Here is a 109435-nt window from a genome sequence, read left to right as displayed (position 1 = left end):
CTTGCGGCCGTCGACCGGGACCACGCCGTAGATCTCCTCCGCCGCAAACAGCGGTTCGCGCGGCGGATGCATGTTGAGGTTCGGCCGCGTCGGTGGCTTCAAGGTGCCGACAATGCGCCGGGCGATGCCGATCGCGTGTGCATCGTTCTGTGCGTAATGGTCGGTCACGCCGGATTGCCGCGAATGCACGTCGGCACCGCCGAGCTCCTCCGCACTCACGACTTCGCCGGTCGCAGCCTTCACCAGTGGCGGACCGCCGAGGAAGATGGTGCCTTGATTGCGAACGATGATGCTCTCGTCCGACATCGCTGGAACATAGGCGCCGCCGGCAGTGCAGGAGCCCATTACGATCGCGATCTGCGGGATACCAGCCGAGGACATCTGCGCCTGGTTGTAGAAGATGCGGCCGAAATGCCGCTCATCCGGAAAGATCTCGTCCTGGAGCGGCAGGAAGGCGCCGCCGGAATCGACCATGTAGACGCAAGGAAGGTTGTTCTGCCGCGCGATGTCCTGCGCACGCAGATGCTTCTTCACTGTCATAGGATAATAGGTGCCGCCCTTGATGGTGGCGTCATTGGCGACGATCACGCATTCGCGGCCCGAGATGCGCCCCACGCCGGTGACGATGCTCGCCGAATGCACGTCGCCGCCATAGAGGCCATAGGCCGCGAGCGGCGACAGCTCCAGGAATGACGTCCCGGGATCGACAAGCAGGTCGACGCGCTGGCGCGCCAGCATCTTGCCGCGTGCGGTGTGGCGGTTGCGCGAAGCCTCACCGCCGCCACCGGCTACCTGGCTCAGCTTTTCACGCAAGTCCGCGACGAGGGTGCGCATGGCCTCGGAATTGCGCGCGAAGTCTGATGAAGACGGATCGATGCTGGAATGGAGCGGCATGATGATTCCAATGAGGTGAAGCGTTTCAAGCCGTCTCGGCCATCAGCTCGCGGCCGATCAGCATGCGGCGGACCTCCGAGGTGCCGGCGCCGATCTCGTACAATTTGGCGTCGCGCCACAGACGTCCGACCGGAAATTCGCTGGTGTAGCCGACCCCGCCGAGCGCCTGAATCGCCTCGCCCGCCATCCATGTCGCCTTCTCCGCGGAATAGAGGATCGCGGCAGCGGCATCCTTGCGCAAGCTGCGCGCGTGATCGGCACGGTCGCAGGCGCGCCCCACCGCATAGACATAAGCGCGCGTGGCCTGCCAGGTCGAATACATGTCGGCAAGCTTGCCCTGCATCAGCTGGAAGTCGCCGATCGGCTGACCGAACTGCTTGCGTTCGTGCATGTAGGGCACCACCGCATCCATGCAGGCCGCCATAATGCCGAGTGGGCCGCCTGACAGCACCGCGCGCTCATAGTCGAGGCCGGACATCAGCACCTTGACGCCCTCGCCCACCTTGCCGAGCACGTTCTCCTCCGGCACCTCGCATTCGTCGAAGAACAAGGGGTAGGTGTTGGAGCCCCGCATGCCGAGCTTGTCGAGGTGCTGGCCGTGGGTGAATCCCTTGAAGCCTTTCTCGATGAGAAAGGCGGTCATGCCGCGCGGACCGGCCTCCGGATCGGTCTTGGCGTAGACGACGAGCACGTCGGCATCGCCGCCATTGGTAATCCACATCTTGGAGCCGTTGAGCACGTAGCGGTCGCCGCGTTTGTCGGCGCGCAGCTTCATCGAGACCACGTCGGAGCCGGCGCCGGGCTCCGACATCGCGAGCGCGCCGACATGCTCGCCGGAGATCAGCTTCGGCAAATAGCGCTGGCGCTGGGCGTCGTTCCCGTTGCGGCGGATCTGGTTGACGCAGAGATTGGAATGGGCGCCGTAGGAGAGCCCCACGGCAGCCGAGCCGCGCGAAATCTCCTCCATGGCGACGATATGGGCAAGGTAGCCCATGTTTGACCCGCCATATTGCTCCGGCGCGGTCATGCCGAGCAGGCCGAGGTCGCCGAAACGTTTCCAGAGGTCCGCCGGAAACAGATTGGCCTTCTCGATGTCGGCAGCGCGCGGGGTGATCTCCGCCTCCACGAAAGCGCGAAGCGTGTCGCGCAGCATGCCGATGTCTTCGCCCAGATCGAAGTCGATGCTCGGGATGTTCAAGGCGATTCCTCCGTATTTTGGCCTCCGAACCTAGCGGGGCCCAGGCGCTCTTGCGGTCGAAAAGGTTGCATTTTCCGCCAAACTTGGCGAGGATTTTCCAAGGGAATTCCGATGCCTTTTCAAGCCGCCACTGCGATCCCGCGCCGCGCCGTAACCCCTGCCGCCTTCGTCCGCGGCGTGGTCGCCGCTTATGAACGATACGGCCGCGATCCGGCGGAGGCGCTGAGCCGGGGTCAGGTAGCGCTGGACCTTGTCAATTCTCCGGATGGGCGGATCACCGCCGCTCAGTTCGAGGCCCTGGCAGGCCATGCCATGCGCGAGCTCGACGACGAAGCGCTCGGCTGGTTCTCGCGGCGGCTGCCTTGGGGCACCTACGGCATGCTGTGCCGGGCCTCCATCACCGCACCGACGCTGGAGGTCGCGCTCAAGCGATGGTGCCGGCATCACCGTCTGGTGACCGAGGATGTGTTGCTCGAACTCGAGGTTGGCGAAGAGACGGCCGTCGTGTCGATCCGCGAGCTCCGTGACCTCGGGCCATTCCGCGAGTTCTGCCTGGTCACCCTGTTCCGCTACGTGCTCGGCTTCTCGTGTTGGGCGGTCGACTCCCAGATCGCGCTCCGCGCGGCTGAATTTCCGTACCCGGAGCCCGGCCACGTCTCGGTTTATCCGACCATCTTCTGCCGGACTATCCGCTTCGACGCGGACCGCGCCGCGATCATCTTCGACAAGCACTATCTCTCGCTGCCGCTCACACGCACCGCGGCCGACCTCGACAACATGCTCAAAGGCGCGTTGCGGCTGACCGTGCTGCCCTATCGGCGCGACCGCCTGCTGGTCGAGCGCGTCCGCCGCGTGCTCCGCAATGCGCGTGGGCGGGTCCTCGGTGCCGAGGATGTTGCGAGCGAGCTCGCGCTGTCCACACGCACCATGCACCGACGCCTGCACGAGGAGGCCACCTCACTGCGCGATCTCAAGGAAGAGGCGAAGTTCGAGCTCGCCAAGCAGGAGCTGATGCGCGGCCGCACCCCGATCAAGCGCATCGCGGAGATCGCCGGCTTCCGCAACGAGAAGAGCTTCTCGCGCGCCTTCCGTACCTGGACCGGCGCGAGCCCGCGCGAATTTCGCGGCCGCTATCGGTGAGGCACACGCGAGCGCACGCGGTGCGTGGTCGTCAACAATTGACGGCCTCCGAGATGATTCTCGGAGGCCGTAACATCTCTGAGCCAGTCTCGATTGCAACGTCAGTTCGAATTGGTCTGCCCGCCGGACCGAAGCTTGCGCGACTGCGTCTGCTTCGGCTGCAAGGCGAACGCCTCGCTCGCGGTCTTCGCGCCGCCGCTCTGCGAGCAGGTGCCGCCGATGCCGCCGGCCGCGGCCCGGCACGCTTCCATCGTCGGATAGCCGCAGCCATGCGCGGCCTGGGCGCCGTTCGTAATGCAGTATTCTTCCGCCTGTGCTGCGGGTGCGGTCATCATCAGAAACACAGATGCAAACAGCGTCGCAGCGGATGCGACGAACGTCTTCGAAATCGATGTCATGGTGTCTTTCCTGCTTCAGGGTCCCACAAAAGAGTCCTCGGCATGGCAGGCACGCTGAGGTTCACACCTTGCATCTAAGCGGCGCCCGGGAACCGACAATCACGGCTGAGCGCATTGCAGGACTTCGCAAATCACATGTCACAGTTAGGTGATTCACTCACGTATTGTAATTCGGATTGCATGAAATACCGATTTGTGCGACCGGAGTATTCGGATCCTATCCTGCCGGCGCCGCCACGGCGACCTCCTGTAACGGCAGTGGCACGTCCTTCGCGACACCCAGCACCGGAAAGCTGCGGACGTTCTTCACGTTCGGCATCGCGGCGAAATGCAGGAGCTGCTGGCGCATGCTCTCGACGCTCGGGGCCACGCATTTGAGGAGATAGTCGGTGTCGCCCGAAATCCGCCAGCACTGCTGGATGCGCGGGATTGCGGCGATCGAGCTCTCGAACGCCTCCAGCACCGGCTGGGCCTGGCTGCCGAGCTGGATCGAGACGAACGACACCACCTCAAAGCCGAGCCGCCGTTCGTCGATGACAGCGCGTACCGCCCGGATCACGCCGCGGCTGAACAACGATTTCAGCCGCCGCAGGCAGTTGGGCGCGGATACCCCGACGCGCAACGCCAGCTCGTTGTTGCGAACCCGCCCGTCCTGCTGCAGCTCGGACAGTATCTTCAGATCGACGCCATCGAGCTGGTCACGCCCCGCCATACCCCACCTCGCCCATGAGCTCGTCAAGCCTCGCACCAGCGAAGCACGCGGCGGAATAGCTGCCAAGGGCCAGAGCCACTGGTTGCCTCATGGCCGGGCCTTGTCCGGGCCATCTAGGTTCTTTCGCGCTCCCTGAAATGTAGATGCCCGGGACAAGCCTGGGCATGACGAGTTGACGTCGTTTGGACGCGGCGCAGTCTCGCCCGCTCCTCAATGCGTCCAGGGCTCGCCGCGCCGGAACGAGAAATTGTCGGCATAAGCGACCGGCCGGCGCACCGACTCCTGCGGCTCGATCACCTGGTAGGCGATCCCCTTGCGCTCGCAATAGGCGACCGCCTCTTCCTTAGAGTTGAAGCGCAGGGTGATCTGCTGCTTCATATCGCCGGACGAGGTCCAGCCCATCAGCGGCTCGACCGAACGCGGCTGCTCCGGCTCGTAGTCGAGCTGCCATTCCCTCGTCTTGGACCGGCCGGATTGCATCGCGTTCTTGGCGGGCTTGAAAATGCGTGCGGTCATGGGTGGTCGGGGCCTCTTGGTCTTTCGCTCGATTTCGATGCGTCACGGTGGCAGTTGGTGGAAACCTCGGGGATAGTATAGAGACACCATTGGAGGAATGTTCGGTGATTCCGGCTCCCCGGGTGCCCTAGCTTACGGGTATAGTCATTATGCTGCACCGTGACAATTGCGTACCCGCCTTCCGCGCCGGGACCCCGCCCGAGGCCATTGCCTCCCCGACATCAGCGTATTTGTTCCTTCCGAAAGCTCTCGTTGCATGGCCTTCCTGAACATCAGCGCAACGCTTCCCGAAAAGGGTCGCGACCTCCGGCTCGACCTGTTTCGCGGCGTCGCGAACTGGGCAATCTTCCTCGACCACATCCCCGACAACGTTGTGAACTGGGTCACGACGCGCAATTACGGCTTTTCCGACGCCGCCGATCTTTTCGTCTTCATCTCCGGCTACACGGCGTCCTTCGTCTATGCGCGCATGATGCTGGAGCGCGGCTTCATCGTCGGCGCCACAAGGCTGACCAAGCGGGTCTGGCAGCTCTATGTCGCCCACATCATCCTGTTCGTGATCTATATCGCCTCGATCAGCTATCTCGCCCTGCGCTTCGGCGATTCCGAGATGATCAACGAGTTCAACGTCGCCGGCCTCGTCGACAACGCCACCGAGACGCTGCGCCAGGGCCTGTTCCTGCGCTTCAAGCCGCTCAATCTCGACGTGTTGCCGCTCTACATCGTGCTGATGGGACTGTTCCCGCCGGTGCTGTGGTTCATGCTGCGCAAACCCGACGTGACGATGGCGCTGTCCATCGTCCTGTGGCTCGCCGCGCGTCATTTCGGCTGGAATCTGACGGCCTATCCGGCCGGGCAGTGGTACTTCAACCCGTATTGCTGGCAGGTGCTGTTCGTGTTCGGGGCCTGGTGCGCCATGGGCGGCGCGCGGCGCTCGATGGCGCTGATCAATGCGCCGGTCACGCTCTATCTCTGCCTCGCCTATCTCGCCTTCGCGCTGATCATGACCATGGCTGGCCGCTTCCCGACCCTCGGCGGCATGTTCCCGCAGTGGCTGTTCTCGGCCTTCAACCCGAACGACAAGACCAACCTCGCGCCCTACCGCTTCATCCACTTCGTCGTGATCGTAATCCTGGTGATCCGCTTCGTGCCAAAAGAGTGGCCGGGCCTGGAGTGGAAGGTGTTCGATCCGCTGATCGTCTGCGGCCAGCAGTCACTCGCGGTGTTCTGCGTCGGCGTGTTCCTCTCCTTCGTCGGCCATTTCGAACTGTCGATGAGCTCGGGCTCGCTGCTTGCGCAGCTTTTCGTCAGCATCGCCGGCATCGCGATCATGACGACGGTGGCCTATTACATCTCCTGGTCGAAGAAGCAGGACAAGCCATTGAAGCCGCCACCCTCCAAGCCGGCAGCGAAGGCCGCCTGATCCTGACGCGGCGGCCGATGCCGCGTCAGGCCGCCTCTTCGCCGTCGAACTCGGTGAACTTCTTGTAGATCCAGTCGCGGCCGTCATGGCGGCGCCAGACCTTGCCGTACACGAGCTGCCCGTTGATCGAACGGCGCGGCACGATCACGGTCCAGAGATGCCAGATTTCGGTCCAGCTCGACTGCGGACCGGCGGTCTTGGAATTGCGATCGAAAGACATGGCAGAACTCACTGGCGCAGAAGTCACCCGCGCAGAACTCAACTGAGGCGCGCGCTGCCACGGCCTGTGTCCCCGGTGCGAGCGCGGATTTCCGGCAGCCCATCGCGAGCCGTGCTTGATGTGATAACAGTCACTGAGGCGGCCGCAACAACCGCTCGCCTTTAACCTAACCGGTCAACCTTACTTCTCGTGCGCAAACGGCGAGATTGGTTGAAAGCCGCGGTCGACTTTTCTAGAATGCGTGCGTGATTTGAGAGCGCGCCGATTTGAGGACGCGCGTGTTTTTGACCCGACACGTATTTTGAAAACAATTGACCGGCCGGGGCGACCACAATGAATTTGCAATGTGCATGTCTGCGCTTGGCACTGCGATCGACGGCGCCTGTTCCGATCGTAAACACGTCCGCCCATCAGCCGCCGAAGGCGGCCAACGATAACCAGACGGTCTGGTCGTTCGTGCCATTTCCGCCCGGCTGGCACGCCTCGAGCTGATTGGCGAGATCTGAACAGTGATGCCTGAAAAGCGCAACGCCGCGCAAGCGGAGTATCATCGCTCGGCGGCGTCCGTTAGGCATTGGGCGCTGAAATCCCCAACACGCATATGTCACTGGCGGCGCTCAGAAGGTTCGAAGAGCGTCGGGAAATTCTGCGCCGCTCTGAGGACCGCAACCGCTTGAAGCGTCGCACCGAAGTCGCCGCGGCAACGAGGATGAGCGCCAAAGGGTGTCCGCAACCAGCGTGCGCCCGCCTGCACAGACGGCGTCGCACGTCCATATGAGCTGGAGCGCGGCCGGTGAACTTGTCGCGAACGAGCCAAAACCAACCAATGCCAGGCCGCAGGGCAAGGAAACGCTGGGAGCCAAGTCGATACGCCGGAGAATCCCGTCGAGATGCCGGAGCCCGGAAACTCGCTGCTTGCGCTCGGCGGACTCGGCCTCGCGGGCATCGCCATGCTGGGCTAGATCTGCGCCCTCGCCTGGGTTGCTTGGCGCCTCGTCGCCTGGCTGTTGTTCTGACGCGGCCCCGAAGCCCTAAGCTTAGGCTTGGGTATCGGCCTGGGATGCTTGAGGCGCACGTCGGGACTGGTCGGGGCAGCTGGATTCGAACCAACGACCTGCAGTACCCAAAACATATCAGCTATTCCCTCGCCTGCCCTCGGGCGCCATCAAGGGCCCTAAGCCAGCGAGGAAAATCCGCCCGACCATAACCTACCGCTATCCCACGCCTGCTGTGATTGGCACCGCGGTGCTTCCCCCGTGCTTCCCGGAGGGCAAATGAGCGGTCAAACCATCACAAAGAGCCTGGTCGACGGGCTGGAAAAGCAGGCTTCCGAATACACAGTTTGGGATGCGAAGCTGCCTGGGTTCGGGGTACGCGTCCGCCCCACAGGGGCCAAATCGTTCATCATCGTTTACCGGGCTGGAACCGGCCGTACCGCGCCGGTCCGGCGCTATACGGTGGCCGCCGTCGGCAAGCTGGCGCCGGAGGCTGCCCGAACGCAAGCCAAGATTCTGCTGGGCAATATTGCCAACGGCGCCGACCCCGCCGCCGAGAAGCGGGCGAATCGCCCCAAGCGGGACCGGCTAACTTTCGATGAGCTCGCCCAACTGTACCTGGACCAATACGCCAAGGTCCGGAAATCTTCATGGAAGAACGATGAGGGTTACCTCAAAAAGCCCCGGGCGAAGTGGAAGCGGCGAATCGCCGCCCAAATTACCGACGATGACGTCGCCGAGCTCCTCGAGGAGATCGGCGCGACAGCGCCGGTCGGTGCCAACCGAACCCAATCGGTTCTGCACACCCTATTTTCTTGGGCCAAGGAGCCGGGGCGCAAGCATGTGCCGGTCAATCCGGTGGCGGACATGCGTCGACGCTACCAGGAGGCGCCCCGGGAGCGCGTTTTGAACGACGAGGAGATTCGGACGCTTTGGTGGGGCTTGAATGATCCCGACCTGCCCGCTGGCCGCCCCGTCGCGCTTGCGCTGCGATTCATCCTGGCCACCATGGTCCGGCCCGGCCAATCGGCGGGCCTGTTGGTCCCGGAACTAGTCAGCTTCACCGGTGAGGATCCGCAATATCACATTCCGAAAAACCGGGTGAAGAGGCGACGCGAAGTGATCGTCCCGTTGAATGAATTGGCCGTCGCTGCCGTGAGAGAGGCGGTCGTGCGCGAAGATCAAGGTGCGGTGTTCTGCTCGTGGACGCCGACGGCAACAGCTGCCGACGCGAGCGGAAACGAGACCGGGGTGAAGGAAACGCCGCGGCTGTTGCCGATAACCCGGGACGCACTATCCGCCGCGCTGAACGGACGGCCCGCGAAAGGAAAGCGGCCGGCTCGCAGAGGCATTCGGGAGCACCTCGGGATGGCGCACTTCACGCCGCATGACCTCCGGCGCACGGCCGCAACGATCGCGCGCCGCGGGGGAGCCAAGCGCGAGGACGTCAAAGCGCTGCTCGATCATCTCGAGGGCGACGTGACAGCGACCTACGACAAGTACGACATGCTCCCCGAAAAGCGATTGGTCGCCTCAATCCTGGAGGCCGAATTGCGCAACATTATCGGCACTAAGCCGGTTTCGCGCGCTCTGCTTCCGATCGCTGGAGACAACGTTTTAAAAATCGTCGACGTGGAGAGAAGAATTGCGGGTTTGTGAATCGCTAAAATCGACAAACCCACAAATGCAAGGGGAGACGGCTTCTGATGGTCGTTGCTAGCATCTGATCCAAGTGGTGGGCGCCAGCTTCTCCCTGAAGGTGGCGCCCCTCAAATGGAGAAAGGATCAATGCAGCAATTCCTGAACACCAAAGAAGCCGCCAAGCACGTACGGCTGTCGACTGCGACGCTCGAACGCCTGCGTGTGCGTGGCGGCGGCCCGACGTACATCACGCCAATTCCGTCCAAGGTAGTCTACGACGTCACCGACTTAGACACTTGGATGTGGAGCCGGCGGCGCAAGTCGACATCAGAAGAGGCGACCGCCTGATTTTTAAGCGCCGTAGCGCGCTTCCACCGGCCAAACATTTCCAACACACCAGACACGAGGGCCAATACCGCCATGCCCCCGCGGGCGCCAAAAGATTGGCCCCGCCGACTGCCAGGTCGAACGGGGCCAAAGATCGAAAACCTGAGAGATGAATAACACAACGATCGTTGACAATCAACGAACCGCCCTTGGCCTTGCCGAGCTGGGGTTCGATGTTTTCCCGTTACTCCCTAACCAGAAAACACCCGCGCTGAGCGACAACTGGAAAGACGTCGCCAGTCGAGATCCGGTCCGGATCAAGAAGCTATGGTCTGGCCAGCATCGCGCTCGCAACATCGGTATTCGAACCGGTCTACCTTTTCGGAACGGCTTTCTTGTCGTCGTCGATATCGACACCAAGGAAGGCAAGCCTGGGCTGCAATCAATCGCGGAGCTCGAGAACCAGCTTTGCGAGTTGCCGCGAACGACAACATTTAGCACCGCATCCGGAGGCCAACACCGCTACTTTGTAGCGCCCTGGCCGCTTGGGAACAGCAATTCAAAGCTCGGCCCGGGGGTCGATATCAAATGCGTTGGCGGCTATGTCGTTGGTTGTGGAAGCACGATCAACGGTAAGACGTACGACCTGCTGAATAATGAGGGGATCGCGGAGCTTCCCACCGCGTGGGCTGTGGCTTGCGGCCGCCCCCGCGAGCGAACGGCCCTCGACCGAGCCGTTCCCCTAGTAGCACTTGACGAGCCGGCCAACGTCGAGCGCGCGATAGCGTATCTCGCCGGCGGAGCCCCCGAACACGGTACATACGCTGTTGCCTGCCACGTCCGAGGTCTCGGAATCAGCGAGGAGAAGTGCCTCGAGCTCATGATGGATCACTGGCCGCCGGCAGAGGCCAAAGGGCAAGAGCACGTCCAGGTCCGTGTGAGCAACGCTTACACCTACGCCCAAGATCCTGCCGGCATCGCGTGCGCCGAAGTGGAATTTGAGCCCGTCGTAGTCAACGGACGATCCCGGCCAGTCGGCGACTGGTCCGAGCCCACTGACCTGTGGAAACAGGAAAAGCCGCCGGCTGATATGCTCGACGGCATCGTTCCGCCCTTTCTGAACGCATTTGGAAGGGACAGGGCGAGATCGCTGGGCGTGAATGCGGATGCGGTCACGGCGGCAGCTGTAGCCGTTGTGGGTTCACTGATCCCGGCGACCAATCGACTGCAGATGTATCAAAACCGCAGTTCTTGGCCGGTTCTCTGCGTCCTGTGGACCGCGCTTGTGGGTGACCCGGGCTCAGCCAAATCGGCGGCGGTCAAGGCCGCCTTCGCTTTCGCTAACCCGGTCAACAAACGGTGGTCGGAAGCGTTCGCAAAGGAGTTGTCTGATTACGATCGGGCGGAGCTGGCCTTTTCAGCGCAAAAGACATCGAAGAAAAAGTCCGACGGCGCGCAAGATCAGGAGAGCCACCCCGCTGATATTGTAGCGAAGCCGCAGCTGCCGAAGGCTCGCTCGAAAATCTCCAATGACAGCACAACCGAAGCGATCGTGACGCGCCTGGCGGAGACGCCGGAAGTTGCTCCGCTCATCCAGTATTCCGATGAACTGTCGGGCTGGTTGGGCGGAATGGACGCCTATCGGTCAAAGGGCTCAAAGGACCGGGCACTCTGGCTCGAGGCGAAGGAGGGAGGGCCCTACCGCGTCGACCGCCAAGGGCGCGGTTCCGTCGAGGCGCCAAACTTGGCGATCTCGATCATCGGAGGCATCCAAGACGATCTCATCGCCAGGCTTGCGCCCGATCTCGCAACCGATGGTCTGCTCCAACGTTTCGCCCTGATCGCCATTCGGCAGCTCGGGCTTGGCGAGGACAATCCCGAGGATCCTGCGATCGAGCGAGCAATTCCTCGCGTCGCTTTGGCGCTCGCCGGCTTGGAGGAAAGGACCTATCGCTTCGACCAATCGGCTGCCGAGGAGCTTTGGGCCATCAAAGCATTCAAGATGCGAGAAATGGCTCGCCCTGACATCCCGTCCGGCCTGAAGACCTGGTTGGCGAAAGCAGATGCGGAATTCGGTCGCTACGCCCTCGCCTTCCACTTGATCGAATGGGCTATCCTCGCTGAGGTACTCGAAACGCCGCCGGACGATCTGATCTCTACCGCTACGGCCAGACGAGCGAGGCGGTACGTCGAGGAATTCCTCTACGCTCACGCGCTGTTCATTCATTCGACCGTGCTCGAGAACGCAGGCCACGACCAAGAGAGCCGATTGGTTGCGGGCTACATTCTCACGCGCGATCTGGAGCGGATAACTGCCCGGGAGATCGGCACAACGCGCCCGCGCAGCCTTGGCCGCAACCGCAAGCAGCTGCTTGCAGTGTTGGGGCGGCTCGAAGCTGAGGGTTGGGTTCGAATGACAAGCTCCGATCCGGCCCGTTGGCAGGTCAACCCAGCGGTTCACGACGGGCGATTCAAGGCCATCCGCCAAGCTGAGAAGGAACGCCGCGAAGCTGTCCGCGGTGAAATCGCGGCCGCGGCTGCAAGCCGGCGAGCGGGGAAAGGGGGTCGGGCATGAGTAACTATGCCCGTCAGCGCTGTCAGCGGGTGTCAGCGGTGTCAGCGCGATCGCATCCCGGTATGCGGCTCGGAACGACGGCCCGCGCGCGTCCGGACGCGCTGACACCCGCTGACAGCGCTGACGGGAATGACGCCTTGAAGCCCCCGCCAGCGGTGGGGGTGTCAGCGGTGTCACTTGCGCGCGCGGATACACCAAGGCTTCTTCCCCCCTCCTCCCTCTATTTTCCCCCGGGCCCGTTTAGGCGGAATCCGCTGACGCCGCTGACAGCTCTATCGCTGGCCGCTTCACCGCCGTCGAGGAGCGCGCGCCGGCCATTGCTTCCATCCACGTCGCCAGCATGCGCTCGCAATACGGGGACCATCCAATGAACCGCTTCACCCCTGGCCGCCTCTTCAGGTCTCGAGGCCGGCAGTACCAGATCCTCGGCACCAAGGATCACTGGACCCGCGATGGTCGCTACGTCGAGATGATCCGCTATCAGTCCGTTTGTGCCGAGCCCGGTTGTGACCGCACCTTCAGGGCTCTCTCGACCAAAAGCCGGATCCGCAAAGGCCAGCTCAACAAGCGATGCGAGCTCCACCACGCGCCGGGCATACCCGCCCCAATTAAGAAGGTTCGGAGGAAGCGGCCGAAGGCGCGCGTGAAAAAGCCGGCCGGGGCGGCGCGCAGAGAGCGGGCGGTCGAGAAGGCCCTCCTCGGCATCCAACGCGTCCAGCGCCCCGCCTATCTCGATTGAACGGCCTTCTGGCAGGCTTGCGGAGGCCTTCCAGCTGCGGCAATCTGGCGTTGAGCTCAGAACGGAGGTCTTCCGGATGCCGCGCGGCCAGTTCTACACGGTATTCACCCTGGGATTTGCTGCGGCGATCGCGTTGTTCGGGGTCGCGGGTGCATGCGCTCTCCTCTGGTGGCCGCAGGCAGCCTCTTGGACAGCTTGGGCGTTCGGTGCCCCTGGTCGACCGCTGGCCTACACCGACGGTCTTCTCCTTCGTGGTCGCCGGCGCCGCGCTGTTCCTCGCCTACTCGTTGGTTAGCGTCCAGCAAGCGATCGTTCGCTGGTCGGGGGATCGCCTTATCGCGAAGCTAAATCGCCAATACAATATGATCGCGCAGCTCCAGGGGCGAGAGTACGCAGACGAGTTTATGAGACTGCAGGCGCAGGCCATCATCGAGGAGAGCGAAGGCAAGCCGTTCAATGTCTTCGGCCGCGAGAAGATGCTGCACGCCGCAGCCGCAGCTGGCGTCCGTATTCAACCACCATCTTAAGCAAGAGATCGGTCCCCCTTCCCGATCTGCTGCCTCTCTCTGATGCCTACTGCGACGCGTCGTCAGATGCGGAGAGGCGAGACCCGCCGACGCCGAACGGTGGATCGCGCCAGAGCGCAGAAAGTTACAGCTGCCAGCAACCCAAATTCCAAGTACCTCGCAATGCCGAAGTGCCGTCCGAGAAATATGCCTCCCGCATCGAAGTCATACCGAGAAAGTCGCGCAAATCGAAAGAACGGTTCGTATGCGGGGTGCCCGCAACGCGCCTGATCGAGGGCCGCTGTACCCAGCTTAGACCTCGCGCGATCCGGCCTTTCTCAAGTCTCCAGAGACCTTTCGTATCTCCCGCTCAAGATCTTCTTCGGCCGCTGCACGTGCTTGTTCAGCTAGGTCTTGTTCGAGCATTTGAATGATCGCCGCTCGAACAACAGGAAAATGCTTGAGGCAAGTTTGTTCGTCGAGCTGGTGTACGCCCAGGCTCAATATGCCGTAGGCAGTCTTGTTCTTCACCAGCGCCGGCGGGAGGACTCCTTTTAGAGCTTCGATCTTTTGGTCAATGCGGAGACGATCAAAATCCTGCACTTCTTCGCCCCGAGCATCGGCGATCTTCTTGGCCTTCGATATCAGGCGCTCGAAAATCCGCCGTAAGTAAACGAAAGAGCCGATACCAATCCCGTATGACGCCAATCCGCCTGCACGATGTAGCTCGGAAAAATCAGCCCGATCAAGGACCGCGCGAAATCGGTTTAGGTCAGCTCCAGCGATGTCCTCCATAGAGGGCAACTGCCCAGCTTTGCAAAGCTTCCGATCTTGCAGTTGAAACCAATACTCGTATTTGCGCGAGCAACGTACGCAGTGGAGTTCGACCACGACGGCCGCGTCGCGGAAAGGCCAGTCTTGGGGCGGGGTCGTACGTCCCGATCCGCTACCGAAAGACCGGGCCGTCTTAAAAACACTGTCGCGTTTGCAAGTCAAACAATATGCATCTATTTGAAAATTTCTCGCTTTCATTACCTCCAATAGCTCGCGGCAATCATCGCTCGACACGTCAACGGTGGAATAAAGTGGTGTCCTAAGACACAAATCCTGAACGGTCGGGATCGGAATTTCGGGCGTCGGTCCATCTGCCATGTTAGCTAGTTCTCTACCGATTGGTGCATCCAAGCTGGCGAATACTTCTGGCATTCACGCCAGGCGTGCAAGTGGTATTTGGCCCGTGTTGACGATGACGCCGGAATGGCCCCGTAGAGATCTCCTTGAGATTGGCAGGCTGAGTCGGAGCTACCTCGCGGCGCCCGAACCAGCGCAGGACGACGCCGGACAAACCCAACATGAAATCCGGCATAGTTGAGCTCACACCAGTTTTTCGATCGCAAAAACCCACAACTCCCACAATTTGACAGACACCTTTCAGCCGTGACCGGCTTCCTCCAAACGAGGTGCCACCATGGCAGATCCGCCGCTGTATCAAGAGCACGAGGTGCTCAAGCGCCTGAAGCTGAGGCCGTCGGAGCTCGAAGCCCTTCTCAACGTCGGCATCATTGCGCCCGTTGCCCGCCGGGGGAGCGATCCGATGTACTGTGCGGCAACGATCGATGCTCTTGCGACCAGCTATCAGCACACGCGGATGGGTTGCGCGATCTGGTGGGACTTCGACTTGGGGCGGCCAAGCTTCCTTCCGGCACATGCCGAGTGGTCGCCGCCAAACGTTCCCTTCTACCCTTTCGACGACGCGGAACAGCAAGCATGGGCTCGTCGGGTCTACAAACTGAAGAAGGCCTGCGCACCGGGCCCGTACCCCTACCCCGACCGCCTGGCGCGCTACCGAGCGCGCATGGAGGACAAGGCCACCAAAGCCTTCGAGCGGGAGCATGGCATCAAGCGGCCTCGCAAGTCTCGCGGCATCGACGTCAGGATTCGACGCACGCGGGTGCAGATAACCCGTGCGAAGCTCCGCGACTTAGTCTGGAGCAAGACTTTGATCCGAGCAGCCGCCGACCTGGGCATCAAGGAGACTGCGCTGCGTTTTCTCTGCAAACGGCAAAATATACCATTGCCTACCCGCGGTCACTTCAATTGGAAGGATCCCAAGAAGCGGCCGCCGAAGCCGACGCTATAAGAAGGTGCTGGCCCCTCGGTACGCAACACCCACAACCCGAGTCGACGCCCCGTCGGTGCGACCGCTTCGAGTAGGCGCGGCTTAAGGGCGCGAAGGAGCAGCCGGAGCAACGCGAGACGCCGGCAACATTCGGGCTTCTCAACCGGCGCTAGTCTACGCCGTTCAGCCCCGGATTAGACAGCCTTCAGCGTCGGACGCCCTTTGGCTCGTTCGGGGGGGATGATGTCGCTAGTGAGCCCGAACACCAGATTCTCAAGCTCATCGGCCGGAAGATGAAGTTGCGAGGCAACCTGACTCCTTGAGATGCGGTCAGCCCAAAGCTCCGTGAATACTTTTTTCCATAGCACCGATTCTTCGCGCGGCAAGCCGTTTGGCTCGTTGACGCGATAGCCACGCTGGTTGATCTGGATGCAGAAGGTTCGATACTGCCAGTCGCTCAAGACACCCAGCTTGTGCAACCGATATGTCAGGGCGGCAGTAGAGACGCCCCAGCGCCGTTTGGCGGCGAGAATGTCGTCCAGGCGGCTCACAAACGGGATGCGCGAAAGAACGTCGGCCTTCGGCATGAGAAAGGATGACGCGAAACTGTTAGCTTCGAGCTCCGCGTCACGACCTTGCGGACCACCATGCTTGTGGAGCACAAGATGGGCTAGCTCATGAGCTGCGTCCAGGCGACTCCGCTCCGCCGATTTGAAGGTGTTGAGGAAAACGTAAGGCAGACCGTTGCGCCAACATGAGAACGCATCAACGTTCTTGGTATTCTCCGCCAGCGAAAACACACGGACGCCCTTGGACTCAAGCAGCTTGATCATGCTGCTGATCGGCTGCTCGCCCAGCGCCCATTCCTGTCGAATCGTGCGCGCCGCGGCGGCCGGATCCCGCTCGTGCGAAAGGTCGATCAGCCGCGGCTCGGGCAAATTGAACCGTTCCGACACATAGTCCGACAGCAGATAGGCCAGTGATCCAGACGCCAGGGCCGCGTCCCGCTCGCGGGCCGTCATTGACGATAGGCTACGGAAGCTCGCAGCGCCCTTTTCCAGGTCGTCGATGTCCTCGCCGTAGAAGAACTCCTTGGGGAACCTCAATGCTTCCGCGATGAGATCAACTGTCGTCGGGTCCGGCTCGTTGTGGCCGGTCTCAAGGCGCGTCACCGTCACCGGCGACATGCCAATCAGCTCGGCGAATCCCTTACTGCTCAGCCTGCGCCGCTTCCGGGCAAGGCTCAATCTTTGCGGATTAAACATCGCAATAGATCAGGTTCGGCGTGTGACGTTGATCTCGAAGTCCTGAGCGGGCCCTTCCCCGACCGCGACGCCAGGGATCATGCTCGCCCATTCGCCGCGTCTGATGATGTAGATGCGCTCGTTGAAGCCCTTAAACTGACCGTCTTCGATCCGCTTCGGGAACGACAACTCGGCGCGAACATCATCGCCGTTGATGTACACGAAGAGATACCAGAGCGCAGCATTCTTGCGTCGGAGCGCCTCGCGTTCTTCCTCAGCATACTCCGGAAACAGAAACATCTGTCCGCCGTCGACAGCCCTGGACGCTGCGGGGCCCTTATCGGAAATCGCCTTAGGATCGCGGCCATCATCGCAGGCGCTATCCGCATTCTGGAACACGATCTTCATCCCGGTCTCGGGATTGTAGGTCGCCTCGATGTTGTCGGTACGATCGATTTGCCACCCCTTAAGCCGCAGCACTTCGCGGACCGCGCCCGTTCCGTAAATGTAGGACAGCTGGCCAGCCGCGTTCAGCGGATGATTCAGGACGAAGTTGGCCTTGGCGGCCACCGCCTGCTGGACCACGCTGATAAGCTCGCTCGCCGACAGGCCGAGTTGATCCAGACGCGAGGCAACTTCGTAATCCCGTTCGAGGATGCGATCAGCCGGCATTCCAGCGCTCCATGTTAATTTTCGACGCCTCACTTGTGAGCGAAAAAATTAACACGGTCAAGAGGAATGCGAACGGGGCTACGACCCGCAGAGGATTGGACACTCAAAGGTTGATTGAATCAATCCGCTCCCCTAGCTTGAGGCGGGGGGAGAGGGGTGGACGAGCAAAAGAAACTTGAGACTGAGATCAAGTACGAGTCCCTTCGAACAGCGGCTCGGGACGCTACTCGGTTCCGCTTGACATTGGGCCGTATCAAAATCCCGGGAGTGAACTTCGAAAGGATGGATTTCATCCATATATCGGATATCGCGCTCAAGGAGGCCGCCGAGTGGAACTTCCCTTGGCGCAAGATTGTTGGCCAAACCAGACCCTACCTTCGGCGCTTTGAAGTGGCCATTTGGCAGAACGGGTCATTGCTTGGCTTAGCGGTAGGTAGGTGTTCCCGAGGGCCGGACAACGTGACAATTCACTATTTGGAAAGGTTAAGAGACAACAATCCTTTGGCTTCTTATGTTTCGCTGATCGTTGCTGACATGGCAGAAAATTACGCGAAACTTCTTAAGAAACAGAGGGTTAAGTTGAAAAACCCGAAAGACGGCTTAATTAAAAAGTATGAATCTTTGGGCTTTTCGCTTGCCGAAATCTATCGAGGAGCGACATACTACGACAGAAGGGTGCAGCCATGACTAGAGCGTTGAGACGAGACGAGAGCGGTTTAGAGGTTCCGGTGATCCGGAATGACCTCTACGCGAACGCGTGCCTTTCTCTGTTGCGTGGCCATGGCCTGATTGATTCGCTGACTGATGAACAGTTGCGCGCTTTTGGCGAGATGCCAGAGGGGCCTGCACAAGAGATTGGTCGAAACCCTAATACCTGAGAGTACCAGTACTTTCGAGTGAATGAGGCCCGTTTTCTGAGCGGGCCTTTCATTTGGCCTCGCCATGACCGCCCTCACCCGCCGCCCCGACACCTCCCAGCAAGATGGCTGGCACGTCTATTTCGAGGACGTCCGCATCGGCCAGATCGGCAGGCGCGCCGGCATTCCGAACCACACCGATGCGTGGGGATGGACCCTCGGCATCCATCCTGGCCTTCGGCTTTCGCAGGCAGGCAGCGCGGCGTCGTTCGAGGAGGCCCGCAGCCAGTTCGAAAGCGCCTGGGCGCGGCTGGCGCCGACGCTGACTGACAAGCAATTCGAGTGCTGGCGCCGGGACCGCGACTTCCACGCGTGGAAATATCGGATGTGGGAAAAAGGCTGCCGGCTGCCGACGCAGAACCAGACCGGCCGATCGCGCTGCTTTTGCGGCGAGACCATCACCAACGGCGATATCGAAACTCACATTCAGGCCGCTCACCGCGGAATTGGCGCATGAAGCACGCCGAAGCCCGCCCCTATGCTGACCCGGAGGCCGCCGCCCGCCACTTGGTACAGCTCGCCAGCATCGCGCCGGTCCAGGACGGCCGCATTCACATCGAGAAGATCAATGCGCCCTTCCTGTTCACGCTGAAAGGCCGCGCCAGCGAATTTGGCGCCGGTCTCGCCTATGCCGTCGAGAAGGGCTGGCTGATGCTTCACGAGAGCGGCACCTATGTGAAGCTGCTGAAACCGGACCTGCTCGACCACTGAATCAAGGAACGAAGGCCGGCGGATCTGATTGAGTGATTCGCCGCCTCGCCGCCGAGCTGGCGAGCCGGCCCTGGTTACCCCCCGTGAAAATCCCCGAGCCGGGGCCGTCTCTCCGCCAGTCGAGTTTCGGAGTATGCGTATGCGTTCCTCGCCCTCGATCGTGCCGGCTGATCGCCTCGACCGCGACATATATCTGGTGCTCGAGGATTTCGGCGCCCGCGCCGGTTGCGCCTGGCGCGAGACCGACGAAGCCGACACCGACCTCGAGACTGTCCTGCGGGACATCTTTTCCGGCCAATATGCCTATCCGGTTCGGATCGTATGCTTCAACACCGCCGAGGGCTGGTCCCGCGACGCGACACCGGACATCGCTGACGTGCTGGCAGAGCGCGCGGCGAACACCGACGCCGAGATCTCGCCGGCCCTGCAGGCCTTCATCGAGGCCAACAGCACAAAGCGGTTTAACCTGCAGCTCGCATTGCCGCTGCCGCAACGGCACGTCGCCCGATGGTGACGGAAGGCAAGCCGCTGGGCTGGGCGCCGCAAGACGAGCGCGAGCACTTCATTCGCTGCACGATCTGCGACGAGTGGCTGGACATGAGAGACCTCGGCGAGGTGCTCGATCATCTGCACGGACAGGAGGTCCAGGAGGAGCCGACCAGCCATTGAGCCAGGCGCTAAAGCACCAGGCTCACCAACCACACCGCGAGTGAGCAGCAGACCGCAATTCCAACGTATGGCAATGCAATTGTCATCGGTGCCTCGCTGACAAATCCCGACGCTCAAATCGACTAGAGATTCGCATATTCGCAGCCGCGTGCCTATCTGCTTTGCATGCCCCACCCGTTCGAATTCTGCCTGCCCACGGCCGCCAAGGTCGTGCCTGTTGGCCGTGACTGGATCCACGAAATCAAATACGACGGCTATCGTTTGCGCGTCGAGCGCCAGGGCAAGACCGTCCGGCTATTCACCCGGAATGGCCACGACTGGACCGACCGCTACCCGTGGATCGTCCAGGCCGCGCTGAAAAGCCGCGAACAGCATTTTGTCGTCGACGGAGAAGCCGTGGTGCTGGGCGTCGATGGTGTCTCGGATTTTAACGCTCTGCACTCGCGCCGGCACGACGACGAGGTGCAGCTTTACGCCTTCGACATCCTCGCGCTCGGCGGCGACGATCTCCGGCCGCTGCCGCTGTCAATGCGCAAGGTCAATCTGGCGCGGCTGCTGCGCGGCCGCCCCGACGGCATGTTCGTCGCGCCGTTCGAGGCTGGCGAGATTGGTCCGGAACTGTTTCGCGCAGCGGTCCGCATGGGCCTCGAGGGCCTGGTCTCGAAACGGCGCGACCGACGCTATGGCGCCGGCCGTTCGAAGGACTGGATCAAGGTCAAGAACCGAATCCATCCCGCGATGGCACGCGAGCTCTGACGAGATCGATAGTCCCGCAAGACGGTCCCGGCCATGACGGCGATCTGGCGTGGGTACAATGATCCAGCATCCCTTAGTCGGACTCGACACTGCGGGACGATCCGTGGTTGCATCACGTTTTCTAGAATCATCGGGGGACTGGAAATGAAGACTCTCGCTTTCGCCTTTGCACTGGCGCTCGCCGCGACTGCTGCCCAGGCGCAGTATCTGAGCGGCACGGGCTCGAACCCGAGCACACACAGATCTTCGGGCTACACCACGAACACCGGCACTTACGTGCAGCCTTATGTCGCAACAAATCCAAACAGCACTCAGCGCGACAATTTCGGCACCAGCGGCAATGTGAACCCCTACACGGGCGCAACCGGTCATCGGACGCCGCGCTATTGAGCAAAAGCAGATGAGTGACAATGCAACAAGGCACGCTGGGGTGGCTCCGCCCCCCAGTCGCCCCAATCCGAGTAATCAGCCGCCGGTTCGTCCAGCCCCGCCACCAGCGCCGCCGCCCAAAAAGTGAGTTGGGCGATTAGCTATGGCTGACTCGCACTTCGAAGCGAAGTTCGATGCACTCCGCAACGCGATCTATCACACCGCCCGCAAGAATTTCTATGATGGTTTAAACCGTTTACTGAACTTCGTGGTCATCGTTCTCGGCGCCGCAGTTGCTGGAAAGGCTTCAAAGCTTTTTGAGATAGACGAGACTTGGCTGGAGTTTGCAGTGCTGATCGTGGCAACGGCGCAGCTGACGTTCGACTTCGGCTACAAGGCTCGCACGCACGAATTCCTCCAGCGCAAATACCACGAGTTGCTGGCTGACTTGGAGTTGGACTCTGCGCTCGACGGCCAAAAGTGGAAATCGAAGCTGCAGACGATTGCCGCGGACGAACCCATGCCGATGCGAGCGCTGGACGCTCTTGCCTATAATGCGGCCGTAGACGCAACTTATTTTGAAGCGGCGGATCGCGCGAACAATCGGCTGTGGGTCCCCCTATCCCACAGGCTGCTCAAGAACTTCATCGCAAGAAACGGGTACAACTACTGTCCGGAGAGTGACCACAAATTCTGGTGGCGACGGGCGGCAATATGGATCAGTGAGAGGTGGCATGGCAAAAAAAGCTAAGAAGGCCAAGAAGGCTAAGTCAGCCGTACGTAACGCAGTCAAAAAAGCGGTTAAGACAGCCCGACATCACGGCGTTCGACCTCCGCCCAAAAAGTAGAGTCAAAAGGCCCGCCAGCGTGAACCTGATGCGGCTTAATGCGGAGCCTTGTCTTCTCGGTTAAGCAGCTCCAGTCGCCTTTCTAGCTCTTCTTTCTTCGTCACGAGTCTCGCGGCGAGAATGTCGTTAACGACCGTGTGCAGCCGCCACAGCTCTTCGAGAGACATGCTCTCAAACGACTTCCGCTCCATGAATCCCCCGACTCACGAATTGCCCGTAGCTTGGGGCTACGAGGCACACATGGCAACTCGGGGTATGGCTGCGCGGAAAGTTACCTACACCTACGGCGCCGACCTAGTCTGTTGGAAGCTGAACGCATCGACCCGGACCGCGAACAGCGGAACTGAGCTTGCGCCAATCGGTTTCGCAGGACACCCAATTCGAACATTTGACATTGCAGAAAAACGATACGTTGGTGCAGAGCAACAGCGGCATCGAAAGTGCGATCGGAAATACTCATCACGACCTCAACACAACTGGACTGGAAAATATCTCAACAATCAAAGCATTACGACAGTAGACGGGCACAATTGCAAGGCGAATTCTTGGGCACCGCGGCCGACGCGCGGCTACAAAAAGGAACACCTCGGCGGTCGAGGCAGCCGGCCGAGCGCCAAGCCCAGACCGTTTGGCATTGCCGGCGGCTGGCACGATCACCGGGATGCATGAAACCATTTAATGCCATCGGCGAAGTGGTCCAGAAACGGTTCTAGGTTGACGGCGTCAGACACGGGGATGCCACCATGCTAGTCCTGATGAACCTGATTTGGCGGCGACTTGCCTACACAATGCTGATCGGAATGGGATCCAAGCTCGTACGTCAATGAGACTGGGGGCGGCTGTGGTCAGGAGGCCACCATGCCCAAGGAGATTGTGATAGCTCTCTGCTCATTAGCTGCCGCATGCGTGGTCGCTTTCGGCATGGCAGCGTTGGTTGCGCCACACTAGGATCCGCTACAGGACTCGAGCTGGCACAGGAGCGGAATGTGAATAAGGTCTGGTTTGTTTGGCTTCGCGGTTTGCGCGGCCCGACGGCTGAGATCTGGCGAGCTCATCTGGACGTTTACCGCAACCGGTCTGATGCCAGAGTCCTGGGATTTCGCGAGCTCACAGAGGCTGAAGCACGTGAGCCCCTTAGTCGGCTAGTCAGGAAGTATCCAGCCCCGCCGCAAAAGGACGATTGATGCGATGACTTTTCCGACACCGCGAGGACCAGCTAATGCTCGTAAGGGTGTTGCCATTCCGCAGCTTGCGCCATAGCGATCCATTCTTCGGCCAGTCTCAGCCAGGCCTCCTTGTCCTCGGCGCGCGTCGCCCCCTCGGCTTCATCAAGACAAGCCTTCGCGTACCGGCGGTATCTGGCGGCGTCGTCATTCATGAGCACAAAATGCTTAGACGGCACGAAAGTGCCCAACGAACGCCGGAGGCGGAAGCTCCGACTGAAACCACCCCATATTAACGTGGCAATTCGGGCAGGCGGGGGCTTCGAGGCGCCCCCAGTTCTTCCTTCAGCCGGTCCATGCCCGCCCCTTGTGTCTCAACAATCAGCAGGACCGGCGGCGCACCGTCTCAAATGATACACAGCGGACGGTTGGGTGCGGAAACTTGGCCGAGGGAAGGCGGTAGCAGCAGATAAACGTGCCGGTTTGTCCCGGTTAGATCCTCCGGGCGCTTGGAAAGAAAGCGACTAAAGCCCCAGCTCACAGCGTCCGGCTTCAGGGGGCTGTTGGGACGCCGGAGCATAAAAGCAATTTCCCAGATTGCCGGTTGTTCCTGGTGAAGAGAACGCCGCGGCTTGCGAGAACCGACCCATCGCCAAACGCGCGTTCGAACGATGGGCCGTCCCGGGTGGATGTCGCGAACCTGAAGTGGTCCAGGCCGCGCCACAGACCGAAATCTTAAATCTCTCGGCTGGAGAGTCGTTCCTTGCCAGTTGTCCATGAGCGACAACAGAGGTGGGGGTAACCTCGGAGCAAGCCCTTCTCGGCTTCTTCCGCGATCTTCAGCCACTCCGCCGCAAGGCGGAGCCAGGTTGGCCCGCCAGCGTCAACCGGCGGATGGTGGGCAATCAAAAGCTTTCAAAATGCGCCTGCCTGCTACCTGCTGAGCACCGCAGGATCGAGCCGCATCACAGATCAACCCGTGGCGTACCAGCCATCCGGAAACGGTAGCAGAGGCCAGGTGCCCGCGTTGTCATTCGCGACCTCGGGCATGACGTTGATGGTTCTCCGCCCACTCGAATCCCTCTCAGTAGGAGTGGAAGAGAGGCACGCAACAGGCGCACGCCCGCGACCATGGGAGCTTTGCTCGGAAGGCTCTGTGCTGAAGTGCGTCGACCCTATGGAGGGCATAAAGTGCGGTCCGCGCGCTGGGAGCGCTGAAATTGAAATTGACCGGGGAACGTCGGGCTCAGATCACGCCCACAATGATCAAAACTCCGACCTCGACCAGTAGGAGCGTACCCGTTGCTGCGGAGATGAAAAACAAATCACCTAATGACAGGAACTGCATGATTCGCCTCCCAACTTTGCCAAAGAAGCGGCCCCTAGGACGGCGTAAGCAGGGGGCAAGATGATGGGGGCCGCTTCCCGGAGGTCCTTGACGCGTGCGTCCGGCGCCAAGCATTCGCAGCCTAATCCAAATTTAAATCTCGTCCAGCATTTAATTTATTTAATTTTATGATTAATATTTAATCGGCGACATTGCAGGTGCAAGCCGCCGATTCCAATAGCGACCCAGGGATTGGCTTTTTGGCGGCGGGTTACCTGTCCCATGCGGATGGCGTTTTCGAGCTATGCCTGGCGACGCCGGGTAAGCAAGTCCCATCGGCCGGAATGGATCCACGAGATGAAGCACGACGGCTACCGGACGCCGGTCGTCCGGGAGAACGAACGTGTGCGCCTGATCTTCCGCGATGGCACCGACCGGACTAAGCGCTAGTTCCTGAACAAAACGAACATGGAAGAGGAAAACATAAAGCGCGCAAAAAAAACGCAAAGAGGTAAGGGAATGGATCATTCCACACTCAAGCTGCGCCCCAGCCGGCGACCTGCTGCATATACCGTCGGGCGCGCCATCAAGGCTTCTCAGTCGTTCGCCACGGTCGCCAGAAGTTGGCTCTGCGACGGCTACTAGATCAATCGGCCCAAATCGTTGATCGCTGAGTGAGATAAGCTCAATCAGCTGTACGCCGCATTTAGGAGCCATCATGTTGCAAAGACTGTCTGCCGCAGTGGCCTGGGCCGCTCTTGCATTCATCACCTACGCTAGTCTTTCTCCAATCCGCGATAGGCCGCAACTGAGCAACGTTGCTGATTTGGAGCATCTAGCCGCTTTTGCGCTTTTAGGCTTCGCATTCTGCCTCGCGTACCGTCGTAGAATGACATTCGTATGCAGCATCGTGCTTGGTAGCGCAGTCGTGCTCGAGTTTTTGCAAACGCTGACGCCAGATCGTCACGGCAAATTATTGGACGCCTCCGAAAAGATCATTGGCGGCTTGATAGGGATATTCCTGGCCAGTTTAGCTTTGCGCGCAATGGAGCGCGCTGGATGCGCGCCTTCCATCCTTAACAGTCGGCCCGATCACTGAAGCCACGAAGCGGAGCCTAAGACCCAGCACGGTGCAGCTCACATTCGTGAGGCTCACCGTTCCGCCGTTGATGCCGAGGCCGATGCCGAACCAATAGGCCATCCCTGCCGCAAGGAAACTGACACCGGCGAAATGGTACCAAAGCGGGGACATGCGCGGTCGAGCACGCGGCCGCCGTCGTTCTGACGGTCTGCTTGGGAGTGCCTCCTTGGCGTGTCTCTTACGCGTGTCTCTTACGGAAGGACCTCCACATCACAGGCCTAAGTCATCCTTATGGATGTAAGACGCCACCGGCTCGACACTGGAACTAAGTGCGTTCGCCTCGATTGCCGCCCCATGAAGTGGCTCGTCGGCATCGTTGCGGTCCTCCTGCTCTGCCTTGCGGTGTATGCCGGGTCGGCTTTCGTTTCCGCGTTGGATCTGGTTTCGGCCGTTCGGAGCGGCGACGCCGCTCAGGTCATGGCCCGAACGGATTTGCCGCGCGTCCGCCATTCCCTCGTCGACCAGGTTGTGTCCGCGTATCTCGATCGGCTCGGCCAAAAACGGCCGGTGCGCCCGTTAGAGCGAATGGCGATAAGCGCGATCGGCGCAACGATCGCCGATGACCTCGCGATCAAGCTCATGACTCCGGAAAATCTGTCTGCCCTTTTAAAGAGCGGTACTGTTCGCAACGGCGCGGAGAACATCACTTTCGGAACGATGTCGTCGTTGGCTGAGCTCGACATCTCAAACATCTTCGTTTTCGCCGGACGGATCACCCTGGTGAAGCCTGTCGAGTTTGCGTTGCGGCTTGGCGACAGTCAGGACGCAGGTAGGGTCAGCATGCATCTCCACGGGACGACCTGGAAGCTCTCGGGGATTCGGCTGCCGCCGAAGGTCTTGGCAAATATGGTGGAGCGGCTGCCGACGCGGTGACCCCGCCGGCCCTCCCGCGCTCTCTGGCGTGACACTCGCTGGCACGGTCCTTGCCGATCTACTCCTACTTCCGTCGGTCCTGGCAGGGAGCCGTTTCGCAATGAAGCAGAAATCTCGAGTCCCAAAGCCGCGCAAGCCCACTCTGGCACACATGGTCTCCGATCTGGTGAGATTGCTCAAAGCAATGGAGGACCTAGAGAGGCTGAGAGAGAAGGTCCGCCTGACTCAGAACGACCAGCGATCCCATTAACCCGAAACGGCGTACCACGAGACCACCCGGCTCCGATCAAGGTCACCACTTCATCCGTATTTTTACCAGCTCGGCGAAGTATCTATTGCTCTCGCGCATCGGTTGCGCTTGCATAGCGCCTTTCGACGGGGGCATTCAACATGCGCATTTTGGTGATTGTGGCGGCTTGCGCCACGCTGGCTGGCTGTATGACAGCCGGCGAGACTGTTTCATTCAAGGCGTCCAATCCGCAGCAACAAGCTCTTATGCGGGATGGGCAGCCCGCCCTCGTCTCTCGCCAGAAAAGCTCCGTGGTGCTCGTCCGACCGGCAGCCCGTCAGTTACAAGCGAACGGCCGGCCCGTCTTCGTGGTGGGCATTAACAATCTGAGCCGGCAGCCTGTTGAGTTTCGGGTAGGACAAGTCGAGGCGGTGCAGCACGCCGCCGGCTCAGACTTCGAAATGAAGATCGTCACCTACGAGATGCTGGTCCAGGAAGAGAAGAACCGGCAGGTCGCCGCTGCGTTGCTAACCGGCGTCGCGGCCGGCGCCAATGCTTATAGCGCTTCTCGCGCCGGCTACGGCAGTTACACTACACCCAGCGGCCGAACGGGAACGTTCTACAGCCCGACTGCCGCGGCGATCGCTCAAGGCAACGCGGCCGCTCAAAACGAAACGATGATTTCTGCCACCATCGAAACTGGCCAGCGCAACATGGCCGTCCTCGAGCAGGCCGTGATCAAGGACAATACGCTCCTTCCCGGCGAGTGGTATGGAGGCCAATTGCATCTCGCGCCTCCGACTGATCAGGGCGGAGCCCAAAAGACCTACACGATCGTGATCACCGTGGGGCCTGACCGCCATGTCATTGACATCGCCCAAGGGCCGGCAGGTGCTTAGATGTTCGAATGCTGCCTGTCCTAAGTTCAACGCGCGGGCGATTTGCGAACGTTTGAGACGGGCCTCTTGATGTCGAGATCCTCAAGCGGGCTCTAGCTGAGATAAGGGCGTACAAGCGAACTTCTCGCCTCTGGGGGACGACTACCGGGTAGGCGCCACCGGATCGGCCCAGGGAAGCTGTTGGCGATGCTCAAGGCGCGCTCCTCCTCCGTTTCGAGAGCTATTTTCTGAGCGAGCATTACGTCGCTCTCGACCAAGCCACCCAGTGGGACGAAGCACCACCGTGTTCCGAGCCGCCCGTCGATCTCGTTGACGTTAGCGGACGTTCCTCGCCGGATGCGGTACCGCTTCCCGGCATCGCATCCTACGACGTCAAAGTACCCCTTCGGATCGAAGTCGACCCTTTGCTGGGACGAAAGCCAAGTACGCAGAAGTCGTACTGACCGTGCGTGACTCGTTTTCTCGTCCTTAGCGCCTGATACAGCTTACTCACCGCCAGACTACGAAGGCTCCAGCGGCCGACGCGACCAAACTTTCTCCTCACTTGGTGATCACCCGCCGACAAGCCTCGGGAAGAACAATGTCTCTTCCGCGGCCGGATCGAACGTGGTGATCCTGGTTACCTCACCTGGTCCCCTCCGCACCGCCGCGGTATAGCCTTTCGCGGTAAATTCCAGAAACAGCCTCTCCGCCTCCGCCAGGGCATCTGCATTGGAGTTTTCGAAGAAGTGCCGGCTGTCGCCGCTGTGGTCCATCACGATTTGAGTTGCCATGATGAGGCTCCCGATTGCGTCTAAAAGGAATGTGGAAGCCCAGACCTCGTTCCCAACTTTCAGAATGACACATCCGGGGCCGACCCCAGTAGCCGGTTGGCCGGGAAAACGGCTGAGAGGTCCACTCAGGAGCTGTCTTCAGCCGCTGCCATCGCAGTAGCGGAGGTTCTGGACGGGATCGACCAGACGTGTCCTGAGTGTTTGCCCTCAGAATGCACGGGCGACGGTGGCTATTCGGTCCGGGAGTTCAAAAGAGACAGACGACCTGTGCTCCGTGCAAAAGCATCGTGATCGGCTCAGCGGCAAAATGCATTGTCCTACGAAAAGAGGCCGATACCTGAGCCCGTCCGCGAAGGCGATGTAAAGACGGCGTCTACGCATTTGGGCGTCGGGCCCAGCAAGAGACTTTCGCTTTTTCGACCGGCCAAATTGTTGCTATGGTTCAGCCAGAAGTCGGAGTTCATGCGTGTGGGCCGTTCATGCAGCCAATAACGCAGTACGCCAGGAGCGGCGACGTTCACATTGCCTACCAGGCCTTTGGCGATGGCCCGATCAATCTGGTCGTGGTCCCCGGGTTCGTGTCGAACGTAGAGAATTACTGGGACGAACCTGATTTCGCTCGCTTTCTGAGGCGATTGGCCGGCTACGCCCGCGTGGTGACCTTCGATAAGCGCGGCACCGGCATGTCCGACCGGGTCGCTGAGCTTCCTGGCCTTGACCAGCGCATGGACGACCTCCGAGCGGTCATGGATGCCGTCGGTATGGAGCAGGCTGCGCTGCTGGGGATTTCCGAAGGCGCTCCGCTATCCGTTTTGTTTGCGGCAACCTATCCACACCGTTGCCGCGCGCTGGTGCTCTATGGCAGCTTTTCGCGCTTCTCATACTGGTTTCCTACTGACGAGTCGCTTTCAGCCTTCTTCCGGTATGTCGAGCAGGCGTGGGGTACGGGCGGGAGCCTACAAAGGTTCGCGCCGTCGCGTGCAAATGACGCAGCTTTCCAGCGCTGGTGGGGACGGAACGAGCGGCTCGGCGCCAGCCCGTCCGCAGTGACCGCTCTCATGCACATGAATAGTCAGATCGAAATCAGCGGAGTTCTACCCGCGGTTCGGGTGCCGACCCTCGTGATCCACCGGACCGGAGACAGGACGGTCAGCGTCGAGGGGGGACGCGATGTCGCGGCACATATTCCCGGCGCTCGCCTTATCGAGTTTCCAGGTATCGACCACCTTTTATGCGTTGGTGAGAGCGCCGATCAAATCGCCGACGCAATCGAGGAATTTTTGACCGGATCACGGGCTCCGGTCCCACTCGATCGCGTCCTCGCTACGGTTCTCTTCACCGACATCGTCAGTTCCACGGAGAAGGCTGCCGCACTAGGCGACAAGCGCTGGCGTGATCTCCTTGATCATCATCACGCCACGATCCGTCGCAACCTCGCACGCTTTTGCGGCCGGGAAGTTAAGACGATAGGTGACGGATTTCTCGCCACTTTTGATGGTCCAGCTCGCGGTGTCCGCTGCGCCTGTGCCATTGCTGAGGAGATTCGACCGCTCGGAATTGAGATCCGCGCCGGGCTTCATACTGGCGAGTGTGAAATGATCGGCGAAGATGTCGGCGGTATCGCCGTCCACATAGGCGCGCGCGTTGCGGCCCTCGCCAGTGCAGGCGAGGTTCTGGTGTCGAGCACGGTGAAGGATCTAGTAGCGGGGTCCGGCTTGCGGTTCGGCGACCGCGGTATCCAATCCCTAAAAGGCGTCCCTGGCGAATGGCGTATATTCGCAGCCGACGGTTGAGGAAACTAACGCCGGTATCGACCTGTTTTGGTTGTCTTGCCCATCTCTCCCAGGATGGTCTGTCTTGGGTTACAAGCGGCTTTGGCGCCGCGCGTGGCCGACGTCCGGTCCATGGTCAGCAGCGGACGTACCAGCTGACTGGAGTTTTGGCCGGCTAAGGGCCTTGTGTGGACGGCTCCGGGTTGCCAAGGGAAATCTTCACTTTGCGGCGTTGGTCGGAGCAGCCATGTGTTCGGCCTGTTTTATGTTTACGCATTGCCTCCTGGCCATAGTGCGATGCGGATCATGCCCCGATCAAAAGCACGTTTCAACATGGCATGGCCGACGTGGGTCGTTCTGATCGCCGGCTCGACCCGCGCTGCATTAGTTCGGCGCTGGAGATCGCGCTCAAAACTTTCCAGAATCCTGCGCCCGCTTCTACAGCTACTGATTACTGGCCATAGGCCGAAAATTAGAACAGCGCCGCAGCTAAAGGCGCAGCCAAAGAGCCGATGGCCAGATCCTTTTGTGTTCTGAACAAGCTTTATCTGGCGCAATCGTCAGGCGGCTTTTTTCCGGTGAAGCGATCAGTCATCCAATTTACCGCTGCCATCGTGCTCGCCTGGGCGGCGCGTCCGTGGCCGATACGGGGCAGCATCACCATCATGACCTTGCTGCCTGCCTTGCACAACTTGTCCATGTAGGCCTGCGTAACCGTGGGCTGGATGACCTGGTCGTTAGTTCCCTGCGCCAGAAAGATGGGGATCTCAGAGGAGAGCACGCCAGTGCTGTTCTGTTTGAGGAGAGAACGCCAGGGTTCGACCTTGGTCGGATCTTGCACCGTCAAAAAATGTTGCTCGAGCGGCCGGCCTGTTCTTTGCCTGACGATCAGGTCGAAGGGCCCTTCGATGCATTCTTGCGCCAACCTGTCAACCACGGGCATGGCGCGCGGATCGACGACCTTGTCTATGGCGGCTCCGTAGACCCGGTGCCACGACCATAGCGTCATCGCCGTGATGTTCTTGCCACCGATCGTGTTGATGTCGTCGCTCATCAGCTTCGCCAGGTCGGTTGCCGGCGCCGCTGCAGCGACGCCGAGAAGCCTTAGATCAGGAGCGTACGCGTTCACCATCATCCCGGCGAAGAGCGCGGCCTGCCCGCCCTGTGAATGCCCCCAAACCGTGAATTCCTTGCTCTCCCCTGCGCGCGGGAGTGAGCGTGCTGCGCGCACAATATCGATCACGGCGCGACCTTCGCTCTCACCGACCAGATAAGGATGCGGGCCTGGCGTGCCGAGCCCGGGATAATCAGTCGCCGCCACGACAAAGCCACGGGAGATCATCGAGCGAAGTCCCTGGATCTGCTGAAACAGAAAAATGGCCAGCGATGGCGCGCAGCGCGGGACGATACCCGAGGTCGGATGTGCCCAAGCAACGATGGGACGTCCGCCGGGCGGGGGCGCGCCTTGCGGAACAATGACGACGCCGGACACAAAGATCGGCCGACCGTTCAACCCCGTCGAGCGATAGAGCACGCGATAGCTGGAAGCGCCGAGCGGAGCACCGTCCATCGGCTCCTGCCGCACTAGGCTGCCCGGAGCGCCGACGAGCAACGACTCCGGCGCATCATAAAATGTCGTCTGGGGCGACGCTATCCCCGCCAGGCCAAACACAGCGGCGGCCATGAGCGCATTCGACATCAACCTACGCGGCCAGCCGCCACAGAGATTGCTGGTGAAGTATCGCACGGTCCAGCTCACGTGCTTACAGTCCGTAAACAATCTTCAGACCGCCGCTGGCATGAAGGGCAATTAGGATGCCTTCGCGCAGCAATTGCACTTTTCCAAGCCTTGCCGAGTCGAGGTGGCCCTCCATGCGAAAGCCCCCCTTCAGCGGGCGCATCAAGCGTTCGTTCGCCGCCATGAGCAGGTTTTGGTAGGAGATGCCGTAGTCGAGATTAGGGCCATTCCTCAATTGCGCCGCGAGCTGTTGCACGGCAGATCCAATCTGGCTGTCCTCTGATGACGTTGTCAGGCCAATTTCGGAAAGACCAAATGTCTTATTGTCGGTATCGACTTTTGGCTCGGCGGAAAGATAGATCCATTGGCCCGCGTTGGGATCGGCGTCGGAGCTCTTTGCTATGCGCAGGCCGATGACGAGTTTGCCCGAGGACGGGTAGATCTGAACCTCACGCACGGACGTGTCCTGCGCCGGAATGGCTGCAATTGCCTGGCTTACCTTTTCCTTGACCGCCTCGTAGTTGATGCGGACAGGAAGAATGAGATCGAAGGTGCCCGGCTCAGCGATCGCGGCGCCGAGCGGCGGGAGGGCCGTTGCTGTGACAGCTTGCGGCTGCTGCCCGATCATAGTTTCGGCGGAGCCGCTGAGTTCAAGCGATCCCCACAAGACCTTGTCATTGGCGCGGACACCGGCGAACGCCACGGTCTGCGGGCTCAGCTGCAGCCAAATGGGCGGATTCTCCGCGACTTTGATGGGTTCAAACGCGTGACGCCATGCCGCCTCGGCCTTGCCGTGCAGGTCGAGTGCCCGCGCCGCGCCCAGCGCGCGAGACCGGATACGGTCCAGCTGGGTTCGAACATTGGGCTCGACATAGGGGGCTAGGTCAAACTCGCGACCCAGCACGTGAAGGTAGGGATGTTCACTCCAGTGAAACGAGTCGCTGATGTTGAGCTGGAGCGATCCATCTCTCCGCAGCTCGGGGCGCGCTTCAACCTCGATCGTCGCGCGTGCCTCGGTCTGGCCCCGAATGCGCGCCGTGAAACGATTAGCTCCCTGACCTTCAGCAGCACCATGTATGGAGACCGCTCCGAAGACGCGATCGCCCCGGCCATACAGCGAGACCGAGCTGGTCCGGTCGACAAACCCCCAAACGTCGCAATTGGCGCTGACGCGGAAGATGAAAACACGACGATGAACGCAGTTGATGCGTTCGTCGATGGTGGCAAGCCGCTTTGGGATATCGCGCTCGATCGCGGCAGCGAGAGCCGGCAGCCCGAACTCAACCGTCGCAGAGATGCGTGAAGTCGTTACGAGTGGCGTTGCAGCGTCCGGGCTATATGCCGGCATTTCAGCGCCGAACGCGATCGACGGCAGCACCCACACAAGGAGTGCACCTAGGCCGACGATATCCATGTGTGATCTGCTAGCGATCGGAAAGCATTCCGGCCGAAATGACCGTGATGGAGGCATCATTCTATTGCTCCAGCTTCAAGGAAAACCAGAACCACAGGAGCAGGTGCGCGCGCGAGTGATAAAGGTCCCGAGGGGGAACATCGCATGCTGCTTCGGACCCGGCAGTTTGACAACCGGTCACCCCTGCTGCCTATCCGTTCCGACAGGTGTTAGGCGCGATCCCCACGCGAACATAGAAGCAACTTCAAGATGCCCCTCAGGTCGCGCAAGTCAAATGACAAATTAGGCAAATGCTGCCCTGCATCTGGTGTCGCACATGGCGGCGATGAATATCGCGTTGTCCCGTGAGTTGTCATCCCGGTTTGCGCGGGCAACGGCATAGGTCGCCGTCTGACCGAAGAGTGCATATCCAGAGCGCGCCGAGAGGACGACTCCGATCTACCACCAGACGCTCTGACAAGTCGCGACTTCCGCTAATGGGATGGTCCGGCCGTGCTCCGGCCCTGCCAGCACGAGAAGCTGGCGGGGGCAGCGAAGACAAGGAGCAGGCCATGTCTCAGAAAGTCAACGCAGCGATCGCCGTGATCGGCATCGATATCGGCAAGAACTCGTTCCACGTCGTGGGGCACGATCAGCGTGGTGCGATCGTGCTGCGGCAGAAATGGTCGCGTGGCCAGGTGGAAACGCGGCTCGCCAACCTGCCGCCGTGCGTGATCGGTATGGAGGCCTGCGTTGGCGCCCATCATCTCAGCCGCAAACTCCACATGCTTGGCCACTACGCCCGCCTGATGCCGGCGAAATACGTGCGCCCGTATTCGAAGGGACAGAAGAACGACTTCCGAGATGCGGAAGCCATCGCCGAGGCGGTCCAACGCCCGACCATGAAGTTCGTCGCGACCAAGACCGCCGATCAGCTCGACCTTCAGGCGCTGCACCGGGTCCGCGATCGATTGGTCGGTCAGCGTACCGGCGCCATCAATCAGATCCGTGCGTTCCTGCTGGAGCGGGGCATCGCCGTGCGGCAGGGCCTGCATGCCCTGCGGTTCGAGTTGCCGGGTATCTTGGCGACACGGCTCGATGTGCTCTCGCCTCGCATGTTGCGCATCATCGAGGGTCTGTCGGAAGACTGGCGCCGGCTGGATGAGCGTATCGAGCTGCTATCGAACGAGATCGAAACACTGGCCCGTCAAGATCAGGCCTGCCAGCGCCTGATGACCGTGCCCGGCATTGGCCCGATCATCTCGAGCGCAATGGTGGCTGCGATCGGCACGGGAGACGTGTTCTCGAAAGGCCGCGACTTCGGCGCCTGGCTTGGACTGGTGCCGAAGCAGATATCGACCGGCGACCGCACGATCCTCGGCAGTATCTCAAGGCGCGGCAATCGCTACCTGCGCGCGCTGTTCGTGCAGGCCGCGTGGGTTGTGCTGGTCAAGGTCAGGTGTTGGCAGCGCTATGGCCTCAACTCCTGGATCGAAGCCGCCAAAAAGCGATTGCACCACAACGTGCTGGCGATTGCGCTCGCCAACAAGCTCGCCCGGATCGCCTGGCGGTCCTCAATAAGGGACGCGCCTTCACGTGCGTCAAGACGGAGGAGATGGCGTCCGGATCTGCTTGATCCTCGCGCCGTGCGCGGCGCCGTCAAGGCGCAGCCTGGCCGCAGGAGAGCAAGCCGTCAGGACAGCACGGCGGCCGGCCTTGACGGCGCCTTGCGCGCGGCGCGTCTGCGCGCGCAGGCCGGGACGAAGGAACGACCGCCAGGCACGAACAAAGGAACAGCGCGAAGTGAGGAGCTATCGATGACGTAACAACACCTTACCCGCCGAGGTCTGCGAGAGGATGACACGACGATGGAGAATCGGTCTTCCCGACGCATGCAACCCTGGTGACCCAAATGGCCCGGTCGAGGCCTGTCCGCTAACCAGATCACATGCGTGCTGATATCCATGATGGCCCGGAGCACTCCGCTCCAAGCAGAGGCCGGATACATTGATGCAAGACCATATCTACCGCATCGTCGAAATCTTCTTGCACCGCACGGCCGGACCATACATTGGGTCACGAGCGTCGATCGGCTGGGACCGCGACCACGTCCGGTCTACCCCGAAAGAGCAGACGCAAAGGTGGGGCCTGAGGTTTCGACGCTAGGGGGCCAGAAGCGGACCTATGTGTCGCACCAAAAGAGGGCGAGCCTAGCCAGAATTTATCTAAAGCCCTATCACCAAAGGCTACCAGCCCGCGGACGACCAAGGAGGAGTCGATGATGTCAATGAGCAATCCAATTGGCATCTGGCGGACGGCACGGTGACGGCTGACAAGATGGAAGGCAAAGAGGCTGGGTATCTCGTCAGCAAGAAGCCGTACAAGGATTTCGTACGGCGCGTCGAATTCTGGCCGAGCGACGATGCGCCTGCCCAGCACGGCCGTTGCGCACGCCGCCTAGATCGTCACTTCTTTAGGATGCCCGTGTTGATGTTTCCAAGCTGCTGGACGGCCGCGTTTGCAGCTGGCGTGTTGTACGTCGGTCGAGATCCACTGCCGTCCTGACCAGCAGCCGTTGCGCCCAATTTCTCACCCGTCGTTCGGTGGCTTTTTGCATTGGACGTGTTGGGGCCGGGTGAACCGCCTGTTCCGCTGAGCGTGGTCCCGTTCGATAGCGTCGAGCCACTTGCGCCGCTCGAACCGGTTGCACTCGCGCCAGCGGATGACGAACCGCCTGAACTGCCTCCTGAGCTTTGCGCCATCGAGAATGAAATAGTGCCCATCAGGATGGTCACCGCGATCGCTAGAAGCTTCATTTTTATCTCCTTCCCCAGCAAGTTCTGAAATGTCTGGAGCTTTCTCTCCATGAAGCGCGCACAAGCTCGCAGTTCCTATCGTCGGCGTGCGAACCAGGCCCCAAGCAGAAAGGCAACAAAGAGCGAGCGTAAAGGCGCCCTGGTGGTCACCTCGCGCAATTGGTCCGCCCAGCGCATAGCGGAATCCAACGAAGGCGAACGCTGCGATTCACGACTTCCTCTTGTTTCCGGCCCGGAGTCCGACCTCAGGGCCGAAGTCTGCCCGACACCGCCCTGCTCGTTCGTCAGCCCGGAGGCTTCCGTCATCGCCGAGGCTTCCCTCATGTCCATGAGCGTGCTCCTATCGTCCGTGACGGAGCAACCAGTCCCCTTCGCTCTGGTTCCTACATTGCGGAAGGTCTCGGATTACGCCGATTTCCGGCGCGTTCCTGCCGCGGGCTTCTTGCCGGCTGCCTCTTTCGCCGGCTTCTTGCCCGCGATCGGCATCAACATCTCTTTCTGACCGCTGGAAGCCTTCTTTGGCTTCTTCCCGGGCTTGGCCGCCTGCTCCGGCGCAACCTCCTTTCCAACACTTCGACGTAGGGCTTCCATCAAGTCGACAACGTTGGTCGCTGCTGGCCGCTCCTTCGGCGTGATCGGATTCCCGGCTCGTTTTTTGTTAATCAGATCGACCAGGGCGGCCTCGTAGTGGTCCTCGAACTTTTCAGGCTCGAACGTGCCAGCCTTCTGATTGACGATGTGCCTGGCGAGGTCGAGCATATCCTTGGTGACCTTCACGTCCTGGATCTCGTCGAAATACTCCTGTTCGCTTCGCACCTCATAGGGATATCGCAGCAGCGTCCCAACGAGGCCCTTGTCCAGCGGCTCGAGCGCGATGATGTGCTCGCGACTGGTCAGCACGATGCGCCCGATGGCAACCTTGTCCATTTCCCGAATGGTCTCGCGGATCACTGCGAAAGCATCGTGCCCCACCTTCCCGTCCGGACGCAGATAGTATGGCCTGATCAGGTACCGGGGGTCGATATCCGCCCTGTCAACGAACTCATCGATCTCGATGGTGCGCGTCGACTCCAAGGCAATCTCCTCGAGCTCCTCCTTGGTCACCTCAATGAATTGGTCCTTCTCGAATTGGTAGCCCTTGACAATGTCTTCATTGGGCACCTCGTCGCCGGTGTCGGCGTCAACCTTCAGGTACTTGATGCGATGGCCGGTGGCGCGGTTGAGCTGGTTGAATGCGATCTTCTCACTCTCCGACGTTGCCGGGTAGAGGGCGACCGGACAGGTCACTAGGGATAGGCGGAGAAAGCCTTTCCAGTTGGCGCGCGGGGCCATTTACGCAGAACTCCGTTCAAGGTTTGCCGGATTCAAGACGAAGAGGCATGCTGAGTTCCGACATCTCGCCAACCAAAATGATGGCGATTTGCATCAGATGATCAGAACAAAGCGAGCACGTGTCGCCAGGTCCAGGTTTGTCAGGTTCGACCACCGCGTCGTGGAAGATGTGGCCCGACTAATCCGAAGGGGTAAACCGAAATTGTTGTGTTCCGTATTTCGGGTTCTCGTACCCTACAATGACCTCTCTGGGCGGGAGCAGCTTACGCTTTGCCCGGCACACTTTTTGATGGTGCTCGCGAATTTTGCCCGATCCCAAACCGAGCACCGACAAAATCCGTGTCGTCGATGCCGCGTATGACGGCCCATGGGGGCTTCCTCCGTCGGGCAGCTCGCCTCGCCAAGCGCAGCGCTGGTGCGGCCCGACGGACATGTGGCCTGGGTGGGAGACGAGAGTCAGCGCGGACTTGCGGAAGCGTTGACGAGATGGTCGGGCCGCCGCTGTAGTGCGCAAGCGTCTTACGCGCCATCGAACTACGGAATACGCGGAGGTAAGTCAGCCGCGGGGGACGGCTCCTCCAAGTGAGAGCTGCGCTTTGGCAGTATCGACCAGCGCATCAGTATGGAGCTGGTGAACGCAAGCGGCCGCCCGATGACCTCGGTTGCGCGCGTGGCCAATAGGGGTTTTCCACGCACATCGCTGCAAGTCCCGCCGCCGCCGCTCGGCACTGATCCCATGATGAATAGGCGCACTGGAAATGGGTGCTACCGCCCCACTCCCACTTCTGAAGGCAGACGGGGTGGCTGGGATCGAAAGTTTGAGCCGTCGCCGAGGCAATCAGCAGGATCGCCGCAATGCTCAGAATCAGCCCACGGAGCATCCGCATCGTCACCTCCTTCAAATGGTCAGCAGTGCTTTCAGGTTCACCGCCGCTCTATCGTCGATATAGGTCACCCGATGCGGTCAAGCCACAATAGCCTCGAGGTATCTGCTTGAAGGCAGGCGGCAAACATGAGGCGAACCCTATGGCCGATCGAATTAAGAGCGCCCGCTGTGCTTTGGGCAAGGACATTTTGTGCGGAATGAGCGCATTGATCATCGGACCGAGCCTCCAACCGATCGCGCGTTTGGAATGTGAAACGGTAGACGAGGTCAAGAAAATCACGCCTTTACGACGGGATACTTCATGACCACCAATACTTCGCCATGCAGGTCAAAATGGCTGTCGCAAGCGCCACGACCATCGGCGTACCGCGGTAATCGAAAGCAGATACAAGATGCACAAGCAATGTGCCGTAGTTCTTTCTGAACATCAGCCATAGCGCTGGTTCCTCATCGTGCAGTTAGAGCCAGCGCCTTATGAACCACTGTGTTGCCTGACGGAGCAAGTGAAAATTTCGGGATATCGAAATCATAAAAGCTCAGTGGGGCGGGCGGCTCTTCCTGGGGCGAAGAACCTTGCCTGCCCTGTTGCAGGGTGGGCTTTTGCGGCCAGAGACCGCGTCCCCTTTGGCGCGCTTGTCAGCGGTCGACACGATCAGGCTGCGGGTTTTCCACAGTCACGACAGCCAGTAGCTGGTCGCTCCACCTGCCCACTAGGAATCGACAATTTGCTAATGCTGTTGGCTCTTAGGCCAGCGACGCGCGACTGTGGTGGCCGATTTCTTGAAACCAGTTCGCGCAGAATGCTACCGGCGATGTTTTCCATGGCTAAGTCTTGGAGGGTCATCATCACAGATCTAGGACATACATACTCACCTGCTTCGTAGAATGCGTCTCATCGCGCGTGCCCGCGTCGTTGTGTCCTAACAGGACTGCAACGAGGAGTGTGCTATTGGGAGAAGGGAAAGGAACATGGACCCAAACTTTGGGATGTGAGGAGTCGATCATGCGCTGCTCACTGCTCCTAGTGCTCACGATTGTCCTGGCAGCGCCTAATGACCCAGTCGGTCATTTCTTCAAAGAGGTCGCCGATTCCTTTTGCAAAGCATTCAACATTCCATGCTCTCAGCCTGCCGCCCGGCCTAAAGCGCCCGCACCCTCTGAGGTAGATCTGGCTTCTGTTCTGGTCGGGATGGGGACTCGGCCAATTGGGTATAAATTCGTCTTGTCGGCAGGTGTACCAGAGAGCACAGGGGCTACCGAATATCAAAAGATCCGACGATTGGCGGCGCCGCTACTGAGGAAGATCACCAAAGGTCTCCAGGCGTCGCTGGACGATCTACCCGAATTTGAAACGCAAACGAAAGAGGACGCTCAAAAACAGATATCCAGCCACTTCGACAAGATCCGAGTAGGAGTGCAAGACGCCTTTCGCGTGGCCAACCAAGAGTTCGAGGCTGAGTTCGAATCAGGCTCAAGTGAGCATGGAACTCACGCTATATTGGTTCTTGCGCTAAGACCGTGCGTCGGCGATGCGTGCGCATTTGCGCAGCCTGCTCGACCTGATGCGAAAGATCGGTTTGCAAAATTTTATGAATGGGCAAGCTCCAATGGCCTGACGGGACCAAATCAAACCTACTCTATGAACTCCAGCGGCTCGCTCGAGGCCGTTGTCGTCGCTCACAGTAAGACGGGGCATTGGCAAGATAATTTCTCAGAGGCCGAATTGCGAAGCGCTTTCGCGAAGACCGTTAAACAATCGCGGGAAGCAAAACTCTTGCTGTCTTACTCGGTTGCGACACTTGCAGGGCTCTCTCGAGAGGAGGTCGCCCACTTGGCGGATGTGTTCGATGCCCCCAATCTGGCAGCTCACCAAGTGCACTCAAACGAGAGCCGCGGCCTCGAAGGCGTATCAGATGAACTTGGCCGCGCGCGTCTCCGGGAATGCGTGAGACTTCGCGGAACATTTGAACCTGAACACGCAGGAAGATGCGCCGGTTACAGAATTGACCAAAGACATCTAGCTGAGTGTCTTGCTGGAAAAACGTGCATGCCAGCATTTGGCGGCCAGCTAAACTTGGAGGTGTTACTTGCAAAGCCAAACCTCAGTATCCGTATGGCTGCAGAACCGACGGTTCTTCCTAGATTAAACATCGGCACGGCTGGAGATTTGGTAGAAATCGCGAATAGATGTGACGCTACCTCCTCCGAGGAAGCGACCGATTGTCTCCTCAAAGAGGTTATGAAAAAAGATCCCAAAACTGCTGCAACGATGGATTGCGTGCAACAGGCCGGAGCGAGCGGTGTATCCATAGCCGCTTGCACGAAGGTCGGGATCCCCGATGATCAGAGGCGGCGAATCGAGTGTTTTCAGCGGTACAGCGCCAAGAGCACGAAGGATGCGGCCTTATGTGCTTTTCGCGACGAACTCCCACCGAACGCCAGGAAGTTTGTCGGTTGTGCCGGCGAGCTAGAGAAGGCTTCCGGCGTGGGAGGGGCGATCGCTTGTATGGACGTTACAGGAAGTCATGAAGCGGACTGCCTGCTAAGACACCGCAACAATTGGGGAGATGCAGCCAATTGCATGGGCACAGCACTTCCTGCCCCGATCAGAGATGGCTTGAACTGCGCTCAACAAGCAAACAGCCTGACCTCGTTCGGCGTGTGTATGATCACGGCGAACGCCACCGGGGAGGCACAAAGAATCGCTGCCTGCTATGCGGAGGGCCAAGGCGTTCCCGCGGCAGTCGCCGTTTGTCTTGCAGCTCAGCACCTCAACCAAGACCAGCGCATCCTGCTTGAATGCGCAGCCGCAACCAACGGTTCACCGCCCGCTACAGCAGGTTGCGCGGCAGGTAAACTGGCAGCAAGGGAAATGATGAACTGCAAGGGGAAGAAGTTTGGAGACGATAAATGCTTCAACGAGAATAATGAGATACGAAAATTTTTCGCCAATGCTGGTGCCCCCATTGGCCCAAATAGCGTGGCCGCACAGGTGATTAATGTCCAACTACAGGTGTCAGAGCTTACGCTTGGACCATTGATGAACGCTGCGAACAAGGAACTTCCACACCTTATGAGTCTTGCTCAGAAGGCGGGCTTTGCGCCTGATCCCAAAAAACCCGGGACCATGGTTGCGGGCCCCCTTCTTGGGCCTGTTATCGATCGGTGGAAACCTCCTTCGATCAAGCCTGACTTCTGGAAACACTGGTGAACGCTCATACCTTCTAAGACATGGAGCAAAGCCATCGGGGAACTGTGCCCAAAGGTTCAGTGTGGACAGATCAAGCGCGGTTCTTGCACGGGCACCATTTTGCGCTGCCTGCTCCGCGAGATGGAACCGTTACGGCGGTTAGCCAAGATAGGAAACGTCCTTCGCGCGCGATGCAAGCTCGCCCTCGACCTTGTCGATCGCTGCCTGGTTCTCCTCGATGAAGGCCGCGAGTTCATCGCGCGACATCTCGGACAGCGCCTTCTGCCTAGGCGCCAAGTCCTTCCTGGTTGGGGCGATGTGCCCGGCGCGGTCCAGGACCTTCATCGACAGGTCCGCACGGACGCGGGCCGAGATGCTCTCGTCCTGAAGCAGTGACTTGGCCACCCGGTAGGCCAGCGGCGCGCCAACGGCCGCGAGGTCAAGCTGTATCGACTCCGAGATCGCGGCCGCTACCGCAGGAAGTCGCAAGGTCCTATAGACCGATTTGGGATGATAGCCAGCGAGCTTCGCCGCGTCCTCCGGCGGCTTGCCGTCGACTACGATCAGGCGAACGAGCTCGCGTTGCTGGTCGTTCAAATCGCAGGCTACCAAGGCGGTCATTCCATGTTCTCCGAGAAATTGGCTTCTTACTCGTCCCCACTTTCGCGGGAGGCGTTCGCTGCAGCGATCAGCCGCCGCAGAGGGACACTGTTGAACGTGGCATTCTGGTTCTTCAGCGGCCGCTCCAGAAGGTAGGCCGCGACATCAGGATTGAACCAGGCAGCCTGGACGATCTGGTCGGCGCTCTGGCGACTGGACGGAAGCAACTCGAGCATGAGCTTGAACCGCTTGATGAGGCCGCCGCCTGCAAGATCGCCCTTGAAGTGGCGCACGGCCAATTGGGCCCATCCGGGAATTCCGATCTTCTCGGCGGTATCGCTGCCGACAGTCGCCCGCTTCTCGGCCTCCTTGAAGTACGAAAGGATCTTGTGCGCTTGGCGAAGGTTGTTCATCTCTTCGGGCGAATAGACCTTTGAGAGAAGCTGCTCGTTGTCCTTGAATTCGCGCGCCAGCCGCGCGAAGTGCACCTCGAGCGTATCGCCGACTTGTCGGGTGCCCTGGACCTTGTCCGCGAGAACTTCGGACACGGCAGCCTTCCAGCCGCGGGCCGCCTGCTCGTCCTTGCCGATGACGTCCTGGATCTCTTTCAATTTGGCGTCGGCGCTGTATTTGCTCCCGAGGAGTCTCTTCGCCACATCGCGCGGATCCTCACGAAGCAGGGTCCCGAGGGCCGACCGCTCGAGCTCCGCTTCGGTTGCCTTGCGGCTCGCGCGTGCGGCTTCCAGGTCCGCCCTGGCTTGCGCCGACAGCTGCTCGCCACGACGCGCGGCCGCAACGATGTCGTCGAACTCGGTCCGCACCGCCGGAAATTGCGCGAGGATATCCGAATAGTTTCGCGCCCACGCGTTGGCACGAATCGAGTTCACCGTACCATCGGCGTTGAAGGCCGACCTCGCAAAGTCGGACCGCAGATAATCGCGAAGCGCCGCATGAGCATCCGGCGCCGCCGGCGCCCCCTCGAGCGCCCGCGTCAAGCTAGCTGCCTTCTCTGGCGAGGCCAAGAACCGGTCACCAGTCGCGCTCGGCGGGGTGGAGCCACGATTGAGTTGGCCATCAACGTTCTGGCCGCCGCGATCAAGCTCCCGGGTGAAGCGCGCCATTTCATCTCTTCGCTCAGGACGGAAGCGCTCCGCGAAGCGCTGATAGTTGGCATTGGCTTCTGAATAGCCATGCGCCTCCTGAAGAGCTCGGTTGATCGCGCTGCGCAGATGGCCAAGGTTGTCGGCCAAATCAAAATTGCCGGAGGCTTGCGCTCGCTCCTGAGCTGGGCCAATGAACTTCCGGAGGTCCGCCAGATCGCCGCCGAGCGCTGTGCCGGGCCCACCGACATTGACCATCTGGCCGCTTTCCGGTGGATGCTCGGCCATCTGCGGCCGCAAAGCGTTCAGCCGACGCATAAAGTCCTCTGGCAGCACACCGGGCGCCAGGCCGTTCGCATTCCCTCGAACCCTGTCGATGGCTGAAAAGATGGTGTCGGCCGGAAGTTCATCCGCACGGCCGGGAGCGTGGTCGAACAGCCGATTCTTCTCGGCTCGCGCGGGGATGTACGTCCTGTCGACGAGGGCCTCGTCCAGGCGACGAGAAGCGTTCGCCTTGACCTCACTGTTGCCGAGCGCCCCGAACGGCTGTCCTTGATCCGCCCGAATGCGGTCTACGGAACGGTGCGCCTCTTCCCTCTGGAGGATCTCGTTCTCCGCTGCGCTGACACGCTCGTCCCGCGCCTGCGCGGCGCGGCGCATGACTGAGCCGAGGTCGGCTTCTGGATCTCGCATAGCTTCGACGCGTTCGGCAGCAGCACTCTTCACGTTCTGATCGCGCTTGATGAAGTCCGGCGCTGACTTGAGGCGCGCTCCCTGCTCGGCAGCAATCAGGCCTGGATCTCGCGACAGCAGCCCTGACGTCGGCATGGCCGAACTCTGCAACGGCGAGGCGCCCTCCTCCGCCGGCCGCGCCAATGCCGCCGCGTTCTCGCGGATGTCTTGCGCCAGCGCCCGCGGCGCTCCCGACGCGGCGCCCTGAATCTTGGCGGCGGCGCGGTCGACGTCGGCGATGCTGTACGGCGCCTTGGTATTTGGGTTGAGCGGGATCGGCGCAGGGGCGGAGCCGAAAGAGCGAGCCGCAATGTTCCGGATCGCCCCTGCAAGACCTTCAACGGTGCCCTGGACGGTATTGGCACCCACTGCCCCGGCCAAAGGTGCGATGAAGTTCGCAATCTGTTTCGGTATCGTGTCGCCCACGACGGCGTGTTCGGGCACGTAGTTGTCAACGGCGTTTACCGCCACGCCGGAGCCCATTCCGCCGATCGTATCGCCGACAAGGGTCCGCGCAGGCGCCTCTGCGTAGGGCCGGGATAGATGATCAAGTACGCGCCCGCCGGCCGTGTCGGCTCGCGTGTTCGCAGCGGCAACGCTTGGAGCTCGAGCGGCCAACATGGCACCGGTGCCGACGGCTTGGGTGCCGAACCGGTTGACATCGTAGGCGAGCTTTTCGCTGCGCGACATAGTCGCGGGGTCGATGCCAGGAAGGACCGAGGTGGCCTTTTCCACCAGCTTCGACGCCGGGACAGCAGGCGCGATGTTCGTGCCGAAGACCTTGTTGATGCCCCCCGTGATTAGGTTTTGCGCGCCGGCCGCGAGATCGAACGGGCCGGTGACGATGTCCGTGAGGCCCTTGCCAACGCCCTGGGCGCCGACGGTGAAGTCGCGCACGGCACCGCCGACACTGCTCGGGAGCAGCGATGCGGGGCGCTCGACGAGCTGCGGTTCGGGGGTAACGTAGAGACGGCCGCTCTGCGCGGCGTTCTGCGCGCCAAGGCCGGGCGTGGCCGGCGCGGGCGCCGGCTGCGCGGCGGCTTGCGGCGGGACGCTCGCGAGCGCGCGCTGAATGTCCGCCGGCGTGAAGTCGTCGGGGAATTCGTGCTGCTGACCTTCGAAATCGATGAGCTGGGGCATAATCAATGCGCTTTGATGATCATGTTACAGACCAACGTCGGCTGAACGTTGCTGTGCGCTTGCCCGCCGGCGTTGGTGGTTGAACCAGAGACGCTGAGAGTGCCCGATGCCGTGCCCGTCACTCCGATAGCCTGCTGATGCCCGAAACTGCCGCCTCCGCCGACGCCGCCGCCATAGCTGCTATCATTGACGACAGCGGACGCCGTACCGGACACGGAAAGAGTGCCGCCTGCCGCACCAGATATGTTAAGCGCCGCCGAGGTCGCCGGAGTAAGCGTGACGCTCTCGCGGCCACCAGTTGACCCGAGTATAGGTGATGCGCCGAAATAGCTGGACGAGAGTCGACCCGCGCCTCCGTCAACGCCCGCGATGACACGTCCGCGCGCGTCCGGCTTCTTTGGATTGCCGGAGCCATCCTGGCCATGTGGGTAACCATCGGCGATGTAGCCGGCGCGAAGCATCGGGAATGCGGTGTCGGCGAGCAGGACGCCACCGTCGGCCCAATCCCAACCGGCCGGAACCGTTATGCGAGACCACGGCACCGGCCCGAAGCCGGCCGGGATGATCTGGTTCGCGTCTGTCCCAAGTTTCGCGAGCGTGACGGCAGCGTCCGCCAGTTTCGCTGTTGTCACCCCGCCGTCGGCAATCTTGTTCGTCGACACGGCGCCTGTTGCCAGCTTGGAATTCGCGACGACGCCATCCGCCAGCTTGTTGGCGGCCACTGCGCCGTCGGCCAGCTTGACCGACGTGATCGACCCGTCAGGAATAGCGGCAGCCGCGGTGAAATCGGCGATCTCGTCCCACTTGGCCGGCTCAAAACTGACGCCGGAAGTGTGGGTGGTGTTCGCGATGTAGAAGATTGAATTGTGAAAGACCGTGCTGATCTCGGCGGTGTACAACACGCCGCTCGCCCATTGCGCGGGCGCGGCGAAACCAAGGGACACGCTCGAGTCGAACTGCTCTTTACCGACCGAGCCGCGCTTCAGGGCGCCGTCGTCGTCTTGGATTTTGGCCAGGTTCTGTTGGGTGTCGTCCATCGCCAGCTTGACGGCGTTGAACTCGGCGTCGAGGTCGGTGCCGGACTGCTGCGAGGTCGGGTTTTCGGCGCTGAACAGCGCGAAAGAGTTCTGACGGTTGTAGGGCGTTGATGACATTGGTCGCCGACGGAATGAGAGGAGAGCGCGGGATTGCGCGGTGGGTGCCGTCGGCGAAGCGGCGTTGCGTCCGTGGGATGAAGTGTAACTCAGAAACTCTTTTTGAAAAGTGAAAGGTTGTCACGCCGCGCGAGCGTTGCATTGCGGGTCGAGCAGCACTACGAACTACAGACGCCGCAAATCATTGGTGAGCAAATGTTTCCCACTCGTTTGGCAGAAGTCTCCGCGTCTGAAGTGCTCGCGGTCATTCAGAACGAAGCGGCTGAGACGCTGGATTTTGAACTCAAGCGCGCGCTCCCGACCAAGAAAGGCGGTGCCGATCCTTGGATGATTGGCGGGAAGCTTGGTGACGAGGCGAAAGACGAACTGGCCGCGGAAATCATCGCCTTTGCGAACACCGTCGGCGGCACGCTTATCGTTGGCGTGGACGAGGACACCGCGACAAAGCGTGCGAAGCCGCCGCTGTTTCCCATTCCTCGCTGCAAAGAAGCCGCCGCCCGATTGCATCAAGCGATCAGCGATCGGATAGAGCCAAAGCTTCCCGTCTTCGAGTGCGAAGGGGTCGTGACCGAAACAGACGGCACGAGCGGCGTCATCATTATGCGGACGCTCGAATCATACCTCGCTCCCCACCGACACTCGCAGAACAATCACTGCTATGTTCGGCGGAACGACCGTGCCGAACCAATGAGCATGCTTGAAATCCAGGAGATGACGCGGCAGAAGGCGCGCTCTGCCGCAGACGCAGGCCAAGCGTTCAAAGATAGCTCTGAGCGATTCTTCTCGTGGCTACCTAACGAGCACCAGCGCGTTCATCCTTACAACGGATTGCAGGGAGTATATCAAGCGGGAGGAGATAGCCGCGCTTGGATTAGCATTTGGGCCTTGCGCGTCACCGCTCGTCCGCTCGCGCCGTTCTTGCTCGCAGACCTCTTGAAACAGCCCTGGCTCACCCAGATAGGCGCAAACGCGTTTGTTGGTAACGGTCAAATTAGGCAACTCACGTGGCGAGATCTCAAAACAATCCGCGCCTGGGCGCCTCGGCTTAGGGCGGTCGAACGCGATCTGGAGGGCACCAATTGTTTTGGGAAGGACCGCGTGACGAGCGAAGGGCTTATTGAACGCTTTATCTGGCAGAAGCGGATCGAGAGCCCTAAGCCGCGTGTAGATTTCCTTGATATCACTGAGTTGCTTTGGAACGTTGCGTGCGTAGTCCACGCTGCTCAGGTAATCCGCAAAGCAAATGCTCGTCCGACGCAGCAATTTGCTCTCGAAATCGAGCTGATGAACTCAGATCCCCTTCACGTTCACGGGTATACGAACGCTCCTAGCGCCACCATACCTGCAGGTACCGTCCTGTTCCCACGATACGAAGTCGGAGAAGCGCAGGACCTCAATGAATTGATTCTGACAGTCGACAAAGACGTTTGGAATCTTGGCGGCCAGCATCCAACGTGGGAGCTCGGTGTCAATTGGCCCCCGTAACTTAGGCCTACCGCTCGATACCCTCGAGTTCTCAAGAATCTGAAAATTAGTAGAACGGCTTTGCGAACTTTGGACGCGAGGCCGAGGGCTCCCCCCTAGGGGTGGGTCCCGGGCTCTGGGTGGGTACCGGCCGAGGCCGAGGGGTTCGCATGCCGGCGCGCGTAAGCAGCGCTAGCCCCTCATCGATTGTATCGGCCAACCTACGCATCATGACGCGGCCTTCCGCCGTCAGGCGATCACCTTGCTCGAGCGCGGCCTGGCGCGATCGTTCGAGGTTGCGCTTTGCTCGCACGCCTTGCGCTGTGAGCGCGGGGCACGTCTCGAGCTCTGCTATTGCGGCGTCATACTGCGCATCAGTGCGCGCGGTCATAACGCGATGAAGGGCGATCACTGCGGGGTCTTTTGAAGGCGTAACTCGCTTTTTCTTCATTTGCGCTGCTCCACAACGCAGTGAGCCTAGCTAAGTTGCTGACCTTGCTCAAATCATGGAGTCGCAAAATGCCTGCGGCACAGCTCTTTCTTGTATGGAGATGCGAGATTCAAAAACCCGACAAAAGCGTGCAAATCGACAAACACGCAAAAACATCAACGTCAAAGGTGTCGGGTTTTACGTGTTAGACTTTTCCAGACAAAATATTTGTTGCTGAATTCTCAAACGAGCGCATCCTGATCGCGGGTCGAAAGCCCGAAACACTAGCCGATAGCCAATCCGGTGAGCGGCAATCACAATTCTTGTCCAGGGGCCGCGCGCGTATGTCCAAGGCGCACGCCCAAAGGTGCGCGGGGCCGCCTAGTGTCGGTCATTTCGCCCCTGGACTCGCAATCTTGCTCGAAAGGCAAAACACTATGCGCAACGCAACCGCCGTCCGTACCTCGTCCCCCTCGACTGACCTCGGCGCCCTGCTCGCCCGCCGCGGGACTGATTTGATCCTGGCCATTGAGGACGGAAACGCTCTTGTCCGTTGTCATGTGAGCTCCGCGATCGCCGCAGCGATGCTGGCGCCGCTGAAGGGCAAAGCAGCCGGCCAATTCCGCGCTCTGCCCGACAACCTGGTCGAGATCGATGCCGCTGTGACCTTACCGGTGGCGTTGCGTATGATGGAAGCCAAGGCAGCAATGGAGAAAACGCTGCACTGAAACCGATGGCGGCGGGCGGCAGCAATGCCGCCCGAACGGCCTAAAATCCGAGCTCGTGCTTCCCCGGTGCTTCCCCGGGGTCGGCGCGGGCGCTATCAGCGCGAACGGGAGAACAAATGTTATCGCAGTTTCAAAGGGTTGATTGGTCGGGGCAGCTGGATTCGAACCAACGACCTGCAGTACCCAAAACTGCCGCGCTACCAGGCTGCGCTATACCCCGAATGTCCGGCGCGCCCCGTCGATACACGCTTCCCGGCGCGCCAGCAAGGCGCCAATGACGCCGATCCGGGGCGCCTATTTGCTGCCGAACAGCGGGTGGGCGACCCGGTCACCGGGACGGATGCCGTATTTCTGCGCCGTTCCCGCCACCACCTCCAGCACCGCCCGGGCCGGACCCTGGGACGAGATGATTTTGGTCGACATCGGCTCGGTGTTTTCGGCGATGCGCAGGATCCGGCCGTCGGCGCGGATGAAGATCATGTCAAGCGAGACGTAGGTGTTCTTCATCCACATCGACACTTCCTGCTCGGGATTGAAGTCGAACAGCATGCCTTTGCCGTCGGCCAGTTCCTTGCGATACATCAGGCCGGTCTGCTTCTCCTGCTCGGTCGTCGCCATCTCGACCGAGAACACCTGCACGCCGCTTCTGGTGACGATCTCGAGCGGCTGGAAACTCGCGGCGCGGACGGATCCGATTGCGGCGACCATGCCGGCAACGACGAGGATGGCGGCAAGCCAGCCCTTCGCAACGGACCAGACGGCCTTTCGATCAGAATTCATTGGGAGTACTCGAGGCGTGGGACTGGAGCAGTCCTTACGCAACGGTCGCCGGAAAAGCCAGAGGCGCGCCGGTCGGCCGGTGCGCCTGTGCTCACGATTGCGGGAATTGGTGCGTTTAGTGCGACTGCAAGCCCGGCGAGCCGGTCTCGGGATGGATTTCGGCCGCCATCATGCCCTTGGAGCCGGGCCCGAACCGAACCAGCACATATTGGCCGGGGCGCAGTTCTGTCATGCCGAAGCGACGCAGCGTCTCCATGTGCACGAAGATGTCGGGCGTGCCCTCACCGCAGGTGAGGAAGCCGAAGCCGCGCAGCCGGTTGAACCATTTGACCTGGGCCCGCTCCAGGCCGCTGGTCGGGGTGACCGTGACGTGGGTGCGCGGCGGCAGCATCTGCGCCGGATGGATCGCGGTGGATTCGTCCATCGAGACCACGCGGAATGCCTGATAGCCTTTCGCGCGCTGGATGCACTCGACGACGATGCGGGCGCCCTCGTAAGCGGTCTGAAAGCCGTCGCGCCTCAGCACGGTGACGTGCAGGAGGACGTCGGGCCAACCATTGTCGGGAACGATGAAGCCATAGCCCTTTGAGGCGTCGAACCATTTGATGACGCCGTGAACCTCGACCAGATTACCGCTGCCCTCACCCAGTCCGGTGAAGGGGCTGAGCGCGCTGTCGCGACCGCCACCGTGCTCGCCCACGGGAACTCCAACCTTCTTGGACTCAAATCCGTCCGACGACCCCATAACCCCGGACCCCACACTGCCATGCAACCCGCCACATTGGCGGCGCTCGAATCACGCGTCTTAAGAGAATGTTCTCAATTCACGCGACGCGAATCTTTCGACTCAAAAGATAACACTCCCGGTTGCGAGGCATAGACAAAAAAGAGATTCGCCGGGACCTATGAACAGCTTGCACAGCCGCGAATCAAACTGATGCCTCAATTCCCGGCAAAGGGCCCGAGCGTTTCGCCGATGTCGTGATGGATCACGAGGTCGGCGATGTCGTCCTGCTCGGTCGGCTCGCGATTGATGATCACTAGACGTGCGCCGGCGTCCTTGGCCAACATCGGAAGCCCTGCCGCCGGCCACACCACCAGCGAGGAACCGATTGCGATGAAGAGGTCGCAGGTCTGCGACAGCGCGGTTGCCCGCTGCATTTCGTCCTCAGGCATCATCTGGCCGAACGAGATCGTGGCGGTCTTCACCGGCTCGTCGCACGTGGTGCAGTTGGGCGCAGCGCCCTCCGCCTCGAATCGGCGCTTCACCCAGTCGAGCTGATAGACCTTGCCGCACCCGATGCAGCGCGCATAAGTAGTATTTCCGTGAAGTTCAATCACGTGCTCGGCCGCCAGCCCCGAAGCCTGGTGCAGATTGTCAATATTTTGGGTGATGATCGCGGGAACCTTGCCGGCGCGATAGAGCGAGGCCAGCGCCCGGTGGCCGCGGCCCGGCTTTGCAGCTGCGAAGACCTGCTCCATCGCAAAGCGGCGACGCCAGGATTCATCGCGCGCCTCTTGGCTCGCGACGAACTCGTCGAACGGGATCGGACGGTTGCGCGTCCAGAGTCCGCCCGGCGAGCGGAAGTCGGGGATGCCGCATTCGGTCGAGATGCCGGCGCCGGTGAACGGCACGATTCGTTTCGCTTCGGCGATCATCTCGCCGAGCCGTTCGACGCCGCTGCGAAGATCCGATGCAATCAACCGCTGCTCCCGATGTGTTTGCGCTGGCTGCAAGGTGCACAAGCGGCAAGATTGTTGACGCTCTTGTCCAACATGATGAAAAAGAGCGAAGAGAAACAGAGTAGGCAACTCCTGCCGCCCTTCGCATATCACAATCCTGCAATGCCTCCTCCCCATTGACGCCCCATTCGAGAGCCCCAATGGATGTGTTGAATCCGACTCACGACGCAATGCGGCGGCAGCGCTCGAGGTCAGTCGAAAACACAGGTTCAGGTGCGAACAGAGGGGATGGACATGACCGAAGATGAAGAACGCAAAGCCCGCGAACGCGACGAGATCGCCGCCCGTGTTGCCGCCTTCCGCGCCACCCAGGAGAGGTTCAAGCGCGAGCGCGAGGAATATTTCGTGTCGACGCTCGATAATGCCCGCAAGGCGGAGCGTCCCTCGCTCTGGCCGTAGAGCGTGACGTCAGGCGCACGCGAACAAAAAAAGCCCGGAGCCTTGCTCCGGGCTTTTCGCTTGTCAGTCGCTACCAGTGGCGCCAGTGGTGGTGCCGATAGTACGGTCCGCCGCCGTAATAGGCGTAAGGACCCGGTCCGTAATAGTAGCTCGGGCCGTCATAATAGCCGTAACCCGGACCGTAATAGCCGTACGGATGCGATGCCGCGACCGCGCCTGCCGTGATTGCGCCGGCGGCAAGGCCGAATGCGAGGCCCGGCCCGATACCGCGGCCACGCGCCTCGGCAGGCGCAGGCGCCGCGACCGCGGTCACGCCGACGGCTGCGACGGTGGCCAGAACTGCCAATGTCTTCTTCATAATCTCCTCCTTCGCGCGTCTCGCGGAGATAACGGCGAGGGCTTGCGATGGTTGCGGCAATGCGGAACCGCAAGCCGTCCAAAAAAATAGCGGGCCAGCGGGAACGAACGCTCCCTGCGCGGATTGACTCTGCAAGTGCGGAAGCCTTCACCATCCGGTTGAGGCGACAGCACGAAGACCCCGTCAGCATCCTCCGCGATGCTGGCGGGGTTTTTAGTTTCACGGGAGAGATGGCAGCAGAGGTGAGCTTCTGCCAGCGGGGCGGACGATCGAGGAGGAGAGATGCCCATATCCGCTTTGCTGGCCCGTATCCGCCGGCTCGTGCCAAAATCCGACGATCAGCACTACGAGGAGATCGTCCGCAGCTTCGGCGTCGGCACGCTGCGCCCGCCGGCGAAGCCGATGAGCGACCGCGAACTGGCGCAGGCCATCGCCGAGTTCCTCAAGGAACGGCCGTCGAGCGAGTCCGTTGCCGCCCTCGGCCGAAGGCTCGATCCCTCCTCCCGCCTCTGACCGGCGTTACTTCTTGTGAGCACGGAACAACATTTTCGCGCACACGTTGAGTCGTCTTCAGGCAGATGAGGCCCGACATGCCGGTGTGGCTCGAAGTCCTGCTCAACCTGTCCGGTTATGCCGGTTTCGTCGCGCTCGCAACGCGCGGCGGCATGTTCCGGGATACGTCCGCGGACGATCGGATTTGTGGCGAGAAGCGCTAGTTCGCGTACGGCGCCTGCCCTGCCGTGCGCATCAGCCGATCCGCCTTGACCGCGACACGGGTGTCCTCGGCCTGCGGCCGCAGCGAAAAGCTTATTGCCACGAAAGCGAGACAGAAGAGCGTGCCGACGATGGCGACGCGCCGGTAGGTGTGGCGGTCGCCTTGATGAAAGGTCGGCTCCGAAAATGGCGTCATGATAAAATGGCTTCTGAGCAAACGCGTTTCTTGCAAGGTCGTTTCTTGCAAGGTGATTTCTTGCAAGGTCATTCCTTGATTGTCGTTGCCAGACACCTATCCCAAGTAGCGGCAAGTGCAACGCGATTGGACTTTTAACCTAACCGAATAGGGTTATTTGCTTTCGCCCAAGCTTTCGTTAGGCGTTGCGCGCGATCGCGGTGCGCCGCTTCTGCATCGCGCGGAAGGACCGCGCCGTCACGGCCCGCCGCTCCCGACCGCCTTTGTTCCAGCTTCGACTCCTTTTCGTTCGCAAAGAACGAATCGGAATCCAGGAAATCGGCGCGGAGCAATCCTTAATAGGCCGTGAGGCGGCGCGCGGCGAACGTCCGATCACGTAAGGTCGGTCGCTGCGGCACCGTTAGCTGCCTTGGCGTGGCTGCGAGTGGCGGACGCACCGAACGACAGCATGCGCAGCCCGCCGTGACGGACGTGTCCCGCATCGACACAGAAGGCGCGGCTTGTTCTGCATCCGACTCCATTTCGTTCGCAAAGAACGAATCGGAGTCGGAAAAATCAGCGGGGCGCGAATCCTAACGATCCGTGAAAGCGTGCGCAGTCACGTCTTCGGCGCATGAGTCCTTGGCGGAAATATTTTCGGCGGTAAGAATTTCGAGCTGACGGCGAACACGATGACGATCTCACGGCACGGCTCGCATCGAAAGCTGTTGGGTGAGTTCGCCGTCATCGGCTTGGCGCATTGCGGGCATGTCATGCTGCGCGAACGCTGACGTCACAGGTTCGTTCCGTCACGTTGGCTTTCAAGGGCAATCAGCGATGGCGTTCGCTGATCCAATCACGCCGCCCGCTTGGCTTTGCCCTTCTCCGAAAAGCATTCCAGGATTTGGATGCGGAGCTCTTCTGCGGCCGGGCCATCGAGCTTTCTGAGCTCGTTCCAGAGCCTGATCACTTCGCGCTGTTTCTCGACGGTCATGAATCACCTCCAACTGAAGATGATCAGCTAGAACAAAATGAGAACAAAAAGTCCAGTCCCTCCCCGAAATTCCACAGGGCTTGGCGGCTTGAACCTGCTCCGCGCTGCGCAGGCCCGGGATTTCAGCGCCTCGTCATACGGCAGCGCCGCCTGACGAACATATGCCGTCATCGCGGCGCTGTTGCTATTTGGATTTTCAACCTTACGTTACGAGCGTGGCAGGCCGCCAGGCGCTGAAATCCCAACGTCGCCAGCCAAGAGAGCCCCGTGCGAACGCGCGGGGTTTTTCTTTTCAGCCGCGGCTGGGCGGCAGGCGACCGCCGCGGGACGAGTTTTCCTTTGTCGCATTGTCTGGCCGAATTCGATGGCGCCGGCCCTGGTGCGATGCGGCACCAGGTCCCGGAGTTCCCGCGCCACGTGCGAGGACTTGCGCCGAGGCGCCGATGATCTGCCAGTTCGGTGAGAGCTAAATCCCGACCGGTCTTTCAGTGTGCCCGCTTGCGGCAAACCGCAGGGCGCGCCGGGACAAAATAGTCGGCGCCCCCTGTGGCTTCTCCTGATCGTCGTGGTGATGTTCGGCGTTGCCGTCGCCGAACACCACTTTTTTCAGCGGTTGACCCGTCGTGATCCTTCGCGAAGCATCTCCGGCCTTAGACGGCGTCCTTGGCCACCTTCAGCGGCGAGGCCTTGACCGACTTGCTCGCCGGCTTTGCCGCAAACTGCATCGGCTCCTTGGTGAAGGGATTGATGCCCATCCGGGCTTCGGTCGCCGGCTTGTTCACCACCGACATCTTGACGAAGCCGGGAATGACGAACTCGCCGGACTCGTTGAGCTCCTTGTAGCCGACCGTCGCCATGTATTCGATCACCGACTTCACGTCGTTCTTCGACAGCTGCGTGCCTTCCGCAATTGCATCGATCAATTGGGTCTTCGTCATCTTCGCCATGTTCTGAATTCCTTTGAAGGGGTGCGCGCGAACAACTCTGCTGTGGACGCGGCCGGACCCGCGGAGGCGCGCTTCTGATTCATGCCAGAGGTCATGAAGTGACGGGCTTAGAGCCTATCGAGGCTCAAAACGCAAGCAGGGGCTCTCTGCGGTTCCCGATATCCGGTGAACGGTGTCACGGCATGTGCCGGTACTTGTTGAACCATTTGCCCCCTGGCGCGTCTTACTCTTGAAGTCCCTAAGCTTCACCCCGCCAGAAAGCCCCGCTTCCCCCAGGCGGGGTTTTCGCTGTTGGATGCCTGTTAGGACGCCGCAGCTGCTATATGGTCGAGAGGTTTCTCGTGGGGGGCTCATGAAGGTTGCTATCGTCATCGCAGGCTTGATCGTTGTTGCAATCGCCGCCCTCGTCGCCATCCAGCCAAGCTTCTTGAAGCCTGCGTCCTTGGCCCTCGTGAAAAAATCCGACATCTTCGGCTTCTCGCCCGGAATGACATTCGACGAGACAAGCAAACTCGTCAGTCAACGTCGCTACCTCTGCCGCCAGATCCGCGGTTCGTACACCCTCGAATGCGACATCAATGGCGCCAAGGTCACGGTCCATAGCGACGAGGCCGACGTCAGGCATCCGATCTGGCGTGTCCATGCGGAGTTGACCAATCCGGGGCCGCAGGACATTGCCGTCAAATCGATCTCCGACCAGTTCAACGCCCAGCCAGCCAAGGACCGCGAGGGCTGGACATGGATCGTCGGCCGTGGGCTCAAGCTGAGCTATGACGGCCTCGCCTTGAAGCTCGAGGACGGGAGCGCGGAGGCCCGGCTTCGCAAAGACGAAGCCAAGCGCTAGATCCGGAAAAGTGTGCAGCGGTTATCTCATCGCGCGCTTTAGAGAGCACTGCGGGTCACCTCATCGTGAAACTTGTGACTCGGCACGCCTTGTTGAGACTTCGGTAACCTAACGCCTCCAATCTCGCATCAGTATCGTTGCGTTGGAGTATCCCGACAGTGCTGGATTTTAACGAGCTGCGTGAACTCGCAGCTGACGTGCGTATTTTCGTCGATGTCGCCGAGGACAAGGCCGAAGCGCTGCGAGCCGTCATCGCAGCCTATGACGTCGTGCTCGCGATCTTCCCCTCTGGAGACGGCATGGGCCTCCACGTCGTCAAAGGCAAAGAGATCCTGGACAAGATCGCAAACTCGCGGAGCCATGCGATGTACAGCCACACGGCCATCGCGGTTCCTGATCTCGAGCACGCAGAAGTGCTCAAATACCTGACGGTCCCCGTCGAGCAACGGATCGCAGCCTGAAGCGGGAGGCTTGTGGGTGAATCGGTATGGGCCGAGGGTTCACCTCTCCCGTAGTTGCCGAAGGTGTTCGGCCGGCATGTTTGCCCGGCGATGCAAAGCATTGTCCGGAGACGCCCGCGTCGGCGGCCTCCTCACCATGACGCTGATATCTCGCCACAAAGCGACCTGAGGCCCGCCAGAAGCGGGCGTCTGACGGATGGGCTCCGGGCGAGCTATCGCTACGTTCCTTGACATGCGATAGGCCTTGCCGGCTGGGGAGAGGTGACCCTCGAACGAGCGAGCGAAGCCGATCGCTACGAGCCGCATGGCTCTTCAGCAGCGGGCGGAAGCATTCGCACCGTCACCGTTGAAGCAGCTTGCAGCAAGCTTGGGAGGAAGCCAGCATGCGAGCTGCAGGATGGGGTTCTCTTTTGGAAGCATTTCCTGCATAATGCTGCATGGCAAAAATCAAAGTTACTTTCAAAACCGCCCGGATCTCAGAGAACGACTGGAAGATACTGGCAGACTACCCCGACAGCGAACAGCGCGAAATCAGCGGATTCACCAGCAAGGCGGATGCCGACGACTGGATCAACGGCGACCGCAAGATCGCCTGGCTCCGCTCTCAGGGTTACGCCAAGTGACGCACTAGCTCGATCGCATCGCTCTTCAGCTCCACGCGGGCGGCCCTGGTCCTCCGAGGCTGCAACGACCCGACTTCGATTCATGGCAGCACCTATGAACGCGTTGCTATTTGATGAGCTCCGTCATCGGCTTGCCCTTGTCGACGACAACGACGTTCAACAACTTCAACGGCCTGTCACCGCCGATCTTGAATCCGGCGTGAGGCACATCGCGCGCGTTTATGATCGCAGCCTCTGTGGGCAAGTCGCCAATTGAGTGCACTGTCCTCGTAAGTCGTCGCCCATCCTGACTTTCTCACGGACTGTCCTTGACCTTCCGGCTCTCACCAATTGAAACCGGCTTGTTCAGGAAATACTCGCGGTTACCTGTCGCTGCTTCCGCATATTGGTCGATGGCCACGATGATGGCCTGGACGTGGGGATAGCACCACCCCTCCCGCGTCGCCTTTCGGCGAACATCCTCGAGCGCGGTCAGGAAGGGCGAGAGCCCTTGCTCGTCGTCGAACCAACGCCTGCTCACCACGTTCTCCCGCCAAGCACCCCGCCCTTGGTCTGGCGCGGCTGCGCACTCTTCAGCGCGTCCCGCTGGGCACAGAGACTTTCAACCTTCGCCTCCATCCGCGACAGCAGGGCTTCGGCCGATGCCGTCCCAAAACCCGCCCGCTGTAGCTGGAGGATTTCCTTCCTCTGCCTCCCCATCTGGATGCGCATCCATTCGATCTCCCGCCTGACAGCGTCCAGGTCCGGCATGTTCAACCCCGCGATTTTGAATATGGCTTATGAGAACAAAAACGGAACGAAGAGTCGAGTCAGACGTTGGACGAAAAAGAAAAAGGAGACGTGTGATGGCCGACAATACCCAGAAGGACCCGAAAGAGTGGGTTTCCGGGGATGACCCGATGACAGGAGCCCAGGAATCTTACCTCAAGACACTCGCCGAGCAGGCCCATCAGAACCTGCCTGAGAAAGAGCTGACCAAGGCCGAGGCCTCCGAGCTAATCGACAAGATGCGGCAAAAGGCCGGGCTGGAGGAATGACCCCCATGATTGCGGGAACCCGGGGCCGTGTGTATGCAAACGAAATTGGGAATCGAAAATGCCTTATTTCGTTTGCGCCCGCGACGGTGCCGGGCAGATCATTTTGAAGAGGGACACCAGGGAAGCGGCCGAGAAGAAGGCCGCCGAGCTCCGTGACGTCGGCTACTTCGAAGTCGAGATCATCGCGAAAGCGGCCGAGAAGGCCGCCTGAGCAACTGGTGTCGCGTTGCGCGCCCTGGCGGAGGTGCTCCTCCGTCTGCGCCGCATTTGGGTCGCCCCTGCCAGAACGGATGCAAGCGTGCGAGGGCGCGGCGGGCCCTGCCGTCCATGGGGAATGGACGACCGCTGCTCGTTTTGGCTAGGCTGATCCAAATTCTGGAGAAGCCAAGATGCCGTACTTCACATCCAGGCAGGACCAGGCGCAACGCATTTGCAAGGTGCTGGCCGACGTCTTCTGCGCGATTTTGCTCGCGACCTTCTCGATTGTGTTCTTCGGACTGCTCGGCGGCATTGCCGCCTTCGTTGTAGTTGAGGCCGGCCTACTTGCGATTGATTGGCTCTTGCCGAACGAGGACGATGCGGCAGGCGTAGTTCGCTAATGGACTTTCCCGTGGCTCCATACCGAAGCAGGCGGGGCAGTCGAGCTTTGTCAAAACAGATCGCCTATGAACTTGATGATGCTGACGATCAGGCCAGAGAGACATGCTGCAGTGCCGAGGTCGGCCAGATAAAGCAACACGTCACGTTCGTCCTCACTTAGTTCTGCCAGTGCCTTGCGCATCTTCCCTCTCCATGGCCTCGATCAGCTCTTCGTCATCGAGAACATCCAGCAGATCATTGATTGTCTTATTGCCGTCGCGCGACCCCGGCTCGACATAACTTGCTAGAATAACCTGGGCCTGTTTGACGGCTACCCTCACGCGATCCGGTTTCACGGCCGGTACTCTACTCACACTGTGGAAGCTAAAACGCAGATAGGAACGGCGCGTTCCTTTGCTCAGCCCCTTGAATAAGCTGGCGCGCAACAACCCTTCGGATGTGATGTCGCGAGACTCCACGTCAGCTTAGAACTTCGGCTCGACTCTGACGGGCTTGTCAGAAGGACTTGGCCAGCGGGCCACAGGACGCTGTATTCCGCTCACGCACACCTGCGCCCGCCCCCTGCCCCTCATTCCCTTTTCCTGCTATCTCCTAGCCCTCGCCGTCCCGGCCGAAAAGCAAGACCCTCCATCCGTTCTAGGGAGCAACAACCATGCGATACCTCCACACCATGCTGCGCGTGCGCAATCTCGATGTCGCGCTCAAGTTTTACCAGGATGCGCTGGGCTTGAAGGAGGTGCGCCGGATCGAGAACGACAAGGGGCGCTTCACGCTGGTGTTCCTGTGCTCGATGGATGATCTTGAAGGGCTGAAGAAGCAGCCGCAGACGCGCGGCGCGCCGCTGGTCGAGCTCACCTGGAATTGGGACGAGGAGAAGTACGGCGAGGATCGCTTCTTCGGCCATCTCGCTTATGAGGTCGACGACATCTACGCCACCTGCGAGAAGCTGATGCAGGCCGGCGTCACCATCAACCGGCCGCCGCGCGACGGCAACATGGCTTTTGTCCGCTCGCCCGACCTGCACTCGATCGAGCTGTTGCAGAAGGGCGAACCGAAGCCGCCGCAGGAGCCTTGGGCATCGATGCCCAATACCGGCCATTGGTAAGACCCAGCAGGAACAAGCCCTCTCGCCCGTCGTTCTCTTCCCAACGAAGCCGATTGGAGGAGGATGCGATGGCGAGAGGGCTGTTGCTGTGGATGCTTGGCGTGCCGATTCCGGTGATCATTCTGTTGTGGCTGTTCTTCGGCCGCTGAGCGTCGCGTTGAATTTGCAATGAAGGCTCCGCCCCGGGCGGAGCTTTTTGCATGAGGGGCTCGGCGCAATCGCGCATCGCTCGCTGAGGCGAATTCCGCTATCAGGCGCGCAAACGACAACGCCGCGGGAGACGCCTCATGCCTGACACCAAACTGACGATTTGGGGCCGCGCCAACTCGGTCAACGTGCAGAAGGTGCTGTGGTGCCTCACCGAGCTCGGCCTGCCCTACGAGCGCATCGATGCCGGCATGCAATACGGCAAGACCCGCGAGGCCGAGTATCTGGCGATGAATCCCAATGCGCGGATTCCGACGCTGGTCGAGGGCGATTTCGCGCTGTGGGAGTCCAATTCGATCATGCGCTATCTCTGCCTCGCCCATGGGCGCAGCACGCCGATCTACCCGGAGGCGCCGAAGTTGCGCGCCTCGGTCGACCGTTGGCTCGACTGGACGCTGTCGACGGTGCAGCCGGTCGATCGCCCGGTGTTCTGGGGCATCGTTCGCACCGCGCCCGCCGAGCGCGACATGCTCCAAGTGCAGCGCGATGCCGATGCCGCTGCCGAGGTTTGGGCCATCGCCGACGGCCTGCTTGCCTCGCGCCGTTTCATCGAGGGTGATGCATTCACGCTCGCCGACATCGCGATCGGGTCCTACGCGCGGCGCTGGCTCGGCGTCGAAGGCATCAGCCGTCCGGCGCAGCCGCACCTCACGCGCTGGCTCGCCGAGCTCGGCAAGCGGTCCGGATTTGCGCAATTCGTCGCACCGCCGATGTCGTGACCACTGACGCGGCGTAAGTTGCGATGATCGCGCGAGGAATCGTCGTCGCGGCGCAAGCGCCCGGCGTCACGGCAGCACTTGATGGCTACTGTGCATGGGGTTGTTTTCGCATATTTTGTTGTGGCCCTAGAGCCAGCCGCGTTCGACCAGCAGCACGCAGATGATCAGCACCAGCGTCACCGCCGCGGTGGCGAGCCGTGCGGTCCAGCTGAGGCCACGGCCGACCCACCACAGCAGCGCGCAATACATCAGCACGGGGACGAGGATATCGAGCCGCAACAGGTCCGCCGACATGGGCCTTAGCGGCGGATGCTGGTGTCGACGCTGACCGAGCCGCCGACCTTCACGCAGGTCCCGGTGGCCTCGACCATGACGAAGCGCGGACCATAGGAGGCGCAGGAGCCGGCCTTTCCCGCACCGGCCGTGCCCTTCAGCGGCAGGGTCTTGCCGGTCTCCTTGCCCGTCTGCGGCCGCTCCGCAGGCGGCAGGTGCAGGCTCTCAGCCGCGCTCGCGGACACGGCAGCAAACGTGATCAGGATGAGGAGCGGCATGCGCATGGCCGCGTTGTAGCCCGGACGGGCCGTACGCGCCATCGCATCGGCGCACAGCGATGTCAGAGGAATTTGATGCCGGCCGACTTGCCGCGGCGCCAGACCACCTGGCAGCTTCGCCCGGTCCGCGCATCGCGCGCGAAGGCCATCCGGATTACTCCGGGAAGCTGGCTCGCGTCCTCGTCCATCGTGATCTTCGCGCCCGTAGCCGAGATGTCCTGGACCAGGCAATGCCGCGCCGCGAATCCGCCGTCGAGCGTGATCCAGGCGTGCCGCGACAGCAGCTTGCGCTCTGAGCGCTTCTTGGGCGGTGGCATCGGAAAAATCTCCCACTCCAGCGCTACTCAGGGAACCCTAAGAAACCGTTGAATTCGCCCCCTGATCATCCCGGCTCGGCGCTATCCACCGGGAGCAAAAGAGCGTTCCCGAACGGCTTGCCCGGGAGCGCAAAGGCCACTATACGTTCGCGCGCTGCAAGCTGCCGGGCACTGTTCGGCCGGCCAGCGGCCGTGCCGCGGAAAGCGGCGGGGCCCTGCGTTTGCTCCCTTCGTCTATCGGTTAGGACGCCACCCTTTCACGGTGGAGAGAGCGGTTCGATTCCGCTAGGGAGCGCCACGCTCTATCGAGCTCCCGCCTCTTCAGCCTGCCATTTCGGGGCAAGGCGCGCCTGATGCAGGCCGCCTGCACGTCATCAGCCCAATATCCGACCGATCCGCGCATTTACCGGAAATTTACCCCTGCTCCTGCGCGATGGTATCGTTTGCTTAGAATTTGGCCGCTACCGTCGAATTACGGAAATCACCCCGAAACCCCCGGTTGGCGTTCATGTCTGTTGCAGAGTTCCTGAGGCAGCGTGCAGTGGAAGTCACCTTGAACGGCAGCTACTCGCTGCCGCGCTGGTATGATTGCGAGGGCAAGCTGCGCAGCTTCGCCTGCCGCACGAAGCGCGTCTCACCCTTCCGCATGATCGTCGACGTACCTGTGGTCGGCAAGGTCGGCGAGCGCTTGACCTCCTACTTCCAGGATTTCGGCGAATTCCAGTGCACGATCAGCGCGACGCTGAAGTCAGGCTTCCTGATGGAGCTCGACATGGCGCGGGCGCGGCGCGCCTGGATGTCCGAAAAGCTCACCTGGCTCGAGAAAAAACAGAAGGACGCCAGCGTTCAGGAGTTGCGGCAAGACGCGCGTTTCGTTCCGCAAGTCCCGCACACGTTCCTGACGCTTGCCAACGGCAGCACCCATTCGTGCTTCATCATCGACGTCTCCACCGCAGGCGTCGCGATCTCCTGCGAATACGACCCGCCGATTGGAACCCCGCTTGCGGTCGGCGCCTGCGTCGGGCGCGTGATCCGCAAATTCCACCACGGCTTTGCGGTCAAGTTCGCCGAGAAGCAGTCCCGGGACGACCTCGTCCGGCTGATTGTCCGCACGCCCATGCTCCAGTCGGCCTGAGAAGCCGGGCAGATCGCTGCCCTATCGCGGCCCCATTGCAGGATCAGTTTTTGCCGATCCGGATGTCACATTGCAGACTTGCGATCGGGGGACCGAATGGCAGTCGACAAGATCACGGTTGATAAGATCACAGTTGATAAGATCACTTGGGACAGGGTTGGCCGGGTCACCGAGCCCGGACGCTACATCTATACCTTCGGCTGGCTCACCATCACCGCCGGCGATCTCGAAATCTGGAAGCGATATCCGCAGGCCGCCTTCACGCTGCTAGCGCAACCAGCCGAGCCGGACGATTCCGTTGGCGCGGAATTCCATCTCGGAGCCTTCGATATCGCTCCCAGCGGGCCACCGCCGTTCACCACCCATTGAGCGAGGAAACCCACCCATTCGCTTGATCTGACTTACCAATCAGATCCCGTGACGGGGCGCGCTGCCACAGGTGACGAGCTGGCTTTGCCATGCAATTGATGATGCTCACATTTGGCGTTTGGCGCCCTGATGAAGCTGGCTGTCGCGCTCGTTAAGCGAGCCGACAGCGAGCGCATGACACATGGTCGCACCGGTGAATGTAGATAAGCTCATCAAGGGAACCTATTTTCGGCGCCGATGTACCTGATTGAAGCGCTACCCACTGTCATCGGAACTGCCGCCGTCGCGCCTGCGCTGCTGATGCTGTGGCTTGTCATCGCCGCCGAGGAGCGCCCGGGCCCGCCCGCCCAGGTCTGGACCGCCTTCCTGCTCGGGGCGGCCAGCATCTCGCTGCTGGGCCTCGCCCGTGCCCCCTTCGCCAAGATGGTCGCAGCGCCCGACGATCCCTGGGCGGCGCTCGCCATGCATTCGGTCTTCGGCGTCGCGCTGCCGGAGGAAGCCGTCAAGGTGATCGCCATCGTGCTGGTCTCCTCGACCAAGCGGCGGACCTTCGCCAATCCGATGGACACCGTGGTCTATGGTGCCGCAGTCGGCCTCGGCTTTGCCGCTTACGAGAATCTTGCCTACCTGGTGCAGCATGCCGAGATGTGGCGCTCGCTGGCCGCCCTGCGCAGCGTGCTGACGGTGCCGTTCCACGGCGCGCTCGGCATCATCGCGGGCGCCTACCTCACCATTGCCCGTGCCGGCACGGCGCTCGGAGCCAACCGCCACCATCGCGACTGGGCCCGCCTGTCCAGCCGCTTGCTGATCTTCGCCGGCCCGCTCGCGCTGCATTCGGCGTTCGATTTCCCGCTGCTCACTCTCCAGCGCATGCCGGACCTGGACCCGACGCTGCGGATGTGGCTGGGCGCGGCGAGCCTGTTGATCGGCTTCAGCTCGATCGCGTTCGCCATCCGCCTGGTCCGGCGGGTCGCGCGCCATCACGCGCCGCGGACCGAGGTCGCCCGCGAGCGGCTCAGCCAGCTGCGCCGGATGTGGGCGCTGCTGCTTGCCGGCGGCGGCGTCGGCTTCCTCGGCCTCGCCTTCGTGCTGACCTCGCTCCATCACTGGCTCATCAATCCCGAGCGCAATCTGACGCTGGCGCTGATCCCGATCGGCCTCACCTCGATCCTGCTCGGTCTTGCACTTCTGATTGTCACGACCGCGATCTACATTCTCGGCCGCAACCGCATCCGCACCAGCGCCGAAGGTTTTTCCTCGGCGCCCGGCGGGGGGTGACCCTCGCGGGATGGCCAGCGCGCCACGCACCTAGTAGATTGAGTCCAGCCCTCTCGTCCCGGAGCCTGCCGATGACATCGCCCGAGGAGTTTTCACGGATGCAATCGGCGATGAGCCAGGCGGTCAAGGCGCATTGGAAGGCCTTTCTGTTCGAAGGCATCCTGCTCGCCGTTCTCGGCATTGCCGCGCTGATCCTGCCGCCGCTCGCGAGCCTTGCGACCGCGATCTTCCTCGGCTGGATGTTCCTGATCAGCGGCATCGGCGGATTGATCGCGACCTACTGGGCGCGCAGCACGCCGGGGTTCTGGTGGTCGCTGATCTCGGCCGCGCTGGCGGTGCTCGCCGGCGGAATTCTGCTGGCGCGGCCGATCCAAGCGGTGCTGACGCTGACCATCGTGCTCGGTGCGTATTTTCTCGCCGAAGGCGTCACCACCATCATGTACGCACTGGAGCACCGTCGCGAGCTGAGCAGCCGCTGGTCATGGCTTCTGATCTCGGGCCTCGTCGACATCGCGATCTCCTTCATGGTAATCGCCGGACTGCCAAGCTCGGCGGAATGGGCGATCGGCGTCCTGGTCGGTATCAACCTGCTGTTCGGCGGCGCCACCCTGATCGGCATGGCCCTGGCGGCACGCAAGAGCAACACCTGAGACGCTCGTTGCGCCGTGTTCTGTTTGGGGGGTGACAACCCGCCAGCGCCGCGCTATATGGCCTGCCATGATCACCGTCACCACCAGCTATTTTTGGTACTTTAGCTACGACAGCTCGCTGGCGGCGGGAGGATCGCGCTCAATCTGACACATTGCAGCAAACGTCCGAACAAGCCGCCAGACCTGGCGGCTTTTTTATTGGCCGGCAGGTTCTTAACAGACAGGAGCCCGCCGTGCTGAGCACGACCGACGATCTTCGTATCCGCGAACTGAAAGAGCTGAACACGCCGGAAGAGGTGATGCGGGAGGTCCCGCGCACGCTCACCGCGACGCGTGTGGTGATGGCGGCGCGCAACGCCATCCATGCGATCCTGGGCGGCCAGGACGACCGCCTGCTGGTCGTGGTTGGCCCGTGCTCGGTGCATGATCCCAGGGCCGCGCTCGACTACGCCGAGCGCCTCGTACGCTTGCGCGAAGACCTCGCCGACCAGCTCGAGATTGTGATGCGGGTCTATTTCGAGAAGCCGCGTACCACGGTCGGCTGGAAGGGCCTGATCAACGATCCCGATCTCGACGGCAGCTTCGACATCAACAAGGGCCTGCGTCTGGCGCGCAACGTGCTGTCGGCGGTGAACAATCTCGGCCTGCCCGCCGGCACCGAATTCCTGGACATGACGACGCCGCAATACATTGCCGACCTGGTGTCATGGGCCGCGATCGGCGCGCGTACGACCGAGAGCCAGATCCATCGCGAGCTGGCGTCGGGGCTGTCCTGCCCAGTCGGCTTTAAGAACGGCACCGACGGCAACGTGCGGATCGCCGCGGACGCGGTGAAGTCGGCCTCGCATCCGCATCATTTCATGGCGGTGACCAAGCTCGGCCGCTCGGCGATCGCCTCGACCGCGGGTAACGAGGACTGCCACATCATCCTGCGCGGCGGCAGCAAGCCGAACTATGACGCGGCAAGCGTCGCGGCCGCCTGCAACGAGCTGACCAAGTCCGGCGTTGCGCCGCTCGTGATGATCGATGCAAGCCACGCCAATTCGAGCAAAAAGCCGGAGAACCAGCCGCTGGTGACGACCGATATTGCCGGCCAGATCTCGAGCGGCGAGAACCGCATCATGGGCGTGATGATCGAGAGCAATCTGGTCGCCGGCCGTCAAGATGTGGTGCCCGGCAAACCGCTCACTTATGGACAGAGCATCACCGACGGCTGCATTGACTGGACGACCACGGCCGCCGTGCTTGAGCAGCTCGCCGATGCAGTCGAGATCCGCCGCAACACCCAGCGCGCTGGTCTGCACGAGCGATCAGCTTAGGAGGTGACGAGGCGAAGTGCCAGTCGCGGGCTCAATTCTTCACCTCTCCCCGGCGGGGAGAGGTGCGGTCCCTAGCAGCCCCGGCAGATGCTCTTGATCTTCTTGTCGAGCGCCTGGTTTTCCTTGCTCAAGGGATCGTTGGCGTCGCTCAGATTCTTTTCGCTCGGCACGTCGGCCGCGCGCGGCTGGCGGTGACCGACAGGTGCCGGCAACACCGTTCCAGAGGTGGCGCCGCCCGATGTCGATCCCTTGGAGCCGCCGGTCTGTGCAACCGCCGCGCCACCGAGCAAGACCACGAGCGATGCTGCCACCATGATCTTTTTCATGTCCGCTTCTCCATTCTCAAACCGACGCACGCTCCGGCACCGCTCATGTTTCCGGCGGATAGAGATGAACGTCGCCGCAATAGTCCATGATACGATAGCGCGTTTCGGCTCCCGCTTCACCCGCATCGCCTGCGGTATTTTGTGCCACCACCACATAATTCGGCCCGACCGGCGACTTGCCGGCGCCGCCGGGAATATCGACGACATAATCAGGCTGACACAGCCCTGACACCCGCCCACGCAACTGCCGCATCAATTCCTGTCCCTGCGCCAGCGTGGTTCGCAGATGCGCAGTGCCCGGCGCGAGATCGCCATGATGCAGGTAATAGGGTTTGATCCGGCATTCGACGAAAGCTCGCATCAAATCCGACAGAGCGGCGACGTCGTCATTGACGCCGCGCAAAAGCACGGACTGGCTCACCATGGGAATGCCGGCATCAACGAGCCGCGCGCAGGCGGCGCGCGCCGTTCCGGTCAGTTCCCGCGCATGATTGGCGTGCAACGCGACCCAGGTGGTCGCTCCCTCGACCTTGAGCGCGGCGACCATCTCGTCGCTGACGCGTGCGGGATCGGCCACGGGCACGCGGGTGTGAAGACGGATGATCCTGACGTGATCGATCCCCGCCAAATCGGCCATGATCTCGCTCATGCGGCGCGGCGACAGCATCAGTGGATCGCCGCCGGTAAGGATGACTTCCCAGATCTCGCCATGCGCGCGGATGTAGTCGATCGCTGCGCGATAGGCGCTGTCCGAGAGCGCGTTTTCCTTACCGGGCCCGACCATCTCCCGGCGGAAGCAGAAGCGGCAATAGACCGCACAGACGTGAACCAACTTGAACAGCGCGCGATCCGGATAGCGGTGCACAATTCCGGGAACCGGCGAGTGCGGATGATCGCCGATCGGATCGGCGTTCTCGCCCGGCTGTGCGCTCAGCTCGGCCGCGCTCGGAACGAACTGCCGTGCGATGGGATCGTGGGAATCGGCGGTATCAATCAGCTCGACCAGCGCCGGCGTAATCGCCACCGCATAGCGCGCGGCAACGCGCTCCAGCGCCGGCAGCGTCGCTGCGGGCGCCAGGCCTTCGGCGACGAGCTCAGCCGGCTCGCGCAAAGTGCGTGCAAGATTGGTCTTCGTCATGCCTCACCCGCAGGCGGTGTCCACACCACCTGATCAATTCGCGATGCGCCGCTCGCCAGCATGACCAGCCGGTCGAAGCCGAGCGCGACGCCGCTCGCCTCCGGCATCGCAGCGACCGCGGCCAAAAAGTCCTCGTCCAGCGGATAGGCCTCGCCGTAGCGGCGCTGCTTCTCCGTCATCGATTCCGCGAAGCGCTTGCGCTGCTCCTCGGCGTCGGTGAGTTCGCCAAAGCCGTTGGCAAGCTCGACCCCGCAGGCATAGACCTCGAACCGTTCCGCAAGCCGCGGATCATCAAGCTTCACCCGCGCCAGCGCCGCCTCTGGAGATGGGTATTCGAACAGAATGGTCAAACGACCCTGCCCCAGATGCGGCTCGACATGCTCAACCAGAACCTTGCTGAAGATGTCGGACCAAGTGTCGTCCTCGGCCACACGGACCTTGGCGCCGGCCGCCTCGGCGAGCGCGGCACGGTTACCCTCGCCGCCCGAGATTGTCGACAGCAGGTCGATGCCGGCGAACCGCTCGAACGCCCCCGCGACCGTCACAAGCTCCGGCTCGGCGAAGGGATCGGCGGTCCGGCCTCGGAACGAGAAGGTTCCGATGCCGGTCGCCCGCGCCGCACGGGCAATGACGACGACGGTGTCCGCCATGATGGCGTGATAGGGGGCGCCTGCGCGGTACCATTCCAGCATGGTGAATTCGGGGAGATGCAGGTCGCCGCGCTCGCGGTCTCGGAACACACGGGCAAACTCGAAAATCCGCGTCTCGCCCGCCGCCAGCAGCTTCTTGCAGGCGAATTCCGGCGAGGTTCGCAGGTAGCGGCTGGCGCCGCTGCCGTCCGGCCGAATGATCTCGGTCCGGGGCGCGTGCAGATGGGTCTCATTGCCGGGCGAGATCTGGAGGATGGAGGTTTCGACCTCGACGAAGCCCTGCTCGGCGAAAAATCCCCGGAGAGCCGCCGTAATGGCCCCCCTCGCCTGGAGGAAAGGCTGCCGGTCGCGGTGCCGCCCGGGCGACCAGAACGGCGAAATCGGCTTGTCCCCAGCCATCAACCGATTGCCCCTCGGAACAGCAAAATGCTGGCATCCAACGGCAAAATCAGTATGTTGCGGCCCGAAACGGGCGCCGAGGTCCGATTTGAGGCCCCAAGTCCCCCATCGATTCGACCACGTCCTGGCCGGTGCCGGGCCAAGCAAGCAGGAAATACAGCTTTGAGAGTCATCGCCAGTTCTATTCGCAAGGGCAACGTGATCGAGCAAGACGGCAAGCTTTATGTCGTCGTCAGCGCCGAGAACATCCATCCCGGCAAGGGCACCCCGGTCAGCCAGATTGAAATGCGCCGAATCTCGGACGGGGTAAAGATCTCCGAACGCTACAAGACGACCGACCAGGTCGAAAAGGCCACGATCGAAGAGCGCAACTACACCTACCTCTATGAGGACGGTGACGGCTACCATTTCATGAACCCGGAGACTTACGACCAGGTCCAGGTCTCCAAGGATGTCGTCGGCGACGCTGCTGCCTATCTTCAAGAGAGCATGACGGTCAAGCTGTCCATGCACGACACCAACCCGGTCTCGATCGCGCTGCCGCAGCGTGTGACGCTGGAAGTGGTCGACACCGAGCCGGTGACCAAAGGCCAGACTGCCTCCTCCTCCTACAAGCCCGCGGTGCTCTCCAATGGCGTGCGCACCACCGTGCCGCCGCACATCACCGTCGGCACCCGCGTCGTGGTGATGACCGAAGACGGCTCCTACGCCGAACGCGCCAAGGACTAACGGGGAACAGAGCGATCGCAACAAGTGCCGCCGGGGGGCGAGACAGTGGTTGGGAAGGGTTTCCGCTTCGTCTCGCAACTCCTGGCGTCGCTTTCGCTCTTCATTACCACCTCGCTTGCTGCGGAAGAATTTCGCAGCCCCTCACTCACGGCCCTGCGCGTCGATTGGCGCGCAGCGCTCGACCAGCTCCGCGCCGAGATCAATAGTCGTCCCCGGGTCGCGGACGATTTCATTTTCGCACCCCGCCGTTCGGTGCCGCGCCATGATCCGCGCGCAATACCCGCGTTGGTGCAGCTCAACGCGGTCTCCTCGCAATTCTTCACCGGCATCGCCCGCAGCCCCGTGCCGGTGCTACTGCCGTTCGATGCCGCCGCGTATCTCGAGGCGCAGCGCAACGGCGCGCCGGCTATGCTCGCGCTGTCGCGCTACCAGGCTGAATTCAATCCAGTCGACATGTTCGACGCCGGTCCCGCCGGCTACAGCGCGACGTTCTCGTTCGAGCCTGGCGCCGGCGACGGTATGCCGAGCCGGGTGTACGCAAGGCCCGTCGAGGTGCAGATCACGGGCTCGGCGCTCGTCTATGACATCGCCGATCCCTCTGGCGGCAAGGGCGAGCCGGTCAAACCCCTCGCAGCAACCTATCCAGACCTGCGCAGGTTCATCCGGGAAGGCTATGTGCGCTATGCCTTCACCCGTTTCGGCGTTGCCTATGTGGTGTCGATCCAGTGCCTTGACAGCATCGCCAAGCCGCGGCGGCTCGCCTGCAAGGAAGCCTATCCGGTCGCAGAACGCTTCCTGAAGGCGCTCCGGATTGCGGGCGGGCAACGGATGCGGCCTCTGATGGACGTTGCCTCCAACGTCCTCGATCGTCCGGCCGGACGCTCGGCTGATTTCAGCTATCGACCGAGCGGCGATATCATCCCGAATACAGGCTATCGCAAGCAAGGCGGCCATCCCGACGTGATGGCCTATGCACAGATCCGCTTTCCGCTCGAAAAGGCGCCGGCCTTCGTGCGCTCGCAATCCCATGGCAGGCGTGACAGGAGCGACAGCCCGACCGTCTATCCTTGGCGCGACAATTTCTGCGAGTCCCGCAGTTTCGAGGTCTGGCAGTGCGCCGGCGGGTATGGTCACCAGGGCGAGGATATTCGCGCCGCCGATTGCCCGCCGCCCGGCGAAGGCCGCGAGCCCTGCGATCCCAAGCGGCGCGGTGTCGTCGCCGTCCGCGACGCGATCGTGATCCGCTCTGCCAAGGACCAGGCCGTGACGCTGCAAGTCAACAGCCGCACCGAGCACATCCGCTTCCGCTACATGCACATGAACCCGCAGGCGCTGAACGCCGATGGCGTGCTCAATGGCCGCATCGTCACCGAAGGCGAGAAGATCGGCGTGATCTCGAACTATCTCGACCATCCCGCCGGCACCTCGATGCATTTGCATTTCGACGTGCAGGTATTTACCCGCGACGGCTGGATCTGGGTCAGTCCCTACGTCACGCTGGTCTCGGCCTATGAGCACCTGATCCGCGCCCGCGGCCGCGAGATCGGCCCGGAGGTCGCAGGCACTCCGCAGCCCGTGGCACACGCGCTGCCGGAAGATTTGATCAAGCAAGACCTGCGCGAGGGCTCGAGCGGCGAGGAGAATTGAGGACTTGCTCGTTCCAAGCCCAGGCGGAGCAAGAGCGGGTCGTCGCGCACACCGCCGGCTCGAACGAAGAAGGGAAAGGTTTATGAGTGTCGGACTGATCGGTCTTCTCGACGATATCGCGGCGATTGCAAAGGCGGCAGCAGCCTCGCTCGACGATGTGGCGAGTCAGGCTGCCAAAGCGGGCACAAAGGCGGCTGGCGTGGTCATCGATGACGCGGCGGTCACGCCTAACTACGTCATCGGTTTTGCCTCGAAACGCGAACTGCCGATCGTCGCCAAGATTGCCGTCGGATCGCTACGCAATAAGTTGCTGCTTCTGCTTCCCGTTGCCCTGGTGCTTGGCTATTTCCTTCCCGCCGCGGTCACGCCGCTGCTCATGCTGGGCGGAGCCTTTCTCTGCTACGAGGGTGCCGAGAAGGTGCTCGAGGCCATGATGCCGCATCATGCACGCCACCACGAAGCTCAGCTCCAGCCGATTGCGCTGAATGCCCGGTCGGTCGAGGACGAGAAGGTCGCGAGCGCCATCAAGACAGATTTCATCCTGTCGGCGGAGATCATGGCGATCACGCTGGCAGCACTCCCGGCGGGGAGCATCTGGACGCAGGCGCTGGTGCTTGCGCTGGTTGGCGTCTGTATCACTGCCGGGGTCTACGGTATGGTAGCCCTGATCGTGAAGGCGGACGATGTCGGCATGGCCCTTGCCCGCTATGACAGCGCCTCCGTCACTGGCGGCGCGATCCGCTTGCTTGGACGCGCGCTCGTCCGCGGTATGCCCACCTTCCTGGCGGTGCTAAGCACCATCGGCACCGCCGCCATGATCTGGGTCGGCGGCGGCATCATCCTGCACGGCATTGAAAAATACGGCCCACCCGAGGTCGGCCGCACGGTCCATGCCGCAACCGAGGCTGCCGCACATGTCCTTCCATCCGTTGCCGGCATCATCGAATGGTCGGTCGAAGCAGCCATCTCAGGCGTACTCGGACTGTTTGTCGGCGCACTTGCGATCCCGGCAGTCGAATACGGTCTCTCACCCCTGTGGAAACGATTGAGGCGATCGCAGCCAACCTGAACAAATGCGGTCCCGGGCTAGGAGTGCCAGCTACTCCAAGAACGCCGTCAACTGCGCGCCCTCATCCGCCACGAACACCGCGATCAATTCTGCCGGCTCTGTTGTACTGGCATTGGCGGAGACGAGATGTGTCGAGCCCGGCGGCTCGAAGAAGGACTGGCCGACGCCAAACGTCTCGATCGGGCCGCCGCCGAGTTGCGAGCGGATCTCGCCCTTGGTGATGTAGGCCGTCACAGAGCCCGCATGACGATGCGGCTGCGAAAACCCGCCCGGATCGTAGGACACACGCACGATGGTGACGCGCTTGCCCGGGACGTTCGGCAGCGCGTAGGACCCGATCGGCTCGACCTTGTCGAGCGGCGAACCCTCCGCAGCCGTGGCGCAGAGCGGCGCCAGCGCGCCTGACACAGTGTCGATCGTCACCGGCAGCGCCTTGCCGATTGCGAGTGCGCAGGCGAGCCCGCCGAGGGCGGCGATCGCCATTGAACGAGACGCTATCTGGCGCTGCGCAGCGGCCAAACTCATTGCTGTCATGCTGACCTCCTCGCGCTGCGATCAGGATGCCGCGGCAATCGTGGCCACAGGCCGTTTGGCCGGCGTCCAGCGATACGCCGCACCAAACCGATTCCAGACGTTGATCGAAGCAACCGCCGAAGTCAGGTAGGTCAGCTCGGTTTCGGAGAACTCGCGCTTTGCCTCCGAATAGACCTCCTCGCTGACGCCACCGGGAAGCATCGTCAAGGCCTCCGTCCAGGCCAGCGCCGCGCGCTCGCGCGCGGAAAAGATCGGCGCCTCGCGCCAGACCGCGACCAGATGGAGCTTGTCGGTGGGAACCCCGATCCGTTCCGACAGAAGGACGTGATGCTGCACGCAGAAGGCACAGCCGTTGATCTGCGAGGCGCGCAGCTTGACGAGTTCGATGAGCTGCTTGTCGAGACCGGCCTTGGTTGCAAGCTGACCCAGCGCCAGCACCAGATCATAGACATCGGGCGCGAGGCGCTTGAAATCCTCGTATTCGCTGCGGGCGTGTGACATTGCCGTTCACCTCGATTATTGTAAGCGTGCTTATATCTTATAAGAGCTCTTATATGTCACACAAGACCGCTGTCGTCACAAGATCGAAAACCGCGCGCGCGGCGCCCGCCGGCGACGTCGCCGTGCGTGTACCCGCTCCCGGCGAAGGCAAGCGCGGCGAGCAAGGCTATCTCGGCTATCTGCTGCGCCAGGCCCACGCCGCGGTCCGTCTGAAAATGGAGCGCACCCTCGCCGATCTCGGCGTGACCTCGCCGCAATTCGCGGTGCTGACCATGCTCAACGCCTATCCCGGCCTGTCCGGCGCCGACGTCGCCCGCCTCACCTTCCTGACCCCCCAGACGGTCGGCGTCATCATCCGCAACCTCGAACGCGACGGCGCCATCGCAATGACGCCGCATCCGGTCCATGGCCGCATTCAGCAATGGACGCTGACGCCGCGGGGCGCGACGCTGCTAAAGGCGTGCCGGCAACGTGTGCTCGAATTGGAGAAGCGCCTCGCTCTGGGTTTGGACAGTAAGACGGAAACGACGATCCGGCGCTGGCTCGCCGGGGTCGCGACCGAGTTGCAGGAGGATTAGCCGCCCTTCAACGCGTTCTTGACCTCGCCGTCGGGCCAAGTCTCGCCCGCGGCAATCACCCGCACCCGGGTTCGGTCCGCGGCATTGACCAGCACATGCGAACTCACCCGGTCGCGGCTCGGCTCCAGGTGCAGATCGGTTTCGGGCTTCCAGCTCAGCGTAGTCGCAAGATCGCCGGGAAAGATCTGCCATTGCGATCCGTCGTCGAGCTCGACGACATGGCTTTCCGCATGTGCGTGTATCTTCATTCCACCCCAATTCTTTTCGCCGAGTGCGGGCCCCGGCCGCAGGCCGAGACCCATGCTCCGTCAATCGTTGTCGTGATGAATCACAGTCTTCTCGCGATTGCCGAATTCATCTTCCTTCTTGATCACGGTGGTGCGGTCGGCGGGCTCACGCTCTTTGATGACCGTGGTGTGGTCGCGATCTCGATCGCGCTCGCGATATTCATGGGACTGACCAACCGTCACACCGGCGCCGGCCGGCCCGACGTGAACGCCGACCTCGTCCGCGAATGCGGGCGCCGCGATGACGGTGGCCATGGCGGCGGCAAACAGATATTTCCTCATCTTCTCCTCCTCGTTGTCGCAAGGGGAATGCGAGGCTGCGGCGATTTGTTCCGACGGAACGATTGATCCGGCCGCGCAAGATCAGGCGCGGCATCCGTTCCAGGAACCGACTCACACGCGCCATGTTTCGGGCTAGAATGTGCCCATGACGCACGTTGATTCCTCATCCTATCCAACTCGCCGCGCCCTGCTGCAATCGACGTTCGGTGCAGCGGCGTTACTTGCACTCCCGAAACGCGCCCTCGCCGCGCCTCCAGGCTTCGATGAATGGCGCGAAGCCTTTCGCGCGCGGGCATTGGCCAAGGGCATTTCGGCGGCGACCTGGCAGCGCGCGATGGCGCGGGTCGAGCCGGACATGAGCGTGTTCAAGCAGATGCGCAACCAGCCGGAATTCCACGAGCAGGTCTGGCAATACATCAACCGCCGCGTCTCGGACTGGCGCATCATCAACGGCAAGATCGCGCTGAAGAACAACGAAGCGCTGTTCGCGCGCATCGAGCGCGATTTCGGCGTCGAGCGCGGCACGCTCCTGGCGCTGTGGGGCGTCGAGTCCGCCTATGGCGATCCCCTGGTGCAGCAGAACCATATGACCCCGGTATTTCCCTCGCTCGCTGCGCTCGCCTGGAACGAACCGCGGCGCAAGACCTATTGGGAGACCGAGCTGATCAACGCGCTGCGCATCGTCGACAAGGGCTGGAGCACGCCGGAGCAGATGCAGGGATCCTGGGCCGGCGCGATGGGTCATTCGCAATGGATGCCGGAAGTCTGGCTCAATGTCGGCATCGACTATGACGGCGACGGCAAGGTCTCGCCCTTCGGCAAGCCCGATGACGCGCTGGGCTCGACCGCAAAATATCTCGTCAATCGCGGCAAGTGGCATCGCGGCGAGCATTGGGGCTACGAAGTGCGCGCGCCCGGCAACATCAGCGGCAGCCGCACCTATGCGGCGTGGCAAGCGGCCGGCGTCACCCGCGCCGACGGCCAGCCATTCCCGCAACCGAATGCGTCGGCGCAGCTGTGGACGCCTGTTACGGGCGGGCCGAGCTTCCTGCTCGGACCGAATTTCTACTCGGTGAAGAGCTACAACCCTTCCATGAACTACGCGCTCGCGATCTGCCATCTCGGCGACCGCTGCCTGGGCGCGCCCCCGTTCATCCAGCCCTTCCCCGGCTCCGAGCGCGCGCTGACGCTTGCCGAGGTGCAGGAGATGCAGACGCGCCTGACCAAAGCCGGCTTCGATACCGGCGGCACCGACGGCCGCGTCGGCAACGACACGATGAAGGCGGTCAAGGATTTTCAGCAGCGCGCAGGGATCACGCCGGCGGACGGCTATGGCGGGCTGAAGGTGTTGGCGAGACTGCGGCAGGGATTGTAAGCGGCTCAGCGCCTATACTGCGGCTCCTCCGCGTCGAGGTGGCGGCGGATCGCGGCGAGATGCAGCCGCGCGGATTCGGAATCGCCTTCGCGCATCTGCTTGTAAGTTTCAGCCGCAACAGCGGGATCGACCGGCAGCACCTTTCGTCCGGTCGACATCGCCAGTACCTGCACCTCGGCTGCGCGTTCGAGGTAATAGAGATCGTCCCAGGCCTCGGCGATGGTCGGGGCCAGTACCATCACGCCGTGATGCTTCATGAAGACAATATCGGCATTGCCGACCGCGGACGCGATGCGCGCGCCTTCGCGGTTGTCGAGGGCAAGGCCGTTATAGTTGCGGTCCACCGCGGTGCGGCCGTAGAATTTCAGCGCGGTCTGGCCGGCCCAGATCAGGGGCTCGCCCTCGGTCATAGAGAGCGCCGTCGCATAGGGCATGTGGGTGTGGAAAGCGACCTTGGCGCGCGGCAGACGCTTGTGCATCTCGGCATGGATGTAGAAGGCGGTCGCCTCGGGTACGCCCTCGCCGTCGAGCACGTTGCCGTGGAAGTCGCAGATCAGCAGCTTTGACGCGGTCAGCTCGCGGAAGGCGTAGCCGTACGGGTTGACCAGGAAGAGATCGTCATGCCCGGGCACCAGGGCCGAGAAATGATTGCAGATGCCTTCCTCAAAACCGTTGCGCGCGGCCATGCGGAAGCAGGCGGCAAGATCCTCGCGCGCGGTGCGGATCGCCTCGGTGGCGAGGTCCGGCCGGTTCGAACGATGGGGCGCGGGAGAGGAAGCGTGAAGACTATGCGCCATGGCGAAGGACACCTATGTCGGTCGGAGCTGGCCGCGTTGTACAGGGGCTGCGCCTGCGCGTCAGCCCCTGAGGGCACCACCCTGCCCTGCGCGGCTTATGCGCGCCGCGGCACGCCGCCGGCATTCATGCCGCCGTCAATGACGAGTTCGCTGCCGGTGACGTAGCGCGAGGCATCGGAGGCCAGATACAGCACGCCAGAAGCGATCTCCGCAGCCTGGCCGGCACGGCCGAGCGGCGTGACGAGCTTGGCGCGCTCTTCTGGATCGATCGGCGCGTTCTGGCCGGCACCGGTCGCGCCAGTCGGAATCTTGCCCCAGATCGGCGTGTCGATGATGCCGGGATGCACCGAGTTGACGCGGATGCCGTCGCCAGCGGCCGCGCATTCCATCGCGATCGATTTCGCAAACAGCCGCACTCCGCCCTTGGTGGCCGAATAGGCCGACAGCCCGGGGGCACCGCGCAGGCCCGCCAGTGACGACATCATCACGATCGAGCCGCCGCCGGTCTTGCGCATCAAGGGCAGGCAATGCTTAACAGAGAGGAACACGCCGTCGAGGTTGATGGCGTTCTGCTTGCGCCAGTCGGCCAGCGTCATGTCGACGATCGAGGGCACGGAGATGCCGATGCCGGCATTGGAGACCATGATGTCCAGCCGGCCGTAGCGCTTTGCGACCTCGGCGACGACCTCGATCCAGCGTTCCTCGCTGGTGACATCCTGCTCCAGGAAGATCGCCTTGCCGCCGGCTCTTGTAATCCGGTTGGCAAGCTCTGGGCCGCGCAGCTCGTCGATGTCTGTCGCAATGACGGTGGCGCCCTCGCGCGCGAACAGCTCGACGATGGCCTCGCCAATGCCGGAGGCGCCGCCCGTCACCAGCGCGACCTTGCCCTCAACCTGCCCTGCCATGTTCACTCCCTTTTTTGTTGTTTGAGCGATCTATTTTTTCGCATGATCTTGCCGAAAACCGCGTCGCTATCTAATCACGGATGGCCCCTGGTCCGGTAGCGCGACGTCGACGACGCGGAATTGCACACGCTCGACGCCCTGGTAGCGATCGACCGACAATGATCCCGCGACATGCAATTGCTGACCGCGGTTGGCGAGCAGCGCATTGCCGAGCTTCTGGCCGACCGAACGGAACGCGATGCCGTTGACGATGGCGCCGTCACCGGACTTGAAGCGCAGCCTCAAATGCGCCTGGCCGACCTCATCGGCATAGACGAGCTGATGCGCCGGCAGCGCCAGCACGACTTCCGGATTGCCGCTGCCGAACGGGCCGGCGCGATTGAGAGTGGTCGCAAGCTCCGGCGTCACTGCGCGCGCGGAGACTGCGCCGTCGACATAGAGCTCGTTGACGTGCCGCGCCTCCGCGACGTCGCGCGCCAGCGCGTTCTCCAGATAGGCGCGGAATTCGGCGAGCTTCTCCTTGCGCAGCGTGACGCCCGCGGCCATCGCGTGGCCGCCGCCCTTGAGCAGAATGCCGTCAGTAACCGCTTGCCGCACCGCCTTGCCGAGATCGACGCCGGCGATCGAGCGGCCCGAGCCGGTGCCGATGCCGCCGGGCTCAAGCGCGATGGCAAAAGCAGGCCGGGAAAACTTCTCCTTCAGGCGTGAGGCGACGAGGCCGACGACCCCGGGATGCCAGCCTTCGGAGGCCGTGACGATGACGCCGAGCTTGTCTTCCAGGCCGATTGAGGCAAGCGCCTCGGCTTCCGCCTGCGCTTCGGCCGCCTGCTCGATGATTCGGCGCTCACTGTTGAGGCGGTCGAGCTCGGCGGCGATGCGTGCGGCCTCGACGCTGTCAGCTTCGAGCAAAAGGCGCACGCCGAGATCGGCCCGACCGATCCGACCGCCGGCATTGACGCGCGGCCCCAGCATGAAGCCGAGATGCCAGGCCTCCGGCGGACCATTGAGCCGCGCCACGTCCATCAGCGCGGTATGACCGACATGGTCGCGCCGCCGCATCGCGATCAGCCCTTTTGCGACGAAGGCGCGGTTAAGGCCGATCAGCGGCGCAACGTCGGCGACGGTGCCGAGTGCGACGTGATGCAGCATGCCGAGCAGATCGGGCTCGGGCATCTCGGCGCCCCAGAAACCGCGCTGGCGCAGCTCGCGATTGACGGCGACCAGCGTCACCAGCACGAGGCCAACGGCGGCGAGATGTCCGAGGCCCGAGAGATCGTCGGGGCGGTTCGGATTGACCAGCGCATCGACCTCGGGGAGATCGAGGCCGCATTGGTGATGGTCGATCACGACAACGGACATGCCGAGGCGCTTCGCCTCGGCCAGCGGCTCGATACTGGTGGTGCCACAATCGACGGTGACGAGCAGCGTGGCGCCCTTTGCTGCCAGCGCGCGCACCGCTTCGGTGTTGGGGCCGTATCCCTCAAAGATCCGGTCCGGAATGTGGATCAGCGGATCGAGCCCGCAATGGCGCAGATGCCAGGCCAGCAGCGCCGCCGAAGTGGCGCCGTCGACGTCGTAATCGCCGAAGATCGCGACCCTTTCGCCCTTCCCCGCGGCATCCGCGATCCGCTGCGCGGCAGCTTCCATCTCCGTCACCGTGAACGGGTCCGGCAGCAGTTTTCGGATGGTCGGATCGAGGAAGTCCGGCACGGTATCGATGTCGACGCCGCGGCCGGCCAGCACCCGCGCCAGCAGTTCCGGCAATTGGTGACGTTGCACGATCGCAAGCGCCTTGGCCGCGCCGCGCGCGTCGAGCCGGTCACGCCAGAGCTTGTCCGTGAGCGAGCGCGTCACCCCCAGGAACGCCTGGGGCGCTTCGACGGGCAAGGCAGTTGCGGGCGGGGTCATGAATGATGATTGATTGAGGAGCCCGGACGGATGGCAGCAGATTGGTCGGCAGGGACGATTGGCCCGGAATCGCTCTGGATATGCAATGGCTGCGCCGCACAAAGCGGTGGATTGCCCTTTTGCGGCGCTGATCTGACTATCATTTGGGCATTCCAGGGAACCGCAAATTAAGCGGGCGTTAGGTGGAATCCTCGAAAAAGCTTTCCATTCGATCTGTATCTTTGTTCCGGGTTCATTGCAGGTCAGACCTCATTGCCAAGGGAAGCTCCCCGATGTCTGCTGCGCTGGGTCTGAAAGCCAAGCCGATCACCACCACCGAACCCGCTGATGATGATTCCGACATCTCCGCGCTGATCAACCGCCTGACTGCGGAGGTCAACCAGATCGCGGTCGACAAGACCAAGGCGATCCAGCAAATCACCAATCAGATGAAGATGCTGGCGCTGAACGCCCTGATCGAGAGCTCGCGCGCCGGCGCGCAGGGCGCGGGCTTTGCGGTCGTGGCGCAGGAGGTGCGTGGCGTCGGCCAGCAGGTCGAGACCATCGCCCGCGAGCTCGAGACACAGCTGACCAAACGAACCGGCGAGCTCGTCGCCTCGATCGACCGCATGAGCCAGCGCTCGCGCGGCGAGCGCATGATCGATCTGTCGCTCAACGCTATCGAGCTGATCGACCGCAACCTCTATGAGCGCACCTGCGACGTGCGTTGGTGGGCGACCGACTCGGCCGTGGTCGATTGCGCGGCCTCGCCGGCCGCGGCGGCTGTAAACCACGCCTCGCAGCGCCTCGGCGTGATCCTCGGGGCCTACACCGTCTATCTCGACCTCTGGCTTTGCGATCTCGACGGCAACGTCATCGGCCAATGGCCGCGCCGACCGCTTTCGCGTCGTCGGCCAGAACGTCGCCCACACCAAATGGTTTCGCGAGGCGCAATCCTTGCGCTCCGGCGACGACTATGTCGCCGGTGACGTCGAGAACCAGCCGCTGCTCGGCAACGCCCAGGTCGCGACCTATTGCGCCAGCGTCCGCAGCGGCGGCCAGGCCAACGGGGTGCCGATCGGCGTGCTCGCCATTCATTTCGACTGGGAGGCGCAGGCCCGCGCCATCGTCCAGGGCGTGCGCGTCGGCGACAGCGACAAGACCCGCGTACTGCTGGTCGATTCGAGCCTTCGTGTGATTGCCGCCTCGGACGGCCAGGGCATCCTCAGCGAGCGCATCTCGATCGCGCTGAACGGCCAGCGCTCCGGCTTCCACCACGACCGCACCGGCGCGCTGGTCGCCTTCCATGCCACCCCGGGCTATGAGACCTATCGTGGGCTCGGCTGGTACGGCGTGATCATCTGCGGGGCGTGAGGCGCCCGCAAAGCCGGCGAGTAGCCCGCCTTTATCAGAACTCGCGAAAACAACCCCATGCACAGTAGCTAGAGGATTGCTTTCATTGCTGTTTTTTTCAGCGGGACTTCCTTTCGGTTTTTGGCTTCCGCCAGAATGTTTTGACACGTCGGGCAAAACACTGGCAATCTGTGATCATCGCCAGGTTGTGTTTACGCGCGAGGGAATGATCCCTAAGCGGATTTTTTTGACATCGCGCCCGGGCTTGCGAAGCATTTTCCGGCAAGCCATGCTCGCTACGGGCAAGAGCTCCGCGCCATTGGTCGTGAGAGTCGCTTCGGATCACATTCGTCGACGTGAGAGCGTAAGTTTGCATTGGCTTTGATCATCTCGCGCTCCGAAACATCGAGGAGACGTGCCATGAAGATCGTCGTGATCGGCGGGACCGGATTGATCGGATCTAAACTGGTGGCGAAGCTGAAGCAGCAGGGCCACGAGGCGGTGGCAGCCTCGCCAAGATCAGGCGTGAACGCCGTGACCGGGGAAGGTCTCGCTGCGGTGCTGGCCGGCGCCGATGTTGTCGTCGACGTCGCCAACGCGCCGTCCTGGGAGCCGGCCGCCGTGCTCGATTTCTTCCAGCGCTCGAGCAAGAATCTCCTCGCGGCAGAGGCCGCAGCGGCCGTGAAACATCATGTGGCGCTCTCCATCGTCGGCACCGAGCGGTCGCCCGACAACGCCTATTTCCGTGCCAAGCTCGCTCAGGAGACCGTCATCAAATCCTCTTCGGTCCCCTACTCGATCGTGCGCGCCACCCAGTTCTTTGAATTCCTCGGCGCCATTGCCGAAACGGCTGTGACGGGCGGCAGGATTGTCGTTCCATCGGCGCAGTTTCAACCGATCGCGTCCGACGATGTGGTCGATTGTCTCGCGGAGATCGCAACGGGCCGGCCGCTCAACGGCACGATCGACATTGCTGGACCCGAGAAGGCCCCCTTCAATGAATTCATCGCGCGACGCCTGAAGGCGTCCGGCGATGCCCGACCTGTGGTGGGAGACCCAAAGGCGCCCTATTACGGCGCTCTCATTGACGACACATCGCTGAATCCGCTCGGCGAGGCGCGGCTCGGGAAGACACCGCTCGCAACATGGCTCGCGAGCCTCTGAAGCTCCGTCAGCCTCAATCACGACGGAAATGACAATGAAGGGAATCCCATGTGCAGATTGCTGATGGCAACGGCGGTTTACGCTGCGTCTTTCCTGACGGCCCATGCAGCCGAGACAGCAGCACCATTAGCCAAAGTAACAGTGGTGTTCGATCAGGCCCTGCCAACGTCCCCGGCAAGAGCATGAAGGGCGTGCTGGTCGAATATGGTCCGGGAGGCTCCTCACCCGCGCACATGCACCCGCGCTCCGCGTTTATCTATGCGACCATCCTGGAAGGAGCGATCCGCAGTCAAGTCAATGATGAGCCCGCCAAGGTCTATCGCAAGGGAGAAAATTTTTTCGAGAAACCCGGCGACCGCCACGCCACAAGCGCCAATGCCAGCGATTCCGAACCTGCGAAGCTGCTGGCCGTCTTCGTCGTGGATACAGCAGACAAGGAGCTAGTGACACCTATCGCGAAGTAACGCCGGGGCAGCAGGCGGGACGCCGTATCGAATTCTCAAGTCGCGGCGGCAACCAGCTTGCTGTACTCGCCTTCGTACTCTCGCGCCATTCGGCGCGCCGAGAAACGCTCCTCGAACCGTGCGCGCACCTGCCTTCGATCCAACTTGCCCACTTCGCCGACCGCCTGAACGGCTTGCTCTTCGTTCTCGACGATGAAACCAGTCAGGCCGTGCTCGATGACCTCAGGGACGGCGCCTGAGCGGTAGGCGATCACGGGAGTTCCGCAGGCCATTGCCTCGATCATGACCAGCCCGAAGGGCTCCGGCCAATCGATCGGAAACAACAGAGCGGCGGCTCGACCAAGGAACTGCTGCTTTCCGTCATCATCGACTTCGCCGACAAGCTTGATCTTCTCGTCGTCAATGTGGGGCTCGACATGTTTCTTGAAGTAGGCGGTCTCGGCGCGCGGGATCTTCGCGGCGATGCGCAGTGGCATACGGGTTAGATGCGCGATGCGGATGGCATCCTCCGGACCCTTGTCTTTCGTCAGGCGGCCAAGAAATGCAAGGTATGATCCCTGCTCGTAGCACGGGCGAAGCAGGTCGGACGGCATCCCGTGCTGGATCGTTCTAATCCAATTCGCATTTGGAAGCGGCAGGCGCTGCCGGTCGGAAATCGACACGAGCGCTGCTTCGGGGAATTGCCGAACCACGTCAGGCAACCCAGGCAAGTCGAGGCGGCCATGCATGGTCGTCAGGAACGGCACGCCCAGGCGACTGAGCAACGGCAGATGCAGCCAGTCGATGTGCGCGTGGATCACGTCGAAGTCTCTCGCTCGCTTCGCGATCGCTTCCAGCAGCATCGCGCAAGCTGCACTCGGATCGGCGCCCTTGCGCCCGAGACGCAACGCACGGGACCAAACCGGATAGAGTCTCCCGGCCGTCCGGGAATCGCCGCTCGCAAACAACGTGACGTCGTGGCCGAGCTGCACCAGCTCATCCACCAGCCAAGCTACCACCCGCTCCGTGCCGCCGTAGAGCTTCGGAGGAACGCTTTCGGCCAGCGGAGCGAGCTGAGCGATACGCATGTGCTAAACTGCCAAGCGCACGATCAGCACGATGACTGCCGCCAGAAGGTTCGAAATCGCGAGCAAGGTCCAATTCGGCCTCGCACTCGCGGCCGCCAGGCAGCAGGCCAGTTCCTCCACCAGCGCTAACATTCGTCATCGCGAAGCCGCTCGAGATAGGCAAGGCCAGATGCCGTCAGGTCCTGGGCATCACCGCCACTCTCGCGCGCTTCCCGCCTCCCTTGTAGATGACGCTCGAGCAGACAGCGACGACCATCCGCGGCATCGACGTGACGATGCCGGGCGCGGTAGACGGACCAAGCAGTATCCACGGCCGTTCGTAGCGGATCGTGGTCGACCATGTTCCAGCTCCCACATTGAGACGTTCATGGGACCGCAACTCGTTACGACGGAGGAAGTTTCCACTTTTTCCCGAAACTCGCAGGGCTTTGCGGGTTCGAACTTGATGAGTGGGCTCCCCCCGTGTGGCATCAGGCGGCGCGAGGCGCGGCCATCTCCGCTGCGAGCAGCACAGCGGCGCGGCTAGCGCCAATCGATGCGATGCCCTGCCCGGCGATATCATAGGCGGTGCCGTGCGCGGGCGTGCAGATCGGGAACGGGAAACCACCGAGCAAGGTGACACCCCGATCAAAACCCATCAGCTTCATCGCGATCTGACCCTGGTCGTGATACATCGTCAGCACCGCATCGAAGGCGCCGCCCTTGGCGCGCAGGAACACCGTGTCGGCGGGGAACGGTCCCTCCGCGGCGATGCCCTCGCGCTGGGCGGCCGCGACCACGGGCGCGATGATGTCGATCTCCTCGCGACCAAAATTGCCGCCGTCGCCGGCATGCGGATTGAGACCAGCGACCGCGATGCGGGGCCGCGTGAAACCGGCATTGCGCATACAGGAATCGGTCAGCTTGAGCGCGCGATGGATGCGCTCGCTGGACAGCTTTGCAGCGACGTCCTTGAGTGGGATGTGGGAGGTGACCCGCGCGTTCCAGAGCCGGTCCAGCACGTTGAACTCACTTGCCGCGGTCTTGAGCCCGACCACCTCGGCGGAGAACGCGATCTCGTCGTCGTATTCGGCGCGGGCAAGGCGCATCGCCTGCTTGTTGAAGGGGGTAAAGCAGACGGCATCGACACTTCCGTCACGGCCGAGCTCGAGCGCGTGCCGGTAATTGGTCAGGGCGAAGTTCCCGCCGACAAGCGTCGCGGCCTTCGGCTCGACCTCCCTGGGATCGAGGTGGCGGAGATCGACAAACAGCGTCTCGCCCTGCGCCGCGCCAAGGTCGGCGCCCTGCTCTACCATGGTCAGCTCCGGCTTGACGCCGGCAACCCGCGCGCCTTCGTCGAAGATGCGGCGGTCACCGATGATGACGATCCGGCTGCGGGCGCGGACGTCATCCTGCACCGCGAGCTTCGCCGTCAGCTCCGGGCTGATGCCGGCGGGATCCCCCATTGCCAATGCAATGAGCGGCTTTGCGGTCATATGATCACCTTTTCCTCAGCTGTCGTCCGATCGGTAGACGGCGCGGGTTTGCGCCAGAGCCGCGTGAGCTGCAGCACGAGCGGAAGCAGCAACAATGCGATGCCGGCAACGATCAGGCACGTCACCAGCTTGTTTGCAAAGAAGATCCCGAGCGATCCCTTGGAAATCAGCATCGACTGCCGGAACGCGTCCTCGGCCTTGTCGCCGATGATGATCGCGAGCACGAGCGGCGCCAACGGATAGAACAGCTTCTTGAAGAGATAGCCGACGATCCCGAAGCCAAGCATCATGACGACGTCGAGATAGGAATTCGACACCGAATAGGCGCCGACGACGCAGATGATCACGATCAGGGGCGCGATCACCACAAAGGGAATCCGCATCAAGGCTGCGAAGACCGGAACGGTGAGCAGCACCAGCGCGACGGCGACGATGTTGCCGACATACATCGAGGCGATCAGGCCCCAGACGAAATCCTTACTGTCGACGAACAGCATCGGCCCGGGATTGAGACCCCAGATCATCAGGCCGCCCATCATGACCGCCGCGGTCGCCGAGCCGGGAATGCCAAGCGAGAGCATCGGCAGCAGCGCGCTGGTGCCGGCGGCATGGTCGGCCGTCTCCGGCGAGATGATGCCTTCGACCTCGCCAGTGCCGAAATATCGGCCCCGGCGCGAGAAGCGGCGGGCGATGCCGTAGCTCATGAAGGAGGCCGCGGTCGGGCCGCCCGGCGTAATCCCCATCCAGCATCCGATCGCGGCACTGCGCAGCAAGGCAATGCCATGCCGCGGCAGGCGGCCGACCGCGCGAAACACCTCACGCCAGTCGATCTTGGAGGAGACCGCGCGCGCGTGAAACTCCTCTTCGACGGCAACCAAGAGCTCGCCGATACCGAACAGACCCATCACGGCGACGACGAAGCTCACGCCCTTGACGAGTTCATCGACCCCCATGGTGAGGCGCACGCTGCCAGACACGGTGTCGATGCCGATGGCAGCGATCGCAAAGCCGATCGCCAGCGCCACGACGGTCTTGATCGGCGCGGCACCGCCCATGCCGACGAAGCTGGCAAAGGCCAAGAAATAGACCGCAAAATACTCGGCCGGCCCGAACGCGAGCGCCACCTGGGCCACCCAGGATGCGAGGAAGGTGATCAGGATGACGCCGATCAGCGCGCCGAACGCCGCCGAACCGAAGGCCGTGGCGAGCGCCGTCGTTGGCCGGCCGTCGCGCGCCATCGGGTAGCCGTCGAAGGTGGTCGCGACCGACGACGGCTCGCCGGGAATGTTGAACAGGATCGAGGTCACGGAGCCGCCGAACAGCGCGCCCCAATACATGCTGGAGAGCAGGATGATGGCCGAGACCGGCTGCATGCCGAAGGTCAGCGGCAGGAGCAGCGATACTCCGTTTGGCGCGCCCAGCCCCGGCAGCACGCCGACGAGAATGCCGAGCAGCACGCCGATTACCATGAGCAGCAGATGTGGCGCGGTGACCGCGATGGTGAAGCCGTGCAGGAGCTCTGCGAGATTATCCATCGGACCTCTCCGTCAGAACCCAAACGCGGCGGCGAGCGCGCCATGCGGCAGGCTGACCTGGAACATGCGCTCGAACACGACGTAGAGCGCGAGTGCCGTCGCCCCCGCCATGGCGAGCGCACGCGGCACGGATTGATGCCTGGGGATCGCCGGCACTGCGAAAACGTATAACGCCGAAGCGACGTACATCCCGGCCAGCGGGATCGCGGCAACAAAAATCGCAGCCGGCACGAACAGGCCGGCGAGCCTGCGCAGCTCGATGGACGTGATGGCGATGGGGACATTTGCCAGTGTCGCGGCCGGTAGCACGCCCCGCACCAGATTGTAGAGGCTCCCGATCACGACGATGATCCCGGTCAGGAACGGAAACGTGCCGGCGTCTACCCCGGCGCTCGACCAGCCGATGCCGTTGTCGAGGCTGGAGATGACGACTGCCACACCGAAGGTCCCGGTGAGGGTAGCGGTCGCAAGTTCAAGCGCGCGGCGGGAGATCATGGTCCGTTACCTCTGAGCTATCCCATGTGACGGCGGTGAGATCTGCCGAACGAGCTCGGCCTGCATGGTTCGAGACGCCCGCTTTGGCGGGCTCCTCACCATGAGGGTCGGATATCTCGCCACGACGCGCGACCTCATCCTGAGGGCCCGCCGCAGGCGGACGTCTCGAAGGATGGCCGCAAACGACCTGCCCGCCGCCTCACTTGACGAGCCAGCCCTGCTCGCCCGCGACCTGCTTGACGTGCTCGAGGTCGTCCTTGATGAATTTTTCGAACTCGGCGCCGGTCAGGAAGGTGTCGACCTGCGAGGTCTTCTCGATGTAGTCCTTCCATTCCGGCGTCGCCTGCACCTTCTTCATGAGATCGATATAGAACGCCGCCTGGTCCGGCGTGACCTTGCCGGGCAGCCACACCGTGCGCGGCTGCTCATACTGCTTGATGTCGAGGCCCTGCTCGACGCAGGTCGGAACGTCGCTCCAGCCTTCGGTTGCGGTGACCTTCGGGCCCTGCGGCAGCCGTTTCGGGCTAAAAACGCAGAGCGGGCGCTGCGTGCCGCCGCGCCATTGCCCGAGGCTCTCGCTGGGATTGTTGACATGGGAGTCGAGATGTCCGCCGGCGAGCTGCACGGCGGTCTCGGCGCCGCTCTTGAACGGGATATAGGTCAGCTTGACCTTGCCAGCCTTCTCGATCATGCGCGTCAACACCTCGTCGGTGTCCTTGGATTGCGCGCCGCCCATCTTGAATTCGCCCGATGCGGCCGCCTTGAGATAATCGCCCGCGGTTTTGTAGGGCGCGTCCTGCTTGACCCAGAGCAGGAACTCATCCTGCGCCATCGCCGCGATCGGGGTGAGATCGGTGTAGTTGAAGGCGACCTTGGAGACGAGCGGCTGCTGCCAAGCGTTGGAGGTGCCGAAGATCACCTTGTGCGGATCGCCAGCGGAGGCCTTGCCGTAGACATAGCCTTCGGCGCCGCTGCCGCCGCCCTTGTTGACGACGACGATTGGCTGGTCTGTCAGCTTGTACTTGGTGATGATGTTCTGCACCGCGCGCGCGAGATTGTCAGTGCCGCCACCCGGCCCGGCCGTGGCGACGAACTCGATCGGCTTTTGCGGTTGCCAGGCGGCGAGCGCCGGCATCGTGCCGGCGAGCACGGTCGCGGCCGCGGAGAGCAGAAGTGTTGACGTCCGACCCATGATGTCCTCCAGCTGATTTTTGTCTTTTGTTGTTGTCTTATCGACGTCCGCTCAGGCGACGCGTTCCTCGCGACTTGCCGAGGCCAGCACGATTGCGCCTTCTTTTTCGAGCGCTTCGATCTGCTTCTGGTCGAACCCATGCTCGGCCAGCACCTCACTTGTGTGCTCACCATAGACCGGCGCGCCTGACCGAACTTTGCCTGGCGTCTCCGAAAACTTGATGGGAAGCCCGATCGTCTTCACCGGACCGAGCGTGGAGTGCTCGACCTCGACAACCATCTCGCGCGCCAGCGTCTGCGGATCACTGAGGGCTTCCAGCATGTCGTGCACGGGGCCGCACGGCACGCCTTTCTCGTCCAGCGCCGCAAGCCAATGCGCGCGCGATTTGGTGCGGAAGCGTTCGCTCAAGACGGCTTCCAGCTCCTTCAGATGTGCCATACGGTCGGAGCCGGTGAGGAAGCGCGGATCAGTGGCGAGCTCGCTGGCGCCGAGTGCTTCCAGCATCAACAGCCAATGCTTCTTGTTGGCGCCGCCGACGACGAGCCAGCCATCCGAGGCTTCGAACGCCTGATAGGGCGCATTGAGCGGATGGGCCGAGCCCATCGCGCGCGGCGCCGTGCCCGCGGCCAGCGCAATGGTGGACTGCCAATAGGTCTGCACCAGGGCCGCTTCATAGAGCGAAGTCTCCACCCACTGTCCTTCGCCGGTCTTGAGACGGTGCGTATAGGCCGCGAGGATGCCCATGCTCGCCAGCAGACCGGCGGTGATGTCCGACAGTGGCGGGCCGCATTTGACGGGCGGACCGTCGGGACGTTCGCCGGTAAAGCTCATGATGCCGCTCATGGCCTGCGCGACCAGATCGAAGCCGCGGCGGTGCTTGTACGGGCCGGTGCGGCCGAAGCCCGACAGCGAGCAGTAGATCAGCGCGGGAAATTCCGCGTGCAGTGCCTCGTAACCGAAACCGAGACGCTCCATCGCGCCGGGCGCAAAGTTCTCCACCAGCACATCGGCGCTCGCGATCAACCGCCGAAGCACCTGCTTGCCACCGTCGGTCTTCAGATCCAGCACGACGCCGCGCTTGTTGCGGTTCATCATCAGGAACGAGGCCGCCTCATCGCCGATCTTCGGCGGCACCGAATGGCGGGTATCGTCGCCATTGGGCCATTTCTCGATCTTGATGACGTCGGCGCCCATGTCGGCGAGCATCAAGGTGCAGGTCGGCCCGGCCATGACATGGGTGAGATCGATGACCTTGAGACCGGCGAGCGGTCCCGAACGGCGGGAGGTGGATTGCGATCGATCGCTCTGCATTGGCCCGTCCTATTGGCCGCGCCATTGCGGCGCGCGCTTGTTGAGGAAAGCATCGAGCCCTTCGCGAAAATCCTGGCTCGTGTAGCACGTCAGGATGAGGTCTTCGCCCTCGTCCCGCGTCAGCCGTCTTTGCAGGCGGGTCACCGCCTGCTTGGTCGCATTCAGCGTCAGCGGCGCATGACTGGCGAGCAGCCGAGCGACCTCGTCAGTGCGCCGATCGAGCGCGGCAAGATCGTCCACGACCTCGCCGAGCAGCCCGATGCTTGCGGCCTCGGTGGCATCGACCAGGCGCGCGGTGAAGATCAGATCCTTGACGCGCGCGGCGCCGATGAGCGCCGTGAGACGGCTGACATTGGACATCGACAGGCAATTGCCAAGCGTGCGGGCGATGGGGAAACCGATCTTGGCGCTGTTGGTGCCGATGCGGAGGTCGCAGGCCGCGGCGATGCCGGCCCCGCCTCCGGTACAGAACCCGTTGATCGCCGCGATCGTCGGCACACGGCACTGCTCCAGCGTTGTGAGCACGCGATCGATGCGGTTCTCGTAATCGATGGCGTCCTGCGGCGTCTTGAATTCGCGGAACTGGTTGATGTCGGTGCCCGAGGCGAACGCCTTGTCGCCAGCCCCGCGCAGCACCAGCACCTTGATCGCAGGGTCGCGGTTGGCCTCCTCGCAAATCGCAGCGAGCCGCTCGTACATGGCAAACGTGAAGGCGTTGCGGGCCTGCGGCCGGTTAAAGGTGATCCGCCCGATGCCGTCCTGGCGCTCGAAAACGAGGTCTTCTGCCTCCACTTGCAGGTCCATTCCCCACACCCTTTCTGCTTTTTTACAGTTTTGAATGCAAAATTTGGAATTTTCAAGCTGGAACTTGCGAATTTTTGTCTGTATGTCCATTTTTGCATGCAAATAGAGTTTCAGGACCATGCTTCACGAAGAAGTCGTCGGCCGCATTCGCGCCATCCTGCTCGACGGTGAAATCCCGCCAGGGGCGCGCATTCCGGAGCGCGAGCTATGCGAGCGGCTCGAAATCTCGCGCACGCCGCTGCGCGAGGCGCTCAAGGTGCTGGCCGCCGAAGGCCTCGTGCAGCTGCTGCCGCATCGCGGCTCGCGCGCGGCGAAGCTGACCGACCAGGACATGCGCGACCTGTTCGAGGTCTGCCAGGGCCTCGAAGCCCTTGCCGGCGAGCTTGCCTGCGAGCGCATCACGGACGCCGAGATCGACGCGATCGCCACCGCGCATGCGGACATGGTGCAGCATTATCGCGAGGGTGACCTGATCCAGTACTATCGCGGCAACCGCGCAATTCACGAAGCCATCGTCAACGCGGCCGGAAACCCGGTGCTCGCGAGCCTTTACACCTCGGTGACAGCGCGCATCCGCCGCGCGCGCTACGTCACGCCGATGACGCCGCAGCGCTGGGCGCTCGCCGTTAGGGAGCACGAGGCAATCCTCAATGCGCTCCAGCGCCGTGACGGTGCCGGCCTCGCCCACATCCTGCGTGCGCATCTGCGCCATAAGCGCGAAGAGGTCTTACAGGCCGGCTTTGCCGAAACAGACGGCAATGACCTCACGCTGAGAATTGCGTAAGGCGCAATTCCGCGGTGCTTTGTTTTTGCGGAACGTGCCTCCGCACGCCGTGTCCCTGCCCGGTATGCGTCCGCGAACCAATTCCACTTGCTAGCTCATCGCAACCGGCGCAGCATGCCTTCCGCCGACCTCCGGTCTCATCGCGGACCGGGGCCGGTCACACCGCGCCAACAATCGCGCAGGTCAAAAAAGCGGAGAAAACGCATGACAATCGATGTCTCACGTCGATCTCTTCTCGCACTCGGGGCCGGCCTTGGCGCCAGCGCGCTGCTCGGCAGCAGCGCGATGGCGCGGGCACCCAAGCTCGGCACCCAGACGCCCTACTGGCACCGCTTCATTCTCGGCGATGCCGAGGTGACCGTCGTATCCGATGGACCGCTGCCGCTCGGCGATCCCTCCGGGACCTTCACCGGCGTTCCCAAGGAAGAGGTCAAGAAGATGCTGGCCGACAATTTCCTGTCGCCGGACAATGTCGTGCTCGAACAGAATTCGCCGATCGTGAACACCGGCGACAAGCTCATCCTGTTCGATACCGGCATGGGCAGCTCAAAGATGTTCGGCGCCAGCACCGGCCGCCAGCAGAAGAGCATGACGGAAGCCGGAATCAAGCCGGAGGACATCGACGCCGTGGTGTGCTCGCACGCCCATATCGACCACATCGGGGGCATCGTGGACGAGGGCGGCAAACCGTTGTTTCCGAACGCGCAGGTCTACATCTCCCAGTCCGATTTCGACTTCTGGACCGATGAGGGCAAGCTCGGCAGCCCGGCCAAGGACTTCGTCCTCCACGCCCGCAAGAACCTGCTGCCGGTCCGCGACCGCATCGTGTTCTTCAAGGACGGCCAGGAATTTTTGCCGGGCGTGCAGGCCATCGCCGCGCCCGGTCACACCGTCGGACACACCATCTTCATGGTCTCCTCGGCGGGCAAATCGTTCGCCTTCCTCGGCGATCTCTCGCACCATTCGGTGCTGCTGCTGGAGCGGCCGAGGATGGAGTTCTCCTACGACACCGACCCGAAGCAGGCGGCAGACTCGCGCGTCAAGCTGCTGACGATGCTTGCGGCAAACAAGATCCCGGTGATGTCCTATCACTTCGCCTGGCCCGGCTACGGCCATGTCGCCAAGACAGGCGAAGGCTTCCACTACTATCCGGAGCCGATGAAGATGACCTTGTAGCTTCGAAATCAGGTCCGGGCGGCGCGCGCTGCCCGGACCGGCGTTGCCGCGGACAAGCTATCAAGGACGTCGCTAGCACCCGAGCTTGTCGGCGATCCCGCCAAAATTCTTTGCGACGATGTCCCAATTGCCGGTCGCCTCGAAGTCGACCTTCTGCAACGGTCCGTACTCGGTCGGCCGCGCCACGAACGCGGTCTTCAATCCGTTCTTCTGCGCGGCCGCAAGATCGCCGTTGTGGGCCGCGACCATCATTACCTCTTCGGGCTTGAGGCAGAGCAGGCGCGCGGCGCCGAGATAGGTCTCGGGATCGGGCTTGTAGTGCTCGAACAGTTCGGCGGACATGATGAGGTCCCACGGCAGCCCTGCAAACTTCGCCATGTTGGTGAGCAGCGCGACATTGCCGTTCGACAGCGGCGCGATCACGAATTTCGTCTTCAGCCGGGTCAGGCCGCGGACGCTGTCGGGCCAGGGATGCAGGCGGTGCCAGCCTTTGGTGAGATAGTCGAGATCGGCTCCGGTGAGGCCCTTGATCGAGAATTGATCGACCAGCTTTTCCAGCGAGCGGCGGTGCAGATCGTCGAGCATGACATAGCCGCGCTCGGGATGTTTGCGCACGTCGTCCATCGAAGCCATGTACATGCCGCGCCAGCCATCGACGAGCGCAGTCCAATCAGCGCTGATGCCGCGCTGCCTGCCCCACCACATGAACTCGGTGATCAGGCTGGTGCGCCAGTCCACCACGGTCCCGAACACGTCGAAAACAAGGGCTTTGACGGCGGAGAGATCGGACATGGCGCTTCCCTCTTTTTCTTATCGTCATTCCGGGGTGATGCGCAGCATCGAACCCGGAATCTATTGCGCGTCGGAGACTGTCGCCCGATGGATTCCGGGCTCTCCGGGCCGCGCGTTGCGCGGTCCCGTCGCCCCGGAATGATGACAGTGGTGTTGCCTGGATCAATCCAGATGGAACTTGGCCAGCTCGCGGTGCTCGGCCTTGATGTAGCGCACGGTGCCGGTGACGGAGCGCATCACCACCGTCTCGGTCTCGATCACGCCGTCCTTGCGGAATTTGACGCCCGAGAGCAGCGAGCCCGTGGTGACGCCGGTGGCGGCAAACAGGCAGTCGCCGCGCGCCATGTCCTCGATGCCGTAGATCATCTTGGGATCGTTGACGCCCATCTTGGCGGCGCGCTCGCGCTTCTCCTCGGAGTCGAGGATGAGGCGGCACTGCATCTGACCGCCGATGCAGCGCAGCGCCACCGCGGCGAGCACGCCTTCCGGCGCACCGCCGGTGCCGAGATACATGTCGACGCCGGTATTGTCGGGGTCAGCGCAATGGATCACGCCGGCGACGTCGCCGTCGGTGATCAGGCGCACGGCGGCGCCGGTCGAACGCACGCTCGCAATGATGTCGGCATGGCGCGGACGATCGAGCACGAGAACGGTGATGCCATCAGGCTTGACGCCCTTGGCCTTGGCGAGGCGGCGGACGTTGTCAGCCGGCGAGGCATCGAGATCGACGACGCCCTTGTCGTAGCCGGGTCCGATCGCGAGCTTCTGCATGTAGACGTCCGGGGCATGCAGCAGCGTGCCGCCGTCGGCCATCGCCATTGTGGCGATCGAGCCCGGCATGTTCTTGGCGCATAGCGTGGTGCCTTCGAGCGGATCGACCGCGATATCGACCTGGGGACCGGCATTCATGCCGACCTTCTCGCCGATGAAGAGCATCGGTGCCTCGTCACGTTCGCCTTCGCCGATCACGATAGTGCCTTCGATCGGCAGCTTGTTGAGCTCGCGGCGCATGGCGTCGACGGCAGCCTGGTCAGCCTGCTTCTCGTTGCCGTGCCCGCGCAGCCGCGCCGAGGACACCGCCGCCCGCTCCGTCACCCGCACGATCTCCAGCGTGAGGATGCGCTCGAGCAACGCTTGCGGCGGGACTGAAATATGGGTCGACATCGGCTCACTCCTTCGAAACGGTTTTGGACGTACATCTCCGTCCGCGTCAACTCGTAACACCCACAGTTCGTTCGAACCGTGTCAGTTCTTCTCGATCCGGATCACCTGCGGCCGTCCGCTGATCACCTTGTCGCGCTGGACTGCGGCGAGCGCGCGGCGCACGGCGTCCTCATGGGTCGCATAAGTGATCAGGATGACCGGCACCGGGACCGTCTTGCCGTCGCTGGGAGCAGCGCCGCCATTGGGATGACGCTGCACGATCGATTCGATCGAAATCTTCTGTTCTGCGAGCCGCGTGGCGATCGCAGCCGCAGTACCGGGAAAATCGCGGGCGAGCAGGCGGATGTAATAACCGCCCTCATGCCGCTCCATCGGCGCCTTCTTGGTGTCGCGCAAGTGCGAAATCGGCCGTCCGAACGGATTGGCACGAATGCCGCGCGCAACGTCGGCGATGTCGGCTACCACCGCGGACGCGGTCGCGGCGCCGCCTGCGCCGGGCCCGACCAGCGTGATCGGCGGAATCCCCTCGCCGTCGATCGTGACCGCATTGGTGACACCCATCACCTGCGCGATCGAGGAGGATTTTGGCACCATGGTCGGATGCACGCGCTGCTCGATGCCCGTGGCCGTGCGAACCGCAACGCCGAGCAGCTTGACGCGGTAACCGAGATCCGCCGCCGCGCGCAGATCTTCCGGCGCGATGGATGAGATGCCTTCGACATACACCGCGCTTTGAGCAACTTTCGTGCCGAAGGCCAGGCTGGCGAGAATGGCGAGTTTTTGCGCGGTGTCGTGGCCGTCGACGTCGAAGGACGGATTGGCCTCGGCATAGCCGAGCCGCTGCGCGTCCTTCAGGCATTCGGCAAAGGACAGGCCCTCCTGCTCCATCCGGGTCAGGATGTAATTGCAGGTGCCGTTGAGGATACCATAGACGCGGTTGACGCCGGTTCCAGCAAGCCCCTCGCGTAACGTCTTGATGACAGGGATCGCGGCGCCGACCGCTGCCTCGAAATTCAGCGCGCCGCCGTGCTTTTCAGCCGCCTTGGCGAGCTTGAGGCCATGCTTGGCGAGCAGCGCCTTGTTGGCGGTGACAACCGACTTGCCGGCATTGAGCGCGGCTTCCACCGCCGATAGCGCGGGATCGCCGGCGCCGCCCATCAGCTCGACGAAGCAATCGACCTCGGCATGGGTGGCAAGCGCCATTGGATCCCTCGCCCATTCGACGCCGCGCAAGTCGACGCCGCGCTTCTTCGCCTTCGAGCGCGCGGTGACCGCAACGACGCGGATGCCGCGGCCGCTGCGTCCCGTCAGCACGCGCGCTTGCGTTTCGATCAAACGGACGACTTCGGCACCCACGGTGCCGAGCCCCGCTATGCCCACTTTCAGGGGTGCGACCATGATAGTTCAGAAAACCTGCAGAAGAGAACTAGCGCCGATTGGCGAGCGGAACCACGTTGTGCAACGTTTCGACGCCGCTTTCAAGGAAACGGCGCACGCCGCGCGCGGCCTGCCTGATCCGTTGCTCGTTTTCCACCATGGCGATGCGGACATATCCTTCGCCATGCTCGCCAAAGCCGACGCCGGGCGAGACCGCGACGCCGGATTTCTCCACCATCAGGGTCGCGAACTGCATGCTGCCGATGCTGCGGAAGGCCTCCGGCAGCGGCACCCAGGCGAACATCGAGGCCTCCGGCGGCGGAATCTCCCAGCCGGCGCGGCCGAACGATTCCACCAGCGCGTCGCGGCGCTTGCGGTAAGTGTCGCGCATCTCCTTGATGCAATCGTCCGGACCGTTCAATGCGGCGGTCGCCGCGACCTGGACCGGCGTGAACGCGCCGTAATCGAGATAGGATTTGACGCGGGCGAGCGCCGCGATCACGCGCTCATTGCCGACCGCAAAGCCCATGCGCCAGCCGGCCATCGAATAGGTCTTCGACATCGAGGTGAACTCGACGGCGACGTCCATCGCGCCGGGCACCTGGAGCACCGAGGGCGGCGGGTTGCTCTCGTCGAAATAGACTTCGGCATAAGCGAGATCAGACAGGATCAGGATCTCGTGCTTCTTCGCGAACGCGACGAGGTCCTTGTAGAAGTCGAGGCTTGCGACATAGGCGGTCGGGTTCGAGGGGTAGCAGACGACGAGCGCCAGCGGCTTGGGGATCGAATGGATGATCGCCCGCTCGGCCGCCTCGAAGAATTGCGGCGTCGGCTCGGAAGGCACCGAGCGGATCACGCCACCCGCCATCAAAAAGCCGAAGGCGTGAATCGGATAGCTCGGGTTCGGACAGAGGATGACGTCGCCCGGCGCGGTGATGGCCTGCGCCACGTTGGCAAAGCCTTCCTTGGAGCCGAGCGTCGCGACGACCTGAGTATCGGGATTGAGCTTCACGCCGAAGCGGCGGGCGTAATAGGCAGCTTGGGCCCGGCGCAGCCCCGGAATGCCGCGTGAGGCCGAGTAGCGGTCGGTGCGCGGCTTGCCAAGAGTCTCCTTGAGCTTCTCGAGCACGTGCGGCGGCGCCGGCAGGTCCGGATTGCCCATGCCGAGGTCGATGATGTCGGCGCCGGCATTCCGCGCGGCCGCCTTGGCCCGGTTGACCTGTTCGAACACGTAAGGCGGCAGGCGGCGGATGCGGTAAAACTCTTCCATGGCTCTCTGGGCTCCGGGCAACCGGTCAGGACAGAATCGACAGGCCATGACGGCCCTTCGGAAACGCGCCCAGCCCCTTCACGAAAATTACTCGAAATCAAATACTTAGAGCAATCATCGACGATGGCGGCTGAAGTCGTTCGCCCTGGCTATTGGCTGAACTGAGGTCTTTTAGCACGGCAAGACGGGGGCGCCAGCGATTACCTTGCACCGCCTCACTTGCTCACTTGGCGTCCTTTGCGGCCAAGGCCTGACGATCGCGCGCCGCGGCAAGCTCGGCCTCGATCTTGGCGCGCTGCTCCGGCGGGATGGTCGCCTGATCGCGATCCGGCGGTAGATCATGCACCGGCAGATAGCTGCCTGGCTCCCTGGGATGCGCCTGCGCATCCGCGGGCGTCATATCCGCGAGCTGGCTTGAGCAGCCGCCCAAGGCAAGCGCCGCGATCAACAGCGCGCCGCAGATCGGCAGCGTCTTTTGCAGGTCCCATAACGCCAACACTTGGGAAATCCCCTACTCGTCCCGAAGCACGGCCCCCAGGGCAACCTTACCCAAGACCGCCCCCAAGCTCAAACCATGGCTGCCCAAAATGGTGTGAGCGAGAAAACCACCCGGCACTACCAAGCCGAGCGGTGCGGCTCGATTGTGACGGAACCAAGAAAATTTGTCGCGCTGCAACACATCTTCGAGAGTGTTTAACGCCAAACATGCGAGCTTCGCGGTGACGAATACAGAATGAATCGTTACTGTTCTGCGCATGAGTACCGTCACAACCGACACGCCCAAATCCGGCACCCCGTTCGAGACGAAGTTCGATGCCGAAGCTTTCGCGATGAATGTCGCGCGGGCGATGGAGAGCGGTGGCAAGGCGCTCGCTGCCTACCTCAAACCGCGCGAGACCGGCGAGGTGCAGGATCGCCCGCCGCCCGAGCTTGCCGAGATCGTCAGGACCTTCACCTCGGTCGCCGAATACTGGCTGTCGGACACGTCCCGCTCCTCCGATCTCCAGACCAAGCTCGCCAAGGACTATCTCGACCTCTGGGGCTCGGCGGTCCGCCGCATGGCAGGCCAGGACGCCCCGCCCGCGATCACGCCCTCGCCGCGTGACAAGCGCTTTGCCGATCCCGAATGGAAGTCGAACCAGTTCTTCGATTTCGTCATGCAGCTCTATCTGCTCACGACCAAATGGGCGCAGGAGCTGGTGCGCGCTGCCGAAGGGCTCGATCCGCATACCCGCCGCAAGGCCGAGTTCTACGTCCAGCAGGTCACCAACGCGCTGTCGCCGTCCAACTTCGTGCTGACCAATCCGGAGGTGCTGCGCGAGACACTTGCCACGTCCGGCGGCAATCTCGCGCGCGGCCTGAAGATGTTGGCCGAGGACATCGCGGCCGGCAAAGGCATGTTGAAGATCCGCCAGTCCAATCCGGACAATCTCGTCGTCGGCGTCAACATGGCGACGACGCCGGGCAAGGTGATCTACCAGAACGAAATGATGCAGCTGATCCAGTATGCGCCGACCACCGAGAAAGTGCTACGCACCCCGCTCCTGATCGTGCCGCCCTGGATCAACAAGTTCTACATCCTCGATCTCAAGCCGGAGAAATCCTACATTAAGTGGTGCGTCGACCAGGGCATCACCGTGTTCGTGATCTCATGGGTCAATCCCGACAAGCGGCTCGGCAACAAGGGCTGGGAAGACTACATGAAGGAAGGCCCGCTCGCGGCGATGGACGTGATCGAGAAGATCACTGGCGAGATGAAGGTACACACAGCCGGCTATTGCGTCGGCGGCACGATGCTCGCGACGACGCTGGCCTGGCTCGCCGAGAAACGCCGCCAGCGCGTTGCATCGGCGACGTTCTTCGCCGCCCAGGTCGACTTCACCCATGCCGGCGATCTCCTCGTGTTCGTCGACGAGGAGCAGATCGCAGCCCTCGAGCAGGACATGAAGGCGGCCGGCGTGCTCGAAGGCTCGAAGATGGCGATGGCCTTCAACATGCTGCGCTCCAACGATTTGATCTGGTCCTATGTCGTCAGCAACTACCTGAAGGGCCAGCAGCCGAGTGCGTTCGATCTGTTGCACTGGAATTCGGACGCGACACGGATGACCCAGGCCAACCATTCCTATTATTTGCGCAACTGCTATCTGGAGAATCGGCTCTCGACCGGCACGATGGTGCTCGACAATACCCTGCTCGATCTCTCCAAGGTCAAGGTCCCCGTCTACAATCTCGCCACCCGCGAGGATCACATCGCGCCGGCGGAATCGGTGCTGTACGGCTCGCAATTCTTCGGCGGCCCGGTGAAATATGTGCTGTCGGGCTCGGGCCACATCGCTGGCGTGATCAATCCGCCAGCCTCGAACAAGTATCAGTACTGGACCAACGACAACATCAAGAACGTCAGCGTCGCCGAGTGGATGAAGGGCGCGGTGGAGCACAAGGGCTCATGGTGGCCGGACTGGCGCCAATGGCTCGGCGAGCTGGATCCAGAGGAGGTCCCGGCGCGTCCGGTCGGCAGCGAGACGTTCCCGCCGATCGAGGATGCGCCCGGCAGCTATGTCAGGGTTCGCGCATAGCGGAATCGTCCGCGCTTTCGTATAGACTCGCTCTCACCACAGCGACGACAGAAGGGACCGGACCATGACGCGCGAACTGTTCTGGCTGACACTGACGGTGATCCTGACCGGAGTGCTTTGGATTCCCTACATGATCAACCGCTGCCAGGTTCGCGGCTTCAGCGGCGCCATGGCCAATCCGTCGCGCAACGACAAGGCGCAAGCCGAATGGGCCAACCGGCTGATGTTCGCGCACGACAACGCGGTCGAAAACCTCGTGATCTTCGCGCCGCTGGTGCTGATCCTCAACGCAATCGACTATTCGACGAAATGGACGGTGCTCGCCTGCGCGGTGTATTTCTGGTCGCGCGTCGCACATATCATTGTCTACGCCATCGGGATCCCGATCTTCCGCACGCTCGCATTCACCGTCGGCTTCCTCGCCCAGGCCGTGCTGGCGCTGGCGGTCTTCGGGGTACTTTGATGCTGCAGTGTCCGGGGTCACTGGACGCTGTTGCACTCCAAAGGTATGCTCGCACGCAGAACAACCGAAGCGGGGAAACCCGATGCGTATTCTTTTGCGGGTCGTCGCAATGATCGCGCTCGCCGGGTTGTGCCGTGAGGCCCGCGCCCAGCCGCAATGCCCCGAACTGACACGCCTGCGCAGCGAGGCGGTCGAAGCCTCAAAGCCGACGACACGCGCAGTAATGGCCGGCCGCTGCGACCGCTACATCCAGGCCTCGCGCGCCTGGAACGCCGTCGTCGATTACGCCTATGACCATCAGGACGTCTGCGGCATTTCCGACCGCGTGCTCGGCGACCTCGAGACATATCGCCGCGACGCCGTGACGGCCCGCAACAATGTCTGCGCTGGTCGCCCCGTTCGACCGTTCCCGGCTGATATTGTTTTGCAGTGAGTGACGGCACTACTGGACCCCGGGTCTGCAGGGCATCACTGAAGAAGTGCTGCGCTGCGTCCGGGGCACGAGCCAGCCCTACTCCTCCGGCAATCCCAACATCAGCCGCATGTTCTGCACGGCTGCACCCGAGGCGCCCTTGCCGAGATTGTCGAGCCGGGCGACCAGCAAGGCCTGGTGATATTTGTCGCTGGCAAAGACGTAGAGCTCGAGCATATTGGTCTCGTTCAGGGCCTCCGGCTCCAGCCGACCACCCTTGGTCGCCTCGTTCTGAAGCGGCATCACCTTGACGTATTTCGAGCCGGTGTAGCGCTTGGCGAGCGCCGCTTGCAGGTCGGCGTCGCCCGGCTTGCCGGGCAGCGTGTCGAGTTGGAGCGGCACGGAGACCAGCATGCCCTGCCGATAATTGCCGACTGATGGAATGAAGATCGGCCGCCGCGTCAGGTTCGAGTAGAGCTGCATCTCCGGCAGATGTTTGTGCTCGAAGCCGAGACCGTACAGCTCGAAGGACGGCGCGCTGCCATCCTCGAAGCTCGCAATCATAGACTTGCCGCCGCCGGAATAGCCGCTCACGGCATTGACAGTGACGGGATAATCCTGCGGCAGCAGGCCGGCATCGACGATCGGCCGCAGCAGCGCGATCGCGCCGGTCGGATAGCAGCCGGGATTGGAGACCTTTTTCGCGGCCTTGATCTTGCCGGCCTGATCGGGCGTGAGCTCGGGAAAGCCATAGGCCCAGTCGGGCGCGACGCGGTAAGCGGTCGAGGCGTCCAGCACCTTCGGCGCCGAAGTGCCCATGCTGTCGACGAGAGCAACGGTCTCCTTGGCGGCGTCGTCCGGCAGACAGAGGATGACGAGATCCACCTCCTCCATCAGCGCCTTCTTGGCCGCGGGGTCCTTGCGCTTGTCGTCGGCGATGGTCTTCACCGCGACGTCGCCCTGGAGCTTCAGCCGCTCGTTGATGCCGAGCCCGGTGGTGCCGGAGCCGCCGTCGACGAAGACGGTGGCCGGCTTTTTCGCCGCGCCGGGGGTCGGGGCTTTGGTGGTGTCAGCGAGGCTCATGGCGCGCTCCCTTCGAGCATGTTCATATCGTCTGCAAAAGCCTGCGGCCGGGCCTGCCGCATCAAATGTGCGATCTGCTTCGCATCGGCGTCGCCGGCGCCAAGCGCATTGGCGATCGCCGTATAGTCGGCGTCCGATTTGTGCTGGTTCAGCTTGAAGCTGCCTTCGACCTCCTCAACCGTCATCACCAGCCCAACGATCGCCTTCTTCATCGTCTCCAGCCGGCCCGCCGTCATTTTGCCTGATGTCCACGGCTTTTTCGGCAGCAGCCAGCTCTCGAACTTGTCGCTGAGCGTATCGATCTGCACCGCCAGCTCGTCGTCCGACAGCAGCCGTACCGGCCCGCTGAGATGCACCGACTGGTAGAGCCAGGTCGGCACCTGGTCGGGCGAGACGTACCAGTCCGGCGATACATAGGCATCGGGGCCGTTGACCGCGAGCAGCCAGGACGCATCACCGCCCGCGAGCTTTAGCAGCGGATTTTGACGGGCGACATGAAAGGCGGCCTGCGGCGTGCCGTCAGCCGCGTAGGTCAGATAGAACGGCAGCGGGGAAGCCACCGGCTTGTGGCCATCGAAGGCGCACATGGTGCCAAAGCCGCGCTCCTCGGCGAATTTCAGGCTCGCGGCGCGGTCCTGCTTGAAAAAGGCTGGCGTGTACATCGTGGTCTCCTGCTGGGCCTCCTTGGGGGCCGCCGGATCAGATCGCGCTGACAGGAGAGAGAATGCCGCGGATCGGATCCAGCGGCACAGACGATGATCTCAAACGCGATCGACCGCCCAAACCGCAAAAGAGCGGCGGCGGCGACGGGCGAACAGAATGGTCGCGGCGTTGATCATGGCGCGCGGCTATAAGGCCAGATCCGGTTCCCGTCAAGGTTCATGACATCAGATGAGACGCCAGATCCATTCCATCAGCTTCGCGATCACGTCGCCGAACAGCAGCAGTGCCGCCGACCAGACCAGGGCCGAGACGAAATTGGCGACCTGGAAGCTCCAATACGGCATCTCGAAGATGCCGGCTGCAAGCGGCACCGAGGCGCGCAAGGGGCCGAAAAAGCGGCCGATGAAGATGCTGGGCACGCCCCAGCTGCGCACGAAGGCCTCGCCCTTGGGCAGGAGTTCCGGATAGCGCGAAAGCGGCCACATCTGCGCGACCCTTTCCTTGTAGCGGTAGCCGAACCAGTAGGAGACCCAGTCGCCCAGTGCCGCGCCAATACCGCCGGCGATCCAGACCGGATAGAAGCTGATGCCGCTCGCCCCGATCAGCGCGCCGATCCCAACCAGCGCGCCCCAGGCCGGGACCAGCAGCGAGATGAAGGCAAGCGACTCCCCGAAGGCGAGCAGGAACACGATCGGGGCGGCCCAAGCCTGGTGAGCGCGCACGAAGTCGGCCAGGGCGTGCGCAAACTGCTCCATTCCAGATTAGCCTTCCCGCCCTGCCTCAAGGTGCTGCTCGATGAAAAGGACTGGTAAGCCAAGGGCTTGTGTGACATCAAGTCACAAAGCCCGGCCCAAGGCGGGCGGGACGTCAAATTGCCGGGAATTGGCGGGCCGACGGCGTAAAATCGCCGGGATTGGCTCTCAACCACACGGCCCGGCCCGCCCAGCGGTAACCTTTCCAAGTCAGAAGTGGCATAGTCGGCCTAACCGATTCGCCGCCCATGCGGCCTTCAAAGCGTATCAAGATATATGTCCAAGCAATTGAAAACCAAAACGAAAGACGACCTGTTCGGCGCCGACGAGCCAAAGTCTCGCGCGCCCGCCGCCAAGACGGCCCCGCGCGGCAGCGGCGGGGAAGCCGACTATACGGCGGCCGACATCGAGGTGCTCGAGGGTTTGGAACCGGTGCGGCGCCGACCCGGCATGTATATCGGCGGCACCGATGAGAAGGCCCTGCATCACCTCTTCGCCGAAGTCATCGACAATTCCATGGACGAGGCGCTGGCCGGGCATGCGACCTTCATCGAGGTGGATCTGAGCGCCGACGGATTCCTGACCGTCACCGACAACGGCCGCGGCATCCCGATCGATCCACATCCGAAGTTCCCGAAGAAGTCGGCGCTCGAAGTCATCATGTGCACGCTGCATTCGGGCGGCAAGTTCGACTCCAAGGTCTACGAGACCTCGGGCGGTCTGCACGGCGTCGGCATCTCCGTGGTGAACGCCCTCTCCTCGCGTCTCGAGGTCGAGGTCGCGCGCAGCCAGAAGCTCTACCGCATGACGTTCGAGCGCGGGCACCCCAAGGGCAAGCTCGAGGATCTCGGCAGGGTCAACAACCGCCGGGGCACGCGCGTGCGCTTCAAGCCCGACACCGACATCTTCGGCGCCAAGGCCGCGTTCAAGCCGCAGCGCCTTTTCAAGATGACGCGCTCGAAGGCGTATCTGTTCGGCGGAGTCGAGATCCGCTGGAACTGCGCGCCCGAGCTGCTCAAGGGCGTCGAGGACGTGCCGGCGGAGGCGACGTTCCACTTCCCCGGCGGTCTCAAGGATTATCTTGCCGCGGCGATTCACGCCGACACGCTGGTGCATCCCGACATCTTCTCCGGCAAGTCCGGCCGCAACGGTGCTCATGGCGCCTGCGAATGGGCGGTGGCGTGGACTGTGGATGCCGACGGCTTTCTCTCCTCCTACACCAACACCGTGCCGACACCCGATGGCGGCACGCATGAATCGGGTTTGCGCAGCGCGCTGCTGCGCGGCCTGAAGGATCACGCCGAACGCGTCGGACAGGGCAAGCGCGCCGCGTCCATCACCTCCGAGGACGTCATGGTGGGCGCGGCCGTGATGCTGTCGGTGTTCGTGCGCGAGCCCGAATTCCAGGGCCAGACCAAGGACCGCCTCGCCACCGCGGAAGCACAGCGCATTGTCGAGCAGGCGATCAAGGATCCGTTCGACCATTGGCTCTCGGGCAATCCGAACATGGCCAACCGGCTGCTCGATTTCGTGATCGATCGCGCCGAGGAGCGGCTGCGCCGCCGCCAGGAGAAGGAGACCGCGCGAAAGACCGCGGGCAAGAAGCTGCGCCTGCCAGGCAAGCTCGCCGACTGCATCAACGCCGGCACCGAGGGCTCCGAGCTCTTCATCGTCGAGGGCGACTCGGCCGGCGGCAGCGCCAAGCAGGCGCGCGACCGCAACACCCAGGCCGTGCTGCCCCTGCGCGGCAAGATCCTCAACGTCGCCTCCGCAGGCAAGGACAAGCTGACGGCGAATGCCCAGCTCTCCGATCTCGTGCAGGCGATCGGCTGCGGCACGCTTGCGCATTATCGCGAAGAGGATCTGCGCTATCAGCGCATCATCATCATGACCGACGCCGACGTCGACGGCGCGCATATCGCTTCGCTGCTGATCACTTTCTTCTACCGGCAGATGCCGCGGCTGATCGACGAAGGACACCTCTTCCTCGCGGTGCCGCCGCTTTACAAGCTGACCCACGGCACCAAATCGGTCTACGCGCGCGACGACAAGCACAAGGAAGAGCTGATCAAGAGCGCGTTCAATGCCAACGCCAAGGTCGAGGTGAACCGCTTCAAGGGCCTCGGTGAGATGATGCCGGCGCAGCTCAAGGAAACCACCATGGATCCGGCCAAGCGGACGCTGCTCAAGGTGGTGCTGCTCGCCGACGATCGCGACACCACGGCGGATTCGGTGGAGCGCCTGATGGGCACCAAGGCCGAGGCTCGTTTCGCGTTCATCTCGGACAAGGCCGAATTTGCCAGCGAAGAGCTGCTGGACGTCTAGAGCGGGAGGCAGCGGGCCAGCCACTTGCGGTTTCTATCTGCTCATCGCTTCGCGGTGGCGAGAGATGAACAGTCCAGCCGAATTCCGGCTCCGACTCATCCCAGACCGCACCGCAGAGATAAGAATCGGGGCGATTTGATTTTCGCTTTTTCGCCGGCGGCTGAGGCAACTTTCTCCCTCTCCGTCGAACATGGTGATCTTCGCGACGACCTTCATCTTTAGCGTGTAATGGAAGTCATCGCGTAAGTAACTGTACGCCTTCACTTTTAGGACGGGTGACATCACTCCGGCGTCTCTGTGTCCTGCGTACAACACCGGATCGTTTTCAGTTATCTGTGTCCGCTCAGCAACAGCATTTCAGCAGAATCCGTCTATAGTCCAACCATCGAATTTGAACGGAACGGCGCTCGCACCTGCTAAGCGAACCAAGGTTGGGGATTTGGAAATGAAGAAGATTTTGCTTGCTCTGACCGCGGTTGCGGCTTTGACCGGTTCGGCCTCGGCGGCCGATCTTGGGGCCCGTCCGTATGTGAAGGCTCCGGCGCCCGCGCCGGTCGCCAACTGGACCGGCTTCTACATCTTCGGCGGTGCCGGCGGCGGGCTCTGGAACGCGGACAGCAACGTTCAGAGCACTGGTGTTGTCGGGCCGTTCGGCGCCTTTGGTGCGGCAGGCACTGCGCTGACCCGCGATCAGCGTTTGGGCGGTAGCGGCTGGTTCGGAACGGTCGGTCTTGGTTATGACTGGCAGTTCACCCCGAGCTGGGTGGCGGGCGTCTTCGCCGATGGTCAATTTGGTGACATTCGTGGTTCCCTCAGCGATCCCTTCAATTTCGTTGAAGGACGCGAAAAGCTCCGGACCAGCTACGCCGCTGGCGTCAGGCTCGGTTATTTGGTTGCCCCGAACGTTCTTTCCTACGTGAACGCTGGTTATTCCGGATCGGAATGGTCTGGCACCAGCCTGTCCACACTGGCTGCCGGTGGAGGCCCGACCGTCCTGAATACGTCGTCTTTCCGGCGTGACGGCTGGTTCGTGGGCGGCGGTGTTGAGAACAACCTCAACATCTTCGGGATCAGCGCCCCTGGTTGGTTCATGAAGACCGAATATCGGTCCGCCTTCTACGATCGGATCAGCTTGCCTGAGACCTGTACTGTTGCCGGTTGCGGTGTTGTTGCGCCGTTTGGCACGGCCGCCACCTTCAAGCCCTGGGTCCAGACCATCAGCACCTCGCTGGTCTATCGCTTCAACTGGAGCGGCCCGGTCGTCGCGAAGTACTGATCTGGTCTCAAGACCAAACGTCAAAGCCCCGGCATCGTCCGGGGCTTTTTCGTTGTGATCTCCTCACCGTCAATGACGTTCCTGCATGAGCCGGCGCCCCGCGTGTCAATCGCGGCCCATTGTATCGGAGCCGAAGCTACGGCTAGTCTGCGTCCAAGTTTTCGCGGGTGCGCGGCAATCGTTCATGCCGCGTCGCGACAGAAGCGGACTGATGGGAGGAACGCATGCGCAGATTTCTGCTGATCGCAGGCCTGTTTGCGACTGCCGTCGGGCTGCTCTGGATCGGACAAGGCACGGGCACACTCGCCTGGCCGCGATCGAGCTTCATGGTCGACCAGCTGCAATGGGCTGGCTATGGCGCAGCCATGGCCGGCTTCGGGCTGGTGCTGATCTGGCAGAGCAGCCAATAGAACAAACCAGGACAAGAAAAGGTAGTGAGAGCATGACATCCAGCCGATTCGACCTTCGCGGCAAGGTCGCTGTCGTAACAGGGGGCAACGGCGGCATCGGGCTTGGCATGGCCCGCGGCCTTGCCGACGCCGGAGCCGACATCGCCGTGGTGGGACGCAATGAAACCAAGTCCGCCGCAGCCGTGGCCGATCTCAGACGGCGCGGCGTGAAGGCGATCGCGATCACCACCGACGTGACCGACAAGGCCGCCGTGGCGGCCATGGTCGACCGTGTCGTCAGCGAGCTCGGCCGGATAGACATCCTCATCAACAATGCCGGCATGAGCATCCGCAAGCCCCCGCACGAACTCGAGCTCGACGAGTGGAACAAGGTGATCGACACCAACCTCACCAGCGCCTTCGTCTGCTCGAAGCTGGCCTATCCAGCCTTGAAGGCGTCCGGCAATGGCAAGGTGATCAATATCGGCTCGATGATGTCGATCTTCGGCGCGAGCTTCGCGACCGCCTATGCGGCGAGCAAAGGCGGCATCGTGCAGTACACACGCGCCTGCGCCAATGCGTGGGCGCTCGACAACATCCAGGTCAACGCCATCCTGCCGGGCTGGATCGACACCGACCTCACCCGCGGCGCACGACAGCAGGTCTCAGGGCTGCACGAGCGCGTGCTGGCGCGCACGCCTGCAGGACGTTGGGGCGACATCGACGACTTCGCCGGCATCGCCGTGTTCCTCGCATCGCCCGCCTCGAACTTCGTCACCGGCACCGCGATCCCGGTCGACGGCGGCTTCTCGGTGATGGCCTGAGGCGGGGGTCCTGCCCGCATCCACCGACGCAAAAAAGAAGCCCCGGACCATGCCGGGGCTTTGAATTTAGGCCGTGCTTTTTTTGATCGTTGGTCGCGTTGCGTCGACGTGCTCAGTAACGGGCGATGGTCGGGGCGTCGAACTTGTAGCTCGCGCGCACGACCGCCCACTGGAGGTCGCGCGGCTTGGCATCGAAGGTGTAGTTACCCGAGGTGCCGCCCAGCTGATAGGTCTGGCTGCCGAAGGCCGCGTAGTTGTATTCGAGGCCAACGATCCAGTTGCGGGTGACGCCGTATTCCCAGCCGGCGCCGACGGTCCAGCCGTTGGCCCAGTGGGTCTGTCCGCCCGAGCCCGACACACCGACGGTGTCGCTGACCGACAGACGGTTGTTCGCGCCGGCATAGCCACCCTTGATGTAGAAGAGATTGTTCTGCACGGCAAAGCCAGCGCGGCCGACGATGGTCGCGAGCACGTTGGTACGCCAAGAGAACACGTCGTCCGCGGCGCCAAACACGTTGTTTACGACCGTGCCCTTGTTGTCGAGGCCGGAGATCGTGCCTTCCATGCCGAACACGTAATTGTTGGCCTGCCAGTTGTAGCCGATCTGGGCGCCGCCCATGATGCCCGACTTGCGCTGGCGGAAGCCTTCGCCCGGCGAAAGATCGCCGAACGGCGCGCCGGTCCCGTTGTTGATGAACTGCTCGTTGGTCCACGCGCCGCCGATGTGGCCGCCGACATAGAAACCGGTCCAGTTGAACAGCGGCTCGACATAAGCGGGCGCCTTCGTGTAGCGCGCACCGAGATCGGCGGCGGAAGCTGCGCCGGTCGAAACCAGAGCGGTCGTGCAGGCGAAGGCGGCAATCAATTTGTTACGCATGGTAGACCCCGTGTCCCTTTGATGGGGCGCACGCTCTCAGACGGCCCTTACTAAAATTGAAATCAACACGGTTAATGTGGCGGATGAGCACACGCTGCGCCATGAATCCATTTGCGATGTTGCAGGCGTGCAACGTACCGTGCGTCATTTAATGCAGCGTTATCCCTACCCAGGTCTTACGCTACGATGGCGGCGCCGCCTTCGACTGCACATGCTCGGGCCGAACGCCGAGCGCAAGCAGGCGCGCCGGAATGCCCTGCAGCCAGGGCAGCGCAGTGATGAGGCGCACGATCAGCGGCACCTTCAACGGCCGGTCACTGCCCAGCAAGGCGCCGCTGATGATGTTGTTCTGCACGACGACCTGCATTCGCTGCGTCATCTTCACCGGGAACTCGCGCCGGCGTCGCACCGCATCGAGCTCGTTCTCCGAGGGACAACCGTGCTGCAGCTTATCCGCCAGCAGGTTCGCGGTTGCGACCGCATCCTGCACGGCGAGATTGACGCCGACGCCGCCGATCGGCGACATCGCGTGCGCGGCGTCGCCGATGAGAAGCAGGCCGGGCCGCGTCCAGCGCGTCAGGCGGTTGATTGCGACGGTGAGCAGCTTGATATCGTCGAAGCTCTTCACGTCCGCGATGCCGCTTTTCAGGATCGGCGCCATGCGCACGACGTCGTCGAGCAGCGCCGGCAATCCCCCCGCCTTCACCGCATCAAATTGCCCCTTGGCGATGACGTAGGCGCATTGCCAATAGTCGCCGCGATCGAAGGTGATCATCATCTTGCCGGGCTCGACGCGCGCGAACACATTCTCCGTCTCGTCTGGTCTGCGGCCGGCGCGGAACCACAGCACGTCCATCGGCGCGCCGATCTCCTCGACGGCAAGGCCGGCGCGCTCGCGCACGGTCGAATGCCGGCCGTCGCAGGCAATGGTGAGATCCGCTTGGATGTCGATGATGCCCTCAGGCGTCCTCGCCCGCACGCCGGCGACCGTCTCCCCGCGGCGGATCAGATCGACCGCCTCCGTGCTCATCATCACCTTGAGCGAGGTAAAGCGCCGGCCGGCCTCGCGCAGGAAATTCAGGAAGTCCCATTGCGGCATGAAAGCGATGAAGGGGTACTTGGTGTGGAGCCGGCTGAGATCGGCGATGCGCACTGGCGTGCCACCGAACATGCCATCCATCTTCTGCAAGCGCTGATGCGGCAGCTTCAGGAAGCCGTCGATCAGGCCGAGTTCGTCCATCACTTGAAGCGTCGAGGGATGCACGGTGTCGCCGCGGAAATCGCGGAAGAAATCCGCATGCTTCTCCAGTACCACGACATTGATGCCGGCGCGGCCCAGGAGATAGCCGAGCATCATGCCCGCTGGCCCGCCGCCGACGATGCAGCAGCGGACCTTCATGGTCCGGTTTGGTTGTTGGTCGGATGTCATGGCAGCCGCGATCCGCGATGTGAGTATCGAGGAAGATATGCCTGA

General features: G+C 62.2%; 118 protein-coding genes, 2 tRNA genes and 3 pseudogenes (2 of these 123 cut by a window edge). 60 read left to right on the top strand and 63 right to left on the bottom strand.

Annotated elements, in window-relative coordinates:
- A protein-coding gene (locus IVA98_RS04120) for a carboxyl transferase domain-containing protein (RefSeq protein WP_247332564.1) crosses the window boundary here: on the bottom strand, positions 1-894 show its 5' portion. 711 nt of this gene lie to the left of the window's left edge; 894 of the gene's 1605 nt are visible here — the first part of the coding sequence; the start codon lies at positions 892-894; its stop codon lies off the left edge, out of view.
- Positions 895-919: 25 nt separating this feature from the next.
- On the bottom strand, positions 920-2047 hold the full coding sequence (locus IVA98_RS04115; protein WP_276576802.1) for an isovaleryl-CoA dehydrogenase: 1128 nt from the start codon (positions 2045-2047) through the stop codon (positions 920-922).
- Positions 2048-2203: 156 nt separating this feature from the next.
- On the opposite strand from IVA98_RS04115, the gene IVA98_RS04110 reads away from it, so the two are divergent.
- A complete protein-coding gene (locus IVA98_RS04110; RefSeq protein WP_247354330.1) occupies positions 2204-3232 on the top strand; it encodes an AraC family transcriptional regulator in 1029 nt (342 codons plus the stop codon).
- A gap of 101 nt (positions 3233-3333) precedes the next feature.
- Here IVA98_RS04110 and IVA98_RS04105 read toward each other — a convergent pair whose 3' ends face one another.
- From IVA98_RS04105 to IVA98_RS04095, 3 genes are all read right to left on the bottom strand, one after another.
- Positions 3334-3630 (bottom strand): DUF3551 domain-containing protein, encoded by a 297-nt coding sequence (locus IVA98_RS04105; protein WP_247354329.1) that lies wholly within the window; start codon positions 3628-3630, stop codon positions 3334-3336.
- A 217-nt stretch (positions 3631-3847) separates the two neighbouring features.
- Positions 3848-4342, bottom strand: coding sequence for an Lrp/AsnC family transcriptional regulator (locus tag IVA98_RS04100; protein WP_247332572.1), 495 nt, complete (start codon positions 4340-4342; stop codon positions 3848-3850).
- Positions 4343-4552: 210 nt separating this feature from the next.
- A complete protein-coding gene (locus IVA98_RS04095) occupies positions 4553-4858 on the bottom strand; it encodes an ETC complex I subunit (RefSeq protein ID WP_247300848.1) in 306 nt (101 codons plus the stop codon).
- 256 nt (positions 4859-5114) lie between these two features.
- Here IVA98_RS04095 and IVA98_RS04090 point away from each other — a divergent pair, with 256 nt between their 5' ends.
- The gene (locus IVA98_RS04090; RefSeq protein ID WP_247354328.1) at positions 5115-6281 is read left to right on the top strand and encodes an OpgC domain-containing protein; all 1167 of its coding nucleotides are present in this window, start codon (positions 5115-5117) and stop codon (positions 6279-6281) included.
- 25 nt (positions 6282-6306) lie between these two features.
- On the opposite strand, the gene IVA98_RS04085 is transcribed toward IVA98_RS04090, so the two are convergent.
- A complete protein-coding gene (locus tag IVA98_RS04085) occupies positions 6307-6501 on the bottom strand; it encodes a hypothetical protein (RefSeq protein ID WP_247332576.1) in 195 nt (64 codons plus the stop codon).
- Positions 6502-7775: 1274 nt separating this feature from the next.
- On the opposite strand from IVA98_RS04085, the gene IVA98_RS04080 reads away from it, so the two are divergent.
- The 5 genes from IVA98_RS04080 (at position 7776) to IVA98_RS04060 (ending at position 13305) form a co-directional block, all read left to right on the top strand.
- Positions 7776-9155: a tyrosine-type recombinase/integrase gene (locus IVA98_RS04080; protein ID WP_247354327.1), complete on the top strand. Its 1380-nt coding sequence runs from the start codon at positions 7776-7778 to the stop codon at positions 9153-9155.
- Between the two features lie 129 nt (positions 9156-9284).
- A complete protein-coding gene (locus tag IVA98_RS04075) occupies positions 9285-9485 on the top strand; it encodes a helix-turn-helix domain-containing protein (RefSeq protein ID WP_247354326.1) in 201 nt (66 codons plus the stop codon).
- Positions 9486-9633: 148 nt separating this feature from the next.
- The gene (locus IVA98_RS04070) at positions 9634-12039 is read left to right on the top strand and encodes a DUF3987 domain-containing protein (RefSeq protein WP_247354325.1); all 2406 of its coding nucleotides are present in this window, start codon (positions 9634-9636) and stop codon (positions 12037-12039) included.
- Positions 12040-12406: 367 nt separating this feature from the next.
- The gene (locus IVA98_RS04065; RefSeq protein WP_247354324.1) at positions 12407-12778 is read left to right on the top strand and encodes a hypothetical protein; all 372 of its coding nucleotides are present in this window, start codon (positions 12407-12409) and stop codon (positions 12776-12778) included.
- Between the two features lie 206 nt (positions 12779-12984).
- Positions 12985-13305 (top strand): hypothetical protein, encoded by a 321-nt coding sequence (locus IVA98_RS04060; RefSeq protein WP_247354323.1) that lies wholly within the window; start codon positions 12985-12987, stop codon positions 13303-13305.
- 291 nt (positions 13306-13596) lie between these two features.
- Here IVA98_RS04060 and IVA98_RS04055 read toward each other — a convergent pair whose 3' ends face one another.
- On the bottom strand, positions 13597-14436 hold the full coding sequence (locus IVA98_RS04055; RefSeq protein ID WP_247354322.1) for a hypothetical protein: 840 nt from the start codon (positions 14434-14436) through the stop codon (positions 13597-13599).
- A gap of 316 nt (positions 14437-14752) precedes the next feature.
- Here IVA98_RS04055 and IVA98_RS04050 point away from each other — a divergent pair, with 316 nt between their 5' ends.
- The gene (locus tag IVA98_RS04050; protein WP_247354321.1) at positions 14753-15424 is read left to right on the top strand and encodes a hypothetical protein; all 672 of its coding nucleotides are present in this window, start codon (positions 14753-14755) and stop codon (positions 15422-15424) included.
- Positions 15425-15597: 173 nt separating this feature from the next.
- Here the strand turns inward: IVA98_RS04050 and IVA98_RS04045 are convergent, their stop codons facing one another.
- Together IVA98_RS04045 and IVA98_RS04040 are read right to left on the bottom strand one after the other, a co-directional pair.
- Positions 15598-16668, bottom strand: a complete 1071-nt coding sequence (locus IVA98_RS04045; protein ID WP_247354320.1) for a helix-turn-helix domain-containing protein — start codon at positions 16666-16668, stop codon at positions 15598-15600.
- 9 nt (positions 16669-16677) lie between these two features.
- Positions 16678-17319: a hypothetical protein gene (locus IVA98_RS04040; protein ID WP_247354319.1), complete on the bottom strand. Its 642-nt coding sequence runs from the start codon at positions 17317-17319 to the stop codon at positions 16678-16680.
- 156 nt (positions 17320-17475) lie between these two features.
- Between IVA98_RS04040 and IVA98_RS04035 the strand changes: the two genes are divergently transcribed.
- From IVA98_RS04035 to IVA98_RS04000, 8 genes are all read left to right on the top strand, one after another.
- The gene (locus tag IVA98_RS04035; protein WP_247354318.1) at positions 17476-18006 is read left to right on the top strand and encodes a hypothetical protein; all 531 of its coding nucleotides are present in this window, start codon (positions 17476-17478) and stop codon (positions 18004-18006) included.
- Positions 18007-18261: 255 nt separating this feature from the next.
- A complete protein-coding gene (locus IVA98_RS04030) occupies positions 18262-18693 on the top strand; it encodes a hypothetical protein (RefSeq protein ID WP_247354317.1) in 432 nt (143 codons plus the stop codon).
- Positions 18690-18947 (top strand): hypothetical protein, encoded by a 258-nt coding sequence (locus tag IVA98_RS04025; protein ID WP_247354316.1) that lies wholly within the window; start codon positions 18690-18692, stop codon positions 18945-18947. The genes IVA98_RS04030 and IVA98_RS04025 overlap by 4 nt, the downstream gene beginning before the upstream one ends.
- 139 nt (positions 18948-19086) lie before the next feature.
- Positions 19087-19461, top strand: a complete 375-nt coding sequence (locus IVA98_RS04020) for a hypothetical protein (RefSeq protein ID WP_247354315.1) — start codon at positions 19087-19089, stop codon at positions 19459-19461.
- Positions 19455-19616 (top strand): hypothetical protein, encoded by a 162-nt coding sequence (locus IVA98_RS04015; RefSeq protein WP_247354314.1) that lies wholly within the window; start codon positions 19455-19457, stop codon positions 19614-19616. The genes IVA98_RS04020 and IVA98_RS04015 overlap by 7 nt, the downstream gene beginning before the upstream one ends.
- A gap of 165 nt (positions 19617-19781) precedes the next feature.
- The gene (locus IVA98_RS04010) at positions 19782-20372 is read left to right on the top strand and encodes an ATP-dependent DNA ligase (RefSeq protein ID WP_247354313.1); all 591 of its coding nucleotides are present in this window, start codon (positions 19782-19784) and stop codon (positions 20370-20372) included.
- 144 nt (positions 20373-20516) lie between these two features.
- Entirely contained in the window at positions 20517-20762 is a 246-nt protein-coding gene (locus IVA98_RS04005) for a hypothetical protein (RefSeq protein ID WP_247354312.1), read from the top strand.
- A 142-nt stretch (positions 20763-20904) separates the two neighbouring features.
- Positions 20905-21492, top strand: a complete 588-nt coding sequence (locus IVA98_RS04000; RefSeq protein ID WP_247354311.1) for a hypothetical protein — start codon at positions 20905-20907, stop codon at positions 21490-21492.
- A gap of 1313 nt (positions 21493-22805) precedes the next feature.
- Here IVA98_RS04000 and IVA98_RS03995 read toward each other — a convergent pair.
- Positions 22806-22967 carry a hypothetical protein gene (locus tag IVA98_RS03995; protein WP_247354310.1) on the bottom strand — a complete coding sequence of 54 codons (162 nt, stop codon included), beginning with the start codon at positions 22965-22967 and terminating at the stop codon, positions 22806-22808.
- A 1830-nt stretch (positions 22968-24797) separates the two neighbouring features.
- Between IVA98_RS03995 and IVA98_RS03990 the strand changes: the two genes are divergently transcribed.
- The 3 genes from IVA98_RS03990 (at position 24798) to IVA98_RS03980 (ending at position 27221) form a co-directional block, all read left to right on the top strand.
- Positions 24798-25178 (top strand): VanZ family protein, encoded by a 381-nt coding sequence (locus IVA98_RS03990; protein ID WP_247354309.1) that lies wholly within the window; start codon positions 24798-24800, stop codon positions 25176-25178.
- A gap of 336 nt (positions 25179-25514) precedes the next feature.
- Complete coding sequence (locus IVA98_RS03985; RefSeq protein ID WP_247354308.1) at positions 25515-26093, top strand: DUF2939 domain-containing protein; 579 nt, start codon at positions 25515-25517, stop codon at positions 26091-26093.
- Positions 26094-26483: 390 nt separating this feature from the next.
- Positions 26484-27221, top strand: coding sequence for a hypothetical protein (locus IVA98_RS03980; RefSeq protein ID WP_247354307.1), 738 nt, complete (start codon positions 26484-26486; stop codon positions 27219-27221).
- 551 nt (positions 27222-27772) lie between these two features.
- Here IVA98_RS03980 and IVA98_RS03975 read toward each other — a convergent pair.
- Positions 27773-27994, bottom strand: coding sequence for a hypothetical protein (locus IVA98_RS03975; protein WP_247354306.1), 222 nt, complete (start codon positions 27992-27994; stop codon positions 27773-27775).
- A 479-nt stretch (positions 27995-28473) separates the two neighbouring features.
- Here IVA98_RS03975 and IVA98_RS03970 point away from each other — a divergent pair, with 479 nt between their 5' ends.
- Positions 28474-29787, top strand: a complete 1314-nt coding sequence (locus IVA98_RS03970; protein ID WP_247354305.1) for an adenylate/guanylate cyclase domain-containing protein — start codon at positions 28474-28476, stop codon at positions 29785-29787.
- Between the two features lie 523 nt (positions 29788-30310).
- On the opposite strand, the gene IVA98_RS03965 is transcribed toward IVA98_RS03970, so the two are convergent.
- On the bottom strand, positions 30311-31450 hold the full coding sequence (locus IVA98_RS03965; protein WP_247354304.1) for an alpha/beta fold hydrolase: 1140 nt from the start codon (positions 31448-31450) through the stop codon (positions 30311-30313).
- A 79-nt stretch (positions 31451-31529) separates the two neighbouring features.
- Positions 31530-32918: a DUF4403 family protein gene (locus IVA98_RS03960; protein WP_247354303.1), complete on the bottom strand. Its 1389-nt coding sequence runs from the start codon at positions 32916-32918 to the stop codon at positions 31530-31532.
- Positions 32919-33469: 551 nt separating this feature from the next.
- On the opposite strand from IVA98_RS03960, the pseudogene IVA98_RS03955 reads away from it, so the two are divergent.
- A pseudogene (locus tag IVA98_RS03955) lies at positions 33470-34533 on the top strand (IS110 family RNA-guided transposase).
- An 829-nt stretch (positions 34534-35362) separates the two neighbouring features.
- On the opposite strand, the gene IVA98_RS03950 reads toward IVA98_RS03955, so the two are convergent.
- Together IVA98_RS03950 and ku are read right to left on the bottom strand one after the other, a co-directional pair.
- On the bottom strand, positions 35363-35713 hold the full coding sequence (locus IVA98_RS03950) for a hypothetical protein (protein WP_247354302.1): 351 nt from the start codon (positions 35711-35713) through the stop codon (positions 35363-35365).
- Positions 35714-36118: 405 nt separating this feature from the next.
- Positions 36119-37045 (bottom strand): non-homologous end joining protein Ku, encoded by a 927-nt coding sequence (gene ku / locus IVA98_RS03945; protein WP_247354301.1) that lies wholly within the window; start codon positions 37043-37045, stop codon positions 36119-36121.
- A gap of 367 nt (positions 37046-37412) precedes the next feature.
- Here ku and IVA98_RS03940 point away from each other — a divergent pair, with 367 nt between their 5' ends.
- Positions 37413-37631, top strand: a complete 219-nt coding sequence (locus IVA98_RS03940; protein ID WP_346657676.1) for an aromatic-ring hydroxylase C-terminal domain-containing protein — start codon at positions 37413-37415, stop codon at positions 37629-37631.
- Between the two features lie 31 nt (positions 37632-37662).
- Here the strand turns inward: IVA98_RS03940 and IVA98_RS03935 are convergent, their stop codons facing one another.
- Positions 37663-37926 (bottom strand): DUF3551 domain-containing protein, encoded by a 264-nt coding sequence (locus IVA98_RS03935; protein ID WP_247354439.1) that lies wholly within the window; start codon positions 37924-37926, stop codon positions 37663-37665.
- Positions 37927-38934: 1008 nt separating this feature from the next.
- Between IVA98_RS03935 and IVA98_RS03930 the strand changes: the two genes are divergently transcribed.
- Positions 38935-41142, top strand: a complete 2208-nt coding sequence (locus IVA98_RS03930; RefSeq protein ID WP_247354300.1) for a hypothetical protein — start codon at positions 38935-38937, stop codon at positions 41140-41142.
- A 138-nt stretch (positions 41143-41280) separates the two neighbouring features.
- Here IVA98_RS03930 and IVA98_RS03925 read toward each other — a convergent pair whose 3' ends face one another.
- From IVA98_RS03925 to IVA98_RS03915, 3 genes are read right to left on the bottom strand one after another with little or no spacing between them, the layout of a single operon-like run.
- On the bottom strand, positions 41281-41742 hold the full coding sequence (locus tag IVA98_RS03925) for a hypothetical protein (RefSeq protein WP_247354299.1): 462 nt from the start codon (positions 41740-41742) through the stop codon (positions 41281-41283).
- A 26-nt stretch (positions 41743-41768) separates the two neighbouring features.
- The gene (locus IVA98_RS03920) at positions 41769-44693 is read right to left on the bottom strand and encodes a hypothetical protein (protein WP_247354298.1); all 2925 of its coding nucleotides are present in this window, start codon (positions 44691-44693) and stop codon (positions 41769-41771) included.
- 2 nt (positions 44694-44695) lie between these two features.
- Complete coding sequence (locus IVA98_RS03915; RefSeq protein ID WP_247354297.1) at positions 44696-45847, bottom strand: tail fiber protein; 1152 nt, start codon at positions 45845-45847, stop codon at positions 44696-44698.
- A gap of 141 nt (positions 45848-45988) precedes the next feature.
- Between IVA98_RS03915 and IVA98_RS03910 the strand changes: the two genes are divergently transcribed.
- Complete coding sequence (locus tag IVA98_RS03910; RefSeq protein ID WP_247354296.1) at positions 45989-47332, top strand: AlbA family DNA-binding domain-containing protein; 1344 nt, start codon at positions 45989-45991, stop codon at positions 47330-47332.
- 846 nt (positions 47333-48178) lie between these two features.
- Positions 48179-48469: a hypothetical protein gene (locus IVA98_RS03905; RefSeq protein ID WP_247354295.1), complete on the top strand. Its 291-nt coding sequence runs from the start codon at positions 48179-48181 to the stop codon at positions 48467-48469.
- A 143-nt stretch (positions 48470-48612) separates the two neighbouring features.
- Here the strand turns inward: IVA98_RS03905 and IVA98_RS03900 are convergent.
- The 4 genes from IVA98_RS03900 to IVA98_RS03885 form a co-directional block, all read right to left on the bottom strand.
- Positions 48613-48689, bottom strand: a tRNA-Pro gene (locus tag IVA98_RS03900).
- 74 nt (positions 48690-48763) lie between these two features.
- Positions 48764-49249 (bottom strand): DUF192 domain-containing protein, encoded by a 486-nt coding sequence (locus tag IVA98_RS03895; protein ID WP_247334846.1) that lies wholly within the window; start codon positions 49247-49249, stop codon positions 48764-48766.
- A gap of 115 nt (positions 49250-49364) precedes the next feature.
- Complete coding sequence (locus IVA98_RS03890) at positions 49365-49994, bottom strand: cold-shock protein (protein ID WP_247281023.1); 630 nt, start codon at positions 49992-49994, stop codon at positions 49365-49367.
- Positions 49995-50191: 197 nt separating this feature from the next.
- Entirely contained in the window at positions 50192-50953 is a 762-nt protein-coding gene (locus IVA98_RS03885) for an SIR2 family NAD-dependent protein deacylase (protein ID WP_247354294.1), read from the bottom strand.
- 273 nt (positions 50954-51226) lie between these two features.
- On the opposite strand from IVA98_RS03885, the gene IVA98_RS03880 reads away from it, so the two are divergent.
- Positions 51227-51391: a hypothetical protein gene (locus tag IVA98_RS03880; protein ID WP_247296792.1), complete on the top strand. Its 165-nt coding sequence runs from the start codon at positions 51227-51229 to the stop codon at positions 51389-51391.
- Positions 51392-51461: 70 nt separating this feature from the next.
- Here the strand turns inward: IVA98_RS03880 and IVA98_RS03875 are convergent, their stop codons facing one another.
- Positions 51462-51749 carry a hypothetical protein gene (locus tag IVA98_RS03875; RefSeq protein ID WP_247334841.1) on the bottom strand — a complete coding sequence of 96 codons (288 nt, stop codon included), beginning with the start codon at positions 51747-51749 and terminating at the stop codon, positions 51462-51464.
- 282 nt (positions 51750-52031) lie between these two features.
- On the opposite strand from IVA98_RS03875, the gene IVA98_RS03870 reads away from it, so the two are divergent.
- Both IVA98_RS03870 and IVA98_RS36895 read left to right on the top strand, forming a co-directional pair.
- Positions 52032-52262 carry a hypothetical protein gene (locus IVA98_RS03870; RefSeq protein ID WP_247296793.1) on the top strand — a complete coding sequence of 77 codons (231 nt, stop codon included), beginning with the start codon at positions 52032-52034 and terminating at the stop codon, positions 52260-52262.
- A 77-nt stretch (positions 52263-52339) separates the two neighbouring features.
- A complete protein-coding gene (locus IVA98_RS36895; protein ID WP_256464568.1) occupies positions 52340-52465 on the top strand; it encodes a hypothetical protein in 126 nt (41 codons plus the stop codon).
- Here IVA98_RS36895 and IVA98_RS03865 read toward each other — a convergent pair.
- From IVA98_RS03865 to IVA98_RS03855, 3 genes are all read right to left on the bottom strand, one after another.
- The gene (locus IVA98_RS03865) at positions 52462-52659 is read right to left on the bottom strand and encodes a hypothetical protein (RefSeq protein WP_346657685.1); all 198 of its coding nucleotides are present in this window, start codon (positions 52657-52659) and stop codon (positions 52462-52464) included. The two genes, IVA98_RS36895 and IVA98_RS03865, sit on opposite strands and share 4 nt — an antisense overlap.
- 835 nt (positions 52660-53494) lie before the next feature.
- Positions 53495-53632 (bottom strand): hypothetical protein, encoded by a 138-nt coding sequence (locus IVA98_RS03860; RefSeq protein ID WP_247281017.1) that lies wholly within the window; start codon positions 53630-53632, stop codon positions 53495-53497.
- 650 nt (positions 53633-54282) lie between these two features.
- Entirely contained in the window at positions 54283-54579 is a 297-nt protein-coding gene (locus IVA98_RS03855) for an HU family DNA-binding protein (protein ID WP_008558895.1), read from the bottom strand.
- Between the two features lie 352 nt (positions 54580-54931).
- Between IVA98_RS03855 and IVA98_RS03850 the strand changes: the two genes are divergently transcribed.
- From IVA98_RS03850 to IVA98_RS03840, 3 genes are all read left to right on the top strand, one after another.
- Positions 54932-55423, top strand: coding sequence for a hypothetical protein (locus tag IVA98_RS03850; protein ID WP_247334839.1), 492 nt, complete (start codon positions 54932-54934; stop codon positions 55421-55423).
- 158 nt (positions 55424-55581) lie between these two features.
- Positions 55582-55884, top strand: a complete 303-nt coding sequence (locus IVA98_RS03845) for a hypothetical protein (RefSeq protein ID WP_247334838.1) — start codon at positions 55582-55584, stop codon at positions 55882-55884.
- A gap of 437 nt (positions 55885-56321) precedes the next feature.
- Entirely contained in the window at positions 56322-56507 is a 186-nt protein-coding gene (locus IVA98_RS03840; RefSeq protein ID WP_247296801.1) for a hypothetical protein, read from the top strand.
- A 295-nt stretch (positions 56508-56802) separates the two neighbouring features.
- Here the strand turns inward: IVA98_RS03840 and IVA98_RS03835 are convergent, their stop codons facing one another.
- Positions 56803-57027, bottom strand: coding sequence for a hypothetical protein (locus IVA98_RS03835; protein ID WP_247334837.1), 225 nt, complete (start codon positions 57025-57027; stop codon positions 56803-56805).
- Positions 57024-57257 carry a hypothetical protein gene (locus tag IVA98_RS03830; protein WP_247334836.1) on the bottom strand — a complete coding sequence of 78 codons (234 nt, stop codon included), beginning with the start codon at positions 57255-57257 and terminating at the stop codon, positions 57024-57026. Before IVA98_RS03830 ends, IVA98_RS03835 begins: the two co-directional genes overlap by 4 nt.
- A gap of 95 nt (positions 57258-57352) precedes the next feature.
- Here IVA98_RS03830 and IVA98_RS03825 point away from each other — a divergent pair, with 95 nt between their 5' ends.
- The 3 genes from IVA98_RS03825 (at position 57353) to IVA98_RS03815 (ending at position 58143) form a co-directional block, all read left to right on the top strand.
- Positions 57353-57544 carry a DUF3072 domain-containing protein gene (locus tag IVA98_RS03825; protein ID WP_247354292.1) on the top strand — a complete coding sequence of 64 codons (192 nt, stop codon included), beginning with the start codon at positions 57353-57355 and terminating at the stop codon, positions 57542-57544.
- Between the two features lie 58 nt (positions 57545-57602).
- Positions 57603-57755, top strand: a complete 153-nt coding sequence (locus tag IVA98_RS03820; RefSeq protein ID WP_247281008.1) for a hypothetical protein — start codon at positions 57603-57605, stop codon at positions 57753-57755.
- Between the two features lie 178 nt (positions 57756-57933).
- On the top strand, positions 57934-58143 hold the full coding sequence (locus IVA98_RS03815) for a hypothetical protein (protein ID WP_247334831.1): 210 nt from the start codon (positions 57934-57936) through the stop codon (positions 58141-58143).
- A gap of 50 nt (positions 58144-58193) precedes the next feature.
- Here IVA98_RS03815 and IVA98_RS36890 read toward each other — a convergent pair whose 3' ends face one another.
- Both IVA98_RS36890 and IVA98_RS03810 read right to left on the bottom strand, forming a co-directional pair.
- On the bottom strand, positions 58194-58325 hold the full coding sequence (locus IVA98_RS36890) for a hypothetical protein (protein ID WP_256466494.1): 132 nt from the start codon (positions 58323-58325) through the stop codon (positions 58194-58196).
- A complete protein-coding gene (locus IVA98_RS03810; protein ID WP_247354291.1) occupies positions 58297-58602 on the bottom strand; it encodes a hypothetical protein in 306 nt (101 codons plus the stop codon). Before IVA98_RS03810 ends, IVA98_RS36890 begins: the two co-directional genes overlap by 29 nt.
- A gap of 194 nt (positions 58603-58796) precedes the next feature.
- Here IVA98_RS03810 and IVA98_RS03805 point away from each other — a divergent pair, with 194 nt between their 5' ends.
- Together IVA98_RS03805 and IVA98_RS03800 are read left to right on the top strand one after the other, a co-directional pair.
- Positions 58797-59249 (top strand): VOC family protein, encoded by a 453-nt coding sequence (locus IVA98_RS03805; RefSeq protein ID WP_247354290.1) that lies wholly within the window; start codon positions 58797-58799, stop codon positions 59247-59249.
- A gap of 287 nt (positions 59250-59536) precedes the next feature.
- Positions 59537-60175 (top strand): glutathione S-transferase family protein, encoded by a 639-nt coding sequence (locus IVA98_RS03800; protein ID WP_247334825.1) that lies wholly within the window; start codon positions 59537-59539, stop codon positions 60173-60175.
- A gap of 126 nt (positions 60176-60301) precedes the next feature.
- On the opposite strand, the gene IVA98_RS03795 is transcribed toward IVA98_RS03800, so the two are convergent.
- From IVA98_RS03795 to IVA98_RS03785, 3 genes are read right to left on the bottom strand one after another with little or no spacing between them, the layout of a single operon-like run.
- Positions 60302-60469, bottom strand: coding sequence for a hypothetical protein (locus IVA98_RS03795; RefSeq protein WP_247334822.1), 168 nt, complete (start codon positions 60467-60469; stop codon positions 60302-60304).
- 5 nt (positions 60470-60474) lie between these two features.
- A complete protein-coding gene (locus tag IVA98_RS03790; RefSeq protein WP_247334875.1) occupies positions 60475-60732 on the bottom strand; it encodes a hypothetical protein in 258 nt (85 codons plus the stop codon).
- A 56-nt stretch (positions 60733-60788) separates the two neighbouring features.
- A complete protein-coding gene (locus IVA98_RS03785; RefSeq protein ID WP_247296819.1) occupies positions 60789-61043 on the bottom strand; it encodes a PilZ domain-containing protein in 255 nt (84 codons plus the stop codon).
- 223 nt (positions 61044-61266) lie between these two features.
- On the opposite strand from IVA98_RS03785, the gene IVA98_RS03780 reads away from it, so the two are divergent.
- The 6 genes from IVA98_RS03780 (at position 61267) to IVA98_RS03755 (ending at position 65794) form a co-directional block, all read left to right on the top strand.
- Positions 61267-61341, top strand: a tRNA-Glu gene (locus IVA98_RS03780).
- A gap of 210 nt (positions 61342-61551) precedes the next feature.
- Positions 61552-62178, top strand: a complete 627-nt coding sequence (locus IVA98_RS03775; protein WP_247354289.1) for a PilZ domain-containing protein — start codon at positions 61552-61554, stop codon at positions 62176-62178.
- A 111-nt stretch (positions 62179-62289) separates the two neighbouring features.
- Positions 62290-62547, top strand: a complete 258-nt coding sequence (locus IVA98_RS03770; RefSeq protein WP_524536345.1) for a hypothetical protein — start codon at positions 62290-62292, stop codon at positions 62545-62547.
- 237 nt (positions 62548-62784) lie between these two features.
- Positions 62785-63825, top strand: a complete 1041-nt coding sequence (locus IVA98_RS03765) for a PrsW family glutamic-type intramembrane protease (RefSeq protein ID WP_247334820.1) — start codon at positions 62785-62787, stop codon at positions 63823-63825.
- Between the two features lie 71 nt (positions 63826-63896).
- Entirely contained in the window at positions 63897-64475 is a 579-nt protein-coding gene (locus IVA98_RS03760; protein ID WP_247334817.1) for an HdeD family acid-resistance protein, read from the top strand.
- A gap of 233 nt (positions 64476-64708) precedes the next feature.
- Positions 64709-65794, top strand: coding sequence for a 3-deoxy-7-phosphoheptulonate synthase (locus tag IVA98_RS03755; protein WP_346657675.1), 1086 nt, complete (start codon positions 64709-64711; stop codon positions 65792-65794).
- 71 nt (positions 65795-65865) lie between these two features.
- On the opposite strand, the gene IVA98_RS03750 is transcribed toward IVA98_RS03755, so the two are convergent.
- From IVA98_RS03750 to epmA, 3 genes are read right to left on the bottom strand one after another with little or no spacing between them, the layout of a single operon-like run.
- Positions 65866-66120, bottom strand: coding sequence for a hypothetical protein (locus IVA98_RS03750; RefSeq protein ID WP_247280996.1), 255 nt, complete (start codon positions 66118-66120; stop codon positions 65866-65868).
- A gap of 43 nt (positions 66121-66163) precedes the next feature.
- Positions 66164-67258 carry a lysine-2,3-aminomutase-like protein gene (locus IVA98_RS03745; protein WP_247334814.1) on the bottom strand — a complete coding sequence of 365 codons (1095 nt, stop codon included), beginning with the start codon at positions 67256-67258 and terminating at the stop codon, positions 66164-66166.
- Positions 67255-68307 carry an EF-P lysine aminoacylase EpmA gene (gene epmA / locus IVA98_RS03740; protein ID WP_247354288.1) on the bottom strand — a complete coding sequence of 351 codons (1053 nt, stop codon included), beginning with the start codon at positions 68305-68307 and terminating at the stop codon, positions 67255-67257. Before epmA ends, IVA98_RS03745 begins: the two co-directional genes overlap by 4 nt.
- A 162-nt stretch (positions 68308-68469) precedes the next feature.
- Here epmA and efp point away from each other — a divergent pair, with 162 nt between their 5' ends.
- The 3 genes from efp to IVA98_RS03725 all read left to right on the top strand — a co-directional run bounded on the left by efp (position 68470) and on the right by IVA98_RS03725 (position 71752).
- The gene (gene efp / locus IVA98_RS03735) at positions 68470-69036 is read left to right on the top strand and encodes an elongation factor P (protein WP_028177546.1); all 567 of its coding nucleotides are present in this window, start codon (positions 68470-68472) and stop codon (positions 69034-69036) included.
- 24 nt (positions 69037-69060) lie between these two features.
- On the top strand, positions 69061-70683 hold the full coding sequence (locus IVA98_RS03730) for a M23 family peptidase (protein WP_247334808.1): 1623 nt from the start codon (positions 69061-69063) through the stop codon (positions 70681-70683).
- 82 nt (positions 70684-70765) lie between these two features.
- Positions 70766-71752, top strand: a complete 987-nt coding sequence (locus IVA98_RS03725) for a DUF808 domain-containing protein (RefSeq protein ID WP_247354287.1) — start codon at positions 70766-70768, stop codon at positions 71750-71752.
- A gap of 30 nt (positions 71753-71782) precedes the next feature.
- Here IVA98_RS03725 and IVA98_RS03720 read toward each other — a convergent pair whose 3' ends face one another.
- Both IVA98_RS03720 and IVA98_RS03715 read right to left on the bottom strand, forming a co-directional pair.
- Positions 71783-72286: a cupin domain-containing protein gene (locus tag IVA98_RS03720; RefSeq protein WP_247354286.1), complete on the bottom strand. Its 504-nt coding sequence runs from the start codon at positions 72284-72286 to the stop codon at positions 71783-71785.
- Positions 72287-72307: 21 nt separating this feature from the next.
- Positions 72308-72787, bottom strand: a complete 480-nt coding sequence (locus tag IVA98_RS03715) for a carboxymuconolactone decarboxylase family protein (protein ID WP_247334798.1) — start codon at positions 72785-72787, stop codon at positions 72308-72310.
- 53 nt (positions 72788-72840) lie between these two features.
- On the opposite strand from IVA98_RS03715, the gene IVA98_RS03710 reads away from it, so the two are divergent.
- A complete protein-coding gene (locus IVA98_RS03710; protein ID WP_247334796.1) occupies positions 72841-73365 on the top strand; it encodes a MarR family winged helix-turn-helix transcriptional regulator in 525 nt (174 codons plus the stop codon).
- On the opposite strand, the gene IVA98_RS03705 is transcribed toward IVA98_RS03710, so the two are convergent.
- Together IVA98_RS03705 and IVA98_RS03700 are read right to left on the bottom strand one after the other, a co-directional pair.
- Positions 73362-73613, bottom strand: a complete 252-nt coding sequence (locus IVA98_RS03705; RefSeq protein ID WP_247280988.1) for a hypothetical protein — start codon at positions 73611-73613, stop codon at positions 73362-73364. The two genes, IVA98_RS03710 and IVA98_RS03705, sit on opposite strands and share 4 nt — an antisense overlap.
- A 60-nt stretch (positions 73614-73673) precedes the next feature.
- The gene (locus IVA98_RS03700; protein WP_247334794.1) at positions 73674-73934 is read right to left on the bottom strand and encodes a hypothetical protein; all 261 of its coding nucleotides are present in this window, start codon (positions 73932-73934) and stop codon (positions 73674-73676) included.
- A 145-nt stretch (positions 73935-74079) separates the two neighbouring features.
- On the opposite strand from IVA98_RS03700, the gene IVA98_RS03695 reads away from it, so the two are divergent.
- Complete coding sequence (locus IVA98_RS03695; protein ID WP_247354285.1) at positions 74080-75309, top strand: lytic murein transglycosylase; 1230 nt, start codon at positions 74080-74082, stop codon at positions 75307-75309.
- 5 nt (positions 75310-75314) lie between these two features.
- On the opposite strand, the gene IVA98_RS03690 is transcribed toward IVA98_RS03695, so the two are convergent.
- The 3 genes from IVA98_RS03690 to recJ all read right to left on the bottom strand — a co-directional run bounded on the left by IVA98_RS03690 (position 75315) and on the right by recJ (position 78919).
- The gene (locus tag IVA98_RS03690; protein WP_247354284.1) at positions 75315-76106 is read right to left on the bottom strand and encodes an aldolase; all 792 of its coding nucleotides are present in this window, start codon (positions 76104-76106) and stop codon (positions 75315-75317) included.
- Positions 76107-76201: 95 nt separating this feature from the next.
- The gene (locus tag IVA98_RS03685; RefSeq protein WP_247334788.1) at positions 76202-77011 is read right to left on the bottom strand and encodes an SDR family NAD(P)-dependent oxidoreductase; all 810 of its coding nucleotides are present in this window, start codon (positions 77009-77011) and stop codon (positions 76202-76204) included.
- Positions 77012-77077: 66 nt separating this feature from the next.
- On the bottom strand, positions 77078-78919 hold the full coding sequence (recJ, locus tag IVA98_RS03680) for a single-stranded-DNA-specific exonuclease RecJ (RefSeq protein WP_247354283.1): 1842 nt from the start codon (positions 78917-78919) through the stop codon (positions 77078-77080).
- A 272-nt stretch (positions 78920-79191) separates the two neighbouring features.
- On the opposite strand from recJ, the pseudogene IVA98_RS37070 reads away from it, so the two are divergent.
- The 3 genes and pseudogenes from IVA98_RS37070 to IVA98_RS03660 all read left to right on the top strand — a co-directional run bounded on the left by IVA98_RS37070 (position 79192) and on the right by IVA98_RS03660 (position 81879).
- A pseudogene (locus tag IVA98_RS37070) lies at positions 79192-80272 on the top strand (methyl-accepting chemotaxis protein).
- A 399-nt stretch (positions 80273-80671) separates the two neighbouring features.
- The gene (locus IVA98_RS03665) at positions 80672-81415 is read left to right on the top strand and encodes an SDR family oxidoreductase (protein WP_247334781.1); all 744 of its coding nucleotides are present in this window, start codon (positions 80672-80674) and stop codon (positions 81413-81415) included.
- A gap of 48 nt (positions 81416-81463) precedes the next feature.
- Positions 81464-81879 (top strand): annotated as a pseudogene (locus IVA98_RS03660) (cupin domain-containing protein).
- 35 nt (positions 81880-81914) lie between these two features.
- On the opposite strand, the gene IVA98_RS03655 reads toward IVA98_RS03660, so the two are convergent.
- The 8 genes from IVA98_RS03655 to IVA98_RS03620 form a co-directional block, all read right to left on the bottom strand.
- Entirely contained in the window at positions 81915-82946 is a 1032-nt protein-coding gene (locus tag IVA98_RS03655; RefSeq protein WP_247334779.1) for a glycosyltransferase family 4 protein, read from the bottom strand.
- Between the two features lie 125 nt (positions 82947-83071).
- On the bottom strand, positions 83072-83287 hold the full coding sequence (locus tag IVA98_RS03650) for a hypothetical protein (RefSeq protein ID WP_247296859.1): 216 nt from the start codon (positions 83285-83287) through the stop codon (positions 83072-83074).
- 129 nt (positions 83288-83416) lie between these two features.
- On the bottom strand, positions 83417-84421 hold the full coding sequence (locus tag IVA98_RS03645; protein WP_247334777.1) for a 4-hydroxythreonine-4-phosphate dehydrogenase PdxA: 1005 nt from the start codon (positions 84419-84421) through the stop codon (positions 83417-83419).
- Positions 84418-85956, bottom strand: a complete 1539-nt coding sequence (locus tag IVA98_RS03640) for a tripartite tricarboxylate transporter permease (protein ID WP_247334774.1) — start codon at positions 85954-85956, stop codon at positions 84418-84420. The genes IVA98_RS03645 and IVA98_RS03640 overlap by 4 nt, the downstream gene beginning before the upstream one ends.
- Before the next feature lie 12 nt (positions 85957-85968).
- Positions 85969-86451 (bottom strand): tripartite tricarboxylate transporter TctB family protein, encoded by a 483-nt coding sequence (locus IVA98_RS03635; RefSeq protein ID WP_247334770.1) that lies wholly within the window; start codon positions 86449-86451, stop codon positions 85969-85971.
- A 199-nt stretch (positions 86452-86650) separates the two neighbouring features.
- The gene (locus IVA98_RS03630; protein WP_247296887.1) at positions 86651-87643 is read right to left on the bottom strand and encodes a Bug family tripartite tricarboxylate transporter substrate binding protein; all 993 of its coding nucleotides are present in this window, start codon (positions 87641-87643) and stop codon (positions 86651-86653) included.
- A 51-nt stretch (positions 87644-87694) separates the two neighbouring features.
- Positions 87695-88954 carry a CaiB/BaiF CoA transferase family protein gene (locus IVA98_RS03625; RefSeq protein ID WP_247334768.1) on the bottom strand — a complete coding sequence of 420 codons (1260 nt, stop codon included), beginning with the start codon at positions 88952-88954 and terminating at the stop codon, positions 87695-87697.
- Between the two features lie 9 nt (positions 88955-88963).
- A complete protein-coding gene (locus tag IVA98_RS03620; RefSeq protein ID WP_247334766.1) occupies positions 88964-89758 on the bottom strand; it encodes an enoyl-CoA hydratase/isomerase family protein in 795 nt (264 codons plus the stop codon).
- A gap of 118 nt (positions 89759-89876) precedes the next feature.
- On the opposite strand from IVA98_RS03620, the gene IVA98_RS03615 reads away from it, so the two are divergent.
- Positions 89877-90542, top strand: coding sequence for a GntR family transcriptional regulator (locus IVA98_RS03615; protein WP_247296893.1), 666 nt, complete (start codon positions 89877-89879; stop codon positions 90540-90542).
- Positions 90543-90746: 204 nt separating this feature from the next.
- A complete protein-coding gene (locus tag IVA98_RS03610; protein WP_247334764.1) occupies positions 90747-91718 on the top strand; it encodes an MBL fold metallo-hydrolase in 972 nt (323 codons plus the stop codon).
- Positions 91719-91790: 72 nt separating this feature from the next.
- Here the strand turns inward: IVA98_RS03610 and IVA98_RS03605 are convergent, their stop codons facing one another.
- The 6 genes from IVA98_RS03605 to IVA98_RS03580 all read right to left on the bottom strand — a co-directional run bounded on the left by IVA98_RS03605 (position 91791) and on the right by IVA98_RS03580 (position 97078).
- A complete protein-coding gene (locus IVA98_RS03605; RefSeq protein WP_247354280.1) occupies positions 91791-92510 on the bottom strand; it encodes a haloacid dehalogenase type II in 720 nt (239 codons plus the stop codon).
- Positions 92511-92672: 162 nt separating this feature from the next.
- Positions 92673-93674 (bottom strand): class II fructose-bisphosphatase, encoded by a 1002-nt coding sequence (gene glpX, locus IVA98_RS03600; RefSeq protein ID WP_247280966.1) that lies wholly within the window; start codon positions 93672-93674, stop codon positions 92673-92675.
- Positions 93675-93755: 81 nt separating this feature from the next.
- Positions 93756-95072: a homoserine dehydrogenase gene (locus IVA98_RS03595; RefSeq protein WP_247334762.1), complete on the bottom strand. Its 1317-nt coding sequence runs from the start codon at positions 95070-95072 to the stop codon at positions 93756-93758.
- Positions 95073-95100: 28 nt separating this feature from the next.
- A complete protein-coding gene (locus tag IVA98_RS03590; RefSeq protein WP_247280964.1) occupies positions 95101-96321 on the bottom strand; it encodes an LL-diaminopimelate aminotransferase in 1221 nt (406 codons plus the stop codon).
- A 223-nt stretch (positions 96322-96544) separates the two neighbouring features.
- Complete coding sequence (locus IVA98_RS03585) at positions 96545-96820, bottom strand: hypothetical protein (RefSeq protein WP_247334761.1); 276 nt, start codon at positions 96818-96820, stop codon at positions 96545-96547.
- Positions 96821-96832: 12 nt separating this feature from the next.
- Positions 96833-97078 carry a hypothetical protein gene (locus IVA98_RS03580; RefSeq protein WP_247334760.1) on the bottom strand — a complete coding sequence of 82 codons (246 nt, stop codon included), beginning with the start codon at positions 97076-97078 and terminating at the stop codon, positions 96833-96835.
- Between IVA98_RS03580 and IVA98_RS03575 the strand changes: the two genes are divergently transcribed.
- The 3 genes from IVA98_RS03575 to IVA98_RS03565 all read left to right on the top strand — a co-directional run bounded on the left by IVA98_RS03575 (position 97077) and on the right by IVA98_RS03565 (position 99793).
- A complete protein-coding gene (locus IVA98_RS03575) occupies positions 97077-98897 on the top strand; it encodes a PHA/PHB synthase family protein (protein WP_247354279.1) in 1821 nt (606 codons plus the stop codon). The genes IVA98_RS03580 and IVA98_RS03575 overlap by 2 nt on opposite strands.
- 64 nt (positions 98898-98961) lie before the next feature.
- A complete protein-coding gene (locus IVA98_RS03570; protein ID WP_247334758.1) occupies positions 98962-99360 on the top strand; it encodes an MAPEG family protein in 399 nt (132 codons plus the stop codon).
- Positions 99361-99442: 82 nt separating this feature from the next.
- On the top strand, positions 99443-99793 hold the full coding sequence (locus IVA98_RS03565; protein WP_247334757.1) for a hypothetical protein: 351 nt from the start codon (positions 99443-99445) through the stop codon (positions 99791-99793).
- A gap of 78 nt (positions 99794-99871) precedes the next feature.
- Here IVA98_RS03565 and argC read toward each other — a convergent pair whose 3' ends face one another.
- The 3 genes from argC to IVA98_RS03550 form a co-directional block, all read right to left on the bottom strand.
- Positions 99872-100855 carry an N-acetyl-gamma-glutamyl-phosphate reductase gene (argC, locus tag IVA98_RS03560; protein WP_247354278.1) on the bottom strand — a complete coding sequence of 328 codons (984 nt, stop codon included), beginning with the start codon at positions 100853-100855 and terminating at the stop codon, positions 99872-99874.
- Positions 100852-101517 (bottom strand): FMN-binding negative transcriptional regulator, encoded by a 666-nt coding sequence (locus tag IVA98_RS03555; RefSeq protein ID WP_247334752.1) that lies wholly within the window; start codon positions 101515-101517, stop codon positions 100852-100854. Before IVA98_RS03555 ends, argC begins: the two co-directional genes overlap by 4 nt.
- 225 nt (positions 101518-101742) lie before the next feature.
- Positions 101743-102273, bottom strand: coding sequence for a DedA family protein (locus IVA98_RS03550; RefSeq protein ID WP_247277201.1), 531 nt, complete (start codon positions 102271-102273; stop codon positions 101743-101745).
- 273 nt (positions 102274-102546) lie between these two features.
- On the opposite strand from IVA98_RS03550, the gene parE reads away from it, so the two are divergent.
- The 4 genes from parE (at position 102547) to IVA98_RS03530 (ending at position 107084) form a co-directional block, all read left to right on the top strand.
- The gene (parE, locus tag IVA98_RS03545; RefSeq protein WP_247334750.1) at positions 102547-104595 is read left to right on the top strand and encodes a DNA topoisomerase IV subunit B; all 2049 of its coding nucleotides are present in this window, start codon (positions 102547-102549) and stop codon (positions 104593-104595) included.
- 445 nt (positions 104596-105040) lie between these two features.
- A complete protein-coding gene (locus IVA98_RS03540; protein ID WP_247296963.1) occupies positions 105041-105871 on the top strand; it encodes an outer membrane protein in 831 nt (276 codons plus the stop codon).
- A gap of 224 nt (positions 105872-106095) precedes the next feature.
- Positions 106096-106281: a hypothetical protein gene (locus IVA98_RS03535; RefSeq protein WP_247334748.1), complete on the top strand. Its 186-nt coding sequence runs from the start codon at positions 106096-106098 to the stop codon at positions 106279-106281.
- A gap of 32 nt (positions 106282-106313) precedes the next feature.
- Entirely contained in the window at positions 106314-107084 is a 771-nt protein-coding gene (locus tag IVA98_RS03530) for an SDR family NAD(P)-dependent oxidoreductase (protein WP_247334746.1), read from the top strand.
- Positions 107085-107196: 112 nt separating this feature from the next.
- On the opposite strand, the gene IVA98_RS03525 is transcribed toward IVA98_RS03530, so the two are convergent.
- Together IVA98_RS03525 and IVA98_RS03520 are read right to left on the bottom strand one after the other, a co-directional pair.
- Positions 107197-107961: an outer membrane protein gene (locus tag IVA98_RS03525; protein ID WP_247354277.1), complete on the bottom strand. Its 765-nt coding sequence runs from the start codon at positions 107959-107961 to the stop codon at positions 107197-107199.
- Between the two features lie 181 nt (positions 107962-108142).
- Positions 108143-109390, bottom strand: a complete 1248-nt coding sequence (locus tag IVA98_RS03520; RefSeq protein ID WP_247354276.1) for an FAD-dependent oxidoreductase — start codon at positions 109388-109390, stop codon at positions 108143-108145.
- Between IVA98_RS03520 and IVA98_RS03515 the strand changes: the two genes are divergently transcribed.
- Positions 109389-109435 carry the start of a hypothetical protein gene (locus tag IVA98_RS03515; protein ID WP_247334743.1) on the top strand. The gene runs 238 nt beyond the window's last position, so the window shows 47 of its 285 coding nt (coding positions 1-47); its start codon is at positions 109389-109391; its stop codon lies off the right edge, out of view. The two genes, IVA98_RS03520 and IVA98_RS03515, sit on opposite strands and share 2 nt — an antisense overlap.

The sequence above is a fragment of the Bradyrhizobium sp. 160 genome, assembly GCF_023073735.1.
Classification (GTDB): domain Bacteria; phylum Pseudomonadota; class Alphaproteobacteria; order Rhizobiales; family Xanthobacteraceae; genus Bradyrhizobium.
This window is presented reverse-complemented; position numbering and strand designations above follow the sequence as displayed.

What these genes read in the sequence shown, in the direction of transcription:
- IVA98_RS03830 (WP_247334836.1), bottom strand. Translation starts at nt 57,257, where the DNA reads ATGCCGGACCTGGACGCTGTCAGGCGGGAGATCGAATGGATGCGCATC.
- IVA98_RS03920 (WP_247354298.1), bottom strand. Translation starts at nt 44,693, where the DNA reads ATGCCCCAGCTCATCGATTTCGAAGGTCAGCAGCACGAATTCCCCGAC.
- IVA98_RS03690 (WP_247354284.1), bottom strand. Translation starts at nt 76,106, where the DNA reads ATGGCGCATAGTCTTCACGCTTCCTCTCCCGCGCCCCATCGTTCGAAC.
- IVA98_RS03865 (WP_346657685.1), bottom strand. Translation starts at nt 52,659, where the DNA reads ATGACGCCATTTTCGGAGCCGACCTTTCATCAAGGCGACCGCCACACC.
- IVA98_RS03970 (WP_247354305.1), top strand. Translation starts at nt 28,474, where the DNA reads ATGCAGCCAATAACGCAGTACGCCAGGAGCGGCGACGTTCACATTGCC.
- IVA98_RS03790 (WP_247334875.1), bottom strand. Translation starts at nt 60,732, where the DNA reads ATGCGCATGCCGCTCCTCATCCTGATCACGTTTGCTGCCGTGTCCGCG.
- IVA98_RS03575 (WP_247354279.1), top strand. Translation starts at nt 97,077, where the DNA reads ATGAGTACCGTCACAACCGACACGCCCAAATCCGGCACCCCGTTCGAG.
- IVA98_RS03995 (WP_247354310.1), bottom strand. Translation starts at nt 22,967, where the DNA reads ATGAATGACGACGCCGCCAGATACCGCCGGTACGCGAAGGCTTGTCTT.
- IVA98_RS04085 (WP_247332576.1), bottom strand. Translation starts at nt 6,501, where the DNA reads ATGTCTTTCGATCGCAATTCCAAGACCGCCGGTCCGCAGTCGAGCTGG.
- IVA98_RS03625 (WP_247334768.1), bottom strand. Translation starts at nt 88,954, where the DNA reads ATGCAGAGCGATCGATCGCAATCCACCTCCCGCCGTTCGGGACCGCTC.
- IVA98_RS04050 (WP_247354321.1), top strand. Translation starts at nt 14,753, where the DNA reads ATGGCAGATCCGCCGCTGTATCAAGAGCACGAGGTGCTCAAGCGCCTG.
- IVA98_RS03635 (WP_247334770.1), bottom strand. Translation starts at nt 86,451, where the DNA reads ATGATCTCCCGCCGCGCGCTTGAACTTGCGACCGCTACCCTCACCGGG.
- IVA98_RS03645 (WP_247334777.1), bottom strand. Translation starts at nt 84,421, where the DNA reads ATGACCGCAAAGCCGCTCATTGCATTGGCAATGGGGGATCCCGCCGGC.
- IVA98_RS03940 (WP_346657676.1), top strand. Translation starts at nt 37,413, where the DNA reads ATGGGGGCTTCCTCCGTCGGGCAGCTCGCCTCGCCAAGCGCAGCGCTG.
- IVA98_RS03550 (WP_247277201.1), bottom strand. Translation starts at nt 102,273, where the DNA reads ATGGAGCAGTTTGCGCACGCCCTGGCCGACTTCGTGCGCGCTCACCAG.
- IVA98_RS03725 (WP_247354287.1), top strand. Translation starts at nt 70,766, where the DNA reads ATGAGTGTCGGACTGATCGGTCTTCTCGACGATATCGCGGCGATTGCA.
- IVA98_RS04040 (WP_247354319.1), bottom strand. Translation starts at nt 17,319, where the DNA reads ATGCCGGCTGATCGCATCCTCGAACGGGATTACGAAGTTGCCTCGCGT.
- IVA98_RS03980 (WP_247354307.1), top strand. Translation starts at nt 26,484, where the DNA reads ATGCGCATTTTGGTGATTGTGGCGGCTTGCGCCACGCTGGCTGGCTGT.
- IVA98_RS03745 (WP_247334814.1), bottom strand. Translation starts at nt 67,258, where the DNA reads ATGACGAAGACCAATCTTGCACGCACTTTGCGCGAGCCGGCTGAGCTC.
- IVA98_RS36895 (WP_256464568.1), top strand. Translation starts at nt 52,340, where the DNA reads ATGCCGGTGTGGCTCGAAGTCCTGCTCAACCTGTCCGGTTATGCCGGT.
- IVA98_RS04025 (WP_247354316.1), top strand. Translation starts at nt 18,690, where the DNA reads ATGAAGCACGCCGAAGCCCGCCCCTATGCTGACCCGGAGGCCGCCGCC.
- IVA98_RS04005 (WP_247354312.1), top strand. Translation starts at nt 20,517, where the DNA reads ATGAAGACTCTCGCTTTCGCCTTTGCACTGGCGCTCGCCGCGACTGCT.
- IVA98_RS03760 (WP_247334817.1), top strand. Translation starts at nt 63,897, where the DNA reads ATGACATCGCCCGAGGAGTTTTCACGGATGCAATCGGCGATGAGCCAG.
- IVA98_RS03850 (WP_247334839.1), top strand. Translation starts at nt 54,932, where the DNA reads ATGAAGGTTGCTATCGTCATCGCAGGCTTGATCGTTGTTGCAATCGCC.
- IVA98_RS03965 (WP_247354304.1), bottom strand. Translation starts at nt 31,450, where the DNA reads ATGGCCGCCGCTGTGTTTGGCCTGGCGGGGATAGCGTCGCCCCAGACG.
- IVA98_RS04020 (WP_247354315.1), top strand. Translation starts at nt 19,087, where the DNA reads ATGCGTTCCTCGCCCTCGATCGTGCCGGCTGATCGCCTCGACCGCGAC.
- IVA98_RS03520 (WP_247354276.1), bottom strand. Translation starts at nt 109,390, where the DNA reads ATGACATCCGACCAACAACCAAACCGGACCATGAAGGTCCGCTGCTGC.
- IVA98_RS03880 (WP_247296792.1), top strand. Translation starts at nt 51,227, where the DNA reads ATGACCGAAGATGAAGAACGCAAAGCCCGCGAACGCGACGAGATCGCC.
- glpX (WP_247280966.1), bottom strand. Translation starts at nt 93,674, where the DNA reads ATGTCGACCCATATTTCAGTCCCGCCGCAAGCGTTGCTCGAGCGCATC.
- IVA98_RS03705 (WP_247280988.1), bottom strand. Translation starts at nt 73,613, where the DNA reads ATGAAGATACACGCACATGCGGAAAGCCATGTCGTCGAGCTCGACGAC.
- IVA98_RS03855 (WP_008558895.1), bottom strand. Translation starts at nt 54,579, where the DNA reads ATGGCGAAGATGACGAAGACCCAATTGATCGATGCAATTGCGGAAGGC.
- IVA98_RS04010 (WP_247354313.1), top strand. Translation starts at nt 19,782, where the DNA reads ATGCCCCACCCGTTCGAATTCTGCCTGCCCACGGCCGCCAAGGTCGTG.
- IVA98_RS03950 (WP_247354302.1), bottom strand. Translation starts at nt 35,713, where the DNA reads ATGAAGCTTCTAGCGATCGCGGTGACCATCCTGATGGGCACTATTTCA.
- IVA98_RS03640 (WP_247334774.1), bottom strand. Translation starts at nt 85,956, where the DNA reads ATGGATAATCTCGCAGAGCTCCTGCACGGCTTCACCATCGCGGTCACC.
- recJ (WP_247354283.1), bottom strand. Translation starts at nt 78,919, where the DNA reads ATGACCCCGCCCGCAACTGCCTTGCCCGTCGAAGCGCCCCAGGCGTTC.
- epmA (WP_247354288.1), bottom strand. Translation starts at nt 68,307, where the DNA reads ATGGCTGGGGACAAGCCGATTTCGCCGTTCTGGTCGCCCGGGCGGCAC.
- IVA98_RS03715 (WP_247334798.1), bottom strand. Translation starts at nt 72,787, where the DNA reads ATGTCACACGCCCGCAGCGAATACGAGGATTTCAAGCGCCTCGCGCCC.
- IVA98_RS03590 (WP_247280964.1), bottom strand. Translation starts at nt 96,321, where the DNA reads ATGGAAGAGTTTTACCGCATCCGCCGCCTGCCGCCTTACGTGTTCGAA.
- parE (WP_247334750.1), top strand. Translation starts at nt 102,547, where the DNA reads ATGTCCAAGCAATTGAAAACCAAAACGAAAGACGACCTGTTCGGCGCC.
- IVA98_RS03665 (WP_247334781.1), top strand. Translation starts at nt 80,672, where the DNA reads ATGAAGATCGTCGTGATCGGCGGGACCGGATTGATCGGATCTAAACTG.
- IVA98_RS36890 (WP_256466494.1), bottom strand. Translation starts at nt 58,325, where the DNA reads ATGCGCAAGGCACTGGCAGAACTAAGTGAGGACGAACGTGACGTGTTG.
- argC (WP_247354278.1), bottom strand. Translation starts at nt 100,855, where the DNA reads ATGAGCCTCGCTGACACCACCAAAGCCCCGACCCCCGGCGCGGCGAAA.
- IVA98_RS03935 (WP_247354439.1), bottom strand. Translation starts at nt 37,926, where the DNA reads ATGCTCCGTGGGCTGATTCTGAGCATTGCGGCGATCCTGCTGATTGCC.
- IVA98_RS03805 (WP_247354290.1), top strand. Translation starts at nt 58,797, where the DNA reads ATGCGATACCTCCACACCATGCTGCGCGTGCGCAATCTCGATGTCGCG.
- IVA98_RS03930 (WP_247354300.1), top strand. Translation starts at nt 38,935, where the DNA reads ATGCGCTGCTCACTGCTCCTAGTGCTCACGATTGTCCTGGCAGCGCCT.
- IVA98_RS03620 (WP_247334766.1), bottom strand. Translation starts at nt 89,758, where the DNA reads ATGGACCTGCAAGTGGAGGCAGAAGACCTCGTTTTCGAGCGCCAGGAC.
- IVA98_RS04115 (WP_276576802.1), bottom strand. Translation starts at nt 2,047, where the DNA reads ATGCTGCGCGACACGCTTCGCGCTTTCGTGGAGGCGGAGATCACCCCG.
- IVA98_RS03875 (WP_247334841.1), bottom strand. Translation starts at nt 51,749, where the DNA reads ATGAAGAAGACATTGGCAGTTCTGGCCACCGTCGCAGCCGTCGGCGTG.
- IVA98_RS03655 (WP_247334779.1), bottom strand. Translation starts at nt 82,946, where the DNA reads ATGCGTATCGCTCAGCTCGCTCCGCTGGCCGAAAGCGTTCCTCCGAAG.
- IVA98_RS03985 (WP_247354308.1), top strand. Translation starts at nt 25,515, where the DNA reads ATGAAGTGGCTCGTCGGCATCGTTGCGGTCCTCCTGCTCTGCCTTGCG.
- IVA98_RS03925 (WP_247354299.1), bottom strand. Translation starts at nt 41,742, where the DNA reads ATGACCGCCTTGGTAGCCTGCGATTTGAACGACCAGCAACGCGAGCTC.
- IVA98_RS03595 (WP_247334762.1), bottom strand. Translation starts at nt 95,072, where the DNA reads ATGGTCGCACCCCTGAAAGTGGGCATAGCGGGGCTCGGCACCGTGGGT.
- IVA98_RS03650 (WP_247296859.1), bottom strand. Translation starts at nt 83,287, where the DNA reads ATGGTCGACCACGATCCGCTACGAACGGCCGTGGATACTGCTTGGTCC.
- IVA98_RS03990 (WP_247354309.1), top strand. Translation starts at nt 24,798, where the DNA reads ATGTTGCAAAGACTGTCTGCCGCAGTGGCCTGGGCCGCTCTTGCATTC.
- IVA98_RS04100 (WP_247332572.1), bottom strand. Translation starts at nt 4,342, where the DNA reads ATGGCGGGGCGTGACCAGCTCGATGGCGTCGATCTGAAGATACTGTCC.
- IVA98_RS04045 (WP_247354320.1), bottom strand. Translation starts at nt 16,668, where the DNA reads ATGTTTAATCCGCAAAGATTGAGCCTTGCCCGGAAGCGGCGCAGGCTG.
- IVA98_RS03615 (WP_247296893.1), top strand. Translation starts at nt 89,877, where the DNA reads ATGCTTCACGAAGAAGTCGTCGGCCGCATTCGCGCCATCCTGCTCGAC.
- IVA98_RS03580 (WP_247334760.1), bottom strand. Translation starts at nt 97,078, where the DNA reads ATGCGCAGAACAGTAACGATTCATTCTGTATTCGTCACCGCGAAGCTC.
- IVA98_RS04000 (WP_247354311.1), top strand. Translation starts at nt 20,905, where the DNA reads ATGGCTGACTCGCACTTCGAAGCGAAGTTCGATGCACTCCGCAACGCG.
- IVA98_RS03695 (WP_247354285.1), top strand. Translation starts at nt 74,080, where the DNA reads ATGACGCACGTTGATTCCTCATCCTATCCAACTCGCCGCGCCCTGCTG.
- IVA98_RS03555 (WP_247334752.1), bottom strand. Translation starts at nt 101,517, where the DNA reads ATGTACACGCCAGCCTTTTTCAAGCAGGACCGCGCCGCGAGCCTGAAA.
- IVA98_RS03710 (WP_247334796.1), top strand. Translation starts at nt 72,841, where the DNA reads ATGTCACACAAGACCGCTGTCGTCACAAGATCGAAAACCGCGCGCGCG.
- IVA98_RS03915 (WP_247354297.1), bottom strand. Translation starts at nt 45,847, where the DNA reads ATGTCATCAACGCCCTACAACCGTCAGAACTCTTTCGCGCTGTTCAGC.
- IVA98_RS03975 (WP_247354306.1), bottom strand. Translation starts at nt 27,994, where the DNA reads ATGGCAACTCAAATCGTGATGGACCACAGCGGCGACAGCCGGCACTTC.
- IVA98_RS03795 (WP_247334822.1), bottom strand. Translation starts at nt 60,469, where the DNA reads ATGTCGGCGGACCTGTTGCGGCTCGATATCCTCGTCCCCGTGCTGATG.
- IVA98_RS03525 (WP_247354277.1), bottom strand. Translation starts at nt 107,961, where the DNA reads ATGCGTAACAAATTGATTGCCGCCTTCGCCTGCACGACCGCTCTGGTT.
- IVA98_RS04075 (WP_247354326.1), top strand. Translation starts at nt 9,285, where the DNA reads ATGCAGCAATTCCTGAACACCAAAGAAGCCGCCAAGCACGTACGGCTG.
- IVA98_RS03905 (WP_247354295.1), top strand. Translation starts at nt 48,179, where the DNA reads ATGCGCAACGCAACCGCCGTCCGTACCTCGTCCCCCTCGACTGACCTC.
- IVA98_RS03890 (WP_247281023.1), bottom strand. Translation starts at nt 49,994, where the DNA reads ATGGGGTCGTCGGACGGATTTGAGTCCAAGAAGGTTGGAGTTCCCGTG.
- ku (WP_247354301.1), bottom strand. Translation starts at nt 37,045, where the DNA reads ATGGCCCCGCGCGCCAACTGGAAAGGCTTTCTCCGCCTATCCCTAGTG.
- IVA98_RS03870 (WP_247296793.1), top strand. Translation starts at nt 52,032, where the DNA reads ATGCCCATATCCGCTTTGCTGGCCCGTATCCGCCGGCTCGTGCCAAAA.
- IVA98_RS03840 (WP_247296801.1), top strand. Translation starts at nt 56,322, where the DNA reads ATGGCAAAAATCAAAGTTACTTTCAAAACCGCCCGGATCTCAGAGAAC.
- IVA98_RS03565 (WP_247334757.1), top strand. Translation starts at nt 99,443, where the DNA reads ATGCGTATTCTTTTGCGGGTCGTCGCAATGATCGCGCTCGCCGGGTTG.
- IVA98_RS03570 (WP_247334758.1), top strand. Translation starts at nt 98,962, where the DNA reads ATGACGCGCGAACTGTTCTGGCTGACACTGACGGTGATCCTGACCGGA.
- IVA98_RS03540 (WP_247296963.1), top strand. Translation starts at nt 105,041, where the DNA reads ATGAAGAAGATTTTGCTTGCTCTGACCGCGGTTGCGGCTTTGACCGGT.
- IVA98_RS04030 (WP_247354317.1), top strand. Translation starts at nt 18,262, where the DNA reads ATGACCGCCCTCACCCGCCGCCCCGACACCTCCCAGCAAGATGGCTGG.
- IVA98_RS04090 (WP_247354328.1), top strand. Translation starts at nt 5,115, where the DNA reads ATGGCCTTCCTGAACATCAGCGCAACGCTTCCCGAAAAGGGTCGCGAC.
- IVA98_RS03960 (WP_247354303.1), bottom strand. Translation starts at nt 32,918, where the DNA reads ATGGATATCGTCGGCCTAGGTGCACTCCTTGTGTGGGTGCTGCCGTCG.
- IVA98_RS04105 (WP_247354329.1), bottom strand. Translation starts at nt 3,630, where the DNA reads ATGACATCGATTTCGAAGACGTTCGTCGCATCCGCTGCGACGCTGTTT.
- IVA98_RS04080 (WP_247354327.1), top strand. Translation starts at nt 7,776, where the DNA reads ATGAGCGGTCAAACCATCACAAAGAGCCTGGTCGACGGGCTGGAAAAG.
- IVA98_RS03530 (WP_247334746.1), top strand. Translation starts at nt 106,314, where the DNA reads ATGACATCCAGCCGATTCGACCTTCGCGGCAAGGTCGCTGTCGTAACA.
- IVA98_RS03750 (WP_247280996.1), bottom strand. Translation starts at nt 66,120, where the DNA reads ATGAAAAAGATCATGGTGGCAGCATCGCTCGTGGTCTTGCTCGGTGGC.
- IVA98_RS03630 (WP_247296887.1), bottom strand. Translation starts at nt 87,643, where the DNA reads ATGGGTCGGACGTCAACACTTCTGCTCTCCGCGGCCGCGACCGTGCTC.
- IVA98_RS03895 (WP_247334846.1), bottom strand. Translation starts at nt 49,249, where the DNA reads ATGAATTCTGATCGAAAGGCCGTCTGGTCCGTTGCGAAGGGCTGGCTT.
- IVA98_RS03700 (WP_247334794.1), bottom strand. Translation starts at nt 73,934, where the DNA reads ATGAGGAAATATCTGTTTGCCGCCGCCATGGCCACCGTCATCGCGGCG.
- IVA98_RS03815 (WP_247334831.1), top strand. Translation starts at nt 57,934, where the DNA reads ATGCCGTACTTCACATCCAGGCAGGACCAGGCGCAACGCATTTGCAAG.
- IVA98_RS03800 (WP_247334825.1), top strand. Translation starts at nt 59,537, where the DNA reads ATGCCTGACACCAAACTGACGATTTGGGGCCGCGCCAACTCGGTCAAC.
- IVA98_RS03785 (WP_247296819.1), bottom strand. Translation starts at nt 61,043, where the DNA reads ATGCCACCGCCCAAGAAGCGCTCAGAGCGCAAGCTGCTGTCGCGGCAC.
- IVA98_RS03610 (WP_247334764.1), top strand. Translation starts at nt 90,747, where the DNA reads ATGACAATCGATGTCTCACGTCGATCTCTTCTCGCACTCGGGGCCGGC.
- IVA98_RS03535 (WP_247334748.1), top strand. Translation starts at nt 106,096, where the DNA reads ATGCGCAGATTTCTGCTGATCGCAGGCCTGTTTGCGACTGCCGTCGGG.
- IVA98_RS04055 (WP_247354322.1), bottom strand. Translation starts at nt 14,436, where the DNA reads ATGGCAGATGGACCGACGCCCGAAATTCCGATCCCGACCGTTCAGGAT.
- IVA98_RS04065 (WP_247354324.1), top strand. Translation starts at nt 12,407, where the DNA reads ATGAACCGCTTCACCCCTGGCCGCCTCTTCAGGTCTCGAGGCCGGCAG.
- IVA98_RS03775 (WP_247354289.1), top strand. Translation starts at nt 61,552, where the DNA reads ATGTCTGTTGCAGAGTTCCTGAGGCAGCGTGCAGTGGAAGTCACCTTG.
- IVA98_RS03860 (WP_247281017.1), bottom strand. Translation starts at nt 53,632, where the DNA reads ATGACCGTCGAGAAACAGCGCGAAGTGATCAGGCTCTGGAACGAGCTC.
- IVA98_RS03825 (WP_247354292.1), top strand. Translation starts at nt 57,353, where the DNA reads ATGGCCGACAATACCCAGAAGGACCCGAAAGAGTGGGTTTCCGGGGAT.
- IVA98_RS04095 (WP_247300848.1), bottom strand. Translation starts at nt 4,858, where the DNA reads ATGACCGCACGCATTTTCAAGCCCGCCAAGAACGCGATGCAATCCGGC.
- IVA98_RS04110 (WP_247354330.1), top strand. Translation starts at nt 2,204, where the DNA reads ATGCCTTTTCAAGCCGCCACTGCGATCCCGCGCCGCGCCGTAACCCCT.
- IVA98_RS04070 (WP_247354325.1), top strand. Translation starts at nt 9,634, where the DNA reads ATGAATAACACAACGATCGTTGACAATCAACGAACCGCCCTTGGCCTT.
- IVA98_RS03765 (WP_247334820.1), top strand. Translation starts at nt 62,785, where the DNA reads ATGTACCTGATTGAAGCGCTACCCACTGTCATCGGAACTGCCGCCGTC.
- IVA98_RS03605 (WP_247354280.1), bottom strand. Translation starts at nt 92,510, where the DNA reads ATGTCCGATCTCTCCGCCGTCAAAGCCCTTGTTTTCGACGTGTTCGGG.
- IVA98_RS03720 (WP_247354286.1), bottom strand. Translation starts at nt 72,286, where the DNA reads ATGACAGCAATGAGTTTGGCCGCTGCGCAGCGCCAGATAGCGTCTCGT.
- IVA98_RS03685 (WP_247334788.1), bottom strand. Translation starts at nt 77,011, where the DNA reads ATGGCAGGGCAGGTTGAGGGCAAGGTCGCGCTGGTGACGGGCGGCGCC.
- IVA98_RS04015 (WP_247354314.1), top strand. Translation starts at nt 19,455, where the DNA reads ATGGTGACGGAAGGCAAGCCGCTGGGCTGGGCGCCGCAAGACGAGCGC.
- IVA98_RS03820 (WP_247281008.1), top strand. Translation starts at nt 57,603, where the DNA reads ATGCCTTATTTCGTTTGCGCCCGCGACGGTGCCGGGCAGATCATTTTG.